Source organism: Pseudomonas sp. efr-133-TYG-103a (assembly GCF_030209235.1).
GTDB lineage: Bacteria > Pseudomonadota > Gammaproteobacteria > Pseudomonadales > Pseudomonadaceae > Aquipseudomonas.
In genome coordinates this window covers 171,417-286,759 of record NZ_JARVSK010000011.1, presented here as the reverse complement: position 1 = coordinate 286,759, position 115,343 = coordinate 171,417, and the positions used below count along the sequence as shown (strand labels likewise).

Annotated in this window: 78 protein-coding genes (2 of these 78 cut by a window edge); 34 read left to right on the top strand and 44 right to left on the bottom strand. The window is 63.1% G+C overall.

Features of this window, described 5'->3' with window-relative positions; genetic code table 11:
- The 5 genes from QRN36_RS09840 to QRN36_RS09820 all read right to left on the bottom strand — a co-directional run.
- Positions 1-1,138, bottom strand: the 5' portion of a protein-coding gene (locus QRN36_RS09840; protein ID WP_285423904.1) for a carboxyl transferase domain-containing protein. 470 nt of this gene lie to the left of the window's left edge; the window shows 1,138 of its 1,608 coding nt (coding positions 1-1,138); its start codon is at positions 1,136-1,138; its stop codon lies beyond the left edge, outside the window.
- 87 nt (positions 1,139-1,225) lie between these two features.
- The gene (locus tag QRN36_RS09835; protein ID WP_285423903.1) at positions 1,226-2,389 is read right to left on the bottom strand and encodes an isovaleryl-CoA dehydrogenase; all 1,164 of its coding nucleotides are present in this window, start codon (positions 2,387-2,389) and stop codon (positions 1,226-1,228) included.
- Positions 2,390-3,155: 766 nt separating this feature from the next.
- The gene (locus QRN36_RS09830) at positions 3,156-4,055 is read right to left on the bottom strand and encodes a hydroxymethylglutaryl-CoA lyase (RefSeq protein WP_285423902.1); all 900 of its coding nucleotides are present in this window, start codon (positions 4,053-4,055) and stop codon (positions 3,156-3,158) included.
- A 62-nt stretch (positions 4,056-4,117) separates the two neighbouring features.
- Positions 4,118-4,498, bottom strand: coding sequence for a MerR family DNA-binding transcriptional regulator (locus QRN36_RS09825; protein WP_285423901.1), 381 nt, complete (start codon positions 4,496-4,498; stop codon positions 4,118-4,120).
- Between the two features lie 67 nt (positions 4,499-4,565).
- Positions 4,566-5,513 carry a LysR family transcriptional regulator gene (locus QRN36_RS09820; RefSeq protein ID WP_093458477.1) on the bottom strand — a complete coding sequence of 316 codons (948 nt, stop codon included), beginning with the start codon at positions 5,511-5,513 and terminating at the stop codon, positions 4,566-4,568.
- Positions 5,514-5,671: 158 nt separating this feature from the next.
- On the opposite strand from QRN36_RS09820, the gene QRN36_RS09815 reads away from it, so the two are divergent.
- Positions 5,672-6,904, top strand: a complete 1,233-nt coding sequence (locus QRN36_RS09815; protein WP_285423900.1) for an acyl-CoA dehydrogenase — start codon at positions 5,672-5,674, stop codon at positions 6,902-6,904.
- A 143-nt stretch (positions 6,905-7,047) separates the two neighbouring features.
- Here QRN36_RS09815 and QRN36_RS09810 read toward each other — a convergent pair whose 3' ends face one another.
- Together QRN36_RS09810 and xthA are read right to left on the bottom strand one after the other, a co-directional pair.
- Positions 7,048-8,376, bottom strand: coding sequence for a phosphate ABC transporter substrate-binding/OmpA family protein (locus QRN36_RS09810; RefSeq protein WP_285424073.1), 1,329 nt, complete (start codon positions 8,374-8,376; stop codon positions 7,048-7,050).
- Between the two features lie 190 nt (positions 8,377-8,566).
- Positions 8,567-9,379 (bottom strand): exodeoxyribonuclease III, encoded by an 813-nt coding sequence (xthA, locus tag QRN36_RS09805; RefSeq protein WP_285423899.1) that lies wholly within the window; start codon positions 9,377-9,379, stop codon positions 8,567-8,569.
- A gap of 223 nt (positions 9,380-9,602) precedes the next feature.
- Here xthA and QRN36_RS09800 point away from each other — a divergent pair, with 223 nt between their 5' ends.
- From QRN36_RS09800 to QRN36_RS09790, 3 genes are all read left to right on the top strand, one after another.
- A complete protein-coding gene (locus QRN36_RS09800; protein WP_285424072.1) occupies positions 9,603-10,253 on the top strand; it encodes an N-acetyltransferase in 651 nt (216 codons plus the stop codon).
- Positions 10,254-10,320: 67 nt separating this feature from the next.
- Positions 10,321-12,051 carry an autotransporter assembly complex family protein gene (locus QRN36_RS09795; protein ID WP_285423898.1) on the top strand — a complete coding sequence of 577 codons (1,731 nt, stop codon included), beginning with the start codon at positions 10,321-10,323 and terminating at the stop codon, positions 12,049-12,051.
- A 35-nt stretch (positions 12,052-12,086) separates the two neighbouring features.
- Positions 12,087-15,740: a translocation/assembly module TamB domain-containing protein gene (locus QRN36_RS09790; protein WP_373568731.1), complete on the top strand. Its 3,654-nt coding sequence runs from the start codon at positions 12,087-12,089 to the stop codon at positions 15,738-15,740.
- A gap of 125 nt (positions 15,741-15,865) precedes the next feature.
- Here the strand turns inward: QRN36_RS09790 and QRN36_RS09785 are convergent, their stop codons facing one another.
- Complete coding sequence (locus QRN36_RS09785; RefSeq protein WP_285423896.1) at positions 15,866-16,861, bottom strand: aldo/keto reductase; 996 nt, start codon at positions 16,859-16,861, stop codon at positions 15,866-15,868.
- A gap of 127 nt (positions 16,862-16,988) precedes the next feature.
- Between QRN36_RS09785 and QRN36_RS09780 the strand changes: the two genes are divergently transcribed.
- From QRN36_RS09780 to QRN36_RS09745, 8 genes are all read left to right on the top strand, one after another.
- On the top strand, positions 16,989-17,912 hold the full coding sequence (locus tag QRN36_RS09780; RefSeq protein ID WP_285423895.1) for a LysR family transcriptional regulator: 924 nt from the start codon (positions 16,989-16,991) through the stop codon (positions 17,910-17,912).
- Positions 17,913-18,006: 94 nt separating this feature from the next.
- A complete protein-coding gene (gene tpx / locus QRN36_RS09775) occupies positions 18,007-18,507 on the top strand; it encodes a thiol peroxidase (RefSeq protein ID WP_285423894.1) in 501 nt (166 codons plus the stop codon).
- Between the two features lie 211 nt (positions 18,508-18,718).
- Positions 18,719-20,050, top strand: coding sequence for an MdtA/MuxA family multidrug efflux RND transporter periplasmic adaptor subunit (locus QRN36_RS09770; RefSeq protein WP_285423892.1), 1,332 nt, complete (start codon positions 18,719-18,721; stop codon positions 20,048-20,050).
- Entirely contained in the window at positions 20,047-23,142 is a 3,096-nt protein-coding gene (locus QRN36_RS09765; RefSeq protein WP_285423890.1) for an MdtB/MuxB family multidrug efflux RND transporter permease subunit, read from the top strand. Before QRN36_RS09770 ends, QRN36_RS09765 begins: the two co-directional genes overlap by 4 nt.
- Before the next feature lie 94 nt (positions 23,143-23,236).
- Positions 23,237-26,344 (top strand): efflux RND transporter permease subunit, encoded by a 3,108-nt coding sequence (locus QRN36_RS09760; RefSeq protein ID WP_285423889.1) that lies wholly within the window; start codon positions 23,237-23,239, stop codon positions 26,342-26,344.
- Positions 26,341-27,831, top strand: coding sequence for an efflux transporter outer membrane subunit (locus tag QRN36_RS09755; protein WP_285423888.1), 1,491 nt, complete (start codon positions 26,341-26,343; stop codon positions 27,829-27,831). The genes QRN36_RS09760 and QRN36_RS09755 overlap by 4 nt, the downstream gene beginning before the upstream one ends.
- 123 nt (positions 27,832-27,954) lie before the next feature.
- The gene (locus QRN36_RS09750) at positions 27,955-30,045 is read left to right on the top strand and encodes a bifunctional diguanylate cyclase/phosphodiesterase (RefSeq protein ID WP_285423887.1); all 2,091 of its coding nucleotides are present in this window, start codon (positions 27,955-27,957) and stop codon (positions 30,043-30,045) included.
- Positions 30,046-30,120: 75 nt separating this feature from the next.
- Positions 30,121-30,867, top strand: coding sequence for an SDR family oxidoreductase (locus QRN36_RS09745; RefSeq protein WP_285423886.1), 747 nt, complete (start codon positions 30,121-30,123; stop codon positions 30,865-30,867).
- 104 nt (positions 30,868-30,971) lie between these two features.
- Here the strand turns inward: QRN36_RS09745 and mapR are convergent, their stop codons facing one another.
- Together mapR and QRN36_RS09735 are read right to left on the bottom strand one after the other, a co-directional pair.
- Positions 30,972-32,423: a GntR family transcriptional regulator MpaR gene (gene mapR, locus QRN36_RS09740; protein WP_285423885.1), complete on the bottom strand. Its 1,452-nt coding sequence runs from the start codon at positions 32,421-32,423 to the stop codon at positions 30,972-30,974.
- Between the two features lie 261 nt (positions 32,424-32,684).
- Positions 32,685-32,933, bottom strand: coding sequence for a DUF3203 family protein (locus QRN36_RS09735; protein ID WP_285423884.1), 249 nt, complete (start codon positions 32,931-32,933; stop codon positions 32,685-32,687).
- Between the two features lie 155 nt (positions 32,934-33,088).
- Between QRN36_RS09735 and QRN36_RS09730 the strand changes: the two genes are divergently transcribed.
- A complete protein-coding gene (locus QRN36_RS09730; RefSeq protein WP_285423883.1) occupies positions 33,089-33,634 on the top strand; it encodes an MgtC/SapB family protein in 546 nt (181 codons plus the stop codon).
- Between the two features lie 51 nt (positions 33,635-33,685).
- Here the strand turns inward: QRN36_RS09730 and QRN36_RS09725 are convergent, their stop codons facing one another.
- Positions 33,686-33,862, bottom strand: a complete 177-nt coding sequence (locus tag QRN36_RS09725) for a hypothetical protein (RefSeq protein WP_285423882.1) — start codon at positions 33,860-33,862, stop codon at positions 33,686-33,688.
- A gap of 320 nt (positions 33,863-34,182) precedes the next feature.
- Between QRN36_RS09725 and QRN36_RS09720 the strand changes: the two genes are divergently transcribed.
- From QRN36_RS09720 to glgB, 3 genes are read left to right on the top strand one after another with little or no spacing between them, the layout of a single operon-like run.
- A complete protein-coding gene (locus QRN36_RS09720; protein WP_285423881.1) occupies positions 34,183-36,219 on the top strand; it encodes an alpha-1,4-glucan--maltose-1-phosphate maltosyltransferase in 2,037 nt (678 codons plus the stop codon).
- A gap of 16 nt (positions 36,220-36,235) precedes the next feature.
- The gene (gene treS / locus QRN36_RS09715) at positions 36,236-39,556 is read left to right on the top strand and encodes a maltose alpha-D-glucosyltransferase (RefSeq protein WP_285423880.1); all 3,321 of its coding nucleotides are present in this window, start codon (positions 36,236-36,238) and stop codon (positions 39,554-39,556) included.
- Between the two features lie 2 nt (positions 39,557-39,558).
- Complete coding sequence (gene glgB / locus QRN36_RS09710) at positions 39,559-41,793, top strand: 1,4-alpha-glucan branching protein GlgB (protein WP_285423879.1); 2,235 nt, start codon at positions 39,559-39,561, stop codon at positions 41,791-41,793.
- Positions 41,794-41,966: 173 nt separating this feature from the next.
- Here the strand turns inward: glgB and QRN36_RS09705 are convergent, their stop codons facing one another.
- The 7 genes from QRN36_RS09705 to QRN36_RS09675 form a co-directional block, all read right to left on the bottom strand.
- The gene (locus QRN36_RS09705) at positions 41,967-43,193 is read right to left on the bottom strand and encodes an acyl-CoA dehydrogenase family protein (protein WP_285423878.1); all 1,227 of its coding nucleotides are present in this window, start codon (positions 43,191-43,193) and stop codon (positions 41,967-41,969) included.
- 73 nt (positions 43,194-43,266) lie between these two features.
- Positions 43,267-44,640 carry an LLM class flavin-dependent oxidoreductase gene (locus QRN36_RS09700; RefSeq protein WP_285423877.1) on the bottom strand — a complete coding sequence of 458 codons (1,374 nt, stop codon included), beginning with the start codon at positions 44,638-44,640 and terminating at the stop codon, positions 43,267-43,269.
- A 27-nt stretch (positions 44,641-44,667) separates the two neighbouring features.
- Positions 44,668-46,371 (bottom strand): ABC transporter ATP-binding protein, encoded by a 1,704-nt coding sequence (locus QRN36_RS09695; protein WP_285423876.1) that lies wholly within the window; start codon positions 46,369-46,371, stop codon positions 44,668-44,670.
- On the bottom strand, positions 46,368-47,246 hold the full coding sequence (locus QRN36_RS09690) for an ABC transporter permease (protein ID WP_285423875.1): 879 nt from the start codon (positions 47,244-47,246) through the stop codon (positions 46,368-46,370). The genes QRN36_RS09695 and QRN36_RS09690 overlap by 4 nt, the downstream gene beginning before the upstream one ends.
- 27 nt (positions 47,247-47,273) lie before the next feature.
- Positions 47,274-48,260, bottom strand: coding sequence for an ABC transporter permease (locus QRN36_RS09685; RefSeq protein WP_285423874.1), 987 nt, complete (start codon positions 48,258-48,260; stop codon positions 47,274-47,276).
- Positions 48,253-49,881 carry an ABC transporter substrate-binding protein gene (locus tag QRN36_RS09680; protein WP_285423873.1) on the bottom strand — a complete coding sequence of 543 codons (1,629 nt, stop codon included), beginning with the start codon at positions 49,879-49,881 and terminating at the stop codon, positions 48,253-48,255. The genes QRN36_RS09685 and QRN36_RS09680 overlap by 8 nt, the downstream gene beginning before the upstream one ends.
- 22 nt (positions 49,882-49,903) lie before the next feature.
- Positions 49,904-51,052, bottom strand: coding sequence for an LLM class flavin-dependent oxidoreductase (locus QRN36_RS09675; protein WP_373568724.1), 1,149 nt, complete (start codon positions 51,050-51,052; stop codon positions 49,904-49,906).
- 389 nt (positions 51,053-51,441) lie between these two features.
- Between QRN36_RS09675 and QRN36_RS09670 the strand changes: the two genes are divergently transcribed.
- From QRN36_RS09670 to QRN36_RS09625, 10 genes are all read left to right on the top strand, one after another.
- Positions 51,442-52,464: an aldo/keto reductase gene (locus QRN36_RS09670; RefSeq protein WP_285423871.1), complete on the top strand. Its 1,023-nt coding sequence runs from the start codon at positions 51,442-51,444 to the stop codon at positions 52,462-52,464.
- A gap of 57 nt (positions 52,465-52,521) precedes the next feature.
- Positions 52,522-53,556 carry an ABC transporter substrate-binding protein gene (locus QRN36_RS09665; RefSeq protein ID WP_285423870.1) on the top strand — a complete coding sequence of 345 codons (1,035 nt, stop codon included), beginning with the start codon at positions 52,522-52,524 and terminating at the stop codon, positions 53,554-53,556.
- Between the two features lie 114 nt (positions 53,557-53,670).
- Positions 53,671-54,510 (top strand): ABC transporter ATP-binding protein, encoded by an 840-nt coding sequence (locus QRN36_RS09660; protein WP_285423868.1) that lies wholly within the window; start codon positions 53,671-53,673, stop codon positions 54,508-54,510.
- Between the two features lie 2 nt (positions 54,511-54,512).
- Positions 54,513-55,292, top strand: a complete 780-nt coding sequence (locus tag QRN36_RS09655) for an ABC transporter permease (RefSeq protein WP_285423867.1) — start codon at positions 54,513-54,515, stop codon at positions 55,290-55,292.
- Positions 55,282-56,151 (top strand): ABC transporter substrate-binding protein, encoded by an 870-nt coding sequence (locus QRN36_RS09650; RefSeq protein ID WP_285423866.1) that lies wholly within the window; start codon positions 55,282-55,284, stop codon positions 56,149-56,151. Before QRN36_RS09655 ends, QRN36_RS09650 begins: the two co-directional genes overlap by 11 nt.
- A 252-nt stretch (positions 56,152-56,403) precedes the next feature.
- Positions 56,404-57,069 (top strand): amino acid ABC transporter permease, encoded by a 666-nt coding sequence (locus QRN36_RS09645; RefSeq protein WP_285423865.1) that lies wholly within the window; start codon positions 56,404-56,406, stop codon positions 57,067-57,069.
- Positions 57,050-57,709, top strand: coding sequence for an amino acid ABC transporter permease (locus tag QRN36_RS09640; protein ID WP_093458508.1), 660 nt, complete (start codon positions 57,050-57,052; stop codon positions 57,707-57,709). The genes QRN36_RS09645 and QRN36_RS09640 overlap by 20 nt, the downstream gene beginning before the upstream one ends.
- Positions 57,706-58,467 carry an amino acid ABC transporter ATP-binding protein gene (locus QRN36_RS09635; protein ID WP_285423864.1) on the top strand — a complete coding sequence of 254 codons (762 nt, stop codon included), beginning with the start codon at positions 57,706-57,708 and terminating at the stop codon, positions 58,465-58,467. Before QRN36_RS09640 ends, QRN36_RS09635 begins: the two co-directional genes overlap by 4 nt.
- Complete coding sequence (locus tag QRN36_RS09630) at positions 58,464-59,300, top strand: transporter substrate-binding domain-containing protein (protein ID WP_373568723.1); 837 nt, start codon at positions 58,464-58,466, stop codon at positions 59,298-59,300. The genes QRN36_RS09635 and QRN36_RS09630 overlap by 4 nt, the downstream gene beginning before the upstream one ends.
- Positions 59,301-59,521: 221 nt before the next feature.
- Positions 59,522-60,295 (top strand): SDR family oxidoreductase, encoded by a 774-nt coding sequence (locus QRN36_RS09625; RefSeq protein WP_285423863.1) that lies wholly within the window; start codon positions 59,522-59,524, stop codon positions 60,293-60,295.
- Between the two features lie 6 nt (positions 60,296-60,301).
- On the opposite strand, the gene QRN36_RS09620 is transcribed toward QRN36_RS09625, so the two are convergent.
- From QRN36_RS09620 to QRN36_RS09610, 3 genes are all read right to left on the bottom strand, one after another.
- Positions 60,302-60,586, bottom strand: coding sequence for a winged helix-turn-helix domain-containing protein (locus QRN36_RS09620; protein WP_285423862.1), 285 nt, complete (start codon positions 60,584-60,586; stop codon positions 60,302-60,304).
- A gap of 229 nt (positions 60,587-60,815) precedes the next feature.
- The gene (locus QRN36_RS09615; RefSeq protein WP_285423861.1) at positions 60,816-62,210 is read right to left on the bottom strand and encodes a UDP-glucose/GDP-mannose dehydrogenase family protein; all 1,395 of its coding nucleotides are present in this window, start codon (positions 62,208-62,210) and stop codon (positions 60,816-60,818) included.
- A 134-nt stretch (positions 62,211-62,344) separates the two neighbouring features.
- Complete coding sequence (locus QRN36_RS09610; RefSeq protein WP_285423860.1) at positions 62,345-62,656, bottom strand: cupin domain-containing protein; 312 nt, start codon at positions 62,654-62,656, stop codon at positions 62,345-62,347.
- Positions 62,657-63,175: 519 nt separating this feature from the next.
- Between QRN36_RS09610 and QRN36_RS09605 the strand changes: the two genes are divergently transcribed.
- The 4 genes from QRN36_RS09605 to QRN36_RS09590 all read left to right on the top strand — a co-directional run bounded on the left by QRN36_RS09605 (position 63,176) and on the right by QRN36_RS09590 (position 68,005).
- Positions 63,176-64,630 (top strand): aldehyde dehydrogenase family protein, encoded by a 1,455-nt coding sequence (locus QRN36_RS09605; RefSeq protein WP_285423859.1) that lies wholly within the window; start codon positions 63,176-63,178, stop codon positions 64,628-64,630.
- 75 nt (positions 64,631-64,705) lie between these two features.
- The gene (locus QRN36_RS09600) at positions 64,706-65,830 is read left to right on the top strand and encodes an alkene reductase (protein WP_285423858.1); all 1,125 of its coding nucleotides are present in this window, start codon (positions 64,706-64,708) and stop codon (positions 65,828-65,830) included.
- Positions 65,831-65,887: 57 nt separating this feature from the next.
- Complete coding sequence (locus QRN36_RS09595) at positions 65,888-67,207, top strand: CynX/NimT family MFS transporter (protein WP_285423857.1); 1,320 nt, start codon at positions 65,888-65,890, stop codon at positions 67,205-67,207.
- Between the two features lie 201 nt (positions 67,208-67,408).
- Entirely contained in the window at positions 67,409-68,005 is a 597-nt protein-coding gene (locus QRN36_RS09590; RefSeq protein ID WP_285423856.1) for a trypsin-like peptidase domain-containing protein, read from the top strand.
- Here the strand turns inward: QRN36_RS09590 and QRN36_RS09585 are convergent, their stop codons facing one another.
- The 4 genes from QRN36_RS09585 to QRN36_RS09570 form a co-directional block, all read right to left on the bottom strand.
- Positions 68,006-69,214: an HlyD family efflux transporter periplasmic adaptor subunit gene (locus QRN36_RS09585; RefSeq protein WP_285423855.1), complete on the bottom strand. Its 1,209-nt coding sequence runs from the start codon at positions 69,212-69,214 to the stop codon at positions 68,006-68,008.
- Positions 69,211-71,370, bottom strand: coding sequence for a type I secretion system permease/ATPase (locus tag QRN36_RS09580; RefSeq protein WP_285423854.1), 2,160 nt, complete (start codon positions 71,368-71,370; stop codon positions 69,211-69,213). Before QRN36_RS09580 ends, QRN36_RS09585 begins: the two co-directional genes overlap by 4 nt.
- Positions 71,367-72,782, bottom strand: a complete 1,416-nt coding sequence (locus QRN36_RS09575; RefSeq protein ID WP_373568730.1) for a TolC family outer membrane protein — start codon at positions 72,780-72,782, stop codon at positions 71,367-71,369. Before QRN36_RS09575 ends, QRN36_RS09580 begins: the two co-directional genes overlap by 4 nt.
- Positions 72,783-72,856: 74 nt before the next feature.
- The gene (locus QRN36_RS09570) at positions 72,857-85,147 is read right to left on the bottom strand and encodes a BapA/Bap/LapF family large adhesin (RefSeq protein WP_285423851.1); all 12,291 of its coding nucleotides are present in this window, start codon (positions 85,145-85,147) and stop codon (positions 72,857-72,859) included.
- A 567-nt stretch (positions 85,148-85,714) separates the two neighbouring features.
- Here QRN36_RS09570 and QRN36_RS09565 point away from each other — a divergent pair.
- A complete protein-coding gene (locus QRN36_RS09565; protein ID WP_285423850.1) occupies positions 85,715-87,055 on the top strand; it encodes an MFS transporter in 1,341 nt (446 codons plus the stop codon).
- Between the two features lie 128 nt (positions 87,056-87,183).
- On the opposite strand, the gene QRN36_RS09560 is transcribed toward QRN36_RS09565, so the two are convergent.
- The 11 genes from QRN36_RS09560 to QRN36_RS09510 form a co-directional block, all read right to left on the bottom strand.
- Positions 87,184-87,324: a hypothetical protein gene (locus QRN36_RS09560; RefSeq protein ID WP_285423849.1), complete on the bottom strand. Its 141-nt coding sequence runs from the start codon at positions 87,322-87,324 to the stop codon at positions 87,184-87,186.
- 200 nt (positions 87,325-87,524) lie between these two features.
- The gene (locus tag QRN36_RS09555) at positions 87,525-88,673 is read right to left on the bottom strand and encodes a cell division protein FtsQ (protein ID WP_285423848.1); all 1,149 of its coding nucleotides are present in this window, start codon (positions 88,671-88,673) and stop codon (positions 87,525-87,527) included.
- A complete protein-coding gene (locus QRN36_RS09550; protein WP_285423847.1) occupies positions 88,673-90,088 on the bottom strand; it encodes an MBOAT family protein in 1,416 nt (471 codons plus the stop codon). The genes QRN36_RS09555 and QRN36_RS09550 overlap by 1 nt, the downstream gene beginning before the upstream one ends.
- A gap of 18 nt (positions 90,089-90,106) precedes the next feature.
- Entirely contained in the window at positions 90,107-90,781 is a 675-nt protein-coding gene (locus tag QRN36_RS09545; protein WP_285424070.1) for a cell division protein FtsQ, read from the bottom strand.
- The gene (locus QRN36_RS09540; protein WP_093458528.1) at positions 90,781-91,467 is read right to left on the bottom strand and encodes an SGNH/GDSL hydrolase family protein; all 687 of its coding nucleotides are present in this window, start codon (positions 91,465-91,467) and stop codon (positions 90,781-90,783) included. The genes QRN36_RS09545 and QRN36_RS09540 overlap by 1 nt, the downstream gene beginning before the upstream one ends.
- A gap of 18 nt (positions 91,468-91,485) precedes the next feature.
- Entirely contained in the window at positions 91,486-95,391 is a 3,906-nt protein-coding gene (locus tag QRN36_RS09535) for a cellulose biosynthesis protein BcsC (RefSeq protein WP_285423846.1), read from the bottom strand.
- Positions 95,373-96,518 (bottom strand): cellulose synthase complex periplasmic endoglucanase BcsZ, encoded by a 1,146-nt coding sequence (gene bcsZ, locus QRN36_RS09530; protein WP_306470317.1) that lies wholly within the window; start codon positions 96,516-96,518, stop codon positions 95,373-95,375. Before bcsZ ends, QRN36_RS09535 begins: the two co-directional genes overlap by 19 nt.
- A gap of 101 nt (positions 96,519-96,619) precedes the next feature.
- Positions 96,620-98,899: a cellulose biosynthesis cyclic di-GMP-binding regulatory protein BcsB gene (bcsB, locus tag QRN36_RS09525; RefSeq protein WP_285423844.1), complete on the bottom strand. Its 2,280-nt coding sequence runs from the start codon at positions 98,897-98,899 to the stop codon at positions 96,620-96,622.
- Complete coding sequence (bcsA, locus tag QRN36_RS09520) at positions 98,896-101,121, bottom strand: UDP-forming cellulose synthase catalytic subunit (protein ID WP_285423843.1); 2,226 nt, start codon at positions 101,119-101,121, stop codon at positions 98,896-98,898. The genes bcsB and bcsA overlap by 4 nt, the downstream gene beginning before the upstream one ends.
- On the bottom strand, positions 101,118-102,068 hold the full coding sequence (bcsQ, locus tag QRN36_RS09515) for a cellulose biosynthesis protein BcsQ (RefSeq protein ID WP_285423842.1): 951 nt from the start codon (positions 102,066-102,068) through the stop codon (positions 101,118-101,120). Before bcsQ ends, bcsA begins: the two co-directional genes overlap by 4 nt.
- A 773-nt stretch (positions 102,069-102,841) precedes the next feature.
- Positions 102,842-103,762 (bottom strand): AraC family transcriptional regulator, encoded by a 921-nt coding sequence (locus tag QRN36_RS09510; protein ID WP_285423841.1) that lies wholly within the window; start codon positions 103,760-103,762, stop codon positions 102,842-102,844.
- Positions 103,763-103,845: 83 nt separating this feature from the next.
- Here QRN36_RS09510 and QRN36_RS09505 point away from each other — a divergent pair, with 83 nt between their 5' ends.
- On the top strand, positions 103,846-104,835 hold the full coding sequence (locus QRN36_RS09505) for an oxidoreductase (protein ID WP_285423840.1): 990 nt from the start codon (positions 103,846-103,848) through the stop codon (positions 104,833-104,835).
- A gap of 205 nt (positions 104,836-105,040) precedes the next feature.
- On the opposite strand, the gene QRN36_RS09500 is transcribed toward QRN36_RS09505, so the two are convergent.
- Entirely contained in the window at positions 105,041-106,129 is a 1,089-nt protein-coding gene (locus QRN36_RS09500; protein ID WP_285423839.1) for an alkene reductase, read from the bottom strand.
- A 35-nt stretch (positions 106,130-106,164) separates the two neighbouring features.
- The gene (locus tag QRN36_RS09495) at positions 106,165-106,914 is read right to left on the bottom strand and encodes an SDR family oxidoreductase (protein ID WP_285423838.1); all 750 of its coding nucleotides are present in this window, start codon (positions 106,912-106,914) and stop codon (positions 106,165-106,167) included.
- A gap of 111 nt (positions 106,915-107,025) precedes the next feature.
- Here QRN36_RS09495 and QRN36_RS09490 point away from each other — a divergent pair, with 111 nt between their 5' ends.
- Both QRN36_RS09490 and QRN36_RS09485 read left to right on the top strand, forming a co-directional pair.
- Entirely contained in the window at positions 107,026-107,970 is a 945-nt protein-coding gene (locus QRN36_RS09490) for a LysR family transcriptional regulator (RefSeq protein ID WP_285423837.1), read from the top strand.
- 177 nt (positions 107,971-108,147) lie between these two features.
- Positions 108,148-109,914, top strand: coding sequence for a S8/S53 family peptidase (locus QRN36_RS09485; RefSeq protein ID WP_285423836.1), 1,767 nt, complete (start codon positions 108,148-108,150; stop codon positions 109,912-109,914).
- A gap of 65 nt (positions 109,915-109,979) precedes the next feature.
- On the opposite strand, the gene gspD is transcribed toward QRN36_RS09485, so the two are convergent.
- The 6 genes in view from gspD to QRN36_RS09455 are tightly spaced (each overlapping or abutting the next) and all read right to left on the bottom strand, a layout consistent with a single transcriptional unit that may run on beyond the window.
- Positions 109,980-112,289, bottom strand: coding sequence for a type II secretion system secretin GspD (gene gspD, locus QRN36_RS09480; protein WP_285423835.1), 2,310 nt, complete (start codon positions 112,287-112,289; stop codon positions 109,980-109,982).
- Positions 112,286-112,801, bottom strand: a complete 516-nt coding sequence (locus QRN36_RS09475; protein ID WP_285423834.1) for a general secretion pathway protein GspN — start codon at positions 112,799-112,801, stop codon at positions 112,286-112,288. The genes gspD and QRN36_RS09475 overlap by 4 nt, the downstream gene beginning before the upstream one ends.
- Entirely contained in the window at positions 112,798-113,463 is a 666-nt protein-coding gene (gene gspM / locus QRN36_RS09470) for a type II secretion system protein GspM (protein WP_285423833.1), read from the bottom strand. Before gspM ends, QRN36_RS09475 begins: the two co-directional genes overlap by 4 nt.
- A complete protein-coding gene (locus tag QRN36_RS09465; RefSeq protein WP_285423832.1) occupies positions 113,453-114,484 on the bottom strand; it encodes a type II secretion system protein GspL in 1,032 nt (343 codons plus the stop codon). Before QRN36_RS09465 ends, gspM begins: the two co-directional genes overlap by 11 nt.
- Complete coding sequence (locus tag QRN36_RS09460) at positions 114,481-115,203, bottom strand: general secretion pathway protein GspK (protein WP_285423831.1); 723 nt, start codon at positions 115,201-115,203, stop codon at positions 114,481-114,483. The genes QRN36_RS09465 and QRN36_RS09460 overlap by 4 nt, the downstream gene beginning before the upstream one ends.
- A protein-coding gene (locus tag QRN36_RS09455; protein ID WP_285423830.1) for a prepilin-type N-terminal cleavage/methylation domain-containing protein crosses the window boundary here: on the bottom strand, positions 115,200-115,343 show its end. 468 nt of this gene lie beyond the right edge of the window; only the last 144 of its 612 coding nucleotides appear in the window; the start codon falls outside the window, past its right edge; it ends in the stop codon at positions 115,200-115,202. Before QRN36_RS09455 ends, QRN36_RS09460 begins: the two co-directional genes overlap by 4 nt.

Here is a 115,343-nt window from a genome sequence, read left to right as displayed (position 1 = left end):
TGAAGCCGGTGATGTTCTGCAGAAACAGCAACGGGATGCCGCGCTGGCACGCCAGCTCGATGAAGTGCGCGCCTTTCTGCGCGGCTTCGGCGAACAAGATGCCGTTGTTGGCCAGGATCGCGACCGGGTAGCCGTGCAGGTGCGCGAAGCCGCACACCATCGTGGTGCCGAACAGCGCCTTGAACTCGTCGAACACCGAGCCGTCGACCAGCCGCGCGATCACTTCGCGCACGTCGAAAGGCTGCTTCGCGTCAGCCGGAATCACACCGTACAGCTCATCGCTTGAATACAGCGGCGCAACGGGCTGCCGGACCTGCACCTGACCGTGCTTGCGCCAATTCAGATGAGCGATGCTGCGGCGCGCCAGTTCCAGCGCGTGAGCGTCGCTGTCGGCGTAATGATCGGCTACGCCTGAGACCTTGCAATGCACATCGGCACCGCCCAGGTCCTCGGCGCTGACCACTTCACCGGTCGCCGCCTTGACCAGCGGTGGCCCGGCAAGAAAAATCGTGGCCTGTTCCCGAACCATGATGGTCTCGTCCGCCATCGCCGGGACGTAGGCGCCCCCCGCGGTGCACGAACCCATGACCACCGCGATTTGAGGAACGCCTTCTGCGCTCAGGTTGGCCTGATTGAAGAAAATGCGACCGAAGTGCTCGCGGTCCGGAAACACCTCGTCCTGGCGGGGCAGGTTGGCACCGCCCGAATCCACCAGATAAATACACGGAAGGCGGTTTTGTTGCGCAATGGTCTGCGCGCGCAGGTGTTTTTTCACCGTCAGCGGATAATACGTGCCGCCTTTCACCGTCGCATCGTTGGCGATGATCATGCATTCCACGCCCTCGACGCGGCCGATGCCTGCGACGATGCCCGCCGCTGGCACGTCTTCGCCATACACCTGATAGGCCGCCAACGGGCTGATTTCCAGAAACGCCGAGCCAGTGTCGAGTAAGCGATTGATACGTTCGCGCGGCAGCAGTTTGCCCCTCGACGTGTGGCGCTCCTGCGCCTTGATACCGCCGCCCTGCTGAACCTGGGCGAGGAGGGTGTCGAGCGCATCCAGCTGACCGCGCATGGCCTGGCTGTTGATCGCGAAGTCCGGCGAGCGCGGGTTGATATGGGTCGTCAAAATGGCCATTCGAGCCTTACTCCTGAGGGCGTCCATTCTTCGAAACAGCGACGTCGGGATGTCGCCGATGCCTGGTGCTCATCGCGCACAAAGGCTTCATCTGGTTTCGTTGAACAGTTCGCGGCCGATCAGCATCCGGCGGATTTCGCTGGTGCCAGCGCCGATCTCGTAGAGCTTGGCGTCACGCAACAGCCGGCCTGCGGGAAATTCGTTGATGTAGCCGTTGCCGCCGAGAATCTGGATGGTATCGAGGGCCATTTGCGTGGCCCGTTCGGCGCTGTAAAGGATGACGCCGGCCGCGTCCTTACGCGTTGTTTCACCGCGTTCGCACGCTTGAGCCACGGCATACAGATAGGCGCGGCTGGCGTTGAGCTGGGTGTACATGTCGGCGACCTTGCCCTGAATCAACTGGAACTCGCCAATGCTCTGGCCGAATTGTTTGCGGTCGTGGATGTAAGGCAGTACAAGGTCCATGCAGGCCTGCATGATGCCGGTCGGGCCTCCCGACAGCACGACGCGCTCGTAATCCAGCCCACTCATCAACACCTTGACGCCGCCATTGAGCGTGCCCAGCAGGTTTTCCTCGGGGACTTCGACGTCATCGAAAAACAACTCGCAGGTGTTCGAGCCGCGCATGCCCAGCTTGTCGAACTTGTTGCCGCGCGAAAAACCCTTCCAGTCGCGCTCGACGATGAAAGCGCTGATGCCGTGGGGGCCTTTTTCCAGATCGGTCTTGGCGTAGATCACGTAGGTATGGGCGTCGGGCCCGTTGGTGATCCAGGTCTTGTTGCCATTGAGGACAAAGCGATCGCCGCGTCGGTCGGCCCGCAGTTTCATCGACACCACATCGGAGCCAGCGTTGGGCTCGCTCATGGCCAGGGCGCCGATGTGTTCGCCGCTGATCAGGCTGGGCAGGTAGCGGGCTTTCTGCTCGGGATTGCCGTTGCGATTGATCTGGTTGACGCAGAGATTGGAGTGAGCGCCGTAGGACAATGCCACTGACGCCGAACCGCGGCTGATTTCTTCCATGGCCACGACATGCGCCAGATAGCCCAGCCCGGCGCCACCGTATTGCTCATCGACCGTGATGCCGAGCAGGCCCATCTCGCCGAACTTGCGCCACATGTCGGCCGGGAACAGGTTGTCTTTGTCGATCTGCGCGGCGCGGGGCGCCAGTTCTGCCGAGACGAAGGCCCGAACCTGATCGCGCAGCATGTCGATGGTTTCGCCGAGGCCGAAATTGAGCGTGGGGTAATTCATGAGACTGCGTTCCCTTATTGTTTTTGGAGGAGCTGTCAGGGGTCATAAAATGTATCACCTTTACGTTAACGTAAACCTGCGACCGCAGGCCTGTCAACGGAGGATTCATCGACGCAGGCGAGGGGTTGCAGGTCGACCTCAGTGGCCAGGCGATACCGCAGGCCGCGCCAGCCCGATCGATGCGGAGCACAGTGTTGAAGGTGGGAGAGGCGGGTGGTTGAACGACAGATAGCACGAAGGGGAGCCTGGGCTCCCCTTCAAGTTCAGTTGCATGCTCTTTTTTGTTTTCAGGTGGCCTGTTGTTGTTTTTGGCAGCCATACCTTTCTGGTTTTCTGAGCGACCCCCATCCGGGGTCCAAGAGCAAACGTATTTTTTTGAGCGCTGATACAGCTTCGATCTGTCGATCCAACCGGTCGGGTCGCTACCTTAAGGCAGTTTTATTGTTCTCTGTCCGGTCGTGGGGCCTGGGCCTCACAAAGCAATCCACTCCAAAAAAATCAGTTAGCTGCGCCTCTGTCCGTGTTGTTCTTGTTATGTCAGAGCCGATACGTCTTGTTTTTATTGGGTTGCTGCATTTTGTTATTTTTGTTGTACGTAAGACATAGCAGAAGCCATGCCAATTTTTAAGAAGTGCCGGAATCCGGGGCTTTGAGGGATATTCACCTGCTGACGAATCCTGAGATTCTTTGCCAAGTGTTTCCGTGTTACCCGTTTCCAGCACCACAATGCCGAGCAGGGTAACACTGTGTGACAACATGTCGCACATCAGGCCGACAAACGTGCCCTTGCCACCCGCGAACCATTGCTGCGGCCGACGGCTTCGCTGATCCGTTGGCCCGCGGCAATCAGCTTGTCCAGGTCGATCGACGTGGCGATGCCCAGCCCATTGAGCATGTACAGCACGTCTTCGCTGGCGACGTTGCCGGTCGCGCCCTTGGCGTACGGGCAGCCGCCCAGGCCTGCGACGGAGCTGTCGAACACCTGGATGCCTTCCAGAAGGCCTGCGTAGATGTTCGCCAGCGCCTGACCATAGGTGTCGTGAAAGTGACCGGCGAGCTTGCCCCGCGGGATCTGTCCGGCGACCACGTCGAACAGCCGGCGGGTCGCGCCGGGCGTGCCGGTACCGATGGTGTCGCCGAGGGACACCTCATAACAGCCCATCGCATAAAGCTCATTGGCCACGGCGGCGACCTGTTGCGGCGAGACGTCGCCTTCATAAGGGCAGCCCAACACGCAAGACACGTAACCGCGCACCTGCACGCCATGCAGACGTGCGGCTTCCATGATCGGCAGGAACCGGTCCAGGCTCTCACTGATCGAGCAGTTGATATTGCGTTGGGAAAACGACTCGGAGGCGGCCGCGAACACGGCGACCTCTTTCACGCCTGCGGCCAATGCATCCTCGAATCCGCGCAGATTGGGGGCGAGGGCGGCATAGGTGACCCCGTCCTTGCGCTGAATGCTGGCGAACAGCTCGGCAGAACCGGCCATCTGCGGGACCCACTTGGGAGACACGAAACTGCCGACTTCGATGTAGCCGACGCCTGCATCGGTAAGATCGTTCACCAGCCGCACCTTGTCTTCCAGACTCACAGGGCGGGCCTCGTTTTGCAGGCCGTCACGCGGGCCGACTTCTACCAGACGTACACGTTGAGGGAGCAGCATGGCAGGGATATCCTAAATTGAACCTATAAAAAACATGAGAAAAAGACGCTAAACAGCTGACTTCATGGAGTTTTATCCAGCGCCGCTCGACAGCGTTCCTCGGCAGTGTCCAGCTCGAGCTGCATCTGCTGAATGTCCAGCAACTGCTGATCGAGTTGCGCGCGGCGTTCGACGATTTTCTCCAGCATCGTATTCAGTTGCTTCTGATTACCGCCGGATGGGTCGTACAGGCCGATCAGATCACGGCACTCGGCCAGCGAGAAGCCGATGCGTTTGCCCCGCAGAATCAGCTTGAGCGTGACTTTGTCGCGGGCCGAATAGATGCGCTCAAGGCCGCGTCGCTCGGGGCTCAGCATGCCTTGTTCTTCATAAAAGCGGATGGTGCGGGTGGTGATGTCCAGCTCACGGGCCAGATCGGAAATGCTGTAGGTCGGGTTGCTCATGGGGAAGCTCGAACGAGGAAGGCGTCGAGCTAACCTACGGCGACCTTGACGTAAACGTCAAGCAGGCTCATCGAATGGCCTCTTCCAGTTCTTTCTCCAGCTTGCGCTCATGGGCGGTGACCAGCTGGCACAGCTCGATGATCTGCTCGCGCATCCAGCGGTTGGCCGGGTCCTGGTCGGTGCTTTCGTGCCAGTACAAATGGGTCTCCACAGTGGGCACGTCGTGCACCGGCAGGTAGACGAAATGCAGATCGTTGCGGCGGGCGAAGCGCTCTGGAACGGTCATGACCATGTCGGTCTGCTGCAGCACCTGTGAGGCCATCAGGTAATGCTGCGAACGCAGCGCGATCTTGCGCTGAATGCCCATTTTGCCCAGCGCCAGGTCCACATAGCCCAATCCGCTGCGTCGGCTCGAGATATGGATGTGGGCGACGCCCAGGTAATCGTCCAGAGTGATGGACGACTTGTGCGCAAGCGGGTGCCCCTTGCGCATGGCGCACACGTAGTTGTCTTCCATCAGCTTGACGTGACGCACCTGCGGGTCGGTATTGAGCGGTGCGTCGACGGCGAAATCCAGACGCCCGGCCGCCAGTTCCTTGGTGGTTTCGCGACGCTTGGACAGGAAACTCTCGATGGTGACCGCCGGCGCCAGGCGACGCAGGCGCTGAAACAGCGCCGGCAGAATCACGGCTTCAGTGAGGTCGGTCATGCTGATGCGGTAATTCTTGCTCGCCTGCAGCGGGTTGAAGATACGGCTTTCCTGCACCGACACGCGAAGCAATGAGAGCGCGTTGCGCACCGGGCCGATGATGTTCTGAGCCATGGGCGTCGGCACCATGCCCTGCGCGGTACGCACGAACAGCGGATCGTTGAAGGTCTCGCGCAGACGGGCCAGTGCGTTGGACACAGCGGGCTGGGTGATCCCGACGATCTGGCCGGCGCGGGTCAGGTTGGCCTCGGTATAGATGGCGTCAAACACAATAAAGAGATTGAGATCGACCTTGCTCAGGTTCATTGCTGTGCGCCTCGTGCTGTTTTTTTGTTGTTCGGGGTGCCCCGATCATATATCGGTTATGAATGTTTATACACGCCGAGAATAGGTTAGATAAATGAAAGGCGCTGTTCTAGCATCGGCTGACGCCTTAACAACACCTCATAGAAGGTAGTCGCCCGATGGATTTCGCTTATTCTCCGAAGGTTCAGGAACTGCGCGAGCGCGTTACCGCGTTCATGGATGCCCATGTGTATCCGGCTGAACCGGTGTTCGAGCGCCAGGTTGCCGAAGGCGACCGCTGGCAGCCGACCGCGATCATGGAAACGCTCAAGGCCCGCGCCAAGGCCGAGGGGCTGTGGAACCTGTTTCTTCCCGAGTCTGAACTGGGCGCAGGCCTGACCAACCTCGAGTACGCGCCGCTGGCGGAAATCATGGGCCGGTCGCTGCTGGGGCCTGAGCCCTTCAACTGTTCCGCGCCGGACACCGGCAACATGGAAGTCCTGGTGCGATACGCCAGCGAGGCGCAGAAGCAGCAGTGGCTTGAGCCGTTATTGCGCGGCGAGATCCGCTCCGCGTTCGCCATGACCGAACCGGACGTGGCGTCGTCGGACGCCACCAACATGGCCGCCACCGCCATCCGCGAGGGTGACGAGTGGGTGATCAACGGGCGTAAATGGTGGACATCGGGCGCGTGCGACCCGCGCTGCAAGATCATGATTTTCATGGGGTTGAGCAATCCGGACGGGCCGCGCCACCAGCAGCACTCGATGATCCTTGTCCCCACCGATACACCGGGCGTCAGGATCGTGCGCCCGTTGCCGGTCTTCGGCTACGACGATGCGCCCCATGGACACGCCGAAGTGCAATTCGACAACGTGCGCGTGCCATACGAAAACGTCCTGTTGGGTGAAGGACGCGGCTTCGAAATCGCGCAAGGCCGCCTGGGCCCGGGGCGGATTCATCACTGCATGCGTTCGATCGGCATGGCCGAGCGAGCACTGGAACTGATGTGCAAACGCTCGGTGCAGCGCACCGCGTTCGGCCGCCCGCTGGCGCGGCTGGGCGGCAACATCGACAAGATCGCCGACTCGCGCATGGAGATCGACATGGCGCGGCTGTTGACCCTCAAGGCTGCGTACATGATGGACACCGTCGGCAATAAAGTGGCGAAAAGCGAAATTGCGCAGATCAAGGTCGTCGCGCCCAATGTCGCGCTGCGCGTGATTGACCGGGCGATCCAGATTCACGGCGGAGCAGGGGTGTCGGGCGACTTCCCGCTGGCCTACATGTACGCCATGCAGCGGACCTTGCGTCTGGCTGACGGACCGGACGAGGTGCATCGGGCGGCCATCGGCAAATACGAGGTGGGCAAATACGTGCCTAAAGAGCTGCTGCGCAGCGAGCACCGCTGATTCGCCAACAGCGACCGGCATCGTTCATGGGCGTGACGTTCATCTGCGGTCGGTGCATCCAGAGCCTGTTCACCGGATGCACCAAGGCCTTGGCGGACACGCGCTCGCGCTGCGTTCAGCGATCGCGCCGGTTTGCGTAGACCCTATTCCACCCACACCTCGACACGCCGGTTCTTGATTCGGCCTTCGTCGCCACCGTTGGTCGCGACCGGCATTTCGTCGCCGAAACCGAGCACATCGCGCAGGATCACCTGACGTTTCATCAATTCCCGGCGAACAGCCATCGCTCGCAGCCTGGACAGCAACTGCGCGCGTGCCGGATCGCTTTTGGCGTCGCCGAATCCCACCAGCGTCACTTTCTGATCCAGCTTGTCGTGGGTTCTCAGGTAATCCGCCACCCGCTTGAGGTCAAGCCTGGCTTTGTTGTCCAGCGTCGCGCTGCCCTGGGCGAAACGAAAGTTCACCGACAGTCGTTCGGCCTGCCGCGCCAGATTCTGGTACTCCGCTGGCATCTGCGGGGTCGCTCGCACTTTGACCGCTTGAACGGTCTGCGCCACAAAGCCGTTCTGCGCAACGATGGACTGGCCTTGCGGGCTTTGGGCGAATCGCACCAGCGCCTTGGCCCAGCGCTGTTCGGTGCCCGGCGGCAGGTAAAAATACAGGCGGCGTGACAGCGGGTAGTCCTCGGTGGCGATGAGGCTGGTGCTCGGCAGCATGGGTTTGGACTCGCCGTCGATGATCGCGACGGCTTTCGCGTTGTGCACGTAGGGCAAGCCGATGAAGCCGATCCCCTGACGATCCTGGCTCACTCCGTCGGAGAGCGCTTCGCTGGCCTCGAAGCGCTTCGCCGCCGAGGCCAGTGCTTTTCCGGCTTTGGTCAGGACCAGCTCGTTGAACGTGTCGAACGTGCCTGATTGCTGGTCTCGCGCATATAAATGAATGGCGCCTGCCGGGCCGCCCAGTTGTTCCCAGTCGCGGATGTCGCCGGAAAACACCTTCGCCAACTGGTCAGTGCTCAGTTCGCGCAATGGATTGCCCGGATGAACGATCACCGCGACGCCATCGATGGCAATCACCTGCTCGGCCTCGGCGCTGTGCAAGTCGCCCAGCGCCGTCAGCTCGCCGGCTTCGCCGGGTTTGATGGGCCGGGATGACGCGGCGAGATCGGCATGTCCGGCTTTCAGCGCAGAGAAACCGGTGCTGGAGCCATGTGCGGCGATATCGACGCTGACGGTTTGTCCGGAAGGCAACTGGCCGACGATGCGGGTTTCGTTGGGCCGCGCGCCGGGTCGCTGGGTGATGGCTTGAGCGCCTTGCTGCTCGAGCAGGCCTTTTACCAGCGCCGGGCCCAACTGCGCGCCGATGGTGTTGGAGCCTTGAATGCGCAACACAGGGCTGCCGTCGGGTGAGGCGGGCAGTGCGCTCGCAGCGGAACACAGCGAGCTGAACAGCGCCGCGAAGGCGACAAACATGAGCTGAAAAAGGCGGGTGCGCTGCATGGCGACATCTTCTTATGGCCGGAAGTCGCCGGAGAATAAGACAGATGAATGACAGTCATGTGACGGACGCGGGTTCGCTGCGACAGGTGTAACGCGTCGGCTCGTCGGCGGCAGCATTGCGGGCCTGCCACAGCCGACGAGCCGTGTGATTCAGGCAGCCTGCTTACTCGAGTTCCAGCCAGATGGGCGCGTGATCCGATGGTTTTTCCATCGCACGCAGGTCGTAATCGACACCGGCCGCCTTGATGCGCGGTTGCAGTCCGTGGGAAGCCAGAATCAGGTCGATGCGCAGCCCGCGCTTGGGCTCGTCCTCGAAACCACGGCTGCGGTAGTCGAACCAGCTGAACTGATCGATCACTTCCGGGTACAAGTGGCGGAAGCTATCAACCAGCCCCCAGCTTTTGAGCTTGGCCATCCACTCGCGCTCTTCCGGCAGGAAGCTGCACTTGCCGGTTTTCAGCCAGCGCTTGGCGTTGTCCGGACCGATGCCGATGTCGCTGTCTTCGGGAGAAATGTTCACGTCACCCATGACCACCAGTGGCTGGTCATTGCTGAAACGAGTTTCCAGCAACTGCTGCAGGTCGGCATAAAAGCGCAGCTTGGCGGGAAACTTGGTGGGGTGGTCGCGGCTTTCGCCCTGTGGGAAATATCCGTTCATCACGGTGACCGGTAGGCCGTTACGGTCGGCGAACGTGCCCCAGATAAAACGCCGCTGCGCTTCTTCATCGTCAGTGTCGAAACCCTTGTGCAGCGCGATCGGCGGCTGGCGCGACAGCAGGGCGACGCCGTAGTGGCCTTTCTGACCGTGGAAGTGCACGTGGTAACCCAGCGCTTCGATTTCCGCCTGCGGAAACTGATCATCCGAGACCTTGGTTTCCTGCAGGCCGATGACGTCGGGCTGGTGTTTTTCGATCAGCGCCGCCAGCTGATGCGGACGGGCACGCAGGCCGTTGATGTTAAAAGACACAATTTTCATAGGCGGCAGTCCTGGCAAAAACAAAAAGCGATGCTAGCCGACCTGCCTGCCAACGGCCAGCGCCAACGTGCACGGATGCCGCTGCCGCCGGCTGCTACGCTCTGGAAACGGGGTGAAAACTCATGGGAACTGCGCCGGCGGGCCGCCACTCGAACGCTGTACAGCATGATCCCGAGCGGCCGCACCGGGGCGTATCTGAAGGGACCATTCCATGCCTGAATCCATGCCTCATTCTTCCAGCGTCACGGCTGAAATCCGCCAGCTCGACAGTGGCTATTCCCGCGAAGCACGCTCGTTGCTTTACCACGCCTACCGACAGGAGCCTAGCTTTGGCTATCTGTTCGAGTCTGGACGCTCGGGCTACGAGCACCGGGTACGCGCGACGATTCGCGAACTGGTCAAACAGCATTTTCTGCAGGACATGCCGGCCTTGGGCCTGTTCGTCGAGGACCGCCTGATCGGCGTTGCCCTCATCGCGCCACCCCAGCGGCGGCTGGGCATCACCGAGAGTTGGGCCTGGCGTTTGCGCATGGTCATGAGCACCGGTCTGCGCTGCACTCAGCGCTATCTGGACTACTACCATTCGGTGCTCGCCTGCCTGCCGTCCGAAGCGGTGCATGTGTTGCCGCTGATGGGCGTGCACCCCGATTTTCAGGGTCAGCACTTCGGCGAGCAGTTGTTGCAGGCGTTACACGACTGGTGTGCCGTTGACGAGCACTCACAGGGCATCGTGCTAGACACGGGAAATGGCCATTATCTTGAGTTCTACAAACGACATGGTTACGAGGAAATCGGTGAAGTTGCTGTAGGACCTATCCGAGAGCACGTTTTTTTCCACCCCAATCCTCAGGTTTCACTGGGTTCGATGGCTTGACCTGCGCACACTTCCCTCTATCCGCGGGCTGCAGTCGTTCCCGCAGCTCGTGTTAGCATCCGCGCCTATGACGTTTTTCCATCGATTCACCAGTGGTTTTCTCCTGATGTTCTCCAGCTGCGCAGCGTTCGCCGATGCCCAGCTGGATGTGCGGATCAAGCCTGCCAATGCGGCGCTCAAATCCAATATCGAAGGGTATGTGGGCACGTTGGGCGAGCGCGACGAGCAGGCGCTCGAGCGTTTCAGTGTCGGCGCCATCGAGCAGGCGCTAAAGGCCGCCCAGGCACTGGGTTATTACCAGGCCCAGATCGACAGCGAAGTCACCCACGCCGACAAAAACCTGCACCTGGTTCTCAACGTTCAGACAGGCGAGCCCGTGCACTTGCGTAACGTCGTCGTGCGCATCGAGGGGCCTGCCAGTCAGCTCAAGGCTTTCCGCGTGCCCAAGAGCGACGTGCTCAAATCCGGCGCGGTGCTCAATCATGGCCACTACGAAGACGCCAAGCACCTGATCCAGAATCAGGCCGCGCGATACGGCTTTTTCAAGGGACGTTTCGTCACTCAGCGGCTGTCGGTCGACCCCCGCGCAGGCGTTGCCGATATCGAACTGGTCTACGACAGCGGTCCGCGTTTTTCGCTGGGCAAAGTGTCGTTCAGTGGCGACGCTCCGTTCGACGAAGACCTGCTGCAGCGCATGGTGCCGTTCAAACAGGACACGCCCTACGATTCCGAGCTGATTGCCGAGCTCAACCAGGCGATGCAGTCCAGCGGTTATTTCGAAGGCGTGCGGGTGAATGCATCACCCACTGACGCGCAGGGCCAGGTCATTCCGGTGGACGTTCAGTTGCAGACACGCAAACCCCGCACCATGGGGCTCGGTGTCGGCTATTCCACTGACGTGGGGCCCAGGGTCAAGGCCAACTGGACGCGGCACTGGGTCAATCCGCAGGGTCACAGTTACGGCGCCGAGGCCGAGGTTTCAGCGCCACGGCAGAACGTCGGGCTGTTCTATGACATCCCGCTCGACCCGCCGCTGACTGACAAACTGCGCTTCGCCGGCGGCTATCAATATGAAGAAATTGCCGACACTGACAGCCTGAGCAAATTGCTGACGGTTGGCCCTGAATGGCACAGCAAGCTGCCCAGCGGCTGGGAACGGGTCATCTCGCTGAAGTGGCAACGAGAGGAATACCGCCTTGGCGATGACTCGGGTCTGAGCACCTTGCTCATGCCCGGCATCAGTTACGCGTACCTGCGCAGCGACAACCGTATCGATCCGCACAACGGCTATCGCCTGCAGTTCGACACGCAAGTGGCCAAGGAGGGGCTTGGCTCCGACGCCAACGTCGTGCACAGCACGGCGCTGGTCAAAGGCCTGACCACGCTGGCGCAGAACCACCGGTTTCTGGGTCGTCTTCAGGTGGGCGGCACGGCCACCAACGGTTACAAATCCATTCCGCCGTCGCTGCGATTTTTTGCCGGTGGCGACCAGAGCGTGCGCGGCTATGACTATCAGTCGTTGTCCCCGGAGAACTCCGACGGTGACAAGATCGGCGGCCGTTACATGATCGCCGGAAGTGCCGAATACCAGTATTCGATCGCCGAAAAATGGCGGGTCGCGGCCTTCGTCGATCAGGGCAATTCCTTCAACTCGCTGGATTTTCCGAGCCTCAAGACCGGCGTCGGCATTGGTGTTCGCTGGGTCTCTCCGGTCGGGCCGCTGCGCCTGGACCTGGCCCATGCGCTGGATGATGAGGGCGGCATTCGTCTGCATTTCTCGATGGGACCTGAATTGTGACGAACAAGGCTTTGGCAAAACGTATCGCCGTCATCGTGGCAGCGACTTTACTGACCCTCGTGCTGCTGATCACGCTGGCGCTGGGCGTACTGCTGGGCACCCAGTCAGGCAGTCGCTGGGCATTGGGCCTGGTGCCGGGCCTTGAACTCGACAACTTCTCCGGGCATCTCGGCGGCCAGTGGCAAGCCGACCGGCTGATCTGGCAGCAGGGGGAGAGTCGGGTCGAAGTCGATGCGCCGGTGTTCGACTGGTCGCCGTCCTGCCTGACCCGCATGACGCTGTGCATCGACACGTTGCAGGCTGGCGATGTGCGTCTGCACTTCGCGCCCTCCAGCGGCGAGCAGAGCAGTGGGCCCATCACATTGCCGGATCTGAAACTGCCGCTGGCCATCGAGCTGGGACGTGTGCAGGTCGGCAGCCTGTACCTTGACGGTTCCGAGCAGGTCCGTGATCTGCAGTTGGCCGCGCACTGGACGGTCGACGGGCTGAAGATCGATACGCTGCACGCGCAACGTGACGACATCGTGCTGGACCTGGCAGGACTGCTCAAACCTGGCGGCGACTGGCCGCTGACGGCGCAGGGGCAAGTGAAGCTGCCCGATGTCAGTGGTCAGCCGCTGTCCCTGGCACTGAACATCGAGGGCGATCTGCTTAAGACCTTGCAACTGAATGCCCGCAGCAGCGGCTATCTCGACGCCACGCTGGTGGGGCAATTGCAGCCGCTGGTGACCGACCTGCCGGCCGAAGTGACGATCTCCAGCGACGGGTTCAAGCCGGCACCCGACCTGCCCGACACGCTGCAACTCAACCACTTGACGCTCAACGCCAAGGGCGATCTGGCCACAGGTTACTCAATTCTTGGCAACGCCAGCCTGCCCGCCGAACAAGGGCCTGTTGCCTTGGCATTACAGGGCCGGGTCGACGCCAAGGGCGCGCAGATCAAAGCGCTGGACCTGACCGCCAGCGCCGACCAGCGCCTTGGGCTCAGTGCGGATGTTGACTGGCAGACGGGCCTGACCGCCAACGCCCGCGTCGACTGGCTGGATTTCCCCTGGCACCGTCTGTACCCGGTGATCGATGAGCCTCAGGTCAGCATCCACACCTTCAAAGGTGAAGTGTCCTACACCGACGGCAAATACCTGGGCCATTTTGCCGGTGACTTCAAAGGACCTGCCGGCCCTTTTACCCTGCAAAGCCCGTTCAGCGGCGACTTGCAAAACGTGTTTCTGCCACAGCTGGAACTGGCGGCCGGGCAGGGCAAAGCCAGTGGTTTCCTGAAACTGCAATTCGCCGACGGGGTCGCCTGGGACACCTCGCTCGACCTCAGCGCCATCGATCCGGCGTTCTGGGTGGCCGAGTTGCCGGGGTCGCTGGCCGGGCCGCTGCGCAGCCAGGGTGCATTCAGAAATGAGCAGTTGAGCCTGAAAGCCGATCTGAACCTCAAGGGCCGCTTGCGAGGCCAACCCGCCGTGCTGCAGGCCAAAGCGGACGGGGCGGCAGACAAATGGAATGTCACTGCGCTGGACATTCGTCTGGGCGACAACCGCATCAACGGTTCGGGCAGCCTGCAACAGAAGTTGCTTGGGCAACTGGACCTGAATCTGCCGCGTCTCGGACAGCTCTGGCCGGGCCTGCAAGGGCAGGTCAAAGGTCGCCTGGATCTGGCCGGCACGCTGCAGGCGCCGCAAGGGCAACTGAATCTGCAGGGCGCTCGACTGGCTTATGAGACCCATCAGTTACAGAGCCTGAACCTTGCCGCCAGGCTGGACAGCGCCCAGCGTGGCAACCTGGATCTGAACGTCCGGGGCATCCAGACGGGCGACACCGCGCTGGGCAACCTGAACGTCGATGGCTCCGGGGATATCAAGCGTCAGCAAGTCAAACTGGATCTTCAAGGCCCGCTGCTGAAACTGGCGCTGGCCCTTGACGGTAATCTGGACAAAGGCAACTGGCGGGGTCGGCTTGCCAGCGGCGACATTCAAAGCGGTGGTCAGGACTGGAAGCTCCAGCAGCCGGCGAAACTGGAGCGGCTGGCCGATGGCAAGGTCAATTTCGGTGCGCACTGCTGGACCTCCGGCCCCGCCAGCCTGTGCGGCGAAGATCAACGGCTGATGCCGGATCCGCGCCTGCGTTATCACCTCAAGCAATTTCCGCTGGACAGCCTCGCGCAGTGGCTGCCCAAGGATTTCGCCTGGAAAGGCGCGCTCAATGCCGATGTTCAACTCGACTTGCCTGCCTCGGGGCCCAACGGGCAGATCGTCATCGATGCCAGCGGCGGCACGCTGCGGGTGAAGGACAAGACCCAGTGGGTCGACTTCCCCTACGACACGCTCAAGCTGAGCAGCACCCTGACGCCGAAAAAGGTCGACAGCAGCCTCGATTTTCGTGGCGGCAAGCTGGGACAGTTGCTGGCGCGTCTGAGCATTGATCCCGTCGCCAAGGCTAAACCGGTCAGCGGCACGTTCAATCTGAGTGGCCTGGATGTGTCGGTGGCGCGTCCGTTCGTGCCCATGGTGGAAAAACTCAACGGCAAGCTCAACGGCGACGGGCGCATCTCCGGCACGCTGCTGGCACCCCAGATCAACGGCAACGTGGTCCTGAGCGAAGGCGAAGTGTCGGGTCCGGAGTTGCCGGTCAGTCTGGAGAAGCTCAATCTGCAGGCGCTGATCGCTGGCGAAAGCGTGCAGCTCAAGGGCAACTGGAGCAGCGGGCCGACCGGGCAGGGCAGTCTGGCAGGTCAGGTGGCATGGGGGCAGGCGCTGGATGTGGACGTCCGTCTGCAGGGTTCAAGGCTGCCGATTACGGTGGAGCCTTACGCCAAGCTTGAAGCAGCGCCGGACCTGAAAATCACCCTGCAGGGCGATCGTCTGGCAGTGTCGGGCAAAGTGCTGATTCCCAGAGGCGATATCACCGTGCGGCAGTTGCCGCCCTCCACGGTCAAGGTGTCGGATGACACGGTCATCGTCGGCGAGCAGACGAAACAGGGCAAGCCGCCCATGGCGATCGCGATGGACGTCAACGTGGAAGTGGGCCAGGACAAGCTCGGTTTCAGCGGCTTCGGCCTGACCGCCAATCTGGCAGGGCACGTGCACATCGGCGATAACCTCGACACCCGCGGCGAACTCAACCTCAACGACGGGCGCTACCGGGCCTATGGTCAGCGCCTGACGATCCGCAAGGCGCGGCTGCTGTTCGCCGGGCCCATCGATCAGCCGTATCTGGACATCGAGGCGATTCGCCAGACCGACGACATCATCGCCGGCATCCGCCTGAGCGGCAGCGCCGAGCAGCCGACCACCACGGTGTTTTCGGAACCGGCCATGAGTCAGGAGCAGGCGCTGTCTTACCTGGTGCTGGGGCGACCGTTGAGCACCACCGGCGAGGACAACAACATGATGGCGCAGGCAGCATTGGCGCTGGGACTGGCCGGCGGGTCGTCGACCGCCGGCAAACTCGCGTCGGGCTTGGGCATCAAGGACTTCGAGCTGGACACGTCGGGCAGCGGCGACAAGACCGCGGTCGTCGCCAGCGGCAAGATCACCGACAAGCTCAGCTTGCGATATGGCGTAGGCGTATTCGAGCCCGCCAATACCATCGCGCTGCGTTACCTGTTGAGCAAAAAGGTGTACCTGGAAGCGGCGAGTGGCGTCGCCAGTTCGCTGGATATTTTTTACAAGCGGGATTTCTAGCAGCGGTCCACGGCTGGGGTTTTTCACAGGCCTGAGCGTGTCTGCGCAACTGCCGGTCGGTCATGTCACTGATCGAACCGGCAACTGCGCAGACGCGTTAGTGCCAGCAGGTTGATGCGCGGGGGTTATCCGTTGACCAGTTTCAGGCCCGATTCCGGGTATCGACCACCGGCAACGGCGGCCACCGGGAACAGATCTTTCAACGCCTGCAGTTCCGCCGGGCTGAGTGTGACTTGCAGTGCCGCGACATTCTCCTGCAGGTATTTACGCTGCTTGGTGCCCGGGATCGGGATGACGTCGCTGCCTTGCGCCAACACCCACGCCAGCGCCAGTTGGCCAGCGGTGATGCCTTTGTCGGCTGCTAGCTGCTGAACCTTCTCCACCAGCAACAGGTTTTTGCCGAAGTTTTCTCCCTGAAAGCGCGGGCTGCTACGGCGGTAGTCATCGGCGGCGAAGTCATCGGGGCTCTTCAGTGTGCCGGTCAGGAAGCCACGGCCCAAGGGGCTGTAAGGCACGAAGGCGATGCCCAGACGACGGCAGGTTTCCAGCGCGCCGTTTTCCTCCGGCTCACGGCTCCAGAGGGAATACTCGGTCTGTAACGCGGCGATCGGGTGGACCTTGTGTGCGCGTTCGAGCGTTGCGGCCGAAGCCTCGCTCAGGCCCAGATAACGCACCTTGCCCGCTTTGACCAGTTCGGCCATGGCACCGACCGACTCTTCAATGGCGATGTTGGGGTCGATGCGGTGCTGGTAATACAGGTCGAGGGTGTCGATTTTCAGACGCTGCAAGGTGCCATCGATGGCCGCCCTGATGTACTCGGGGCTGCCGTTGACGCCACGCGCACCCGCGTCGCCGGGCGTGCGGACGATGCCGAACTTGCTGGCGATGAAGGCCAGATCGCGCTTGCCGGCCAGGGCTTCGCCGAGCAGTTGTTCGTTGGTATGGGGCCCGTACATGTCGGCGGTGTCGAACAGCGTGACGCCCAGTTCCAGCGCCTGATGAACCGTCGCGATGGCCTCTCTGGTATCGCCGCCGGTGGTGTAAAAATCGGTCATGCCCATGCAGCCAAGGCCGAGTGCCGAGACCTGCGGTCCATTCTTGCCCAATTGACGCGTCTGCATAATGGATTCCTTGTGGTGTTGAGGAGATCACTATTCTTGCCGCTCGACAGCGCCACGATAAACCGGCTAAAAGTGCTTTCACTATTGGCAATATCTAAACAATCAAACAGGACCGACGGGCACGGTTATGGATAAATTCAACGCCATGCGCGCCTTCACGCGCATCGTCGAGCTGGGCGGTTTCGCCCGAGCGGCGGACAGCCTGCACATGCCACGAGCCTCGGTGACCATCCTCATCAAACAACTGGAAGCCCATTTGGGCGTTCAATTGCTGATGCGCACCACCCGACAAGTCACGCCGACGCTCGATGGTCAGGCGTATTACCAACGCTGCGTCAGCCTGCTCAACGATCTGGACGACGCCGAGTCGGTCTTTTCCACGGTCGCCAAGGCTCCCGAAGGTGTGCTGCGTGTCGATATGCCCGCCGGGTTCGGTCGGCTGATCATCATGCCGATGTTGCCTGAGTTCACCGAGCGCTACCCCAGGCTGGAACTCGAAGTGGGGATGTCGGACCGCCCGGTGGACTTGATTCGCGAGGGCTTCGATTGCGTGGTGCGCGGCGGACAGCCACTGGATCACTCGCTGGTGGCTCGGCCGCTTGCGCAGATGCGTCAGGTGGTGTGCGCCAGCCCTGCGTATCTGCAGCGCCGTGGCACGCCCCGAACGCTGGACGACCTCGGTCAGCACACCGTCATCGAGTATTTTTCAGCCACCTCGAACAAGCGCTATGGCCTGGAGTTTGTCGTCAACGGCAAGAACCAGGAACTGGAGCTGCCGAAAAGTCTGGCGACCAACAGTGCCGATGGTTATCTGGCGGCCTGCAGTGCCGGTTATGGCCTGGTGCAGACGCCGTACTACCATGCCGCCGGCGCACTGCGCCGCCAGGAACTGATCGAAGTGCTGGGCGACTACCCGCAACCGCTGCTGCCGTTGACCGCGCTGTATCCGGCCCATCGCCAGATGTCGCGCAGGGTGCGGGTGTTCGTCGACTGGCTGGTGGAACTGTGCGCGCGGCCCGGTTTGCTCGACAAACGCGGGGGCGAGCGCTGAACCTGACAACAAATTCATGTATACCGGTAGGTCGCTAACCGCTTTCGTGGTTAACTTCCGGCTTTCCCGCAACCTCAGAATAAGGACTCAGCTCATGGCTCAAGTGACTCGTAGAGGCTCCCCGGTACAAATCAGTGGCGAGCTGCCAACCGTCGGCAGCAAAGCCCCGGCTTTCAAGCTGGTCGGCGGCGATCTGGCGGACGTGACCCTGGAAACCTTTGCCGGCAAGCGCAAAGTGCTGAACATCTTCCCAAGCGTCGACACCCCGACGTGCGCCACTTCCGTGCGCAAATTCAATGCCCAGGCCAATGACCTAAACAACGCGGTCGTGCTGTGCATCTCCGCCGACCTGCCGTTCGCCCAGGCGCGTTTCTGCGGTGCCGAAGGCCTGGAAAACGTGAAAAACCTGTCGACCATGCGTGGCGCCGAGTTCATGGAAAACTACGGCGTGGCCATTGCGGACGGCCCGATGGTCGGCCTGACAACCCGCGCGGTGGTCGTGCTGGATGAAAACGACAACGTGCTGCACGCCGAACTCGTGCCGGAGATTGGTCAGGAGCCAAACTACAACGCAGCGCTGGCGGTATTGAAGTAAGTTGTCGCCTGCGTATCGCCGTTAAAATCCCGGCAATACCCGGCAACATTTAAGCGGCCTGACTCGTTCAGGCCGTTTTCATTTGCACGTCAGCACCTTATCCAAAGTAAGCACTGGGTAAATTGCCGGTAAAGGCTCTTTGCTTGGCACGTAACTATGCTTATTGTTCAGCCTCCCGAAGACGCTCACGCGCACACTGGTTGACTTATTCATGCAATCGTCTGGTTCTCGTAATTCCCGTCGCTGGCTGATTAGCCTGCTGGTCCTGTTGATTGTCGCTGGCCTCTGCTGGCGTTTCTGGCCCGGTTCCACTGCGCCTTCGGACGCTTTAGCGCAAAAAAGCGAACAGGCCCACAAAGGTGCCAGCCGCAGCGGCGGTGCCGGGAAAGTCGTGTCTCAGCGTCCCGGCTTCGGCGGCTCGACCGGTCCTGTGCCGGTACGCGTGGCGGCCGCCACCACCGGCGATTTCCCGATCTACTACAAAGCCCTCGGCACCGTCACGGCGTTGAACACCATCAACGTGCGCAGCCGGGTGGCGGGCGAACTGGTCAAGATCAACTTCCAGGAAGGGCAGCAGGTCAAGGCTGGCGACCTGCTTGCAGTCATCGACCCGCGCAGCTACCAGATCGCCCTGCAACAGGCCGAAGGCACGCTGATGCAGAACCAGGCGCTGCTCAAGAATGCGCAGATCGACGTACAGCGTTATCGGGACCTGTACAAGGAAGACAGCATCGCCAAACAGACCCTGGACACCGCCGAATCGCTGGTGGGCCAGTATCAGGGCACCATCAAGACCAATCAGGCAGCGGTCGGCGATGCCCGACTGAACCTGGATTTCACCCAGATCCGCGCGCCCATCTCCGGGCGCATCGGCCTGCGCCAGCTGGACGTCGGCAACCTCGTGGCCGCCAACGACACGACCGCGCTCGCCGTGATCACCCAGACCAAGCCGATCACGGTCAACTTCACGCTGCCGGAAAAGGACCTCGCCGACGTCATTGGCCGCTACCGCAGTGGCGCCAGGCTGCCGGTCGAAGCCTGGGACCGTGGCGATGTGAAGTTGCAGGCCAACGGGGTACTGGCGAGCATCGACAACCAGATCGACATCACCACCGGCACACTGAAGTTCAAGGCACGGTTCGATAACGACAACGAAACCCTGTTTCCGAACCAGTTCGTCAACGCGCGTCTGCTGGCCAATACGCTCAAGGGCGTGGTGCTGGTGCCGACGGCTGCCGTGCAGTTCGGGGTCGATGGCACCTTCGTCTACGTGATGGACGGCGACAAGACAGTGCGCATCCGCTCGCTCAAGACCGGCCCGGGTGACGAAAACTCGACGGTGATCACCCAAGGCCTTGCCGCGGGCGACCGCGTCGTGCTGGAGGGCACGGACCGTCTCAAGGACGGCAGCGCCGTTGAAGTGGTCAACGACAGCAAGGATGTGCCGACCACCCCGGGCGGCAAACTGCAGGGCCAGCCGGCCAAAGACAAGGAGTCCGGTGAGTCGGCGGACGCCGCCACCGCGCAGAAAGGCAACGTATGAACCTGTCACGGCTGTTCATCCTTCGGCCTGTCGCCACCACGCTCAGCATGCTCGCCATCGTCCTGGCGGGCCTGATCGCCTACAGCCTGCTGCCGGTGTCGGCCTTGCCTCAGGTGGATTACCCGACCATCCGGGTGATGACGCTGTACCCCGGCGCCAGCCCGCAAGTGATGACCAGTGCCGTGACCGCGCCGCTGGAGCGGCAGTTCGGGCAGATGCCGGGCCTGACGCAGATGGCGTCCACCAGTTCTGGCGGTGCCTCGGTCATCACCCTGCGTTTCAGCCTGGACATCAACATGGATGTCGCCGAGCAGGAAGTGCAGGCCGCGATCAATGGCGCGACCAATTTGCTGCCCACCGATCTGCCCGCGCCGCCGACGTACAACAAGGTCAACCCGGCCGATACGCCGGTGCTGACGCTGGCGATCACCTCGAAAACCATGTTGTTGCCCAAACTCAATGACCTGGTCGACACGCGCATGGCACAGAAGATCGCGCAGATCAGCGGCGTCGGCATGGTCACCATCGCGGGCGGGCAGCGTCAGGCGGTGCGGATCAAAGTCAATCCCGATGCGCTGGCGGCCAACGGCTTGAACCTGTCGGATGTGCGCACGCTGGTCAGCAATTCCAACGTCAACACGCCCAAGGGTAACTTCGACGGCCCGACCCGGGTGTCGATGCTCGATGCCAACGATCAACTCAAATCCCCCGAGGAGTACGCCAATCTGATTCTGGCGTACAACAATGGCGGCCCGCTGCGGCTCAAGGATGTCGCGCAGATCGTCGATGGCGCCGAAAACGAACGCCTTGCTGCCTGGGCCAATGAGAACCAGGCCGTGCTGCTCAATATTCAGCGTCAGCCGGGTGCCAACGTCATCGAGGTGGTCGACCGTATCAAGGCGTTGCTGCCGAGCATCACCGACAACCTGCCGGCAGGGCTGGATGTGGTGGTGCTGACCGACCGCACGCAGACGATCCGCGCATCGGTGAGCGATGTGCAGCATGAATTGCTGATTTCCATCGTGCTGGTGGTGCTGGTGACGTTCCTGTTCCTGCGCCGTTTCAGCGCCACGATCATTCCGTCGGTCGCGGTGCCGCTGTCGCTGATCGGCACCTTCGGGGTCATGTACCTGGCCGGGTTCTCGGTCAATAACCTCACATTGATGGCGATGACCATTGCCACCGGGTTCGTGGTCGACGATGCCATCGTGATGCTGGAGAACATTTCCCGGCATCTGGAGGAGGGCGAAACGCCCTTGCAGGCGGCGCTCAAGGGCGCCAGACAAATCGGGTTCACCCTGATTTCGCTGACCATCTCACTGATCGCGGTGCTGATTCCCTTGCTGTTCATGGCTGACGTGGTGGGCCGCCTGTTCCGCGAATTCGCCATCACGTTGGCTGTCGCGATCCTGATTTCGCTGGTCGTGTCGCTGACCCTGACGCCGATGATGTGCGCGCGCTTGCTCAAGCGCGAACCCGAGGAGCACCAGCAAGGCCGCTTCTACCACGCCAGCGGCGTCTGGATCGACTGGCTGATTGCAGCATACGGGCGCAAGTTGCAGTGGGTGCTCAAGCACCAGCCGCTGACCCTGCTGATCGCCATCGCCACGCTGGGCGTCACGGTGTTGTTGTACCTGGCGGTGCCCAAAGGCTTCTTCCCGGTGCAGGACACCGGCGTCATCCAGGGCATTTCCGAGGCCCCGCAATCGGTTTCGTTCAGCTCGATGAGCGAGCGGCAGCAGGCACTGGCGAAGATCATTCTCGAGGATCCGGCGGTGGCCAGCCTGTCGTCCTACATCGGTGTGGACGGCGACAATGCGACGCTCAACAGTGGTCGCATGCTGATCAACCTCAAGCCTCACAATCAGCGCGATGTCACTGCCACCGAGGTGATCCAGCGCTTGCAACCGGAAGTCGATCAGCTGTCGGACATCCGCCTGTTCATGCAACCGGTGCAGGACCTGACCATCGAGGACCGTGTCAGCCGCACGCAGTACCAGTTCAGCATGTCATCGCCGGATGCCGAGCTGCTCAGCCTGTGGAGCGGCAAACTGGTCGATGCACTGGCTCAGCGTCCGGAACTCACGGACGTCGCCAGCGACCTTCAGGACAAGGGCCTGCAAGTGTTCCTGAACATCGACCGCGACGCGGCCAGCCGTCTTGGCGTCACCGTGGCCACGATCACCGATGCGCTGTACGACGCATTCGGCCAGCGGCAGATTTCTACCATCTACACCCAGGCCAGCCAGTACCGCGTGGTGCTTCAGGCCGCGTCGGCCAACGATCTCGGGCCTCAGGCGCTGGAACAGATCCACGTCAAGACCACTGACGGCGGGCAGGTCAAATTGTCGAGCCTGGCGAAGGTCGAACAGCGTCAGGCGCAGCTGGCGATCGCGCACATCGGCCAGTTTCCGGCGGTGATGATGTCCTTCAATCTGGCACCGGGCGTGGCGCTGGGCAAGGCAGTCGAGGTCATCGAGCAGGTGCAGAAGGACATCGGCATGCCGATTGGCGTGCAGACCCAGTTCCAGGGCGCGGCCGAAGCGTTCCAGGCGTCGTTGTCCAGTACGCTGCTGCTGGTGCTGGCAGCGGTGGTCACCATGTACATCGTGCTCGGCGTGCTCTACGAGAGCTACATTCACCCGATCACCATCCTCTCGACGCTGCCGTCGGCGGCCATCGGCGCATTGCTGGCGCTGATCCTGAGCGGCAACGATCTGGGCATGATCGCGATCATCGGCATCATTCTGCTGATCGGTATCGTCAAGAAGAACGCGATCATGATGATCGACTTCGCCCTGGACGCCGAGCGCAATCGCGGCATCGATCCGCAAACCGCCATCTACGAAGCCGCGCTGTTGCGTTTCCGCCCCATCCTGATGACCACACTGGCGGCGCTGTTCGGCGCGATCCCGCTGATGTTCGCCAGCGGCTCCGGGGCCGAACTGCGTCAACCGCTCGGGCTGGTGATGGTCGGCGGCCTGTTGGTCAGCCAGGTGCTGACGCTGTTCACCACGCCAGTCATCTATCTGTATTTCGATCGCATGGGACGCAGGTTCCGCCGTTCGGGCAAAGCCGAGGTAGCGGTGTGATGAACAGCCTCACGCTTCCAGCCTCTGGTTTGGTGCGCTCTGGTGACAGAACGTCGTCAAGCGACGTGTCGGCTGCCGCCTGGAGCTGTCGCCCATGAACCTGTCCGCTCCGTTCATCAAACGGCCGGTGGCGACCATGCTCCTGAGCCTGGCGATCATGTTGCTGGGTGGCATGAGCTTCGGGCTGTTGCCCGTCTCGCCGTTGCCAAACATGGACTTCCCGGTGATCGTGGTCAGCGCGTCCTTGCCCGGCGCCAGCCCGGAAATCATGGCATCCAGCGTGGCGACGCCGCTCGAGCGGTCGCTGGGCACCATTGCCGGCGTCAATACCATGAGCAGCCGGTCAAGCCAGGGTTCGACGCGGATCATTCTGCAGTTCGACCTGGATCGCGACATCAATGGTGCAGCCCGTGAAGTCCAGGCCGCCATCAACGCCTCGCGCAGCCTGCTGCCCAGCGGGATGCGCAGCATGCCGACCTACAAGAAGGTCAACCCGTCGCAGGCGCCGATCATGGTGCTGTCGCTGACCTCCGACGTGCTGGAAAAGGGTCAGCTGTACGACATGGCCTCGACGATTCTGTCGCAGAGCCTGTCCCAGGTGAACGGCGTGGGTGAGGTGCAGATCGGCGGCAGTTCGCTGCCGGCGGTGCGAGTCGAACTGGAGCCCAAGCTGCTCGACCAATACGGCGTCTCTTTGGACGACGTGCGCACGACGATTTCCGGCTCCAACGTGCGCCGGCCCAAGGGCTCCGTGGAAAACAGCGAGCACAACTGGCAGGTTCAGGCCAACGACCAGCTGGAGAAGGCCAAAGATTACGAGCCCCTGATCATTCGCTACCAGAACGGCGCCGCGCTGCGCCTCAAGGATGTCGCCACGGTCAAGGACTCGGTGGAGGACCGCTACAACAGTGGATTCTTCAATGACAAGGCGGCGGTGTTGCTGGTGATCAACCGGCAGGCCGGCGCCAACATCATCGAAACCGTGGCGGCGATCAAGGCACAACTGCCGGCCCTGCAGGCGGTGCTTCCAGCCAGCGTCAAACTGGATTTGGCGATGGATCGCTCACCGGTGATCAAGGCGACCTTGCATGAGGCGGAAATGACCCTATTGATCGCAGTGGTGCTGGTGATCATGGTGGTGTTTCTGTTTCTCGGGAATTTCCGTGCGTCGCTGATTCCCACCCTCGCTGTGCCGGTATCGCTGGTGGGGACGTTCGCCATCATGTACCTGTACGGTTTTTCCCTGAACAACCTGTCGCTGATGGCGCTGATCCTCGCGACCGGGCTGGTGGTGGACGACGCCATCGTCGTGCTCGAGAACATTTCGCGGCACATCGACGAAGGCGTCCCGCCGATGCAGGCCGCCTACCTGGGCGCCAAGGAAGTCGGCTTTACCCTGTTGTCGATGAACGTGTCGCTGGTGGCGGTGTTCATTTCGATTCTGTTCATGGGCGGGCTGGTGGAAAGCCTGTTCCGCGAGTTCTCGATCACCTTGTCGGTGTCGATCATCGTGTCGCTGGTGGTCTCGCTGACATTGACGCCGATGCTCTGCGCGCGCTGGCTGAAGCCTCATGTTCCGGGCAACGAAAACCGCCTGCAGCGCTGGAGCGCACGGGTCAACGACCGCATGGTCGCCGGCTATGATCGCAGTCTGGTCTGGGTGCTGCGTCACCGTCGCCTGACCCTGCTCACGCTGCTCATCACCATCGGCGTGAATATCGCGCTGTATGTCGTGGTGCCCAAGACCTTCCTGCCGCAGCAGGACACCGGGCAGTTGATGGGCTTCGTGCGCGGCGATGACGGCCTGTCGTTTTCAGTGATGCAGCCGAAGATGGACATCTACCGCACCGCGCTGCTCAAGGACCCGGCGGTGGACAGCGTTGCCGGTTTCATCGGCGGCAACGGCGGCACCGGCAACGCCTTCATCATCGTGCGGCTCAAACCCATCCAGGAGCGCAAGATCGGCGCGGCGCAAGTGGTCGAGCGGCTGCGCAAGGAAATGCCTCAGGTGCCGGGTGGACGTCTGTTCCTGCAACCCGATCAGGACCTGCAACTGGGCGGCGGTCGTGAGCAGACCACGTCGCAGTATCAGTACATTCTGCAGAGCGGCGATCTGGAAAGCCTGCGCCTGTGGTACCCCAAGGTGGTGGCCGCACTCAAGTCGCTCAAGGAGCTGACCGCCATCGATGCCAACGATGGCGGCGGCACGCAACAGGTGACGCTGGTGGTGGACCGCGACGCGGCCAAGCGTCTGGGCATCGACATGAACATGGTCACTACGGTCCTGAACAATGCGTACAGCCAGCGGCAGGTGTCGACCATTTATGACCCGCTGAACCAGTATCAGGTGGTGATGGAGGTCAATCCCAAGTACGCCCTGGACCCGGTCACGCTGGAGCAGGTGCAGGTGATCACTGCCGATGGCGCGCGGGTGCCGCTGTCGACCATCGCTCACTATGAGCGCACGCTGGAAGACGACCGGGTGACCCACGATGGCCAATTCGCCTCCGACAACATCTCGTTCGACCTGGCCGACGGCGTGACCCTCGACCAAGCCACGGTGGCCATCGAACGGGCGGTGGCGGCGGTCGGCCTGCCCGAGGACGTGATCGCCAAGATGGCCGGCACCGCCGACGCCTTCGCGGCCACGCAGAAGAGCCAGCCGTGGATGATTCTCGGCGCCCTCGTTGCGGTCTATCTGGTGCTGGGCATTCTCTATGAAAGCTACATTCATCCGCTGACGATTCTGTCCACGCTGCCGTCGGCGGGCGTCGGCGCGCTGCTGAGCATCTACCTCACCGGTGGGCAGTTCAGCCTGATCTCGCTGCTGGGGTTGTTTCTGCTCATCGGCGTGGTTAAGAAGAACGCGATCCTGATGATCGACCTGGCGCTGCAATTGGAGCGGGTCGGCGGCATGACCCCGGTCGAGTCGATCCGCAACGCCTGCCTGCAACGCCTGCGTCCGATCCTGATGACCACGCTGGCGGCGATTCTCGGCGCCGTGCCGTTGCTGCTGAGCAGTGCCGAGGGCGCCGAAATGCGCCGCCCGCTGGGCCTGACGATCATCGGCGGCCTGGTGCTGAGCCAGATCCTCACGCTGTACACGACCCCTGTGGTTTACCTTTATCTTGACCGTCTGCGCCATCGCTTCAATACCTGGCGCGGTGTGCAGACGGATGCCGCCCTGGAAACTCCGCTATGACCGACCCCATCAACGCTCCCGTACCACAGCGCACGCTGCCTTTTCGCCGTACGTTCGGCATCGGCCTCTGCGCGCTGCTGCTGAGCGCCTGCGCGGTCGGCCCCGATTACCAGCGGCCGGACATGCCCACGCCGGCGCACTTCAAGCAGGCCGAAGGCTGGACGCAGGCGAACCCCAGCGATGCGATCGCCCGCGGCGCCTGGTGGGAGATCTACGGCGACCCGCAGCTCAACGCGCTGGTGGAAAAGCTCAATACCTCCAACCAGACTGTCGCTCAGTATGAAGCCCAGTACCGGCAGGCTGCCGCACTGGTGCGCAGCGCCCGGGGCGCTTTCTTCCCGACGCTGGACCTGACCACCAGCAAGAACCGTTCGAGCCAGGGCACAGGTAGCAGCAGTTCGAGCCTGAGCAGTTCCAGCAGCGGGATCCGCGACACCTACAATGCGCAATTGGGCGTGAGCTGGGAAGCCGATATCTGGGGCAAGCTGCGCCGGGGCCTTGAGGCCGATAAAGCCAGCGCCCAGGCCAGCCTTGCCGACCTTGCGTCAATGCAGCTGAGCCTGCAGTCGCAGCTCGTCCAGAACTACCTGCAACTGCGCGTCATCGATGAGCAGAAGCGCTTGCTGGAAAAGACCGTCGACACTTACCAGCGCTCGCTGACCATGACGCAAAACCAGTATCGCGCCGGTATTTCCGGGCGTGACGCCGTCGCTCAGGCGCAAACCCAGCTCAAGAGCACGCAGGCGGACTTGATCGATCTGGCCTGGCAGCGTGCCCAGTACGAGAGCGCGATTGCCGTGCTGATGGGCCAGGCGCCGGCTGATTTCAGCCTGGCCACAAGCGAAACAGTGCCCGCGCTGCCGCAGATCCCGGTGCAACTGCCTTCGCAACTGCTCGAGCGTCGTCCGGACATCGCCGCTGCCGAGCGCTCGGTCATGGCCGCCAACGCCAACATTGGCGTGGCCAAGGCTGCGTATTACCCGGACCTGACCTTGAGCATGAGCGGCGGTTACAGCAGCAGCACCTTCAGCAACTGGATCTCGTTGCCCAACCGTTTCTGGTCGGTCGGCCCGCAACTGGCGATGACCCTCTTCGACGGTGGCCAGCGCGCCGCGGAAGTGGACCGCACCGAAGCCGTCTACGATCAGACCGTGGCGCAATATCGCCAGACCGTGCTCGACGGCTTCAAGGAAGTCGAGGATTACCTGGCGCAACTGCGCGTCTATGAACAGGAGGCCGGCGTGCGCGCCGAGGCGCTGGCCTCGGCCCGCGACTCGTTGCGTCTGACCAGTAACCAGTACAAAGCCGGTTTGATTGGCTATCTTGATGTGGTCAACGTTCAAACCACGGCGTTGAGCAACGAACGCAGCGTGCTGACCTTGCTGGAAAGCCGTCTGGTCGCCAGCGTTCAGTTGATTGCTGCACTGGGTGGTGGCTGGGATGCCGAGACCGGCTTGACGCGTGATCCGCAGTTGTCGGGACGTTAGCCAAAGGAAAGTGGCGCATTGCCATAATTCTGACGAGACGGCCGCGACATTCTTGCGGATTTCGGTACAATCGCCACCGAATTTTTCAGGCTGAAAAGCCCATCTGTCGAGTCAATAGCCAGCATGCTGATCGGCCAATACACGTTTTCCCTGGTCCTGATTTCCGTCCTCGTGGCGATTCTGGCGTCCTACACTGCGCTCGATCTGGTCGGCCGCATCGGCTCCGCCACCGGCAAGGCCGTGATGATGTGGATCGGCGGTGGCGCGCTGTCCATGGGCATCGGCATCTGGTCGATGCACTTCATCGGCATGCTCGCGTTCCAGCTGCCGATCGATCTGGGCTTCGATCTCGGCCTGACACTCCTGTCGCTGCTGATCGGCATCCTGTCTTCGGGGTTTGCCTTGTGGCTGGTCAGTCACGAGCGCGTTCCGGTCCTGCATATTCTCTTCGGCGCACTGCTGATGGGCCTGGGCATCAGCGCCATGCATTACACCGGCATGGCGGCATTGCGCATGCAGCCGGGGATCGATTACGACCCCACGCTGTTCGGCGTGTCGCTGCTGATCGCCGTCGGTGCTTCTGCCGCGGCGTTGTGCATTGCCTTGCGCCTGCGCCGGCAGACGCCGTACGTGCGTCTGGCCCGGGGCGGGGCGGCCATCATCATGGGCTTCGCCATCGTCGGCATGCATTACACCGGCATGGCCGCCGCCGGGTTCCCCGACGGCAGCGTCTGCGGGGCGGCGCTGACCGGCCTGCGCACTGACGGTCTGGACAAGCTGGTGCTGGTGACCAGCCTTGCGGTGTTGAGCATCACGTTACTCACCTCGGTGCTGGATGCGCGTATGGAAGCCCGTACCGCCGCGCTGTCGCAGTCGCTGAGCGAGGCCAACCGCGAGCTCACGCAACTGGCCCTGCACGACACGCTGACCGGTCTGCCGAACCGTATCCTGCTGGCCGACCGCATCGAACAGGCGATGCGCAAGGTCGACGCCCACGGCGGCATGTTCGCGGTCATGTTCATGGATCTGGACGGCTTCAAACCGGTCAACGACGCGTTTGGTCATCACGTGGGCGACCAATTGTTGCGCGAGGTGGCGCTGCGCATGCGCGAGAATTTCCACCGCCACGACACGCTGGCGCGCATCGGCGGCGACGAGTTTGTCCTGCTGGTGGAACTGGAAGAACTCGATGACGTAGCGACGGTGGCGGCGCGGCAGGTTTCGCTGGTCGCAAGGCCCTTCAGCGTGCAGGACCATGACCTGCAAGTGACCGTCAGCATCGGCATCAGCCTGTACCCCGGCAATGGCCAGAGCCAGCAGGAATTGCTGATGAACGCCGATGCCGCGATGTATCACGCCAAGAGCGCGGGCAAGAATGGCTACAGCTTTTTCGACGCTTCGATGAACACTAACGCGCGCAATCAGTTGCAACTGCTGCAGGATTTACGCGCCGGGCTGCGTGAAGGGCAGTTCTGTCTGCATTATCAGCCCAAGTTTTCCGCTGGCACCCGTGAGCCCGTCGGCGCCGAAGCGCTGGTGCGCTGGAATCATCCGCAGCACGGCTTGCTGATGCCGGACAAATTCATCGGGCTGGCAGAGAAAACCGGCCTGATCATCAACATCGGTGAATGGGTGCTCAACGAGGCCTGCCGGCAAATGCGCGTCTGGTATGACGGCGGATTCAGCCATTGGCGGATCGCCGTGAACCTGTCGGCCTTGCAGTTCTGTCATGCGGGACTGGTGGACACCGTGGCCCGGGCGCTGGCGACCCACGGCCTGCCAGCCAACTGCCTGACCCTGGAAATCACTGAAACCACGGCCATGAATGACGCCGACGCCAGCATGACGGTGCTGCAGAAGTTGTCGGACATGGGCGTGGACCTTTCCATCGATGACTTCGGCACCGGTTATTCGAGCCTGATGTACCTGAAACGCCTGCCGGCCAACGAACTGAAAATCGACCGGGGCTTCGTGCGCGACCTGGAGCACGACAGCGACGATGCGGCGATCGTTTCCGCCATCGTGGCGCTGGGTCAGGCGCTGAACCTGCGCATTGTCGCGGAAGGCGTCGAGACCGCCAGCCAGCAAAGCTTCCTGACCCGTCTGGGTTGTGATTCGCTGCAGGGATATCTGCTGGGCCATCCATTGCCAGCGGACCGGTTCATGGCTGATATTAGCGCGGCGCAGCAACACGAATCCGAAAACACCCACTGACGCTTCACGCTGTGCCAACACATAACAATAGAAAACACACAACACGTCACGAGCATCGTTCGATTCGGAAACTCCATGGATAAAAACCTCCTCATCACTGGCGGCTCCCGAGGTATCGGCGCCGCCACGGCAGTTCTGGCGGCTTCACAGGGATATCGCGTTTGCATCAATTATCTGTCCGACCACACCGCTGCCGAGCGTGTGTGCGGGCAGATCCGCGAGGCGGGGGGACACGCCATCGCGGTTCAGGCCGATGTCAGCAACGAAGACGAAATCATTCGTCTGTTCTCGCGTGTGGATGCCGAACTCGGGCGGATCACGGCGCTGGTCAACAACGCCGGCACCGTGGCCGAGACCTCGCGCGTCGACGCGATGTCGGAGTTTCGCCTGCTCAAGATCATGATGAGCAACGTGGTCGGGCCGATGCTGTGCAGCAAACACGCACTGTTGCGCATGCTGCCGCGCCATGGCGGACACGGCGGCAGCATCGTCAACGTGTCATCGGTGGCGGCGCGTCTGGGCTCGCCCGGCGAGTACGTGGACTACGCCGCCTCCAAAGGCGCGCTGGACACCTTCACGGTCGGGCTGGCCAAAGAAGTGGCGGGCGAGGGGGTTCGGGTCAATGCGGTGCGGCCCGGGTACATCTTCACTGAATTTCACGCGCTGAGCGGGGATCCGCAGCGGGTAAGCAAGCTGGAGCCGACCATTCCCATGGGCCGGGGCGGGCTGCCCGATGAGGTGGCCGAAGCGATCCTGTGGCTGCTCTCGGACAAGGCGTCGTACTCCACCGGAACGTTCATCGATCTCGGCGGCGGTCGTTAGGTCCGCATCGACGAAACACACCTGCGGGAGCGCACAGATCCGCTTCCGCAGTTTTGATGTCTTGAGTTCGATGTCATGGCATTGAAGTCAGGCAGACCTCGCGTTTAACCCACCATCATTGACCGGATGATCTTGCCCAAGGTCTCCATTGCACGTTCGCTGGTGTCGCTCCAGGGCGTACCGTAGTTCAGGCGGATGCAGTTCTTGAACCGGCGCGTAGGCGAGAAGATCGGCCCCGGCGCGACGCTGATGCCCTGCGCCAGCGCAATCTGAAAGACCTTCAGGGAATCCACCTGCTCAGGCAGTTCCAGCCAGAGGAAATAGCCTCCCGACGGTTGGCTCACGCGTGTCTGCGCGGGGAAATATCGCGCGACCGCACCCAGCATGGCGCGCAACTGATCTTCCAGACTGTTACGCAGCTTGCGCAAATGACGGTCGTATCCGCCATGTTGCAAGTAATCGGCAATGGCCGCCTGAGCGGGCATCGAGGCACACAGCGAGGTCATCAGTTTCAGCCGCTCGACTTTCTGCGCGTAACGTCCTGCCGCGACCCAGCCGACGCGATAGCCTGGGGCCAGGCTCTTGGCGAACGAGCCGCAATGCAGCACAAGGCCCTCGGTGTCGAACGCTTTCGCCGGTTTGGGCGCGTGCTGGCCGTAATAGAGTTCGGCGTATACGTCGTCTTCGATCAGCGGCACGTCATGCTTGCGCAGCAGCTCCACCAGTTCGCGTTTGCGGGATTCGGAAACCGTCGCGCCCGTGGGGTTCTGGAAGCTGGTCATGCTCCAGCAGGCCTTGACCGGATAGCGCTCCAGCGTCTGCGCCAGAATGCCCAGATCGATGCCGGTCTGTGGATGCACCGGGATTTCCACGGCCTTGAGCTTCAGCCGTTCCAGCACTTGCAGGCAGGCATAGAACGCAGGCGCCTCGATGGCCACCAGATCGCCCGGTTCGGTGACCGCTTGCAGGCACAGGTTCAACGCTTCGAGCGCACCATTGGTGATCAGCAATTCTTCCATCGGCAGCATCTGCCCGGCCACCATGTAGCGCAGGGCAATCTGCCGCCGCAACACAGGATTGCCCGGCGACAGGTCACTGACCACCATGCGCGGGTCCATGTCTCGGGTCGCGCTGGCCAGCGAGCGGGCCAGCCGTTGCAGCGGGAACAGCCCGGCGCTGGGGAATGCCGAACCGAAGGGCACGGTGTTGGGATCCTTGATCGATTCCAGCACCGAAAACACCAGTTCACTGACATCGACCTCGGTGGATTCGCTGACATGAGCCTCCTGTGAGGCATGCGCCGGGCTCTCCGGGTCGAAACCCTGGGTGGCAAGGCCCTCGCGGCTGAAGCTGTCGTTGACGAAGTAACCCGACCGCGGCCGTGCGCGAATCAGGCCGCGTCGTTCCAGCAGGTAATAGGCCTGAAAGACCGTCGACGGGCTGATGCCGTGGGTCTGGCTGGCGTAGCGCACCGAGGGCACGCGTTGACCGGCGGCCAGCACACCGGAGCGGATCAGCTCGGCGATGTCGTCGGCAAACTTTTCATAACGCTTCATGGAGGGCTCGCGAATGTCCGGTGCAGGGCAGAGAGGCGTTGGGGAACGACCGGCACTATGCGCGGGAAAGAGGTTTCAGTACAGGTGCAGTTTTTTCGATAAATAGCAGATCAGATGAACTGGCTTCGACGCTCCGAGCGAATCCATGGGCGACTCCATGAGCGGCTCTGCCCACAGAAATGTGCCGTGATCCCACGACATGTCGCTCGCAGGGCGGTTTCTCAACAGGCGCCTGACGCGCTCGATTTCATCAATCCCCGATCAGATCACCGGCGAATCTTCACCCGGCTCGACGCCGACGGTGTGATGGCGCAGGTCGCGGGCCTTGTAGACCGTCAGCGCGTCGGCTTCAGCCTCGGTGATCGGGACTTTCCTGCCGCCGATCTCGGCTTCTGACATGTGCGTCGCGTCGTTGGTGGTGATGACCACATCGACCACCGCGCTGCGGTATTCGACGCCGTCGATGAGGGCTGAGCAATGCTCGTGGGTGCCATCGAATTCCAGTGGCATGATCGTTCTCCTGCACAGGTTGATGAAGGTACGACTGCACCTCCAGAGCATCGTTTCCGCCATCCGACCGTGGGCATCATGCCTTGGCGCGGAATTTCGTCCGAGGCGCCGCGGTCCATAGCTCTGATCGCCCGCAACGGGAAAAAGGAATGCCTATGAATGCCTGGTGGCAAGAAGTCGTGGACACGCTGCAAGCCGAATTTTCCGACATCACGGACGCCGCTCAACTGACCCGGGTGACCGTACGCTTGGTCATTGCCGCGCTGCTGGGGGCGGTGCTGGGATTTGAGCGCGAGCATAAGGGCAAGGCAGCGGGGGTTCGCACGCACATGCTGGTGAGCATGGGTGCCGCGCTGTTTGTCCTGGTGCCGCGACTGGCGGGGGCTGACGACGCCGCATTAAGTCGCGTGGTGCAGGGCATCGTCGCCGGGATCGGTTTTCTTGGCGCCGGCACCATTCTCAAGGGCGAGAACCTCAATACGCATCAGGTCAAAGGGCTGACCACCGCGGCCGGTCTGTGGATGACCGCCGCCATTGGCATCGCCGCAGGAATGGGCAGGGAAATGACCGCTGTGCTGAGCACGATTCTGGCGTTGGGGATTCTCAGTCTGATGCCGTACATCGTTGATCGCTTCGATCCGCCAGAGAACCGGGAAAAGCGCCCGGACCGCAAGACCGGCGGCGATTCCCAGCAACCCTGAACGTGTCCGACCTTGCGGCCCTGAGCACGCGTCAGCATGCCCAGGCGAGGATCATTCCGGAAAGTTGTCGTCCAGAACCGCAGGTGGCTCCTGGGAAGGAGGATCGCCTTTGGGCTGCTCGATCACCGGCGGCATGTTCGGCGGTGGCGGCTCCTCGGGTTTGGGCACCGGCAATTCCGGGTCGTCGATGTTAGGATCGGGTGTTTCTGCGGGAATGGGAATGTTCATGGCTTCACCTTCCTTGAGCGCAGTGTCGAGAGGCGTCATTGCCGGTTTTTCAAAGCGCTCGCAGGCTTCGACCCGTCGCCGCTTTGAATGATTCAGCACAATTCTCAAGCGCGGATCAAACGGCTGGCTAAGCTGGCATTGCGTCGATTTTTTTGCAGCACAAGCTCTTTGAACTTTTCCCCAAGGCTGGCGTTCGGAACCTATGCGGCCACGTCGGGATGCAGTGAATCCGGTGGCTCCCCCTATTGTTTCTATGGATAAGACGTTGCTGGAACGGACTCTTACAAGGAGCGTCCCTGGGGCGTGAGGAGTGATGCTCGATGAATGTGACTGCAGATCAGCCATACGGTCCGGATTCCCTGGCCACCGATGTACCGCACCCAACCCAGCCTTTACCCCTGACTCAGGCCTTGCAGCTGCCGCGTATCGTGATTGAAGACACGCAGCCGGTGATCGATGCCGGGCAGCTTGCGGCCAAGGCCATTGTCGGCCAGCCGGTGGTGGTCACCAGTAAGGTATTCGCCGACGGCCACGACAAGATGGCCGTGCGCATTCGGTACCGCGCAGCCGACGAGCAAGAGTGGCACCAGGCGCCCATGCGCGATCTGGGTAATGACAGCTGGATCGGCGAATTCACCCCGACGTCCGTGAGCCGGTATGTGTTCCGCCTCGAGGCCTGGATCGACCAGTTCGCCAGTTATCGCTACGAACTCGAGAAGAAGTATTCAGCCGGCGTGCCCATCGGCCTTGAACTGGAAGAGGGGCGTCTGCACCTGGTCCACGCGGCCGAACGCAGCCAGCACGAATTGCGCGGCCAGCTCGACAGCCTGCTGCAGCGTCTGGGTGAGAACACCGAGCACGAGGCGCAGGTGGCGCTGCTGCTCAACAGCGAAACCGCGGCGATCATGGCCAAAGCCGACAATCACGCGTTTCTGAGCCGCAGCATTGAATTCCCGCTGGAAGTCGAGCGCGAGCTTGCCCAGTTCGCCAGCTGGTACGAACTGTTCCCGCGTTCGATTACTGACGACAAGCATCGCCACGGCACCTTCAATGACGTGCACAGCCGGCTGCCGATGATTCGCGACATGGGTTTCGACGTGCTGTATTTCCCGCCGATTCACCCGATCGGTCGTGCCCATCGCAAAGGTCCGAACAACTCGCTGCAGGCAGGCCCGGACGATCCCGGCAGCCCGTACGCCATCGGCAGCGCTGACGGCGGCCACGAAGCGATTCACCCGCAACTGGGCACGCGGGAGGACTTCCGCAACCTGGTCGCGGCCGCTGCCGAGCACGGTCTTGAAATCGCGCTCGATTTCGCCATCCAGTGTTCCCAGGATCACTTGTGGCTCAAGGAGCACCCGGGCTGGTTCTCGTGGCGCCCGGACGGCACGATTCGTTACGCTGAAAACCCGCCAAAGAAATATCAGGACATCGTCAACGTCGATTTCTACGCCCCGGACGCGATCCCGAGTCTATGGCTGGAGTTGCGCGACGTGGTGCTGGGCTGGGTCGAGGAGGGCGTGAAGATTTTCCGCGTCGACAACCCGCACACCAAACCGCTGCCGTTCTGGCAATGGATGATCGCCGATATCCGTGCTCAGCACCCGGACGTGATGTTCCTCGCCGAGGCGTTCACCAAGCCTGCGATGATGGCGCGGCTGGGCAAGGTCGGTTATTCGCAGAGCTACACCTACTTCACGTGGCGCAACACCAAGGCCGAGTTGGCCGAGTATTTCACCCAGCTCAACGAGTCGCCGTGGCGCGAGTGCTACCGGCCCAATTTCTTCGTCAATACGCCTGACATCAACCCGCACTTCCTGCACGATTCAGGGCGTCCGGGGTTTCTCATCCGCGCGGCGCTGGCGACCATGGGCTCGGGCCTGTGGGGCATGTATTCAGGTTTTGAGTTGTGCGAGTCGGCGCCAGTGCCGGGCAAAGAGGAATACCTGGATTCGGAGAAGTACGAGATTCGTCCGCGGGACTTCACCCAGCCCGGCAACATCATTGCCGAGATCGCCCAGCTCAATCGCATCCGTCGCCAGAATCCGGCGCTGCAGACGCACCTTGGCCTGCGCATTTACAACGCCTGGAACGACAACATTCTGTACTTCGGCAAACGCAGCCATGACGGCAGCAACTTCATTCTGATCGCGGTCAGTCTGGATCCGGTCAACCCTCAGGAAGCTCACTTCGAGCTGCCGCTCTGGGAGCTGGGGCTGCCGGACGATGCCGCGACCCTGGGCGAGGACCTCATGACAGGGCACACCTGGACCTGGTACGGCAAGACGCAGTGGATGCGCATCGATCCGTCTTATCAGCCGTTCGGAATCTGGCGCATCAAAACCACAAACCAATAATTCAAAGGATGTGGTCATGGCGAAGAAGCCTCGCAACGCTGCCTTTATCGAAGACCCGCTCTGGTACAAGGATGCGGTGATTTACCAGGTTCACGTGAAGTCGTATTTCGATTCCAACAATGACGGAATCGGCGATTTCCCTGGCCTGATCGCCAAGCTCGATTACATTGCCGAGCTTGGCGTGAACACCATCTGGCTGTTGCCGTTCTATCCTTCGCCTCGCCGCGACGATGGTTACGACATCTCCGATTATCGGGGCGTGCACAGCGATTACGGCACCATGTCCGATGCCAAGAAATTCATCGCCGAGGCGCACAAGCGCGGACTGCGGGTGATCACCGAACTGGTCATCAACCACACCTCCGACCAGCATCCCTGGTTTCAGCGGGCGCGCCATGCGAAAAAAGGCTCCAAGGCCCGGGACTTCTATGTCTGGTCCGACGATGACCAGAAATACGACGGCACGCGGATCATTTTTCTCGACACCGAGAAATCCAACTGGACCTGGGACCCCGTGGCGGGCCAGTACTTCTGGCACCGGTTTTACTCGCACCAGCCGGACCTGAATTTCGATAATCCGCAAGTCATGAAAGCGGTGCTGGAAGTCATGCGCTATTGGCTGGACATGGGCATCGACGGCCTGCGTCTGGACGCGATTCCTTACCTGATCGAGCGCGACGGCACCAATAACGAGAACCTGCAGGAGACGCACAACGTCCTCAAGCAGATTCGGGCCGAAATCGACGCCAATTACCCGGACCGCATGCTGCTGGCCGAAGCCAACCAGTGGCCTGAAGACACGCAGCTGTACTTCGGCGATCGCAAGGGCAAGGACGGCGACGAGTGCCACATGGCCTTTCACTTCCCGCTGATGCCGCGCATGTACATGGCGGTGGCGCAGGAAGACCGCTTTCCGATCACCGACATTCTGCGTCAGACCCCGGAAATTCCGGAAAACTGCCAGTGGGCAATTTTCCTGCGCAACCACGATGAGCTGACCTTGGAAATGGTCACCGATCGTGAGCGGGACTATCTGTGGAATTACTACGCCTCTGACCGCCGCGCGCGGATCAACCTGGGCATCCGTCGTCGCCTGGCGCCGTTGCTCGAGCGTGACCGACGCCGAGTCGAACTGCTCAACAGCATGTTGTTGTCCATGCCAGGCACGCCGACCCTGTATTACGGCGACGAAATCGGCATGGGTGACAACATTTATCTCGGCGACCGCGACGGCGTGCGCACCCCGATGCAATGGTCCATCGACCGCAACGGCGGGTTTTCCCGGGCCAACCCGGCCAGTCTGGTCCTGCCGCCGATCATGGACCCGCTCTACGGCTACCAGTCGGTCAACGTCGAGGCGCAGGACCACGACCCGCATTCGCTGCTCAACTGGACCCGACGCATGCTCGCCGTGCGCAAGCAGCAGAAGGCGTTTGGCCGTGGCACGCTGAAAATGCTCTCGCCGAGCAACCGCCGCATCCTTGCCTACACTCGCGAATACACCGGGCCTGACGGCAAGAGTGAAATGATCCTGTGTGTCGCCAACGTCTCCTCGGCGTCCCAGGCGGCCGAACTCGAACTGTCGCAGTACGCCGGCACCGTGCCGGTGGAGATGCTTGGCGGCAGCGCCTTTCCACCCATTGGCCAGCTCAATTACCTGCTGACGTTGCCGCCGTATGGCTTCTACTGGTTCTTGCTGGCCGCGGAGAATCAAATGCCCAGCTGGCACGTCGAACCCGCTCAAAGCATGCCGGACTTCCCGACGCTGGTGCTTAAACAGCGCCTGGAGGAGCTCCTCGATCAACCGCTGCGCCAGACCATGGAGCAGACGTCGTTGTCGGTCTACCTGCCCAAGCGACGCTGGTTCGCGGGCAAAGGCACGGCCATCGACAAGGTCAACATCGCCTACGCGGTGCGCTTCGGCACCACGGTGCGCCCGGTTTTGCTGAGCGAGATCGAAGTTACGTCGGGGGACGAAGTGGTTCGCTATCAGCTGCCGTTCGGCCTGTTGCCCGAAGACGACATCAGCAGCGCGCTGCCGCAGCAACTGGCTCTGGCCCGTGTGCGACGTGGGCGCCAGGTCGGCTTGATCACCGATGCCTTCACGCTGGAGCCGTTCATTCGCGCCGTCATCAAAGGCATGCATGAAGAGACCGTGCTCCCCACCAATGATGGCGAACTCAGGTTCCAGCAAAGTTCGAAACTCGCGCCACTGGGCCTGAACGAAGAGTCTGAAGTCCGCTATCTGTCTGCCGAGCAATCCAACAGCTCGGTGGTCGTGGGCAAGGCGCTGGTCCTGAAAATGATCCGCCGTGTTGCCGCTGGCACTCACCCCGAACTCGAAATGGGCGCCTATCTGACCGAGGCCGGTTATTCGCACATTTCGCCATTGCTTGGTGCGGTGGTGCGGGTGGATCAGCAGGGCGAAAGCAATCTGTTGATGATCGCTCAGGGCTACCTGAGCAATCAGGGCGATGCCTGGGAGTGGACGCAGAACAATCTCGAGCGCGCAGTGCGTGATGAGATGGCTCACGGTCATTCCAATCTCGACCAACACGCCAACGCGCTGCTGGAGCTCAAGGATTTCGCGGGTCTGCTGGGCCAGCGGCTGGGCGAAATGCACGTGGTATTGAGCTCGCCCACCGAAAATCCGGACTTCAAGACCGAGGTCACCAGCGTCAAGGACAGTCAGGCGTCCGCCAGGAGTGTCTCGGCGCAGATCGAGCGCGCGCTGGGTTTGCTCGAACAACATCGAGATTCTCTGGAACCGCAGGATCAGCAACTGGTCAGTGAACTGCTGAGTAAACGCAAAGCGCTGCTGGCCCAGGTGCAAACCCTGGCCAGGCAGTCGGTAGGCGGGTTGCGGATGCGGGTGCACGGTGATTTGCATCTGGGGCAGATGCTGGTGGTCAAGGGCGATGCCTATCTGATCGATTTCGAGGGTGAACCGGCTCGGCCGCTGCAGGAAAGACGGGCCAAGTACAGCCCGTTCAAAGATGTCAGCGGCGTGTTGCGATCCTTCGACTACGCTGCCGCGATGGCTGTACGCAATGCGCAGAGCGCCGACACGTCGCCTCAGGCGCAAGCGGCGCGCAAACATGTTGCCGAAACGTATTTGAGTCAGGCACGGGAAGCATTCCTCGAGGGCTACGCCAAAGCCACGGGCGAGGTCGCCCATGCCTGGAAAGATGCCAAGGGAGAAGCCGCCGCACTGGCGTTGTTCACCCTGGAAAAAGCCGCTTATGAAGTGGCCTACGAGGCCGAGAATCGGCCGACCTGGTTGTCGGTTCCGCTTCAAGGTTTGCGCGGGCTGCTGGACCTGTCTGATGGAGAATGAAAATGAGTGCGTCTGACCAATTCGGCAAAGGCAACCATGAGTTGTTGCCCAACGCCGCCGATATGGACGCGTTGATCCGCGCCGAACACCGTGACCCGTTCTCCATGCTCGGCCCTCACAGCGACGGCAAGGAGGGCCAGGTCATCCGTGCCTACCTGCCTAACGCGCTGGGTGTGCGGGTGCTGTCTCGCGATGGCGAGCGTGATCTGGGCGAGCTGAGCATGAGCGACAAGCCGGGCTTCTTTGCCGGGCATTTTGACGTTCGCGAGCCGTATTTGCTGAAGATCACTTGGGCCACCGGCGAGCAGATCACCGAAGATCCTTACAGCTTCGGCCAATTGCTGGGCGAAATGGATTTGTACCTGTTCGCCGAGGGCAATCACCGCGACCTCAGCAGCGCGCTGGGCGCGCAGGTGAAGAACGTCGACGGCGTCGACGGCGTGCGGTTCTCCGTCTGGGCGCCGAACGCGCGACGAGTGTCGGTGGTGGGCGATTTCAACAGTTGGGACGGCCGCCGCCATCCGATGCGTTTGCGACATCCCACCGGCGTCTGGGAGATCTTCATCCCGCGCATTAAGCCGGGCGAGTCGTACAAATATGAAATCCTCGGTCAGCACGGCGTTCTGCCGCTCAAGGCTGACCCGATGGCCCTGGCCACCACGCTGCCGCCGGACACTGCCTCGAAAGTGGCGGCGCCGCTGAGTTTTGACTGGCAGGACAACGACTGGATGCAGTCGCGCGGTGACAAGCAGGACATTCACAAGCCGCTGTCGATCTACGAGCTGCACGCGGGTTCGTGGAAGTGGCACCACGGTGGCGAAGACGAGCCGGATCGGCCGTTCAACTGGCACGAGCTGGCCGAGCACCTGATTCCGTACATCAAGGATCTGGGGTTCACCCACATCGAGCTGATGCCGATCATGGAGCACCCGTTCGGCGGTTCGTGGGGTTATCAGTTGCTCTCGCAGTTCGCACCGAGTGCGCGCTACGGCACGCCTGAAGATTTCGCGGCGTTCGTCAACGCCTGTCACCAGAACGACATTGGCGTGATTCTCGACTGGGTGCCCGCGCATTTCCCAACCGATACCCACGGCCTGGCGCAGTTCGACGGCACGGCGTTGTACGAATACGGCAACCCCCAGGAAGGCTTTCATCAGGATTGGGACACGCTGATTTACAACCTCGGCCGTACCGAAGTGCACGGCTTCATGATTGCCTCAGGGTTGCACTGGCTGAAGAATTTTCACGTGGACGGTCTGCGCGTCGACGCGGTGGCCTCCATGTTGTATCGCGACTACTCGCGCAAAGCCGGTGAGTGGGTGCCCAACCGTTATGGCGGCCGGGAGAATCTGGAGGCCATCGATTTCCTGCGTCACTTGAACGATGTCGTTGCGCTGGAAGCGCCAGGGGCGCTGGTTATCGCTGAAGAGTCGACCGCCTGGCCGGGTGTCAGCCAGCCGACCCAGCAGGGCGGCCTGGGCTTTGCCTACAAGTGGAACATGGGCTGGATGCATGACACGCTCAAGTACATCGAACAAGACCCGATTCATCGCCAGCATCACCACGATCGGCTGAGTTTCGGGTTGGTGTATGCATGGTCGGAGCGCTTCATTCTGCCGATCTCCCACGACGAGGTGGTGCATGGCAAGCACTCGCTGATCGACAAGATGCCGGGCGACCGCTGGCAGAAATTCGCCAACCTGCGCGCCTATCTGTCGTTCATGTGGACCCATCCGGGCAAGAAGTTGCTGTTCATGGGCTGTGAGTTCGGGCAGTGGCGTGAATGGAATCACGACACCGAGCTCGACTGGCACTTCCTCCAGTATGCCGACCACAAGGGCGTGCATACGCTGGTGGGGGATCTGAACCGCCTATACAAATCGGAAAAGGCGCTGCACGAGCAGGACTGCCAGCCCCAAGGATTCCAATGGGTCATTGGCGACGATGCCGGCAACAGCGTTTACGCGTATCTGCGCTGGAGCAGGGAGGGCGAGCCGCTGCTGGTGGTGGCCAACCTGACGCCCGTGCCGCGCGAAGATTATCGCGTGGGTGTGCCGTTCAGCGGCAAGTGGGCTGAAGTGCTCAACTCCGATGCCGACGTTTACGCGGGGTCGAATTTCGGCAACGGCGGCGCAGTGACCGCGCAGGACATCAAAAGCCATGGCCAGCCCTGCTCGCTGCCGCTCAGGCTCCCGCCGCTGGGGGTCGTGGTGTTCAAGCCCATAGCCGACCAGTGATCCGGCAGCCGCCACAGCCAGCCTGTGGCGGCTTTCTTTCTAAAGCGCGTTTGCTTGTGCAAGGGTGGGCAGCCGCTGCAGTGGTGGTGATTGGAAGTCACTCTTCGCGGGCAAGCGCGCTCCTACAGAGTCCAGGTCGGCCGCAACCAGACCAGGCCGCGCCGCACGACTGTTTACGCAATGCCAATTTTCCACTGTGCCGGTGGCGGGGTGCCGTTGACGGCGAAGTCGCCGACGATGCGGTCCTTGTAGATGCGCGGGTTGTGCGATGCCAGGGTGCGGGCGTTGCGCCAGAAGCGGTCCAGACCGTTCGGTCGCAAGGTCGCGGAGGCGCTTACGGCGTCGAACATCCGCGAGCTGGCGTCGATGATCAGGTCGCTGACGATGGTTTGCGACTGGGCGATTTCCAGTTCGGCGATGTCCACGGCCTGTTTCAGCTTTTCGGCGTCGCCATGGGCGCCCGCTTCATAGGCGCGCTGGATCGCCTCGGCGTTCTTCAACACGATGGCGCCTGCGCTGTAGGCCGCCGCTCTGAGGCTGCCCACCACCTGCAGGACCTGTGGATCCTGCGCGACCCTGGACGCGTTACCGTTGCTGAAACTGCGGGTGCGCTTTGCCACCGCATTGGCCACTTCGCCGCTGAGGGCCCGGCCGATGCCGGCCAGGTTGGCCAGATGAATGATCTGGAAAAACGCTGGCGAATATTGGAAACGCTCCTCGTTGCTCACGATGTTGCGAGGATCGACAGCCACCTGACGGAAATACGCCGTGCCGCTGGCGGTCAGGGTCTGGCCGAAGCCGTTCCAGTCGTCGACGACTTCGACGCCGTGTGCATCGCGGCGTACGGTCACGAACACCCGCTTGCCGTCATGGTCGCTGACCGCCACGTCGATCCAGTCGCTGTAGAGGCTGCCGGTGGTGTAGAACTTCTCGCCGTCGATGCGCCACTGCTCGCCGTCCAGGTACAGCCGGGAACTGAGCTGCGATTGCGGCGTCTGGCCGACTTCGCCAGTCGCCGGGCCCACGGTATCGCCGCGTCCGATACGTTCCAGCCAGAGGTTACGCCGGGCCTCGTTCGGGCTGTTGAGCACGCTTTCGGTAAAGCCCAGGTGGCCACGTAACGCCTGCACCAGGTTGGAGTCCGCCTCGCCCAGTTCAATCAGCAGGTTGGTCAGCTCCGGAATGCTGACGCCCGAACCGCCAAAGGCCTTGGGCACCCGCAAAGCCGTGAAACCGGATGCCTTGAGCAACTGGATTTCTTCAAACGGCAGACGCCGCTCCAGCTCGCGGGCGACGGCGCCTTCGCGCAGCGTGGCGAACAGAGGGCGGAAGCGCTCGGCCAGTTGTTCATAGTGGGCGGAAGGGCCGGCGCCCCATGCGGCGTTGATTTGGTGGGTCATGCAGGATTCTCTTTGCAGTCGAAAAAGGTCAGGCGAACGCCGAGTTCAAGGCCGGTCGCCTTCATCGGAGCGATCAGATCGCCAGGGAAACTTCTCGCTTGAGTGTCGCCGGATGCGCGGGGCGCGGCAGGCCAAGGCGCTCACGCAGGGTGTTGCCGACAGGCCCATCGGCTGGCACCAGGCCCCGACGTTTGAGCTCTGGCAGGATCAGCGAAATAAAGTCGTCGAGGCCCTCGGGATACGTCGGCGGCAGGATATTGAAGCCGTCTGCGCCGTAGCCTTCGAACCACGCCTGCAGCTGATCCACCACTTCTTCCGGCGAGCCGACCAGCGTCCAGTGCCCGCGTGCACCGGCCAGACGCAGGTACAGCTGGCGAATGCTCAGGCCTTCGGCGGCCAGTTGCAGAATCAGTTGCTGACGGCTTTTCGAGGCGTTGGTAGCGGGCAGGTCCTGTGGCAACGGCCCGTCGAGGGGCAAGTGCGACAGGTCGACACCGCCGAGAAGACCGGACAGCAGGCTCAAGCCGACCTGCGGATGCACCAGGTCCTGCAGGCGCTGGTGTTTGGCGTGGGCCTGAGCGGAAGTCGGTGCGGTGAAGATCGTCACGCCGGGCAGAATCTTGATGTGCTCGGGCTTGCGCCCGAGCACGGCCGCGCGGGTCTTGATGTCGCTGTAGAAGGCCTGCGCATCGGCCAGGCTCTGGTGGGCGGCGAAGATCGCCTCGGCCGTGGCAGCGGCCAGCGCGCGGCCATCGTCGGAGGCGCCGGCCTGTACCAGCACCGGCTTGCCCTGGGGCGAGCGCAGCACATTGAGCGGTCCGCGAACGTGAAAATGTTCGCCCTGATGATCGGCCAGGTGCAGCTTGCTGCGATCCAGAAACACGCCACTTTCCTTATCCAGCAGCAGCGCGTCGTCTTCCCAGCTGTCCCAGAGCTTGTCGACCACCTGATGAAATTCCCGGGCCCGGCTGTAGCGGTCGGCGTGGGCCGCCTGGGCGCCCTGCGCCGAGGTGCCGAAATTCTTCGCCGCGTCCGGGTCGCTGCTGGTCACCAGGTTCCAGCCGACGCGGCCCCCACTGATCTGGTCGAGGGAGGCGAATTGCCGGGCCAGGTTGAACGGTTCGCTGTAGCTGGTGCTGGCGGTCGCGATCAGGCCGATGCGCGAGGTGACGGTCGCCAGTGCCGAGAGCAGTGTCAGCGGTTCGAAACTCAGACTGGGCGCAATCACGCGATCGAACGTCGGCGCATCGATCCCCCGCACCGACACGCTGTCGGCCAGAAACAGCGTGTCGAAGCCCGCCGCCTCGGCCTTGCGCGCCTGATCGATGAAGTGGTCAAGACGAATCCCTGCGTCGGCCTGAGAGCCACTGTCGCGCCAGGCGGCGATGTGGTGACCGGTGGCCCGCAGGAAGAGGCCGAGCTTGAGCGTGTCTTTGCGTTGAGTCATGGAGGGCTCCTTGATGGCGTAGTGGCGCTAGCAGGCGACAGCGAACGAAAGGCTGCTGCTCAGCGGGATCGAGGGTTGCCGGTGGCCGGGAATGGCCGCCAGCAGGCGTTGGGTGTAGCGGTGTTGCGGGTCTTGCCAGAGCCGGTGCGGGGTCGCCTGTTCGACGATGTGCGCGTCGTGCATGACCAGCACGCGGTCGGAGAAATAGCGCACCACCGACAGGTCATGGGAGATGAACAGGTACGAGAGATCGAACGCCTCGCGCAGCTCCACCAGCAGATTGAGGATCTGCGCCTGAGTGGAGACATCCAGCGCCGACACCGGCTCGTCGCAGATCACCAGTTTGGGCCTGACGATGAGCGCGCGGGCGATGCCGATGCGTTGACGCTGGCCGCCGGAAAACTGGTGGGGCAGGCGGTCCAGGCTGTTGCGCGCCAGACCCACGGCGTCGAGCATGTCTTCGCGGGCCTTGCGCCTCAGGCGAGCGTCCGACTGGCCGTGCAGGCGTTGCACGCGGTCCAGCAGGGTGTCGATGGAGTGCCGTGGGTTGAGGGCCGCGTAGGGATCCTGAAAGATCATCTGCAGCTGACCGCGCCACGTCAGTTGCTCGGTGGCGGTGAACGTGGCGATGTCGCGACCGCCAAAGGCGATGTGGCCCTGACGGGGCTTGAGCAAGCCCAGCAGCGCTTTGCTGAGGGTTGATTTGCCACAGCCGGACTCACCGACCAGTCCTACGGTTTCCCGCTTGCCGATGTCGAAAGACAGCCCGCTGAGAACGTCACGCGCGCCGTAGCCCAGGCTCAGGTTGTCCACTTGCAACAGCGGCGGCGTGTCGTGACTGGCCGGCCGCGGTGCATGACCTGGCAGGTACCGCGTGCTGCTGACGCTGTACGCGTTGGGCTGACCCGGCGTGCGCGTCACCTGTATTTCCGGCAGGCGACTGGCAAGGTAATGCTGCCCGTGATCGCGGCCCAGCGAGGCATTGAGCAGGCCTTGGGTATAGGGATGACGGGCAGCGCTGAACAGATCGGCGTTGCTGCGCCGTTCCAGCGCCTGACCGTCGTGCATGATGATGACGTGATCGGCCTGTTGCGCCACCACGCCCAGATCATGCGTGATCAACAGCAAGCCCATGCGCAGTTCGCGGCGTAAACGGTCGAGCAACGCGAGGATCTGCGCCTGAACACAGACATCCAGCGCGGTGGTCGGCTCATCGGCAATCAGCAAGCGCGGCTGACAGGCGATGGCCATGGCGATCATGACCCGCTGGCGCTGCCCCCCTGACAGATGCTGCGGGTATTCGCCGAGGTGCGCGCGTGGGCGCGGCAGCTGCACCAGACCGAAGAGCTCCTCAGCCCGTTTCGCCGCCTGGCGCCGCGTCAGGTCAGTGTGGGTGAGCAGCGTTTCAGTCAACTGTTCACCCAGCGTCAGCACCGGGTTCAGGCTCGATAGCGGCTCCTGAAACACCATCCCCAGCGCGTTGCCCTGCAACTGGCGCATGTGCCGGGGCGACAGTTGCAGCAGATCGCGCCCTTCGAACAGCGCCTGGCCACCCAGGCGGGCGTTGCCCGGCAACAGCCGCAGCAACGCCAGTGCCGTGGTGGATTTACCGCAGCCGGACTCACCGACCAAGGCCAGTGTTTCTCCGGCATCCAGAGTGAAGTCCAGTCCGCGGACGGCGTCGACACCTTCGTAACTCACGCGCAGCCCGCGTACGTCGAGCAGGCTCATGGGATGTACCGGCGCAGGCGTGGATTGAGCGCATCGTTCAAGCCGTCGCCGAGCATATTGAAAGCCAGCACCACGCTGATGATCGCAAGGCCGGGCAGCGCGGTCAGGAACCAGGCGCTGGCGATCTGTTCACGGCCGCTGCCGATCATGCCACCCCAACTCGGCGTGTTCGGATCACTCATGCCGAGAAACGCCAGCCCTGCTTCGATCAGAATGGCCGACGCCACCAGAATCGACGCCGTGACCACCAGCGGCGCCAAGGCATTGGGGAGGATTTCGTGGACGATGATCGCGCGGTGACTGAAACCCTGACTGCGCGCCGCGGTGACGAAGTCGGCTTCACGCAGGGTGCGGAATTCGGCGCGAATCAAGCGGGCAATCGTCGGCCAGGACGAGACACCGATCGCCAGGGCAATGACGTGCACCGTCGGGTTGCCAATGGCGACGATCACGATCACCAGCAGGAACGACGGCACGGTCTGGAACACTTCGGTAATGCGCATCAGCACGTCGCCCAGGCGGGCGCCGTGATAGCCGGCCAGTGCGCCGACCAGCACTCCGATGACCACGCTGATCAGCGTGCCGTACAGCGCGATCAGCAGTGAGGCCCGTGCGCCGTAGGCTATGCCGGCCGCGACGTTGCGGCCCAGTGAGTCGGTGCCCAGCGGATACGCCGGATCGCTGCCGGGCCAGAGCATGGGCTCGGCGACCATTTCCGAGGGGTCGCCGGGGAAGAAGTAGCCGGCGCTCGCGGCCATGGCCAGCGTCAACACGAGGATGGCGCTGCCGGTCAACGCTGCCGGGCTGCGACGCAGCGCTGCCCAGAGGCCTTCGCTGTGGCCTGACCTGATCGATTCAATAGCCGTTGTGGACATCGAACACTCACTCATCGAAATAAAGGGTTAATCCGCCTGGATACGCGGGTCGAGCCAGGCTTGCAGCAGGTCCATGCACACGTTGATGACCACCACCAGCATCGAGGACAGCAGCAGAATGCCGAGCAGCAGGTTGTAGTCGCGCGACAACACGGCATCGAGGGTCAGGCGGCCCAGGCCGGGCCAGCCGAACAGTGTTTCCGTCACCGCCGCGCCGCCCAGCAGCGCCGCGAAATGCAGGCCGGCCAGGGTCGTGACCGGCAACAAGGCGTTGCGCAGCACATGACGGATCGCCACCCGCGCAGGGCTCAGGCCTTTGGCGCGGGCAGTGCGGACGAAGTCCTGACGCTGCACTTCCAGCATCGAGGCGCGGGTCAGGCGTGCATACAGCGCGATGTAGAAGGTGGCGAGCGTCAGCACCGGAAGCACGGCGTGACGGACGCGGTCGAGCAGCCAGTCCACGCCGTGCAGGTCCATGCCCAGCGTCTCGCTGCCATCGCTGGGCAGCCAGCCAAGGGTGACCGAGAACAGCACGACGGCCATCAGGCCGATCCAGAACCCCGGCGTGGAATACAACAGCAACACGGCCAGCGACAGCACCCGGTCCGGCCAGCGCCCGGCCTTGCTGGCCATGACCGCACCGGCGGCGATGCCGACCACCAGCGCCAGAGCCAGCGCGCTGACCATCAACACCAGCGTGTTGGGTAGCCGCTCGAGCACCAGCTGGATCACCGGCACGTTGAAGCGCGGCGACAGGCCCAGATCCAGGTGCGCCAGATGATTGAGGTAGGCGAGCAGTTGCTGCCACAGGTTCAGGTCCAGGCCAAAGTGCGACCGCCACTGCGCCAGCGTCGCCTCGGTCGCGCCGCCCGATTCGCTCGCCAGCACATCCACCGCATCGCCGGGAATCAGCCGCAGCAGGAGGAAGTTCAGCAGCAGAATGCCGAACACCGTCGGCACCGCTTGCCACAGCGTTCGCCGGGCCATTCGCAGGATGCGCAGACGATCAGCCATGGGCCAGCGCTTCCCCGCCGAGGCGCACGTCGGCCAGGCTGCCGTCCAGGCCGTTGCCGTCAGCCTCGAACCCGGACACCCGGGCGTTGAACACCGTCACCTGTTGTTGCATGACCAGCGTGATGTTCGGCAGCTCCTCGATGACGATCTTCTGAAAGGCCTTGAACAACTCGCCGCGCTTGTGCTCGTCGGTTTCCACCGCAGCGGCTTCCAGCAGACGATCGACCTCGGGATTGTTGTAGTGCGAGCCGTTGGAGAAGGGCAGGCCTTTGCGAAAGTTCTTTGACCAGAACAGCCGCTGCACGCCGACAGTGGGGTCGAACATGGTCCCCATGCCCACCACCGCGAAGTCGAAATCCCGGTCGGTGTAGATGCGTCTGGTGTAGGTCGGGAAGTCTTGCGAGCGTAACTGCACGTCGATGCCGATCCGCGCCAGCGCCGTGCGGATGTACGCTGCCGTACGCGCGTAACTGTCGCCATAGGGCAGCGGATCGAGGGTCAGGCTGAACCGCGACGTGCCTTTTCTCGGCAGTCCGGCAGCATCGAGCAGCGCGTTGGCCCTGGCAATGTCGAACGGGTAGGGGTCGGGGCCTTCATACACATACTGGGCGAAGTTCTTCGGAATCGGCGAGACGCTGACATCGGCGTAACCGTAGTAGACGACTTTTCGGATGACTTCTCGATCGATCGCATGGGCGATGGCCTGGCGCACCTCGTGGCGCGCCAGCAGCGGGTTGTCCAGATTGAACTCGAGCATCGTCGGGGTGATGCTGTAGGCATACCCCCGGGTGGTGAACTGCAGTTTCCCGGACTGAGTGATGCGCTTGAGATCGCTCAACGGCACCGGACTCTGACCACCGGCATCCAGGCTGCCGTTTTCGAACGCGGCCAGCCGCGCGGCCGAGTCGGGCACCACTTTGAGGAACAGCGCGTCGACCCCCGGCAAGCTGCTGTCCCAGTAATCCGGATTACGCTCATATTCGATGAAACTGCCACGCTGCCACTGCTTGAAGCGGTAAGGCCCCGTGCCCACCGGCGCGTTGTTGTGCGGGTTGCTCAGCGGGTCACCCGAGGCGTACAGGTGCTTCGGCACGATGGGCGTCTCGCTGCCGGCAAACGCGCGAATCAGGTACGGCGCAGGTTTGCCCAGGCGCACGATGGCGGTGTGGTCATCGGGCGTCTCGACGCTCAGCAGGTTGGCGAACGTGCTGCCGCCTCGCGGGTGGTAGCGTTTGTTCAGGTCCAGCGAAAACGCCACGTCCTGAGCGGTGAACGGCTGGCCGTCGTGCCATTTCACCCCTTGGCGCAGAGTGAAGCGGTAACTCAGGCCGTCGGCGGCCGCTTCCCAGGCCACCGCCAGCCCGGGCTGCGGCGTCAGGTTCTCGTCGTAACGAAGCAAGCCTTCGAGCACCTTGCTGCTGGCGGTGATGGTGGTGCCAGCGGTGGTGTTGAACGAGCTGAGCGACGGCGGTTCCGGGTTCACCAGCAGGTTGAAGATGCGCCGGCCGCTGACGGCTTCGGCCGTGGCCGCTGCCAGGGCGCTGGGCAGAAAAGGCACGCTGGCACCCAACAGCGGCAGTGCCGACAGGCCGGCGATGAATTGACGACGAGAGAAGGGCATTGACGGTTTTCCTTGCAGAATGTCAGTGGCGCAAACCGGCTTGATAGAGCAGGGGCAGCACGCGTTCGGCGAACTGCTCCAGGTCCGGCGCAAAGTCGAAAAAGCTCAGTTGAATGCCGTCGATGCCGGCCTGCTTCAGCCGGACGATGTCGCGCACCACGGTTTCCGGGCTGCCGACCAGCTGGATATTGCCGCCCACATAACGGTGGTCAGCCTTATGCCCGCGCCAGGCGTGGGCGTCGCTGGCTTCGCGGGCGTGACCTTCCAGCGTGCCGGGATCCCCTGCGGCGGTGATCGCGGCGTGAACTTCCCAGGCTTCGGCGTCGCTGTCGCGGCAGATCACCAGCGGGTTGATCAGCGTGCGCACCTGACGGCCGTGGCTGAGCGCCGCCTGTTTGATGCGCAGCAGGTGCTCGGGCAGCTTGCTCAGGGCGTCCTCGATTTCCGCGCTGCCGGGGCTGGTGGTGAAGACAATGTCGGAGTGACGGGCCGCGAAGTCGATTCCGGCGGTGGAACCGGTGGCATTGACCAGCACCGGCCGACCGTAGCGCGGCTTGACGCTGCTGTAGGCTTCCTGCAGCCGGTAATAGTCGCCGTTGAAGTCGACGTTCTCATCGCTGGCCCAGAGCTGCTGCACCACACGAATGAACTCGTCGGCCTGTTGGTAGCGCTGGTCGTGCTCGATCGGCGCGTGACCGAACCGCCGGTGTTCGCGATGGCGGTGGCCGGTGACCAGATTCAGGCCCCAGCGACCGTTGCTGATGTGGTCGAGCGTGGCACCGAACTTCGCCAGATGCAGCGGATGCCAGGGCCCATAGAGCACGTGCAAGGTCGAGATCAGCAGGATGCGCTCGGTCACCGACGCGAGGGCGGCCTGGGTGATGAACGCGTCGAGGGATTCGTCGTGGTAGCGAATGTCCCCTCCATAGCCGCCTTTGCCCAGCCATTCGGCGAGGGCGAACACCAGGTCGAAACCCAGTGCCTCGGCGCGCAGCGTCAGTTGTTTGTTGTAATCGAATGTCCAGTCAGTGCCACGTGGCAGTGCCGAAGCGCTCCAGCCGCCCGATTGAATGGGAAGAAACAGACCCAGTATCAAGGGCTGATTGAATGCCCGCGATAACGGGCTGTCTGGGAAGTCGAGCGGCGACGTAAATAAAGACAAGAGAAACACTCCGGCAATGAATGTTGTCGCTGAACAATTGCAAGGCGTATGCCGCCGCTGACAACTTGTCAGTGAACGTCCGTAACTAAAGGGGTATGGAGGCGAAATCGTTGAAGCGCGCGTGACCCCGCTGCTGCGCTGGTTTGGCAGCATCTGCGGGACTGCTGTTGCTGGAGAAACAGTTGCAAGAGGGTGCGTGCCGTCGAGTCATAACATTAGTTTAAAACGTTATAGGCAATCCATTAGTTGTGATTGACGATGAATAACGACGCTCTTTATTGTCGCCTCGATTCTTTATCTGCGCACGTCGTCCAACGGGGCAACTGTTATTCGCTTGTTCTGTGAAGTGTTGTATTCGCGTGCCTGTTTTTTAATGTTGTTGGAAGAATGGAGTGGTCATGAGCGCTATCGAATATCGTCCCTTGGGTCGTCATGGAATCAAAGTCTCCCCACTGACGCTGGGCACCATGATGTTCGGCGGGCAGACGGATGAGGCGGTCTCCCGGCGAATCACCGACAAGGCGTTCGAGCAGGGCGTCAACTTCATCGACACCGCCAATGGGTACAACGCCGGCGCATCGGAGCAGGTCGTCGGTCGATTGATCGCCGCACGTCGCCAGCAGTGGGTGCTGGCGACCAAGTTCGTCAATCCGGACCCCGACGGCGCAGGCCCGAACAATCGTGGCGCGTCGCGCAACAACGTCATTCAGTCGGTGGACGCCAGTCTCAAACGACTCAACACCGATTACATCGACCTGTTCTACCTGCACCGTGAAGACCCGGAAACGCCGGTCGAGGAAACGCTGCGAGCGCTGTCCGACCTCATCCGGGCCGGCAAGATTCGCGGCTATGGTCTGTCGAACCATCGCGGCTGGAAGCTCGCGGAGTTCAGCCGCACCGCAGACCTGCTCGGCATCGAGCGACCGACCGCGAGTCAGCCGCTGTACAACCTGGCCAACCGGCAGATTGAGGTCGAGCATCTGCCGGCTGCCGACTATTACGGCATTGGCGTGGTGTCCTACAGCCCGCTGGCCCGTGGTGTGTTGACCGGCAAGTACGTGCCGGACCAGCCAGCGCCGGAGAACACCCGCGCCGGGCGCAACGATCCGCGTCTGAAACAGACCGAGTGGCGTCCCGAGTCACTGAACCTGGCCCAGCGCATCAAGGATCACGCTCAGGCCCGGGGCATCAGCAGTGGTCAGTTCGCGCTGGCCTGGGTGCTCAACAATCGCCTCGTCACCTCGGCCATCGCAGGGCCGCGCACCGAGGCGCAGTGGGACGATTATCTGCCTGCGCTGGAGTATCGCTTCACGGCCGAAGACGAGGCATTCGTCAACGATCTGGTGGTCACCGGCCACGCGTCGACGCCCGGCTACAACGACCCCAGCCATCCATTCTTCGGACGTCAGTCGCGGGTCTGAGCCTCGATTGCCGCCACCCGATTGCAGCCACACGCCTGCGGGCAAAGGAACAGCGACATGCAAGCACACAACAGCCGCAGGGCATTCATCAAACAGGTCGCACTGCTGAGTGCCGCCGGCGCCGCAGGGCTGATCCTGCCAGGCTGCGACAAGCCGCCCAAGGTCGTCGACGGCGCGCCCGCGGTGATCAAACAGCGCGCCGATCAGGTGGTGAAGTTCAAATACCCTGACAACCCGTCGTTCGATCTCGTGTACCTGGCGGATTCGCTGGGTTACTTCGACGGCTCGCGCACCCGGCCCGACTACATCGGCAAGATTGCCGCGCCTCAGATCATCCCGCTGGTGGGCACCGGGGAAATCGACTTCGGCACGCGGATGGTGCCATTGGTGATTTCCGCCATCGCCAGCGGGCTGGACCTCAAGGTGGTGGCGGCCGGGGGCAAGACCCTGCAGGAAGCGCCGCACATGAAGTACTTCGTGCGTGCCGATTCCGGGATCTTCACGCCCAAGGACATGGAAGGCAAAACCGTCGGCTTCAACAGCTTCGGTGCCTGTGCCGAGTTCGTGACCAAGAAATACCTGCGTGAGCATCAGGTCGATGTCGACAAGATCAACTGGGTGGTGATCCCCGACAATCAGGGCGAACAGACGCTGGTCAGCCGTAACGTCGACATCGCGATCATTCATCCGCCGGCCTCCGGCGGGGCAGAGCACAACCCGGAACTGCGCAAGCTATGGAGCGATTACGATCTGGACAAGGGCCTGGGTGGCATGGCGCCTTACAGCGGCTACGGCAAGTTCATCCGCGCCAATCCCGAAGCCACGCAGGACTTCGTCGCGGCCATCGCCAAGGCGGCCAACTGGGTCAACGCCAATCCGGACGAGGCGCGCAAGATCGTCTCGCAACGCATCGGCACCCGGCTTGAACGGGTCGAGCGCTATGCCTACATCGACGACCTGATCATCACCGAGCCGCCGATTCAGTACTACATCGACATCTTGCAGAGCGAACAGAAGATCCGTCCGGGTGCGGTGTCGGTGAAGGACGTGTACACCAACGATTTCAACCCCTTCGCCAAAGCCAAAGCGTGATCGCAGGGTGTTCTGGCGGATGCAACGACGGGTGCGCGGTGGCGCGCCTGTCGCGGGTTTTGGTTTTGCAGGGGATCAGGCGTGGCAGTGAAGATTTCGGCATCAGGCGTGAGAATGGACTACCAGGCTCAGGATGAGGCGGGGCGCAGCGAGCGGGTAGAGGTGTTGAAGGATTTCGATCTGGACGTGCGCGAAGGCGAGTTCCTGTCGATTCTTGGCCCGTCCGGCTGCGGCAAATCGACGTTTTTGAACATCCTTGCGGGGCTTGCGAACAAGACCGGTGGCTCGCTTTCCATCGACGGCAAAGCGTTGCAGGGCATCAATAAAAATCAGGGTGTGGTGTTCCAGGGCTATGCCTTGCTGCCGTGGCGAACGGTGCTCGACAACATCGCCGTAGGGCTTGAAATTCGCGGCGTCGGCAAGGCCGAGCGGCTCCAGCGGGCGCGCGAGTACCTTGATCTGGTGGGCCTGAACGGCTTTGCATCGCGCTATCCCCACGAGCTTTCCGGCGGCATGCGGCAGCGGGTCGCCATCGCGCGCTCGCTGGTCTATGAGCCGGACGTGCTGTTGATGGACGAGCCTTTCGCCGCGCTGGATGCGCAAACCCGCGAAAGCCTGCAGGACGAATTGCTGCGCATCTGGGACCTGCACAAGAAAACCATCGTGTTCATCACCCACAGCCTGGATGAGGCGATTTTCCTGTCGGACCGCGTGGCGGTCATGACGCCGAGGCCGGGACGGATCAAGGAGATCATCGACATCGATCTGGCACGTCCGCGGCTGCCGCAGTTGCGCAACAGCCACGCGTTCGTGCAACTGCGCCAGCGCGCCTGGACCTCTTTGCGCGAAGCGATGGGAGCCGCAGTGGACGAACTCGCGCTGGAGCAGGCGCTGGGCCGTCATGAAAGCTGGCAGCACGTTGCGCAACGCAGCGGTTATCGGATCGGAGTGTAGTCATGACCTTGAACAGAACCTGGCGTCGGGTGCTCGACAGCTCCATCGGTATCCTCGCGTTTCTGGCGCTATGGGAAGCGCTGCCGCGACTGGGGGTGGTCAACCCGGGCTATCTGAGCCCGCCCTCGGACGTCGTCGGGGCGATCATCGACATGGCCGGCAACGGCCAGTTGGTCAGGCACCTGCAGGCCAGCCTCATCCGTTCGCTGGCCGGGCTGGTGCTGGCGATTTTCGCCGGCGTCACGCTGGGCCTGTTAATGGGCTGGTTCGCCCGGCTGGAACGGATGCTCGACCCACTCCTGCAGCTCTTTCGGCAGACCTCGGCGCTGGCGCTGTTTCCGGTGTTCATCCTGTTTCTGGGGATCGGCGAGCTGTCCAAAGTGGCGATCATCTTCTGGGCGTCGTTCTGGCCGATCCTGTTGAGCACCATCAGTGGCGTCAAACAGGTGGACACCTTGCTGATCAACTCGGCGCTGTCGATGGGTGCGAACCGGCGCTTTCTGTTTCTGAAGATCGTCCTGCCTTCGGCATCGCCCTCGATCCTCACGGGCGTGCGGCTGGCGGGCGCTTACTGCATCACGGCGCTGGTGGCCGCGGAGATGATCGGCGCGCATTCGGGGCTCGGGTTCCTGACCCTCAATTCGCAGGAAGTGTTCCAGATCCCCAGCATGTACGCCGGCATCCTGCTGCTCGCCGTGGTGGGGCTGCTGCTAAACTTCCTGCTTGCGCTGCTGGAGCGCCGCTTCACCCGCTGGCGTCGCGGCCTCAAACATGCCGGCTGAGCAACGGGACGGCCGTGCGCGACAGGGCCTGCGTTATGGCCTTGCGCTGTTGACCGGGCTGGCGGTCGTCTGCGGCATCTGGCTTTTGCCGCTGCTGGACACGGCGGATCTGCAGGGCGGTCCGGTGCTGCAGAATGCGCGCAGCCACAACGTGTTGCGCATCGGCGTGCGCAGCTATCCGCGCCCCGGAAACAACACTGAGGCGCTGGTGTCCGAGCCCGACGACATGGACGCCGAGCTGGCCCGGGCGCTGGGTCGCTATCTGGGCATCGACGTGCGCCTGAGCGCCATTCCTAATGTGGCACTGGCGGATTACCTGGGCAAAGGCGAAGTCGATGCCGTACTGGTCGGCAGCCTTGACGTTCCCGCCCTCGAACGTCAGCGCGCCGCGTTGAGCGAGCTGCCACGGGCTTACCGCGAGGGTGGCTTGCTGAGCTTGCGCAACGCGCCGGCGCATTCGGGTATCAGCGGCCAGACCGTCTGCATTGCGTTCGGCAGCCCATGGGCGGCAACGCTGCAACGCCAGGGCGCGCAGTTGCAGACCTTTGCCTCGAACATCCGGGCAGCCACCGCGTTCATGGCCGGTGAATGTCGGCTGCTGGCGGACGAGCGCAACGTGCTGGCGAGCCTGTTACAAACCCCGGACTGGCGCTTTTACCGCCTGCTGCCCCAGGTACTCGACGCCAGCAGTGACGCGCGCGTGTACCTCGCTCGACCGGATCAGAAAACCCTGCGCGTCCTGCAGGCCGGATTGCGCGACTGGCAATCGCGCGGCGGCCAGACCAAGGCGTGGGACCTGCACAGCAATGCCTTTCTGGTGGACAGCTTAAAGGTCGGCGACGGTCTGGTCTGTCACTGACCTGACCTGACCTGACCGCAGCGAGGCGGGGAATGCCGCTGTTGCTGGAGCAACAGCGAGCCAGCAGTTGCCAGTAAAAACAGACAGTTACGACACGTCCGCACGGTCAGCCAGACCCATCGTATGGCCGGTTTGTCGACGTTTTCGGGAGTGGCACAAAGCCTGCAATCAGCGACAGATCACCTTTCGATTCAGGAGCTTTTGTGTCCCGCGTGCTGCCCCCGCAACCCCTCGTTCAAGGTCGACCCTGACATGGAATTCGACGTCGCGTTTGCCTTGTCAACGCTTCCAGCATTCATCACCGCCGTGGGCGTGACCTTGCAGGTCGGCCTGATCGCCATCGCGATGTCGCTGTGCGTCGCGCTGATCAACGCTGCAATCGCGGCCTTTCAGATCCGCCCGCTTCAGCCCGTCGTGCGTGCGTACGTCGAGCTGGCGCGCAATACGCCGCTGCTGATTCAACTGTTCTTCATCTACTTCGCGCTGCCTGCGCTGGGCGTCAAAGTGTCCGGATTCGCCTCGGCGATCATTGCCATGACCTTCATGGGCGGCGCGTACCTGACCGAGATCCTGCGTGCCGGCATCGAGGCAGTGCCCAGGTCGCAGATCGAATCAGGCCTGTCGATCGGCTTGTCACGCTGGCAACTGCTGCGCCATGTGGTGCTGCCGCAAGCCGGCATCCTCAGCCTGCCGGCGCTGTTCGCCAACTTCGTGTTCCTGCTCAAGGAAACCACCGTGGTGTCGGCGGTGGCGGTGCCGGAAATCCTCTACACCACCAAGAGTTACATCGCGTTGTACTACAAGACCTATGAAATGCTCGCCGTCATGACTGGCCTCTGCGTGCTGCTGTTCGTGCCGCTTTCACTGTTGCTGCGGGTTGTGGAAAGGAGGCTCCAGCATGGCCAGTTCGGGTCTTGAGCTGTTATGGATCAGCGCCCCGCAGCTTGCACAGGGCATTGGCCGCACGCTGGGGATCTCGGCGCTGGCCATCGTCTTCAGTGCAGTGGGTGGCCTGATCTATGGTGTGCTGCGCAATTTGGGCATTCGCTGGATCGATTGGCTGCTGCTGGTTTACCTGGAGCTGTTCCGGGCGATTCCGGTGCTGGTCTGGCTGTATCTGTTTTTCTTCGGACTGCCGATCTTTCTCGGCTGGAGCATTCCGGGATTCTGGTGCGCGGTGCTGGTCCTGTCGCTGTGGGGCGCGAGCGAAACCGGTGAGGTGGTGCGCGGTGCGTTGCGCTCTATTCCTCGCGGTCAGCGCGAAGCCGGCCTGTCGATTGGTCTGGGCCAGGTTCAGCTGTACGGCCGGGTGCTGTTGCCGCAGGCGCTGCGGCGCATGACGCCGCCGATGATCAACGTCTTCACCCGCCTGATCAAGACCAGCTCGCTGGCGGTGCTGATTGGCGTGGTGGACGTGATCAAGATCGGCCAGCAGATCATCGAGCGCACCTACGAGTCGGTGCTCATCTACGGCTTTCTGTTTGTTTTTTTCTTTCTGGCCTGCTACCCGCTGTCGGCGGTGTCGCGGGTGCTCGAACGGCGTTGGAATCATTCATGAGTGCGTTGATAGAACTGTCCGGTTTCAGCAAGCGTTTCGGCGCGGTGCCGGTGTTGCAAGACATCGACCTGAGCGTGCGCGAAGGCGAAGTGGTGGTGATCCTCGGCCCCAGCGGCTGCGGCAAGAGCACCTTGTTGCGCTGCCTCAACGGCCTTGAGCTGGGCCATGCCGGGCAGTACCGCTTCGGCGGACTTGAGTTGTCGGCCAATGCCGACTGGCGCCAGGTGCGCCAGCAGATCGGCATGGTGTTTCAGAGCTACCACCTGTTCCCGCACATGACCGTGCTGGACAACATTCTGCTGGGACCGGTGAGCGTGCAGAAACGCGCGCGCAACGAGGCGCGTCAGCAGGCCGAAACCCTGCTCGCGAGGGTCGGCCTGCTGGACAAGCGCGACGCCTTCCCCCGCGAGCTGTCCGGTGGGCAGCAGCAGCGGATCGCCATCGTCCGCTCGCTGTGCATGAACCCCCAGGTCATGTTGTTCGATGAAGTCACCGCCGCCCTTGACCCGGAAATGGTCAAGGAAGTGCTGGAGGTGATTCTGGACCTTGCCCGCAGCGGCATGACGCTGTTGATCGTCACCCACGAAATGGCCTTTGCCCGCGCGGTGGCCGATCGAATCCTGTTCATGGACGGCGGACGCATCGCCGAACAGAGCGACCCCGAAACGTTTTTCAGTAACCCGCAGACCGCACGCGCGCAGCAGTTCCTGGAGAAGTTCTCCTACGTAGAAAACATGCCAAAAAGGAAAGCATCGTGACGTTTAAATCTGCCCTCGTTCTCCCGCTGATCGCCCTCGGCTTGCTGGCCGGCACTGCCGCGGCCCACGCCGAAGGCTACCTGGACAAAATCAAGGCGCGCGACAAACTCGTCGTTGGCGTCTTCAGCGACAAGCCGCCATTCGGTTTCGTCAACGAGAAGGGCGACTATGTCGGTTTCGATACCGATCTGGGACGCCGCTTCGCCAAGGACCTGCTCGGCGACGAGAAAAAAATCGAGTTCGTGGTGGTCGAGCCGGCCAGTCGCATTCCGTTTCTGCAGAGCGACAAGGTCGATCTGATCCTGGCCAACATGACCGTCACCCCCGAGCGGGCTCAGGTGGTGGACTTCACCCATCCGAACCTGCGCGTGGCGGTTCAGGCGCTGGTGCCGGACAACAGTGCGGTGAAGAACCTTGACGATCTGGCCAGCAAGACGGTGATCGTCACCACCGGTACCACGGCGGACATCTGGCTGACCAAGCATCATCCTGACTGGAAGCTGCTCAAGTTCGAGAAAAACTCCGAATCGCTTCAGGCGTTGGCGAACGGGCGCGGTGATGCCTACGCACAGGACAATCTGGTGCTGTTCAGCTGGGCGAAACAGAACCCCGGCTATCGGCTGCTCCCGCAGAAGCTTGGTGAAGAAGCGCCTATCGCTCCTGCGGTGAAGAAGGGCAATACCGAGCTGCGCGATTGGGTCAACACTGAGCTGGCGACACTGGGTCAGGAAAAATACCTGCTCACGCTGTACAACCAGTATGTGCGCGACCAATTGGCCGAGGGCACCGACCCGGCGGCGGTCATCGTTGAAGGTGGCGCCTGGAAGCCCTGACCGGCTGCTGCGTCGAGCCATGAGTTGAATGCGGCCTGTCGACAGTTGTGCGTTACGCGCCTGACTGCCCACAGGCCGTTTTGCATTCGGCGACCAGGGCGCAGGCGCGACAGCGCAGGCCATGCTGCCGAACGGTTTCACTGTCATCGGCACGGTGGCTGTGGCGTACTGGGCCCCCGAGACTTCTTGCTACACACCCTTTTTGATGAGGAAGCAGACAGATGAATGCGTTCGCGACGAAGGTAGTGCTCATTACCGGTGGTTCCAAAGGTATCGGTCTGGCCTGTGCCCGACAGTTTGTCGAGCAGGGCGCACGCGTGGTGATCAGCTCGCGTTCGCAGGCCAATATCGATCAGGCCCTCAGTGAACTGCCCGGGGCGCAGGGCTTTGCCGCCGACCTGAGCGACGATACGGCTGCGGCCAATCTGGTCAGGCAGGTGGAAGAGCAGGTCGGTCCCATCGACGTGCTGATCAGCTCGGCGGGCGCGGCGAAGCGTTCGCCGCCCGAGGACCTGACCCCGGCGTTCTGGCGCGCAGCCATGGACGCGAAATTCTTCTCGACGATCAACGTGGTCGATCCGGTGATCAAGCTCATGGCCCGGCGCGGGCGTGGAGTGATCGTCAATGTCATCGGCGCGGGAGGCAAGGTCGCCAGCCCGATTCACCTGGCCGGCGGTTCGGCCAACGCAGCACTGATGCTCGCCACCGCCGGGCTGGGCAATGCCTATGCGGCGTCGGGCGTGCGGATCATCGGTGTCAATCCGGGGCTGACCGAAACCGGCCGGGTCGGCGAAGGCATGGCCGCCGATGCCCGTCATGCGGGGATCAGTCCTGAGGCGGCGAAAGAGCGCGCCGTGAGCAAGATACCGCTCGGGCGCATGGCGCAGCCGGAAGAGGTCGCGCATCTGGTGCTGTTCCTGGCGTCCGGCAAGGCCAGTTACATCACCGGCACGACCGTGACGATGGATGGCGCGCAGCACCCGGTGGTGGTGTAGCCGACATTACGCCTCGGCCAGCCGGCACAGCTGATAACCGATGCCGTAGATCGTGTGGACGAGGGGAAAAGCAGCGCCGTCATCCACGATTTTTCTGATCTCGTGTAGCCGGGTGCCAACGCCGCTGGTGTTCTTGACGACGTTTTCGCCCCACAGAATCGTGGAAATCTCCTCGCGCCTGACCACGCCCGGGCTGCGGCGCATCAGCAGGGTGAGTATCTCGATGTTGGTCGGGTTGAGCCTCAGCGGCCTGTCATTGCGAAACGCCCTGAGTTTTTCCGTGTCGAGCATCAAGTCTTCCACGATCAACATTTCTACATCCGTCACCGAGACAATCCGGGCATGGTAGGCAGGCAGATGTAAAAAATTGGTTTGGTCGTCGTGAACGGCGTGTCATTTTGCCCAGTGCGGCTGGCTGGCGGATTCAGCGGCGGTTGACCAGTCGGTGCATCGGGCGCCCTGCGTCGCGGCTATGTGCAGGATCAATGCGCCGGATTGCCCGGCGCGCGGCGGCAGAAGGTCAGAGCAGCCGACCACTCGCCAGGGCCGGAAAGACACTCCAGCGCTTTTGCGGAATCGGCAGATTGCAGGATTCGCCACGGCCCATCGGGAAGTACTGAAAGCCTCGTCGGGCGAGCCGTTCCGGGTCATACAGGTTACGGCCGTCGAAGATCACCGGCGCGTTCAGGCGCTGCTGGATCAGCTCGAAATCGGGCGCCTTGAAGGCTTGCCATTCGGTGCAGACGATCAGCGCGTCGGCACCTTCCAGCGCCGCTTCCGGCGTGCCCAGCAGCATGAGGTCGTGGCGGCGACCGTAGATCCGCTGGGTTTCGCCCATTGCCTCCGGATCGAACGCCCGCACGTTCGCCCCGGCATCCCACAGTGCCTGTATCAGCACGCGGCTGGGCGCATCACGCATGTCGTCGGTGTTGGGTTTGAACGCCAAGCCCCACAGAGCAAACGTCTTGCCGCGCAGGTGACCCTGGTAGAACGCGTTGATGCGTTCGAACAATTTGTGCTTCTGCCGTTCATTGATGGCTTCGACCACCGAGAGCAGATCGTTCGAGCAGTCGGCTTGCCGTGCGCTGTGAATCAGCGCGCGGATGTCCTTGCCGAAGCAGGAGCCGCCGTAACCGCAGCCCGGGTAGATGAAGTCATAGCCGATCCGCGAGTCGGCGCCGATGCCGCGGCGCACGGACTCGACATCCGCGCCCAGGTGCTCCGCCAGTTCTGCGATCTGGTTGATGAAGCTGATTTTGGTGGCGAGCATGCAATTGGCGGCGTACTTGGTCAGCTCGGCGCTGCGCAGGTCCATGAACAGGATCCGCTCATGATTGCGATTGAACGGTGCGTACAGTTCACGCATGACCTGGCGGGCGGCTTCGTTGTCGCTGCCAATGATGATGCGGTCGGGCCGCCGGCAGTCATTGACCGCGGAGCCTTCTTTGAGAAATTCGGGGTTGGAGACGATCTCGAATTGCAGCAAGCGCCCGGCCTGACGCAATGCTCTGTCGATGTGGCTGCGCAGGGCGTCGCCGCTGCCGACCGGAACGGTGGACTTCTCGACGATGATCAGTGGCTGACTGCGATGCCTGGCGATGGCCTCACCGACGGCGAAGAAGCCGCTCAGATCGGCCGAACCATCTTCGCGGGACGGCGTGCCGACGGCAATGAACAGTACGTCGGCGTGTTCGACCGCCCATTGCGCGTCGGTGGTGAATTGCAGACGCCTGTTGTCGAGGTTGTCGCGCACCAGAGCGGCAAGCCCAGGCTCGTAAATGTGCACCTGGCCCTGACGCAGCTGATGGACCTTGGCCTCATCGATGTCCATGCAGACGACGTCGTGTCCCACCTCGGCAAGCACGGTGGCTTGCACCAGACCGACATAACCACTTCCGAATACGCTGATTTTCATGTGACGAGTCCCTGCAAGACGCGCGGAAAGTCGGGGCGCAAGACGCCCACCGGTTTCAGCGTGCCACTGGCACTTGTCGTTCCTGTGACGCTTTCATGCACTTCCGATGTTGCAAGGGTTGCGTCGCACGTGTGTCAGACGCTGCCTTCGCTTTCCACGACCAGGATCCGCGCCTCGCCAATCGGATGGGCGACGTGTGCGGTTCCAACGGAGGCATAAAAGATATCGCCGGTTTCCAGCCGTACGGTGTTCTCCATGTTTTCTTCTTTGTAATGCATGTCGACCCGCCCATCCAATACCACGAACACTTCCTGGCCATCATTGACGTGCCACTTATAAGGTTGGTCAGTCCAGTGCAGGCGCGTGGTTATTCCATTCATGTTGGCAATGTCCAACGCTGCCCATGGACGTTCGCCGGTAAATGTCTTACTGCGGATGATTTTCAAACGAATACCTTCCTGAATGAGTCGTTCTGAACGTGCGGCCGGGTGATGTGGATATACCCGGCGCCAGCGTCGTGATGATACGTGGGTTGACGATGGCTGCAACGGGATCGCCAATGCGCCGGGCAATAACCGCAAGATTGCGCAAGTGGCGACGGCGTTTTCCCTCCGTCTCGCGGCCTTTTACTCGCCCGGGGGCTCGGCTGGGCAACTGGTAAGCCGCGAATGTAGCGGAGGACAGCCGCCTTCGGCAGTCGATGTCCGGAATCCTTGCGGATTCGTCATTGTTGACCCATTTGATCGCCCCTAACATTCATTTCAACGGATTAGACGACTGGTCTACTCCGAAGTAATCACAGCGACAGTGAATCAACGTAGTTCTAAAGACGGATAAGCAAAGTTGTGTTGCAGGTCATCGGGTGCCATGCGCATAGAGGGCCTGATACATACAACCTCCGAACTTTCGAGCTGACTGTCGTTGCACTTCTTATATAACGACTCATGCTTCTGGAGATTAATGATATGGCCACTGCATCCCGTTCACCTGTATCTGCCAGCCTGTTCGATGGTCCTTATTACCTGAGCATTGCCGGCAAACTGGTCGAAACCCGTGACGCATTCGATGTAATGAACCCGGCGACCGGCCAGGTTCTGGCTCAGGCACCGGCCGGCACCGCCGAGCAACTGGAAGACGCCATTGCCGCTGCCAAATCGGCGTTCAAAGGCTGGTCTGCGCTGAGCTACGATGAGCGCGAGCAGTACCTGATTGCCTACGCCGACGCCTTGCAGGCACATCGCGATGAATTGTCCGTGCTGCTGACCCTGGAGCAGGGCAAGCCGCTCAAAACCATGGCGGAGCCTGAAGTGGATCAGGCGATCTCCTGGATTCGCCAGATCGCCGCGCGGCGTATTCCGGTCGAGATCGTGGAAGAGAACGACAGTCACATCGTCGAGCTGCACCATACGCCGCTGGGCGTCGTCGGCGCGATCACGCCGTGGAACTTCCCGGTGCTGCTGGCGTTGTGGAAGGTCGCGCCAGCGCTGCTGACCGGCAACACCATGGTGATCAAGCCGTCACCGTTCACCCCGCTGACCACCCTGCGTTTCGGGCAGATCGCCCAATCGGTACTGCCGGCCGGCGTTTTGTCGGTGGTCTCCGGCGGCAACGAACTCGGCCCGCAGATGACCGCTCACCCGGACATCGCCAAAATCAGCTTCACCGGCTCGACCGAGACCGGCAAGCACGTGATCCGCTCGGCTGCCGGCACGGTCAAGCGTCTGACCCTGGAAATGGGCGGCAACGATGCGGCCATCGTCATGCCCGACGCTGACTGGAAGTCAATCATCCCGCAGTTGTTCTGGGGCGCCATCGGCAACTCCGGGCAGTGGTGCGTCGGCATCAAGCGCCTCTACATCCATCGCTCGTTTCATGCGCCGTTCGTGGCGGCGTTCGTCGACTACGCCCGTCAGCAGAAGCTCGGCAACGGCCTGGACGCCGAGGTCACGGTCGGCCCGGTGCAGAACAAGATGCAGTTCGACAAAGTCCGCACGTTCCTGGACGACATCAAGGCCAACGGCCAGAACATCGTTCTGGGTGGCGAGGTCGATGACAGCCGTCCGGGCTACTTCATCCCGGTGACGGTGGTGGACAACCCGCCCGAGCAATCGAAGATCGTCCAGGAAGAGCAGTTCGGCCCCATCGTCCCGATCATCGTTTACGACGATGTGGATGACGTGATCGAGCGTGCCAACGACAGCCCGTTCGGCCTCGGCGGCTCGGTCTGGGGGCGTGACACCCGCGCGGCGGTGGCGGTGGCCAATCGCCTGGAGACCGGCATGGTCTGGGTCAATGAAATGCACACCCAGGGCGTGGACATCCCGTTCGGCGGCCACAAGCAATCCGGGGTCGGGACCGAGCAGGGGCATGAAGGCCGGCTGCTGTTCACCAACCCCAAGACCGTCCTGATCAAGAAGTAAGCCGGCTGCTGGCCTCTCGCACAGAGAGGCCACTCGGCACTCGATTATTCCCTCTTTCGCAATCGGAATACCGCCATGTCTCATCACGCTCTGTTTACTCCCGTGGAACTGGGTCGTCTGACCCTCAAGAACCGTATCGCTTTCCCGCCCCTGACCCGGCAACGGAGCGCCCAGCCGGGCGATGTCGCCTCCGAGCTGATGTCGGTGTATTACCGCCAGCGCGCTTCGGCGGGGTTCATGGTCACCGAAGGCACGCAAATCGAGCCGCGCGGACAGGGCTATGCCTGGACGCCGGGCATCTATACCCAGGCGCAGATCGACGGCTGGAAGAAAGTCACTGACGCGGTGCACGCAGAAGACGGCGTGATTTTCGCTCAGCTCTGGCACGTCGGGCGGGTCTCTCATCATGCACTGCAGCCCGATGGCGCCGCGCCAGTGGCTCCTTCGGCCATCCGTGCCGAAAACGCCAAAGCCTTCATTCAGACCGGTCCGGGCACCGGCGAACTGGTTGCGCCGTCGCTGCCGCGTGCACTGAGCATTGCCGAGATCGAAACCCTGGTCGGGCTGTACGCCACCGCCGCGCGAAATGCGATTGCTGCCGGTTTCGACGGCGTCGAGATTCATGCCGCCAACGGCTATCTGGTCAATCAGTTCATCTCCGAGCATTCCAACCAGCGCGATGACCAATACGGCGGCTCGCTGGAAAACCGTCTGCGTTTTCTCCGCGAGGTGGTTCAGGCCGTCGCCGACGCCGTCGGTCCTGAACGTCTGGGCGTGCGCTTCACGCCGCTGTTCACCAGTACCGATCAGGACCGCGTTTACATCGGCATGGTGGAGAAGGACCCGCACCATACCTACATCGAGGCGATCAAGGTGTTGCAGGAGGCAGGCGTTGCCTATGTGTCGATTGCCGAGGCGGACTGGGACAACGCACCCGATCTGCCCGAGCAGTTCCGTCGCGACGTGCGCAGCACCTTCAGCGGCCGGATCATCTACGCCGGTCGCTACACCGCCGAGCGCGGCGCCCGGCTGGTAGAGGCGGGGCTGGCGGACCTCATCGCGTTCGGCCGTCCGTTCATTGCCAATCCGGATTTGCCGGCGCGTATCTCCAATGGCTGGCCGCTCAACCCGTTGATCCCGTCGACCCTCTACGGCGGCACCGAAGCGGGCTTCACCGATTACCCGGCCTACGCCGGCTGACCGCAACCCTTCGCCGGGCCGACACGCGTCGGCCCGGCCCGTTCTGGAGATCGCATCATGTTGGTGACCAGCAGAGTTCCGCTTGCCGAACCCGAGAATGTCATGACCGCGCAGCCGCCGCGCCTGCACCTGTGCGCGCCGGCAACCGTGCCCGGCAATACGCCGTCGCTGATGGTCGCCATCGTCTGTATCGTGCTGGTGGCCTTGACGCTGCGTCCGGCGATCGTGTCGGTCGGGCCGTTGCTGCCGGGGATGATTCGCGATTTCGGCCTTTCCCACACTCAAGCGTCGCTGCTGACGGCCATTCCGACCCTGCTGATGGGGTTGATGGCGCTGCCGACGCCGTGGCTGGCTCGGCGCTTCGGTCGTGACCGGGTCATTCTCGTGGCGTTGGTTGTGCTGCTCGCGGCGACCGCTCTGCGCGCGGTTGCAGGTTCGGTCGGCACGCTGTTTCTGACCACTGTGGGCATTGGCGCGGGGATCGCCGTGGCCGGCGCGCTGCTGGCCGGGTTCGTCAAAGCCAGCTACCCGCAGCAGACCGCATTGCTGATGAGCATTTACGCCACCTCGCTGGCGCTGGGCAGTACCGCAGCGGCGGCGATCACCGGGCCGGTGGCAAGTGCGTCGGCAAGCTGGCGCCTGGGCGCCACGGTGTGGACCGTGCCCGCCGTCGTCGCCATCGCCGCGTGGCTGTTCATCGAGCGCAAACGGCTGACGCCGGGCGTGAACAGGGGCTCGGGCCGGCGTTACGCAATGCCGATCCGTAACCGGACGGCCTGGCTGATCGCGCTGTTCTTTGCCAGCAACAACATCGTGTTCTACGCGTTCATCTCGTGGATCGCGCCGATGTACGTGGAATACGGCAGAACGCCGACCATGGCCGGGCTGATCTTGGCGAGCTTCACCCTGGCGTTCATGCTGTCCAACCCGGTGTTCGGCATTCTCAGCCGCAACGAGGACCGGCGTCTGGCGCTGGCAGCAAGCTCGGCGATTGCGCTGGCAGGCACGCTGGCCATCGCGGTTGCGCCGAATGCCATGCCATTCGTGGCGGTGCCGATCCTGGCGTTTGGCACGGGCGGGGCGTTCACCCTGGCCATGACGCTGCCGCTGGATAACGCGTCCAACGCCGAAGAAGCCAACGCCTGGAACGCCTTTGTCCTGCTGTTCAGTTACATCGTCGCGGCGGCGGGTCCGTTGTTGATGGGCTATCTGCGTGATGTGACCGGTGGCTTTCATGTGTCGCAATGGTTGATGGTCGCCGTGAGCGTCGTGATGCTGGCCGCCACACCGTTTCTGCAGCCGCATCACCTCAAGGCCCGCGCCAGAGCAGGGCGCGCGAGTGGCGAAATGGCAAGCGTCGGACTGCAGCGGTCGTGAAGCGCTGCAGCCCAGCAAATGCGCGACTTTCGGATCCAATGAGCCACTAAAGTGCCACTAGACGGAAGGTCGTTTCAACCTATTGAGTTAGTAGTGGCGCAATGACATATTCGCGCCGTCTCCACTACTTCGTCGTGTACAAAAATGCGCCCCCTCAAGTCGCTTGTAGCAGCCTCAGTGCTGATCAGCGGGTGCAACGGAATGCCAGTCGCTTTTACCCAGGATCCAGTCTATGACCAAGCGTTCGTCGTTCATTCCGGAGCGCCGCTGCCCTACATGCTGATGGGCACGGCGATCCAGTGGAATGAAGACTACGCCGTGACGGTCAAGCACATTCCTTACCTGTCAGGCTCGGTGTATCAGGGGCAGGGCGACGTGCAGTTCTTCCGCCACAAGGCCAATGGCGTCCCGCTCTGGCGTGCGTATCAGCCGGGTGAAGCGGTCACGGCGGTGGGTTTCAACTCGGTGTACATGTCGGTCAAGGGCAGCGGTCATGCGCTGCCGGCGATGGTCCGGCTGGACAGCAAAGAAGGCAACGTCATGTATGGCACCCACGATGGCCCGACCGCCAAGGGGATGTCCGGCGGGCCGGTGTTCGCCGCCGATGGCAAAGTGGTCGGCATCACCGTGGCGTTTCTGACGTCCGGTGACCTGACGGCCCTGAAGCGTCCGGATCTGGCCAATCAGCCGCGGGTCAGCATCTTCATGCCGTATGCCGAGATCAACCGCGAATGGAACCGTTACCTGGCGCAGGCCACACCCGTGGCTGCGCCAGCCACCCACCTGGCCAGCCGCTGATCAACGCTCACGCAAGGCTTCGCGGGCGCGGTTGAGCGGCTTGATCAGGTAATCGAGCACGGTCTTTTCGCCGGTGCGGATGTCCACCGTGGCAATCATGCCGGGCACGATGGCGAAGCTTTTACCGGCCTTGTTGCGCAGTACATCCGACTGGGTGCGGATGTACACGCGGTAATAGAAGATCTCGGGTTTGACTTCGTCCTGGATCGTGTCCGGCGAGATGGTCACGACCTTGCCGTCCAGGCTTCCGTAGATGGAATAGTCGTAAGCGGTGATCTTGACCTTGGCTTCCTGATCCGGATGGATGAAGGCAATGTCGCGCGGCGAGATGCGGGTCTCGATCAGCAACTGCTCATCCAGCGGCACGATCTGCATCAACTGCCCATTGGGCGGCACCACGCCGCCAATGGTCGTGACCTCAATGTCCTTCACGATGCCGCGCACCGGTGAGCGGATCGTCAGGCGTGACAGCGAATCGGTGCGGCCGCGAATGACCGCGATCAGCGTCTGCGCTTCGGCGTTGGCCTTGGCCAGATCCTCACGCGCGCGCACCATGTAATCCGATTTCGCTTCGGTGACTTTCAACTCAAGCTCCGATCGCTGACGGTTCAGCCGCAGCACTTCGACGCGACTGGAGGCGCCGATCTTTGCCAGGTTCTCAGTGATGGCCAGCTCGTCGCGCACCAGCTTGAGCGAGCTCTGAATGCCTGCCAGGGTTTCTTCCAGGCCCTTGCGCCGAGTGGTGTACAGCTCGGTTTCGGCGCGGATCAGCTCGGGGTATCGGCTCAATGAATCGTCGAACTTCAGCGGTTTCTCGCTCACTTCGGCCTGCAGTCGATTGACGCTCGCCAGCGCGGCCCGGTACTTGGCTTCGCTTTCGCCGACATTGGACTCAGTCTTCACGGCGTCCAGTTGCGCGAGCACCTGACCGCGCTCGACTAGGGCGCCCTCGGTGACATTCATCTCCTTGATGATCCCGCCTTCCATCGACTGGATGAGCTGCTCGCGGGAGCTGGGCACGACTTTGCCGGTGCCGGTGGACACCTCCACGACTTCGAACCACGCCGCCCAGGCGAAAAAACACGCCAGCATCAACGCGCATCCCCAGATCACCCGCACGCCGCCGGCGATGCTGCGCTCGTCGCTGCCGTCCAGATACGTCACCTGGTCGGGCAGGCGTGGCGTCTGGTCAGTGGTGAGTGCTTTCATGCCTGAGCTCCTTGCGGCTGACGCAGTCGGGTCAGGGCGGCATCGCGATGGTCATCGATGACGATTCTGCCGTTGTCGACCACGATGATCCGTTCCACCAGTTGCAGCACGCTGACCCTGTGCGTCGCCACGATCAACGTGCGCCCCTGACACCAGGTCGTGAGCTTTTCCAGCAGCAGGCGTTCGGTGATGTCATCCAGCGACGCCGTCGGCTCGTCCAGCAACAGCACCTGCGGCTGGCGGATCAGCAGGCGTGACAGCAGCAGGCTCTGGCGCTGCCCGCCGGACAAGCCCAGCCCGCCTTCCAGAATCAGGTGGTCCATGCCTTTGGGCAACTGGCGGACGAAGTCCAGCGCGCCGGTGACCGCCAGCGCGGCGATGATTTCCTGATCGCTGGCCTGACCGGCGCCCAGGGTGATGTTGTCTCGCAACGTGCCATGGAACAGCCGCGCCTGCTGGGACATCAGGCCGACATCGCGACGCAGGTCGGCCGGGTCGATGTGAGCCAGGGCGATGCCGTCGAGGGTGGTTTCGCCACTGCTCAGGTCCATGGCCCCCGCGAGCGCTTGCAAAAGGGTCGATTTACCCGCGCCGTTGCGGCCCAGAACGGCGATGCGTTCGCCTGGACGGATTTTCAGATCGATGCCGCTCAGCGCTGGCGAGGCTTCTTCGCTGTAGCGAAAGCCGGCCTGACGCAGCTGATAGTCGCCGCGGATCGCCGGCAGGTGCACGCGCTGGCTGCCCTCGGGATGGTCCACCGGCATCTGCATGATCCGGTTCAAGCCTTGCAACGCGACTTTGGCCTGTTGCCAGCGGGTCAGCACGTGAGTCAGTTGGGCCATCGGGCCCATCATGCGCGAAGACAGGATCGACGCGGCCACCAGACTGCCCGTGGTCAGGTCGCCGGAAATGACCATGGGCGCACCGAAGACGATGACGATGGCGAACACGCCGCCTTGCACGTTCTGGGTCCAGGCCACCAGGCTGTTGGTCAGCGAGCGCAAGCGCAGGCTGCTGTCGGCCGATGCCGCGTTGTAGTGGTTCCACTGTTGCTGAAAACGCTGCTCGGCCTGCAGCGCCTTGATGTCGTCCATGCCCTGAACGCTTTCCACCAGCATCGCGTTACGCAGCGCGGCCTCGCGCATCGACGCGTTGGCCAACTTCGCCAGCTTGCGCTGGGCGAGCATACCCGGCAGCACCATCGCCACCAGCGCCAGCAACGGGATCAGCACCAGATTCCCGCCGATCAGATAGAACACCAGCAGAAACAGGAAAAAGAACGGCATGTCCGCCAACGCCGTCGCGGTGCTGGAGGTGATCAGGTCGCGGATCTGCTCCAGCTCGCGCAACTGTGAAATGAACGAGCCGGTGGATTTCGGGCGCACCGAATTGCGCAGGCGCAGGGCGTGGCCGAACACCAGGTCGGACACCCGCAGGTCGGCCCGCTTGCCGAGTACATCGGTGATGCGCAGGCGCATGATGCGCATGACGAAATCGAAGACCAGCGCCAGCATCACGCCGCCAAACAGCACGTACAGCGTCGGCAGCGATTCGGCGGGGATGACGCGGTCATAGACCTGCATGGAAAACAGCACGCCTGCCATGCCGAGCAGGTTGGCGACCAGCGAGGCGAGCATCACCTGGCTATAAGGTCGCAGGTCGCTGAGCACGATGCGCCTGAACCAGTGCTCGTCGTAAGGCTTGATGTAGTCGTTGGTGCGCACATCGCTCAGCGGCTGGGTGGGTCGCAGAATCACCGTGCGCAGCGCCTGGCTGGCCAGCGCCGCCGGATCGATGCGACTCTGCAGGCCCTGATCGCCGCTGTAGGCGATGCCCAGTTCGCCGTGCTCGCTCACGCTTTCGATGACGCCAATCTGGCCGTCCTGCAACTGCACGATCAGCGGCGTTCGCCAGCGGCTCAGGCTTTTGTGGTCATAGCGGGCGAACTTGACGCTCAGGCCGGCCTGGCGGGCCATGTGCCGGACGACTTCCTCGACCCGGCCTTCGCTGTGGATCGAGGCGAGGCGAATGCTTTCCGGCGAAACATCCAGCCGGTAGTGCCGCGCGACCTTGAGCACCGCTTCCAGCCACGGCGAATAATCCTGGCGCGGCGGCCCGGCTGCCGGGTCCTGAGGGATGACGACCGAATCGTTCATGGCAGGATCTCCACATGCTGGATGGTGCTGTGATCGATACCGAAGGCACGTCGCAGCGCGCCGCTGTTGTACAGGCAGTCGATCTGCAGACGACGCAGGTCGGCCTGGGTGTTGGCCAGGTCGAAACGCGACTGATGGATTTCCTGCTCGGCGTTGAGCAGGTCGAGCAGCGGTCGCGTGCCCAGCTCCAGGTATTGCCTGCCATACAATTCGCGGGCTTCGGTGATGCTGGTCTGGCGGTATTCCAGCGAATTGAGCCGGCGCGTCAGTCCGGAGGTTTGCGCCTGTGCTTCGCTCAGCCCCTGGCGTGCCTGCAGGCGGGCGGCGTCTTCGGCCGAGTCGGCGGCGGTCAAGGCGTACCCGGCCGCGCGGCTGCGGGCGCTGATAGCGCCGCCCTGATAGATCGGCACCTCCAGATTGAGGAAGATGCCGACCTGGGTGCGGTCGATGGCCGGGTTCTGATTGTCATAATTGTTGTCCAGGTACTGGTTGAACGACGGCTGCAGCGACAGCGTCGGATAGGCCTCGGACCTGGCCTGCGCCAGTTCCGCCTGCGCCTGAGTGCGTTGCGCGGCGGCCTGCAGCACGGCGGGCAGCGCATCGGTGATGACCGGCGCGTTGCAGGCCTGTCCCAGCGACGGCGTAAACTCATCATTGACCTGCGGCGGCGTCTGGCGGCCGAGTAGGTTGGTCAGGGTGGCGAGCCAGCGGGCGTACTGCGCCTTGAACTCCTGCAACGTGGCCATGCCGCCCTCGGCGCGCGACTGGGCCTGAACGACGTCGGAACGGGTGCTGGCGCCCATGTCGCTGCGCTGCCTGGCAAGCTCGACGATGTCGCCGATGCCGCTGATCTGCTGACGAGCGATCTCCAGCAAGTGCTGATAGCGCTGCACTTCGATGTAGGCGAATGCCGTGTCGCGTCCGACCTGATCGATTGCCAGCAGAATCCCGGCCTGGCTGCGGGCGGCCCGGGCTCTGGCGGCATCGACGGCGTTGGAGACCTTGCCGAAGTCGTAAAGCATCTGCTTGAGCGAGATGCTGACCGACTGGCTGCTCGCATCGCTGCCGGTTCCGCTGCTGTAGCCGCCTTTCACGCCGCCGGAAATCTGCGGGTAATAGCCGGCTTCGGCGACGTTGATGCCTTCGGCCTGTTGATACAGGGTGCCGATGGCCTCGCTGATGCTGGGGTGCCAGTCCACCGCAAGCCGCACCGCCTGCTCCAGGCCCAGTGTCTGGTTGTCCTCGCGCGCCGGCACGGGTGAGGCGGGCAGCACCAGGCTTTTGCGTTTATCGGCCGCCGGCTGGGTCTGCAGGCGGGAAGGGCTGATGCTGCGCAGGCCGGGATCGATGTGATCCTGCGCCGTTGCAGCGGTAACGATCGGGTGGTACAGGCCGAGGGTCAACATCACCATCGGCCATTTCTGACGACGAACGCCTCTCACATTATTCCCTTACTGTTCAAAAACCGGCTTTCCTGGCAACTGCGTCAGACGACATGAATGCCGTTCTGTACCCATAAATGGTGAGTCGGGTCCTCCTGAGGTGTGTATTGGGTGTAGTCGATGCCGTTGGCCTGATGCACGCCGTCCGCGGCCCAGGTGTTGGTGAGGTGCACGCTGTCCTCGCTGCCGCCCTTGATCAGCAGGGTGCTGGTGTCTGCCGAGGTGATCGCCAGCAGATCGGCGAGACTCACCGTCAGCGAAACCGCGCTGGTGTGATTCAGATCCAGCACCTCGATGTTGTGAATACGGCTCTGCAGATCGCCTAGATTGATCGTCGCATCGCCGCCGGCCCACAACAGCGTGTCAGTGCCGGTGCCGCCATCCACCGACGCGAACTTCTGGTCGGCGATGATCAGCGTGTCGTTACCGGCGCCGCCCTGCAGGGTAATGGCGCCGCCATGCGAACCGTCCAGCGTGTCGTTGCCATCGGTGCCTTGAATCAGCTCGGTGCCCGCCGCCAATGCGACAGTGGCTGCGCTGTGATCCTCGACGCTGGCCAGTGTGCTCAACGAAGCAACCGAGGTGCTGGCCAGGGCGCCGGCCTGGCCCAGATCGATGGTCAGGGTCGCCGTGTCGGTGGTGCCGTTGGGGTGAGTCAGTTGGTAAGTGAAGACGTCTTCATGACCGATCACGGCGTTGGTCTGACCGGGGGTGAGCGTGTAGGTGTAGCTGCCGTCGGCGTGTACCAGCAGCGAGCCGTACGTCCCGGCGATCGTGGTGCCGTTGTAACCCGGCGTCACATAAGTGCTGCCGACGAGGACGCTGAGCACGGTGTACGCCGAGCCCAATACATCAGCCCCGGCGCCCGCCGCATCGGTCAGCAGGTTGCCGGCCACCGGCGTGTAGCTGCCGACCACGAACTGGTTGGTGTACGTCGCAGCATTGATGACGCTGGTGTTGACCGTGCTGAGCACGCCCAGCCCACCCACCGACACCTTCACCTGGTACGTGCCGGAGGTCTGGTCGTCGAAGCGGATGCCGTAATTGCCGCCGCCCAGGTTCAACAGCGCCGAGCCGCCATAGCTCTTGACCAGCACGTACTGGTTGGTGGCGGTGTTGAGCTTGTAGAGACCGACTGTCATCGACCCGAGCAGGCTCAGCAGATTACTGGCATTGACCACCACGGTGAGGTCGCTGACGGTATTGGCCGCCACGCTGGTGGTGTAGGTGCCGCTGCCACCGCCGAGCAAGACGCCGAAGCTGCCCAGATTCGACGTGGTGGTCACCTCCTTGTTGACCAGCGTGATGTCTGTGTTGGCGAAGTCGTTGGTGGCGTCCACCAGCGTGGCGGGCGCGCCGAGGTTGCTGTCGCTCCAGATCTCGGTGGCCTGCGGGCTGTCGATGCGCACATACAGATGTGCCGTGTCGCTCAGGCCGTTCGGGTGCACCAGTTGATAGTCGAACACATCGACCTTGCCGACGCTGCTGACCGCGCCGTTCGGCGTGTAGGTGTAATGCCCGCTGGCGTCGATGGTCAGCGTGCCGTAAAGCCCTTGCACGGTGACGCCAGTGCCGGCGCTGACGTAGCTGCCGCCTTTCAGGATCTGCAGCTGCGCGCCGTGATCAGGACCGGTCTGATCGGCCTGACCGTCGGTGCCGACGTCGCTGATGACGTTGCCAGTGACCGGGGCGCCGGCGGTGCCGTTGAATTGCGTCAGGCTGGTGATGTCCAGCTGCAGCTGGGTGTTGACCGTGGTCAGCACGCCGATGCCGGTGCTCGCCACCGTCAGCCGATAATCGCCACTGAGCAGGTCGCCGATGTTGACCCGCAGCCCTTGTCCGGCCAGGGCGACGAGGTCGAGCAGCCCCCCGTTGCCGTTGACGTCCAGGGTGATCCACGCGCCGCTGGCGCTCTTGACTTGCAGCGTGTAGACCACGCCATCCAGCAGCGACACCAGACTGCCGGTGGTGAGGGTCAGGGTCGGATCGACGCTGGTGCCGCTGCCGACGGTGAACGCGAAGGTCTTGGAGAACCCGGCCAGCAACGTGGTGAACGAGTCCGCGAAGTTCTGCGTGACCTTCACCGGCGCAATAACGACCGTGGCGGTGGCCAGATTGTCGCTGGCCACCACGGGCGCGTTGGCGTCGACGTCGGGCGCCGTGACCGTGCCGGACACCGAGACGTTTCCGCGACTGTCGGTGAGGCTGACAGTCAGCCGCTCGCCGTTGATCTGCGCCGCGCTGAGTGTGACGCCGAAGCTGCCGGTCGGGCCGACGGTGGCGGTTCCGAGCACGGTGCCGCTGGCCGACTTGATGGTCACCGTCGAGCCGATTTCGCCCGTGCCACTGACCGTCGCTCCGTCGGCGCTGACCAGCAGAGCGGCGGGCGCGGCGGGCGGCGTAAGGTCTGGCGCGGTGGCGGTGGCCGACACCGACACGTTGCCGGCCGGGTCGGCCTGGGTCACGGTCAACACTTGATTGTCGATCTGCGCCGTGGCCAGCGCCACGGAGAAGCTGCCGTTGGCGGCGACGGTCGTGGTGCCCAGCACCGTGCCTGCGGCGTTGCGCACGGTCACGGTCGACCCGGCCACGCCGCTGCCCGTCACCACCGAGCCGCTGCCGTTGATGGTCACTGCGGTGGGCGCTGCGGGTGCCGTGATATCAGGTGCGGTCAGTGTGGAGGCGGCGGAGACGTTGGTGGCGCCGTCGACTTGCCGCACGGTCAGCACCTGGCCGTCCAGTTGCGCGCTGTTGAGGGTGAGGTTGAAGGTGCCGCCACTGCCTACTGTGCCGGTGCCCAGCAAGGTGCCAGCAGCGTTGTAGACGTTGACCGTGGCGCCCGCTTCGCCAGTGCCGGTCAGCGTCAGACCGTTTGCAGCCAGGGCCAGCGCTGTCGGTGCGGCAGGGGCCTGAACGTCGGCGGCGGTCAGATCGGCGACCGGCGACGCATTACCGGCTGCGTCGGTCTGCTGAACATGCAGCAATTGCCCATTGAGTTGCGCGGCGGACAGCGACACCGTGAAGGTGCCTGCGGCGTTGACCGTGGCCGTCCCCAGCACGGTCCCGGCGGCATTGGTGACACGAACGGTCGCACCGGCTTCGCCGCTGCCGCTCACCTGCAGCCCCGCGCTGTTGAGCGCCAGGTTGCTCAGCCCGGCAGGCGGCGTGGTGTCGGCGGCATTGAGGCTGGCGTTCGTCGAGACGTTGCCGGCGGCATCGCTCTGACTCACGGTCAGCGCCTGTCCGTTCAACTGCGGACCGGACAACGAAACGCTAAAACTGCCGTCGGCGGCAACCAGTGCGGTGCCCAGTACCACGCCGGTGGCGCTGCGCACCGTGACGGTCGCGCCGGCTTCCCCGGTCCCGGTCAGCGCAGTGCCTGCGCCGTTCAGGGTCAGCGATGCAGGCGCGCCAGGGGCCGTGATGTCGGGCGCTGTCAGCGGTTGGTTCGCCGAGCTCAAGCCAGCGGCATCGGTCTGGTGGACGTTAATGCCCTGACCGTTTGCCTGTGCCGGCGTCAGCGTGGCGCTGAAGGTGCCGTTAGCGCCGACGGTTGCGGTGCCCAGCGTCGCGCCGTTGCTGGCGGTAACGGTGACGGTCGCGCCGATCTCGCCGCGCCCGGTCACTACGGTGCCCGTGGCGTTCACCGCAAGGTCGGTCAGTGGCGTGGGCGCTGTGGTGTCGCCTGCCACCAGCGGTGTCGGCAGGGAGGCGCCGCCAGCCACGGTGCTGGCAGTAACGCCGAGGTTTTCACCGTTGGTCTGCGGCGTTTGCAGCGTGATGGTGAAAACACCGTTGCTGGCGGTGAGTCCCGTGCCGAGCACAGCACCGCTTGGGCCGTACACGGTGATGGTCGTTCCCGCCGCCGCGGCGCCGGTCAGGGTCAAGCCGTTGGAGGCCAGCGACAGATTGGTCGGTGCGTCGGGCGCAGGCGTCACAGGAACGGTGAGCGTTGCCTCTTCGGATGGGTTCAGCGCCGCGTCCAGCTGGACGACCGTGAGCTCCTGGTTGGCCGTGATGCCAGGCGCCAGATCGATCAGGAAGCTGCCGTTGGCACCCACCACGCCGTTGCCGACCGTGACGCCCGCGGCGTTGGTCACCACAATGCTGGCGCCGACTTCGCCGCGCCCGGCCAGGACGCTGTGGTCGGCGCTGATGGTCAGGTTGGTGACCGCTGCCGGCGGGAGGGTGTCGAGGGTGGTGTATACCAGCGGCGCGGACTGATTGTTCGAGCCGTCGCTGGCGACCACGGTGAGGACCTGGCCGTTGTTCTGGGCAGCGTCGAGGGTCACCGAGTAATTGCCGTCGTCGTCGGTCACCGCCGTGCCCAGCACCGTCCCGTTCGCCGAGGTCACGGTAATCGTGCTACCGGCTTCGGCGGTGCCTGCCAGGGTGACGCCATTGGTCAACGAGGTCACCGCAGGCAGCGCGGGCGGCGTGGTATCCGGCGCCGACACCGTGGCAGGCGCAGCGTCGTTGCCGGCGACATCGGCCTGGACGACGGTCAGTGTCTGGCCATTCACCTGAGCACTGGACAGCGTCACGCTGAAGGTTCCGTCGGCACTCACGGTGGCGCTGCCGAGCGTGATGCCGGCCAGCGATACACTGACTGTTGCCCCAGGCTCGCCGGTGCCGGTCACCACCAGACCGTTCTGGCTCACTGCCAGATCGTCGACCGGCACCGGATCCGTGACATCGCGCACCTGATAAGTGGCCTCGGTCGAGACGTTGCTGCCGGTATCGGTCTGCGTCAGGTGCAGCGTCTCGCCGTTCAGTTGCGGCGTGTTCAGCGTCACGCTGAAGGTGCCATCCGCATTCACCGTTGCCGAGCCCAGGCTGACCCCGTCGACAGTGGTCACGCGAACCGTCGCACCGGCTTCACCAGTGCCGCTGAGGATGATGCCGTTAGGGGTGAGCGCGGTGGCGACGGGCGGCGCGGGTGGCGTGACATCGGGGGCGGAAATCGTCTCGCCGACCGACGGGTTGCCCGCCGAATCGCGCTGCACCACCGAAAGCTGCTCGCCATTGAGCTGGGCCACCGGCAAGGTCACGCTAAACGTGCCGTTCGCACTGACGGTACCGGTGCCGACGATGTTGCCGGCCGGATCGGTGACGTAGACGCTGGCACCGGCTTCGCCCGTGCCGCTGATGACATTCCCCGCGTCGTTGATCTGCAGGCCGGCGACCGTGGCAGGCGGCGTGGTGTCCGGCGCCAGGAGGCTGCCCGCCGCCGAGGCATTGCCCGCGGTGTCGGTGAGCACGACGAACACTTGTTCGCCGGCGTTCTGTGCCTGGGTCAGGTTGATCAGGAACGTGCCGTCGACCCCGACTGTGCCGGCGCCGACTGGCGTGCCGTCGGCCAACGTCAGGCTCACCGTTGCACCGGCTTCGCCCGTGCCGGTCAGGACGTCGCCGGTGGCATTGAACTGCAACTGGGCGGCAAGCGCAGGCGGCGTCAGATCCGGCGCGGTGACGGTCGCAGGTTCGCTGACGTTGCCGGGCGGATCCGCCTGCTGAACGCTCAGCACCTCTTTGTTGATCTGTGGCGTGCTCAACGTCACGCTGAACGAACCGTCGCCCAGCACCGTGCCGGTGCCTAGAAGCGTGCCACTGGCGTCCTTGACCGTGACGGTTGCGCCGGGCTCGCCCGTGCCGGTGACCACGGCCCCGGAGGCATTTATCGCGACATTGTCCAGTGGATCGGGCGGGGTGAAGTCTGGCGTGGTCAGGCTTGCCGCCGGTGAGGCATTTCCCGCGCGGTCGGTCTGTACCAGGGTCAGCACTTCAGCGTTGGTCAGCGGGTCGGCCAGCACCAGCGTGAAAGTGCCGGTGCTGCCTACCGTCGCGGTGCCCAGCACATTGCCGGCGCTGTCGGTGACGGTAACGGTCGCGCCCGCTTCGCCATGGCCGCTGAGTGTGGCGCCGTCGCTGGAAATGACCAGTTGGCTCAACGCTGCAGGCGCTGTGGTGTCGCCCGCATTGAGACTGGTCGCGGTCGACGTGTTGCCGGCTGCGTCGGTCAGCGTGACCGACAGCAGCTGCCCGTTTGCCTGCGCAGAACTGAGGGTGACCTGAAACGAGCCATCGATGCGTACACTGCCCGTGCCGAGCAGGGTGCCGTTGGCGCTGTATACGTTGACCGTCGAGCCCGGCTCGCCGGTGCCGGTCAGCAGCGTCCCTTCGACGCTCACCGCGAGCGCCGCAGGCGCGGTCGGCGCCACCAGGTCCCGGGCGACGACGTTGAGGCTGGCGGACTCGTTACCCGACGTGTCGGTCTGGCTGACGCTCAGGGTCTGGCCCTGAATCTGCGGCGTGGTGAAGGTGATGCTGAAGGCGCCGTTGGCCGCCACCTGGCCGGTGCCGACGATCACACCGCCTGCGCCCAGTACCGTGACCGTCGACCCGGCCTCGCCGTGCCCGGTCAGCGTGGCGCCGTTGGGAGCAAGCACCAGGTTGCTCAAGGGATCCGGCGCGGTAACGTCGGCGGCGACATAGCCTGTTGGCAGGGAACTGACGCCGCCGGGAGACGTGGCCGTTGCGGAGAGCGGCTCACCATTCAATTGCGCTGCATTCAGCGCGGCCGTGAACGTGCCGTCGCTGGCCACCAGCGCGGTGCCCAGCAGTACGCCGGAGGCGCTGCGCACACTGACAGTGCTGCCTGCGGTCGCGGTGCCCGTCAGCGTAAGGCCGTTGCCGCTGAGGGCCAGGTTCAGCGGAGCAGGCTCGGCCAGATTGCCGGGGGCGGTGACGGGGCTCGAAGGCGATGCGTTGCCTGCGGCGTCCGTCTGCACGACCGTAACGGTCGAACCGGCAGGCGCCGCCGAGGTCAGCGTCACGCTGAAACTGCCGTTGCTGTTCACCGTTGCCGTGCCGAGCGTATTGCCATTGGCGTCACGCACGACAACGTTCGCGCCCGGCTCGCCATTGCCGGCGAGGGTCAGGCCGTCGCCGCTGAGCGCCAGGTTACTGGTCGCCACCGGCGCTGTGGAATCCGCCGCGGTATAGGGCGCAGACGCCGAGACGTTGCCCGCCGCATCGCTGGCCGTGACAGTCAGGGCCTGACCATTGAGCTGCGTGCTGGACAACGTCACCTGGAACGTGCCGTTGGCCGAGGCGGTGCCGGTGCCCAGTACGTTGCCGCCGGCGTCACGCACGATCACCGTGCTGCCCGCTTCGGCATTACCGGTCAGTTGCGACCCGGTGTTGTTGAGGGCCAGCGCGGTTGGTGCGTCGGGCGCGGTGAGATCGACCGACACGACGTTCACCGCTGTAGACACATTGCCCGGCGGATCTTCCTGAGTGACGGTCAGAACCTGGGCATTGATCTGCGCCGTGCTGAGGGTGAGGGTGAACGCGCCGTCCGTGCCGACGCGTCCGGTGCCCAGCACCGTGCCGTCAACGCTGCGCACCGAAACCAGTGCCCCCGGCTCGCCATGACCGGTGACGGTCAGGCCATCGGCATTCACGGCCACCTGAGTCAGGGCGGCAGGCGGGGTGATGTCGGGCGCGGAGACCGTGGCCGATGGCGAGACGTTGCCCGCTACGTCAGTCTGACTGACATCCAGGGTCTGTCCGTTGCTGGGGGCGGATGGCAGGGCGACACTGAACGTGCCGTCGGCCGCAACCACGGCGCTGCCGAGCACGGCACCGCTGCTGTCGGTGACCTTGACCGTCGCGCCCGCTTCGCCCGTCCCGGTGAGCACCGTGCCGCTGGCGTTGACCTGCAGATTCTGCACGGCCGACGGCGGCGTCGTGTCGACGGTCGCGACGGCGGTGGGCGGCGAGACATGGCCGGCCGCGTCGGTCAGCGTGACTTGCAGAGCAGCGCCAGTGGTTTGCGCGGTCGGCAGCGTGACCTGAAAGTGGCCGCTCTGATCGACGATGCCGGTGTTGAGGATGTTTCCTGCCGCATCGCGCACGGTCACGGTTGCCCCGGCTTCGCCCAGGCCACTGACCACAGTGCCGACATTGTTGATGGTCAGGCCCGTCGCGGCAGCGGGGGCCTGCAAGTCCGGGGCGATGACGCTGTCGGGTTGCGACACGTTGCCCGCAGCGTCGGTTTGCGTGACGGTCAACGGTTGCGCGTTGATCTGTGCCGGACTCAGCGTCACGTTGAACGTGCCATTGCTGGCAACGATCGCGCTGCCCAGCACTGTCCCCGATGGATTGGTGATCGTCACCGTCGCCCCGGCTTCGCCGCGCCCCGACACCACGCTGCCGCCAGCGTTGATGCTCAGAGCGGTCGGTGCGTCGGGCGCTGTGCTGTCGGCGGCGATGACCGTGCCAGGCACAGACGTGTGGCCGTCCGCATCGGTTGCAGTGACATGCAGCGATTGCGCGTTGAGCTGCGCAAAGCGCATCAGGATGCTGAACCGACCCAGGCTGTCGACCCGGCCGCTGCCGACGTTCTGGCCGGTGCCGTCGAAGACATTGATGGTGGTGCCGGGTGTACCTGAACCGGTCAGCGTGAAGCCGTCACCGCTGATGGCCAGGTCCGAGGGCGAGGCCACCTGCGTGCCGTCCGGTCCCGGCAGGGTGACCGGGGTCGAACCGTTGCCGCCGGCATCGGTACTGACCACGTCCAGGTTGCTGCCGGCGGCCGCGGGCGGATTGAGGCCGATGACGAACGTGCCGTCGCTGCCGACCGTTCCGGAACCCAGCACGGTGCCGTCGGGCGCGCTGATCGTTACCGTTGTACCTGCTTCGCCGGTGCCTGAGACACTGCTGCCGTCCGGGCTGATCGCAAGGTTGTCCACTGGCGCGGGGGGTACCTTGTCCGGGGCGTTCGTGTCGATGGGAGTCGAATCGTTGCGGCCATCGGTGGCGATGACCTGCACCGGTTGTCCGTTGTTCAGACCGGCAGGCAGAGGGAAGCTGAACGTTCCGTCAGGCCCGGCCGTCACGGTGCCGATCGTATTGCCGTTGGCATCGACGATTTTCACTTGACCGTCTGCTTGCGTGGTACCGGTCAACACGCCGTTTGCGTCGACGGCGACATCGGTGGGCGCGGGCGGCGCGGTCACATCCGGTGCGGTCACGGCGGCAGGTGAGGAGGGCAGCTTGCTGGCGTCGATCTGGGTGATGTTCAGTTGCTGACCATCCAGCTGCGCGGGGTTCAGCGTGACGGTGAAGGTGCCGTTGCTTTCAACGGTCGCGGTGCCCAGCAAGGTTCCGCCTGCGTTGCGCACCTCGATGGTATCGCCCGCCACGCCGTTGCCGGAGACGCTCTGACCGTCTGCGCTGATGGCGACGGCGGTGGGCGCCGTTGCCGGTGTGGTGTCCGGAACTGGCAGCGGCGTAGGCGATCCGGCATTGCCTCGCACATCCGATTGGGACACCTGCAACGTCTGCCCGTTGTTCTGGGCGGTGGGCAGCGTGACCTCGAATTGTCCGGTGACCGGGTCGGCGGTTGCGGTCGCCAGGACGTTGCCCGCCGCGTCGCGCACGGTCACGGTTGCGCCCGGTTCGCCCTGACCGGTCACCAGCGTGCCGGTCGGATCCAGCGTCACACCGGTGGGCGCGTCGGGTGCCTGAATGTCCGGCGCCTGCACGGCCACAGCGCCCGACGGCGTCGGCGACGCGTCGGCCTGACTGACGTTGAGCGTCTGGCCGTTGGTCTGCGCGGCAGAAAGATTGACCTCGAAACGGCCGTTGCTGCCCACCACGGCGGAGCCCAGCGCCACGCCATTGGCGTCCGTCACCGTTACCGTGGCACCCGCCTGGCCATTGCCGCTGAGGACAAGACCGTTCGCGGAAATGACAGCATTGGTCACCGGGTCCGGCGTGCTCTGGTCCGGAGCGTTCACCCTCACCGACGTGGACTGGTTGCCTGCGTTGTCGGCCTGGGTCACTTGCAGTTGCTGGCCATCGGTCTGAACGGCGTTCAGTGTCAGCGTGAATTGACCGTTGCTGCCCACGTTCCCTGTGCCGATCACCGTGCCGCTTGCGTCGCGTACGGTGACGGTCGCACCAGCCTCCCCGAGACCGGTCAAGACCCGACCCTGACCGTCTAGCGCCAGTTGCGTCAGCGGCGCCGGTGCCTGGGTGTCGGGCGTGTGGTAGGACAGCGGCGGCGCGGTATTTCCGGCGCTATCGCTGGCATTGATCGTCAGGGTCTGGCCGTTGTTCTGCGCACTGCTCAGCGTCACGCTGAAGGTGCCGTCGGCCGACACCACGGCTGAGCCAAGGACACGACCGCCCGCGTCGGTCACGGTGATGCGTGAACCGGCTTCACCGGTGCCGCTCAACACCGTGCCGTTGGCACTGGTAATGACATTGGCGGGTTGCAGCGGGCCGTCGAGGTCCGGCGCGGCAACGGGCGTGGCAACCGACGGGTTGCCCGCAGGGTCGGTCAGCACCACTTGCAACGACTGACCATTGGTCTGCGCGGCGTTGAGCGTCACGGAGAAACTGCCCGTCGGCGAAACCGTGGCGGTGCCCAGCACGTGGCCTTGAGCATCCGACACTGTCACCATTGCGCCTGCCTCGCCGCGGCCACTCACGGACAAGCCGTTGTTGGCGACGGTGAGGCCGCTGGCAGCGGTCGGGCCGGTGATATCGGGCGCGCTGACGGGCACGGTCACCGAGCTTTCGCCTGATGTGTCGGTGGCCTGGACATCGAGCACTTCGCCATTGGCCTGGGCGGGCACGAGGGTAATCGTGAATCTGCCATCGCTGCCGGCCGTTGCGCTGCCCAGAACGTTGCCATCCGCGTCGCGCACTTCGACCCGCGAGCCCGGCGAAGCGGTGCCGGTCAGTTGCTCGCCGTTTGCGCTGACGAGCAGGCCGGACGGCGTCGCCGGGCCGTCGGCATCCGGTGCGATGACACTGAGCCCCGGCGAATGATTGCCGGCGGCGTCGGTTTGCGAGACCTGCAGCACGGCACCGGTCGCGACTGGCGTCGTCAGGTTGATCTGGAAGGTGCCATTGGTACCCACCACGCCGGTGCCGATGGGATTGCCGTTGGCGTCATTGACCGTGACGGTCGCGCCGGGCTCGCCGCGGCCCGACAGTTGAGTGCCGTCCGCACTGATGACGACGCTCTGGACCTGGGCGGGCAAGGTCGTGTCGTTGGCGGTGAGCGCCACCGTCGAGGTATTGCCGGCCGCATCGACAACGCTGACATCGAGTTTTTCGCCGTTGACCTGCGCGGCACTGAGCGCCACCGTGAAATTGCCATCGAGCCCGGCCTGCGCGGTGCCCAGCACCACGCCCCGTGCGCTGCGGATGACGATGCGCGCGCCCGCTTCGGCATGCCCGCTCAGCGACAGGCCGTCGGCCGACAGGGTGAGGGTGGTCGGTTGCGCCGGTGGAGTCGTGTCGGGGGATGTGATCGCCACGTTACTGGAGACGTTACCGGCCGCGTCAGTGAGGGTGACTTGCAGCACCTGGCCGGCCGTCTGTGGCGGATTGAGGGTGATGTTGAACAACCCGTCCGTGCCGACGACCGCAGTGCCCAGCACCGTCCCGTTGGCATCGATCACGCTTGCGGTGCTGCCGGTCTCGCCGCGGCCGCTGACCAGCTGCCCGCTGTGGCTGATGGTCACGCCGGTCGGCGCTGTCGGCGGGGTGACATCGCCACCCGGTGGGTTGACGTCGATATCCGGAGCCTGTGTCTGGGCGGGCACCGAGGTGTTGCCGGCGGCATCGGTGGCGCTGACCGACACGACCTGTCCGTTGGTCTGCGGCGGATTCAACGTCAGGCTGAAGGAACCATCGGGGCCGACGATGCCGGTGCCCAGCAGCGTGCCATCCGCACCGCGCACTTGAATGGTCGCGCCTGCTTCGCCGTTGCCGGTGAGGAGGGTGCCTGTACTGTTGATCAACAGGTTGCTGGGCGCCAGTGGCGCCGTGGTATCCGGCGGCGTCGTGCCGTTGCCGCCACCACTTGACCCACCGCCACCACCGCCTCCGCCGCCCGACGCGGCGGCCGCACCGCCTGCGCCCAGCAAGCCCAGCCCGGCAATGGCCCAGGCCGGCGTGGCGCTGCCAACCACCCCAGCCCCCGCGATCAATTCATCCAGGGAGTCGACCTCAGCGAAGGTGAACCCGTTGAAGGATTCGGCGCTGTATTGAGCCTGCCAGAGCGTCCCGTCTTCACCCTGAAAGACCATGTCGCTGGCGACACCTTCCTGGGCATTGAAGAAGTTGGCGACTTTGACGTGTTCGCCGTTCTTTAGAGTGACCACAAGGTCCTGGCCGTTGCGGGTAACCGAAGCCACTTGACTCGGCGCAACGGGCATCTGGATGACGGCAGGTTTGTCGAGGGCCAGGTCGCCCCAGGATTTGGCAGTGAGTTGAGAGGTTGATTTGTCGGCAACAACAATGTTGTCCATTTCAGGCAGTCCCTTTCATCGCAATTACGTTTCACGACAACGCAATGTTGACGCTCATGCCGCCGTGCAGCGTCGTGACGCAGCAAATACCGGCGGGGCTCTTTCTTGAGTGGAATCCGTTTGAAGGAAAATCTAGATTGGATCCACCCGACTTCAATGGTCAGGGGTTTGACGCAATTGAATTTTTTGCAAAAAAGGCGTCGTAACTGACTGGTGAGAAAGGAAGAGCCGTTAGTTCATTCGAGGGATACCGGTCGTCGGAGGAGGCGTAATAAACCTTCAAACGAGGGTTTTCTGATGTTTGGTCGGATTGCACTTTTTGCGGCGCGCTATGACAGCCAAAGTGCGCGATTAGTTGCACTGAGCTCGATTAATTTGGAAGTTACGAATGATTAGCGCACAGGCACCAAGGTCTTTCGGCTTCAAATCTGTTGCACTTACGCGTTTGTGCCGTGGAATAGATCAGTCCCACAGTGTGGGATTAACCGTCACATATTGAGGAGCGTGTTCTTCTGGTCTAAGGTGGCCCTGTCGTCATCAGTCTCATAACAACAACAGAGAGGTGATATGCAACAGCCATCGATGCAATCGGGCTTGCACGCCAGCACCATGAAGCGACTGAATCTCAAGCTGATTCCGTTTCTGATGCTGCTGTACATGGTTGCCTACATAGACAAATCAAACATCTCGGTCGCAGCGTTGCAGATGAATGCAGAGCTGGGGCTGACGGCGCGGATGTATGGCATCGGGGTCGGTCTGTTCTTCCTCACTTACATCCTGTTTGAAGTTCCGAGCAGCGTCATTCTCACCCGGGTCGGTGCGCGGCGCTGGATCGCGCGGATCATGATCACCTGGGGCATCGTTGCAGCGGGCATGTCGCTGGTGCAGAGCGCCAATCAGCTGTACGGCATGCGCTTGCTGTTGGGTGCTGCCGAAGCGGGCTTCACGCCAGGCATCATTTACTACCTCTCGCAATGGTATCCGCGCAGCGACCGGGCCAAGGCCATGTCGTTCTTCTACATCGGTGCTGCGCTGGCCTCGGTCATCGGGCTGCCTCTGTCCGGCGCGTTTCTTCATCTGGACGGCTACTTCGGCGTCAGTGGCTGGCGCTGGTTGTTCCTTCTGGAAGGCATTCCTGCTGTCGTGCTGGGCGTTGTGGTGTTGCGTTACCTGCCGGATTCGCCGCAAACCACTCACTGGTTGCAGCCAGATCAAAAGCAGTGGCTCAGTCAGACCATTGCAGCGGAACAGGCCAGGACGCCGATTTCCCATCATGCTGGCTGGCAGACGGCGTTCCGTAGTCGTCAGGTGTGGCTGCTGAGCCTGTTCTGGCTGCTTCAGGCCTTCGGTACCATCGGCATCACCCTGTTCCTGCCCCTGATCGTGAAGTCGGTTTCCGGCCAGGAATCGTTCACCGTCAGCGCGTTGTCGGCATTGCCGTTCCTGTTCGCCTGCGTGTTCATGTACTTTAACGGGACCCATTCGGACCGCACGCGGGAGCGGGGCTGGCACCTGGGTTTGCCGTTGATGCTCGCAGGCGTATTGCTGGCGGGCGCTGTGGCCACGGCCAATGCCTGGCTGGCGTACGTGTTGCTGGTGGTCGCGGTGGGGTTGAACTGGGCGGCGACGCCGGTGTTCTGGGCGACCACCACCGAATACCTGTCCGGTGCGGCGGCTGCAGCATCCATCGCCTTGATCAACTCCATTGCCAACATTGCCGGTCTCGGCTTGCCGCCGGTGATGGGCTGGATCAAGGACGCGACACAAAGCTACGACTACGCCTTGCTGATGGTCGCTGCGGCGCTGCTGGCGGGTGGTGTTCTGGGTTTGTATCTGGTGAGGGCGCCTCGTCCGGTGCCGGCAGCGGAACAGGTCGAGGATCCCTTGGCCGAGGCCCATACGCGATGACGAGCGCCAAGAGACGCTGACGGCCTGATTGGGATGATCTGGATGATCAGGTGGTCAGCGGCGCAGATCGGCGGTGACGGATCTGCGCCACGCGGCGCCCGCGATGGGCGCTCTGGTTGGCGGATCGCTTACTTTTTCTCGTCGTTCTGCTGCATCTGCACCGATGCCTTGGACGTGTCCTTATCCTTGCCCTGATCGTTGTCAAAGCACCCGTTGAGCGACGCCAGTACGCAGCAGATGCCTGCCAACGCGCACACTTTCCTGATCATCTCGATTCACTCCTGCTTGAAGAGGGACATGCGCCGTGCGCATGCAAACGTGTTTTCGCCACGCTCAAAGACAGGGATGCCGCGATGCCCGAAAAATTCAGCGGATCCGCCCACCTGCGCCATGGCAGACCGCTTATCCCTCGGCAGCCGCAGACTGGAGGCAGGTCGTCGCGCCAAAACCCGGCGCGACGACGGCACACTCAGGGCAGGCGGACGTCGTCGGCGTACGGCGTTTGCAGGTCTCGCTCGGGAATTTCCCAGACCACCAACTTCGGCGGTGTCTGCGTGAAGGCCGGGCTCTCCAGATAGCCCTTCGCTGCGCCAGAGAACTCACCGCCATCCTTGGCAAAATTACCCACCGGAGCCCCCAGAGCCACCTCCAGAAAACCTACGAAATTGGAGTTGCGCGAGAACGACGTGCCGATCAGCGCGGTGTTCGGCAGATTGTTGTCGCCGAACAGATCGTCCAGATCATCGGCACCGCCGGTGGGCTCCATCCGTTCTTTGATCTGGGTTGCCGCGATGTATTCAGGCTTGGGTTGCCAGGACACCGGCAGCCAGTCGATACCGGCCAGGCGAACCAGGTCGCCCGGGCGGACGGCACTGGCTTGCGCCGTCAGGTCGAAGGCCTTGTGCGGCGTGGCGCTGAACTGGAGTGCGCTGATCGCCTGAGCGACACGGCCGGCCGCCGCCTTGGCGCCGGTCTCGCTCCAGTGCGTGTCGGTGCGCAGGTAGGCCGATTCGCCAAGAGGTTGCAGCGTCGGCGTAAGGTCCACGGCAGGCACGCCCGCGCCTTGCAGCATCGTCAGCCAGTCGCCGATGCGCGGCGCCAGTGATGCCGGGCGCGTCAGTGAGCACAGTTGCGCAGCGGCGATACGGCTCTTGTCGGGGACCACCGCGACAACCAGTTGAATGCCTCGGCTCGCCAGGCTGTGCTGCAGATCAATCACCGCCTGAGCCTTGGCCCGGGCGTTGAGCGGCGCATTGCGATTGAGGCGCAGCTCATCGGTAAGGAACAGCCAGTCCGCGCAGCCTTCACGGACCCGAGGACCCAGGTCGCCGAACGCCAGCCAGCTGGCGCCGCGCTCAAGGTCCGCTGCGCGTTTGGGAATCACGGCATCGGACAGGGTCTTGGCGAAGCGGTGAGTGAGGTCGCCGTGCAGCAACATGTCCTGAGTGACGACCTTGGGCACGAACTCGATCGGGCCTTTGATCATCAACCAGGCGCAGGAGGCAAACGCGGCGGCGATAAACAGGGAGAAGGTCACGCCGGCCAGCGGGCTGACGCGAAGCGCCAGCTCGGATGGCGGGGTGGGTGCAGTGCTCGGGGATTGCGTTGGCTTGGTCATCAGAACTGAAAGTACAGAAAGGGCACGGCTTCACGGCTGGCGATCAGAGCGAACGACAGGGCAAATCCGAGCACGGGCCAAAGGGCTGCAGCCAACGCAAAAACCGTATTGTCTGCGAATCGTCTTTCACAACGGGTCTGAAGCAACGGCGCAAGGATGCACAGCACGCCGAGCAACGCGGCCAGACCGTGTACCGGCCGCAGCGTCACTGCCAGCGCATCGCCCAGGGCAAAACCGTGTTGCCCGAACTGACCGCCATACATGCTCAGGGCCGTGGCGAAGTCCGGGGCGCGGAACAACGTCCAGGCCAGGCACACGAACAACAGCGTGCCGGTGTGCGATGCCCAGAGCGGCACCCGTGGCAGTGTCGAGCGTGACCAGGCGCGGTCCACGCACAGGGCGATGCCGTGGGCCGAACCCCACAACAGGTAGTTCCAGCTGTCGCCGCCGTGCCAGAGGCCTGCGATGGCCATGGTCAGGAACAGGTTGCGGTAGGTCTTCCATGCCCCTTTGCGGTTACCGCCCAGTGCGATGTAGAGGTAGTCGCGCAGCCAGCTGGACAGCGAAAGGTGCCAGCGCCGCCAGAAATCCTGAATGCTGTAAGCAAGGTACGGACGATTGAAGTTTTCCGGAAAGTGGAATCCCAGCATCAGCCCCAGACCGATGGCCATGGCGCTGTAGCCGGCGAAGTCGAAGAACAGCTGCAGCGAGTACGCCAGGCACCCGATCCAGGCATCGACGAACGACGGTTCCGGCAGATGGAAGGCCACGTCGACCAAGGGCGACAGGGTGTCGGCCACCAGCACTTTCATGCACATGCCGATCATGAATCGACGCGCGCCGAGCGAGAAATTCTGCCAGTTGAAATAGCGCTGGTTCAGTTCCCGGCGCACCCAGTCGTAGCGAATGATCGGGCCGGCAATCGAGTGACCGAACATCGAAATGTAGGTCGCGTAATTGATGAAGCTGCGTTCAACCGGCACCACGTGCCGATGCACGTCCACCAGATAGGAGATCGCCTGCAACACGATGAATGACAATCCGGCAGGCAGCGCGACTCGCTGCCAGCTCATCGGCATGGCGCCGTAGTAGGTGATCAGGTCATTCCAGGTGCCCGCCAGGATGTTCGCGTATTTGTACCAGCAGAGCACGGCGGTGTTGATCACGATCAGGCTGACCAACAGACGGATGCGTCCTCTGGAGTCTTCGCGCGAGCGATCCACCAGCAGACCGCCGACCCAGGCAAGAACGGTCAGCACCATGTGCAGGAACAGAAACAACGGGCTCAGCCAGCCGTAAAACAGCCAGCTGCCAATCAGCAGAATGACGTTGCGCCATGCCGGTTTCGCCAACGCGTAAACGAGCAGAAAAGCAGGCAGGAACAACGTCAGGAACTCGAGCGAGGCGAAAACCATGGCGGCGCGGTATTCCGATCAGTTGGACACAGCGTCCGTGGCGGTCAGGAGGCGAGGGCCGGTGGCCGATGGCAGCAGCAACAGGCTGTAACGCTTGTTCGCCTCCAAAGGACCGAGCTCGACGGCGGCGCCGACTTTGCTGCCCGCGCAGACCAGCTGCACGGCCAGCGAAGGACGTGGATTGAGCTCCTGACGACGAGGGTTGCCCTCGGGGGCTTTCTGGAACAGGTCGACATCGCGGTCTGCCAGGTTGACCTTGGCGTCCACGCAGCCCGGATCGGCGTTGAACAACGCCAGCGAGGCCTTGAGCTGGTTGGGGATGTCGAACGCTTCGTTCACCACGACCTGCCTGATGCCTTTATGACCGTCGTCCAGCGCGAACACGGTGGCGAAGTCGCCAGCGGCCACGCTGACGTCCAGCGGCACGCGGTTGCCGTCGCGGCTCAGCGTGCCTTTGATGGTCTGGCCACCCGGCACCGGAATGAAATCGGTGACCGCCTTGGCGCCTTCAAGCTTCAGCGTGGCGCTCGAACCGTCAGGCGCCAGTTCCAGCGCGCTCTCGGAGGCGTTGACGAAGCGAAGGTATGCCGAATCCTGAGAAGGTCCGGTCGGGTAGAGGGCAATCTGTGCGCTGAACGCGTTTGCGCTCAGTGCCAGAGCTGCAAGCCCCAGCGTGACGTGCAGAGCCCGCATCACGGATTGGCTCCTTTCACGGCGTCGGCAGGCAGTTCGCCCAGCGATTTGCCGATGGCGGCCGCCCACGACTTGTAGCCGGCAATGGTGAAGTGCTGGCCGTCGGAGGTGATCCACTCACCCGGTTTGGAGAACTTGGTGGAGTCGATGTAGGTGCACGGCGCGACCATGTTGGCCAGCGTGCTGGCAACCAGTTGGGTACGAACCTGGTTCTTGCCGTACTGGTTTTCGTTGGTGTTGCTGCCGTTGGCCTTGCCCCAGGCCGGACCGACCCAGACGCATTTCTTGCCGCTGTCGGCGATCTGCTTGGTCAGCGCGGTCACGCTCTGATAAGCCCAGACCTTGGGGAACGGCGTGGTTTTGTACGACGCCATGGTGTCACCCATGATCAGCACGACCAGGTCGGGCTTGTCCTTGGCGATCACGTCTTTGATTGGCTGGGTGTCCAGCGTGCCGCGACTCATGACCTTGATCTTCTCGCCCGGATCGCGAGTGGCGCCGCAGTCGAGTTTCAGCTTGGGCGTCACCCAGTCCGCCGGGTTGGCGCCACAGGCACCAATGGCGTGAACCTGGGCGCCTTGCTGGGTCAGGTTGTCATACAGCGGATTCATCAGTGAGTCGGGAAAACTCATGTGGCTTTCGCCAATCACAAGCAACGTCAAACCAGCGAGCACAGAAGAAGCCATGAACCATTCCTCGTTAAATCAATTCGTGTAAGGAGAACCAAAAGGGCTGACCGGCAGATTCATTGGGCCCGTCATGTCCTCGAAGGTGTAACGCAGGTACATCGCACCCACGTACTGTTTGTAATCACTGGCGTTATCCACGCCGACGCTGCCGCCCAGGAAGAAGTTGGAGCCGAACTTGTACTCTCCTGCGGCGTTGAAGCTGTAGCCGATACCGGTTTTGCTGTCGCTGTCGTAACCGTTCAGACCGGCTGCGTTGGCACGGGCATTCAGCTCGCTGTGGCCGGGGAAAATGTCGGCGCTGTCCTGACCGATGTACTGCACGCCCAACGAGCCCTTGACCCTGTACGTGAAGCGATCGGTGCGTTGCGACCAACTGACCGGCACGCCGAGTGCGAAGAACTTCTGCGGACTGAAATAGCCGCCGTGCCCGTAGGTGTAGAAGTCCTGGTTGTCGGTGTACGTCAGTGCCGAACCGCTGACGCCCAGGGTGAGGGTGCTGTCCGGCGCGTTGCGCAAGTACCAGTAGACTCCGCTGCCCAGTTCGAAACGGTTGTTGGAGTCGACGTTGTTACCCAGCAGCTTGTGCGCCGAAGAGTAGCCGTACGCCCCGAACGACTGATCGTCGTAGCTCAGCTCGCCGCGCACGCCGTTGGCCGTCACGCCGCCCCATTTGTCGCCAGTGCGCGGATCCCTGGAACCGGCGAACGAGGTCTGGCTGTCGGTGACCGCGCGACGCGAAACGCTCACGCCATAGCTGTAATCCGGGCTGCCCTCGAACGGTCGGCTCACGCTGACACCGCCCACCGGCGTCGAGTAGATGAAACCGATCGGGCTCATCCCTGCATCGGCCTTGATGCCTTGATCTTTATCCCGGTACGCCACGGCAATGCCCACGCCGCTGTCTTTCTGCGATCCGACCGAATCCAGGCCGCTGGCCCCGAAGCGCGCCTGAGCGAAGTTGCTCGGGCTGCCCGAATACAGCGACACCGGGGTGATCTGCAGCGCCATCATTGCGCTGTTGTAGCCCACCGGCATGCCGATCTCGAACGGGGTTTCGATGTCAGTGAGTTTGCCCAGACCTTTCTCACTGTTGTTGTTACGCACGCTCAAACCCTGGACCGCATAACCGCTGCGGTCCTGAAGGATGTCGTTCAACGCTTGCTGGGCGGGGCTTACGTCCGCGCGAGGGGTGGTTTCGCGAGCGTACGGATCGCCCGACGGCATGACGTTGCCGTCGAACGAGGAGGCCGCGTAGCTTTTGCGGCCCACGGGCATCGGCAACGCCTGCGGATCGCTGTTGCCGGCGCCGGTCACAGCACCGGTGGCGGGTGCATCGACGGGCGGCGGGATCAGCGAAGCCGACGCCAGCATCGTGCTTTTACGACGCTGGCCGGGCAAGCCCACGAACGGGTTGGCCGGGGCGGTCGGGTCGACCGGTGCGGCGACCACGGCGGTTTCGATACGCTGGCTGTTCTCGATCTCGATGGCCTTGCGCAGCAGCTTGCCCGCTTCGCCTGTCTTGCCCATGCCGCGGTAGATCCGCGCCGAGGCCGTCAGGGTCTGTGGCACGGCGGGTTCCAGCTCCAGCGCCTTCTTCACCGAGCTTTCAGCCAGGGAAAAATCGCGGCCCTGAAGGGCGATGTCGGCCAGGCCCAACTGCAACCTGGCGTTGGACGGGTCGGCCTTGATCAGCGGCGCGTAAAGCTCCTGAGCCTTCTCGGTATTGCCACTGGCCGCGTACATGCGCGCCAGCGAGGCAACCGCCAGGCTGTCGTTGGGACGTTGCTTGAGCGCAGGCGACAACATGTCGAAGGCGGCGACCAGATCGTCCTTTTCGCGCAGTTCATCGGCCTGCTTGACCCGATACAGGAACACCAGATCGTCGTAGCGCTTGCTGGCGGTCTCACTCATCGGCTTGCCCTGCAACTGACGCAGGATCTCGCTGACCTCGGTGTCTTCACCGGCCTTGAGCAGCACGCCTGCGTACAGCAACTGCAGATCCGGAGTCGAAGGCGATTTCTCCAGCAATGCGCGCATCATGCTCACGGCCTGATCCGGGTTGCCGGCATCGGCAAAGGCCGACGCCAGTACGGCAACGCGCTCAGGTTTGCCCAGCGTCATCGGCTCGCAACGCGACAACAGCGCCCAGGCTTCCTGACGCTGACCACGGCGTGCCACGTCGACCGCGATCTCGGTCTGAATGTGCAGCTTGATGTCGCGGTCCATCTCGTTCATGTCGCTGCTGCGCTTGGCCGCAGGAATTCTCGACAGCGTGCTTTGCGCCTTGGTCCACTCGCCCAGTTCGGCGGAGAGCAGGGTGCTGGTGTACAGCGCATCGGGTTGATCGGGTTGCTGCTTGAGCAGTTCGTCGATCAGGTCGCGCGCCACCTGGGCCTGACCGCTGCGCAGATACACGCGGGCCAGGGCGAAGCGGGTCCACGGGTTTTTCGGGTCGTCAGCCAGGGCTTCTTTATAGGCTTTCTGCGCACCCGCCAGATCGCCACGGCGCTCGGCGCCTTTGGCCACTTGAATCGCCCGCAGCGAGCGAATGCGGATCGACGGCGCCAGCCGCGTCTGTTCGGCCGGGGACAGTGCGTCGATCAGTTGCAGTGCTTCATCGGATTTGCCTTCGCGCGACAGCACGCCGATCAGGCCGCTCAGGGCGTCCGGATAATTCGGGTTTTTGGCCAGTACCTGACGATACCCGGCTTCGGCGGCATCGTACTGTCCGGCCTGGGATTGCAGGCCGGCCAAGGCGGTCAGGCCGGCAGGTTCCTGCGGGTTTTTGGCGATGGCTTGACCGATCAGATCACGCGCCTGCACTTGTCGGCCACTGCGTTGGGCTTCGTTGGCCTTGTCGAGCAACACCCAGTAGCGGACGTCTTCCAGCGCCTTGCTCCACTGAGCGCCGCCGGGCGTCTGGGTCGCCTGCACCAGGTACCGTTCGGCCTCGTCCAGGCGCTTTTGCTGTTGACGCAAGATGCCCATGCCGCCCAGTGCGTCGAAGTCGCTGGGCTTGTCTTTCAGGCGAGCCTGAAATTCCTGTTCGGCGGTCTTCAGGTCACCTTCGTCGAGCGCTTTCAGCCCGCGCGCAACATGAGGGTCGCGCTGCCAGCCGTTGCCGGTACGGCCCTGCGCGATGCCTTTGTCCATCAGCGCACGGATTTCAGTGTCGTCGGGGTGCGCTTGAAGGTATTGCTGGAACAGCGAGACCTGATCACGCGAAGGAGGGCCCAGCCAGACCAGCGCGAAACGCCAGGTTTCATCGGCGTTGCCGCCGATGTCCGGGTTATGCGACAGACGCGCCAGAGCACGAATGCCCTCAGGGCGACTGTCCGGATTGCGCGCCAGGTGCAGCGCCAGGAACAGGTCCAGAATCGAGTCGTCCGGGCGCTCGGTGCGCAGGCGTTCGAGGCCGACACGGGCTTCGGGCCAGCCACCGGTCGCAAAGCCCAGGGTGTTGTAATACTCGCGGGCGATCAGCCCTTGGGGCTGGCGACCATCGAGCAGTTCACGATAAGCCGCCACGGCCTTGTCACGCTCGCCGGCGTCGCTCAGCTCACGGGCTTTTTCGAGCAGTTGCTGTTTGTCATCCGGCGCCAGGGCGATGTCTTGCTCCAGCTGCAGGGCCTGGCGTGGCAACGGCTTGATCGCCTGCAGACGTGCCAGGTAGTTCTGCGCGCCCGGCAGGCGCTTTTGTTGCAGGTCGATCAGGCCCAGTCCGTACAGCGCGTCGGGCTGTTCAGGCACCAGGTTCAAGAGTTTGGTCCAGGCCTCGGCAGCGCGTTCCGGGTGCTCCTTGCCCTGCCAGTAATAACCTTGCTCGATCAATAACGATTGCGGAGTGCTGGTGCCTGCGGCAAAACCTGCAGAGCAGGTCATTGCGGCGCAGACCGCCAAGGCTAGGGTTTGCTTGCGCATGCGGCCTCCCAGGAGACTTTCACGGTGCCGTCAGTGTTGAACTGGTAGCGTTTTTCGCTCCAGCCGAGGGAGAACAGGCTCAGCATCACGTGGTAATACTGATGCTGCTGGTAGGCCGGGTCGGCAGGGTCGGTAAAGTGGGCGATCGCCTGATCGACGACGCGTTGCTGCTGATCGGCCAGCAGCGGCAGCCCCTTGGCGCGCAGGTAAGGCACCAGTGAGGCAGAGAAACCGTAAGGCCCCTGGCCTTCGGTGGCGCCGGTCAACACGTGCACCTTTTCCGGCGGCACGCCTGTGGACGCGACCGACTGCGCCATGCCGTCGAGGTTGTCCAGCATCGGCTTGGCCAGCGGGTCCTGGGGCGACGCCATGCCTGCCCACAAATACGTGCGGATGGCGTCATAGCTGCCCAGCGCGTTGGTGAACTTGTCGACCACGAACATGCCTTTGTTGACGTCGGTGGCGCGGTAGCCGATCCAGTCCGGAACGAAGCCCAGCGGGTTCATCTTCTTGTCGGCGAACATTTTCGCGGTGCTTTCAGCGACTTCTTTCCACGGACTGGACGGCGTCTCTCGGGTGAACCGACGCATCAGCGGCAGCGGCATGTAGCTGGCGTTGAAGCGCCAGAGTTGGTCCGGGTGCTCGTAACCGACCGGGCCAGGCAACACCATCTTGCCCAGGCCCGGAATGTTGCGGATCAGGGTTTTTTCGACGTTGTTGAGGATCAGCTGCGCGTCGGTGCCGTAGGCCGGTTTGTGCCACAGGCGGTCAGCCTCGAGCAGCGCGTAGGCGAACCACAGGTCCGCGTCGCTGGCGGAGTTCTTGTCGATCACGCCCCATTTGCCGTCCGGCGTCTTGCCCCACAGCCAGCCAGGCAGGTTCTGCGCGATGTTGGCGCCGGCCATGTTGTCCTTGGTCCAGCGCCAGAGCTGGTCGAACGTCGCCTGATCGTTGGCGACCAGCGCGAAGAACATCCCGTAGGACTGTCCTTCGGAACTGCTCTGATCGGGGTCCATGCTCGAACCGAGCATGCGCCCGTCCTTTTGCACGAAACGCTCGGTGTAGTTTTTCCACAGCGGCCAGGTCTGCGTCGCGCAGCTCGACTGGGCGCTGGCGAAGGTCGGCATCAACGCCGCCAGCGGCAGCAGGGCGGCCAGCAGCCGTCCGGCCTTGCGCGTCGGACGTCGAGTCGAAGGCGTCTGAAGCCCTTTGAAGGTTGCATTCACAGTCATGACAGGCGCTTCTTGGCACGCGAGCGCAGGAACAGATAAAGCAGGCCGCTGACCATGAACAGGCCGCAGACCGTGACCAGCAACATCCAGATCAGGTTTTGCGACAGGGTCCATTGCACGCGCTTGAACAGGTTCAGATCGCCGACGTAATACTGATCGTCAGCCACCAGCGAGGTGATCTGCTTGCCGTTCACCACCGCCAGGCTGCCCTGGATGGTTTCCTTGTACTGATCGCCACCGATCAGCGCGTCCGTGGCATCGACCAGGCCTTCCGGCTTGCCGCTGACGATCACCACCACGCTGCGCTCGGGTTTGAGCGGTGACTGGAAGCCGGCCAGGTACGTGCTGCTGGCGGGGCCGGTGTAGGTCACGTTCAGGCGGGGTTTGCGCAGGTTGGCCTGCGGGTCCGGGCTGATCCAGTCGCGTACGCGCAGGGTCAGGTCGGACAGGGAGAAACGGTGGGTTTCGCCGGTGAAGCTCGCCGGCAGGTGCGCTGCCCACTGCGTCAGCAACGGCTGGTTGTCGCCCGACGCGAGGACCAGCAGGTCCTTGTCGCTCACCGACTGCACGTCATTGGCCTGCACCACTTTCACTGCGGTGGCCGGATAACCGGTGGACTCACCGAAGCGCCCGAGCACGGTCAGGTAAGCACCCCATTCGGCAGGGCCGCTTCTGTCCGGCATCACCACGGCGCTCTGCGAAAGGTCGGCCATGCGCGTGAACGGGAAGCCGCTGTCGTTGAACACGCCCAGGTTCGGCAGGGCGATGTAGTGGTTGTAGCCGCTCAGGTCGAGGCTGGAATCCGGGTCGATCAGACCGCGCATGTTGTCGACGATGATGTCGCGGCATTCGCCCTGCTTGATGTAGTCGAACATGAAGCGGAACTGCAACTGCGACTGCGCAGGCGCAAGGCCCAACGGCAACAGCACGCTGGCTTCGCGCGGCAGGCTGGTGTCCTTTTTCAGCAGCTCCAGCAGGTTGTCGCCACCTTTGAGATTGGTCACCGACGGCAACGGCATGGACTTCATGAAGTTGTTGTTCAGGCTGACCAGCAACGAAGAGTTGGTCGACTCCTGTTGCGGCGTGTAGCGGTATTTCAGGCTCAGCGGAACGCCCGCTTCGCGCCAGTTGAACAGGTCTGGCGGCAGACGTACCGGAATGGTGATGTTGCCTGGGTTGTAGCCGGAAACACTGAGCAGTTTGGTGTCGAGCAATTCGCCAAGCTTGACGGGGCGGTCCGACGGCAGCCAGTTCGGTGCGTCGTAAGGTTTGCGCGGCGCGAGCGGGTCGAGGCGGTCGATCGTGACGCTGTTGCCGACCAGCGATTTGCTGCCCACGGCGACGGCCGAGGCCGCAAGTTTCAGCTCGGTGGCATCGCGACCGGCGACGATCAGCAGCTTGCCGTGTGCGTCGTTGGGATTGCTCATCAACGTGACCGTGGCGCCTTTCACCGCAGGCAGCTGCAAGCCGCCGAGCTGGATGGCGTCTTTGCTCTCGATCAGGACGATGGCGTTGCCCTTGTCCGGAATCTGCCCGACATTGCTGGTGAAACTGGCACCACGGTAAGCGGCGAGGGCGCCGATCCACGACGACAGGGCGCCAGCGGCTTCGAGGGTGGCGTTGTCCGGCGTCGAAGCGAAGACGATCGGCAGGTTGACCTGACGGGCATCGCGGCGATCGAAGAACGGCAGCGGCAGAATCGCCAGATCATCCTTGAGCTGGATCGGCGAAACGTTGAGTTTTAGCTCCGAGCTGTTGTTGATCTTGGCCCACAGGCTGCTGTGCTGCGGGTCTTCGCACTGCATCGAGTAGTGACCGATGAACTGCAGGCGCAGACGGTTGAATTCAGTGATCAGGCGCGGCGGGATATCGACCACCTGCTCCTGCGGTGTGCCGGCACGCTCTTTGGGCAACGACAGGCTGGCGGCCACCTCGTCGTTGACCAGCACGTTGATCTGCGAGAGGTCTGCCAGCAGCGCCGGCGAATAGCTGTAGCGCAACACCAGTTGGGCGCCGTTCACCACTTCGTCGGCGCGGATGTCGAAGTTGACACCGTCGGCCGCTTCCACGCCCTGCAGGTTCATGGTGTCCAGTCGGCCCAGCTGCTTGAGCGTCATGTTCTGGCTGTAGCTGCTGGCTGGTGCGGGTGCGTTGGTTGCGGTCTCGGCGTGCGCAGTCTGGCTCAGGCCCGACAGGCACAGGACAGACGACGCCAGCAGCGTGAGCGGGTGATGAGGGCGGCGGGTTTCACTGCGCACGGAAAATTTGCTGATCATGACTTGTCCATAGAAGATTCGAGCGATTTCGTTTGAGCCGGTGTCCCGGTGAGGCTGTGACGCGCCTGCAGGGCGGTCGCCTTGACCAGCGCGCCCATGCCGATCAGGCCGATGGTGCTGACCTCGCGCAGGGCCGAGAGCGGGGTGTCGAGCTTGCCGCTGCCCCAACTGGTCGCCCAGGTGTCGGCGCGCGAGAAGGTCATGCGTACCAGTTCACTCTGCTGACGCAGGGTCAGCGGGTCGAACAAGGCGCCCAGGTCCTGGCCTTTGCTGAACACCACGGTGGTGTCGAACTGGCTGGTCCTGGCGTTGCGGAACAGCGAAACGCGCATCCGTTCGCCCGGCTTGACCGTCGTGCCTGGCGGCAAGCGCAGGCCCAGGCCACGCTGCGAAAAGTCCTGAGTGGTGCCGTAGACTTCGGTGCCGTCTTCCAGCTCGACCTTGACCGGCAACTCGGCGCGCACACGCGGTTCGGCACGCACCTGGCGCGTCTCACTCGCGACCGCCACCGCAGCGCTGGTGATGATCAGGTTGTAGAGCGTCCAGGCGGTGTTGATGAGCACGGTGACGGCAGTGTCCGGCGCGCCCCAGATCAGTTGATGGATGCCGAAGCCCAGGCCGGTCAGGTTCATCAGCAGCAGCACGATATAAGGACGTGCGAGCTTCCAGTCGAAGAAGTCCTTGTCGATAATGCCGCCCTTGTCGGTGACGTTGAAGCCGCCGAACTTGGGGTTGACCAGCGCCATCAGCACCGGTGGCATGATGTACCAGGCCAGCACCGTCTCGTAGACCTCGTTCCAGAACGAATGCCGGAAACGCCCCTGAATGCAGGAGTTGGTCAGGTTGGAGTGAAACAGGTGCGGCAGCACGTACGCGGTGATCATCAGCGCCGAGGCGTGGAAAATCTCGGCGCCGAAGATCAGGTAGGCCAGTGGCGCGGTAAGGAAGGTCAGGCGCGGCAAGCCATAGAAGAAGTGCAACATGGCATTGGCGTAGCAGACGCGTTGACCCAGGTTCAGGCCTTTGCCGAACAGCGGGTTGTCGAGGCGGAAAATCTGCGCCATTCCGCGAGCCCAGCGAATCCGCTGGCTGATGTGGCGTGACAGGCTTTCAGTCGCAAGACCGGCTGCCTGGGGAATTGCGAGATAGGCGGTGTTGTAGCCGGCGCGGTTGAGCTTGAGCGCCGTATGGGCGTCCTCGGTCACGGTTTCTACGGCGACACCGCCGACTTCTTCCAGCGGCTTGCGGCGCAGAATCGCGCACGAGCCACAGAAGAACGTCGCGTTCCACAGGTCGTTGCCGTCCTGAACCAGCCCGTAGAACAACTCACCTTCGTTCGGTACGGCACGGAACGTGTTGAGGTTCTTCTCGAACGGGTCAGGGGAAAAGAAGAAGTGCGGCGTCTGCAGCATCGCCAGCTTCGGATCCTTGAGGAACCAGCCCATGCCGATCTGCAGGAAAGAGCGGGTCGGCACATGGTCGGCGTCGAACATGGCGATGTATTCGCCATCGGTGACTTTCAGCGCCGCGTTGAGGTTGCCCGCTTTGGCGTGATGATTGTTGTCACGCACGATGTAGTTGACACCGATGGCCTGACAGAAACGGCGAAACTCGTCGCGACGGCCATCATCGAGAACGTGGATGCGCAGCTTTTCTTTGGGCCAGTCCATCGCCTGAGCCGCGAAAATGCTCAGTTTCACGATGCTCAGCGCTTCGTTATAGGTCGGAATGAACACATCCACCGTCGGCCAGTCGCTGGGGTCGCCGGTCAGCAGCACCGGTTGACGCCGCAGCGGCCAGGCGGTCTGGACATAGCCGAAGATCAACACCACCAGGGCGTAGATTTCGGCGAGCACCAGGCCATAGCCGAACATGATGTCCAGCCAGCCTTCGAAACCCAGCGTGTCGGTCAGGCGCCAGTACATGTAGCGCAACGAGGCGACCAGCGACATCACGATCAACGCCAGGATCGGCAGGCGACCGGGAAGGCGTTTGATGAACAGCGCGGAACAGAAACACAGCGCCGCGAACAGGCACTGGGTATAGAGGTCAAGCGGCGCGCTGATGATGCTGATCAGCAGCAGCGCCGCGATGATCGAACCGACCAGAATCAGCGTACGGCGTACCGCGCGAGGCCACTGGCTGACGCGGTTGAACAAACCATTGGCGCGCAGTTCCGGGCGCCCCGGGGAGTGGGGCGTGGGATTTGTAACTTGGGTCATGACAAATAGGGCTCTTGCGTGCCTTCCATGAGAAGTTCGCAAAGCGAACCTGCGATGTCGAGGGTGTCCTGGCAGCCTCGGGTGCTTGGGGTGTGCGCCAGCGGATTGCGGTCGTACGCCAATGATTCACTGATGAAGTGATCCTGACGGATCACGCCCAGCAGCTGATTGCCTATTCTTTTCTTCAGCAGATCGCACATGTCGAGGCTGAACTGGCGGGACGTGTCCAACTGGTTGATGACGACTTTGCACTGCGCGGCATTTTCCCGTTGCAGGTAAGGCGCGAGCAGCCTGTCCATCTGGTTGTAACTGGTGTAGGACGCCGCGTCGGCGAGGGTCACGACCACCACCAGGCTGGCAACCTCCAGCACCTGATTCAGGTACACCGTGGCGCCGGGCGGCGTGTCGATCACAACGGTGTCCTGCTCACCCAGATTCATGGCTTCCAGGCAGCGGGCCAGCCACAGGTGATCGTTTGCGAGCAGTTGTTCGAAATCCACGCGTTCCTGGTCGGTGGTCACACCGTAGGCCAGGCACTGGCTGCCGGCATAACCCTTGCGAGCAATGTCGCGCCAGTCGGCGTTGCGCTGGCTGGCCTGAGCGATGCCTGGCCATTGTTCATTGCCGCCAAGGTGCAGGCACAACGAATTCTGCGGGTCGAAGTCGATGGCGAAGGTGCGACCGCCGGGGCGTTTGATCGCACTGGCCAGCGCGCCGGCCAGCGTACTTCGGCCCGCGCCGCCTTTGTTCGACACCACCGCGATGACGCTGGCTTCAAGGTGTGGTCTGGACGATTGCGCCGAGCGTTCAGCGACGGGCGAGCCGTCGCGGTGCTGCTCGATTTCGTTCAACAGGCGGCTGAGCGCTGTGGAACCGGCCGCCGCAGGCAACGCAGCCAGCAATGGCTCGTCCACGCGCACTTCGTCCGCCCCGACAGTCGCAGGCATTTCATCGATGCGGGGTATATCCCCAGCATTTTCAGAGGTAGGTTCCTCGCCAGGAACGCTTTTCAACGCCGCAGAAAAGGGCGTGGCCATTTCTTCGGTGTACTCGTAGCGGGGTTCGATCTCGCGATAAAACTCAGCGCTACTCCCGAATCTGCTGAACAAATTCGCAATATCGTCAGAACGGTGCATATAGGTATCCCTTCCCGGAAATGGGTTCGTACAACAATGAAGGGAATTGCTAGCCCAACTGCGCACTCCATGAAACATTACGCAACTTCGTGCGTGATATCAATATGATGTTGCCCCGTATTGCTGTCTAATTGATTTTTTCAAAATCTCGAAACTTTAAGCCAAGAATTTGGCGCTAAAACGGCGTGCGATAGAAACGCGTCGCGCCTGCGCCATTCGAGCAGTTGATTTGCCTGCATTTTGGCGCGTAAGGCGTGCAAGTCTGTGGGGTGCGCAGGGTGGGAGTCGGTCAAGGAGGGCGAATTGGCGACGTGTCGCCGCTTGTAAAGTCGCTGAAACAGATCCACTCAATTGAGTGTTCACGGGTCAAACGTTCATCGATCCCGACGAAATCGCTCACGACGAAGCACGTTCAGTCACAACTAATAAATGCCGTCACAGGGGCGTATTCAACTTGCCGTTTTATAAGACGTGACGGGGCGCTGTCGAATAGAGCTGTGCCACGACATCAAGTAACTTCAATAAGTTTCGTTGTGCGTTCAAGTTTTTTATAAATGCGCGTAATGCGTTGTCTCAGCTGGGGTTCAAGCGCAATGGCGTCGGCGGTATTGTCCGGGCGATTGCCCATGAACGCGCTTGAAGGCAACGCCGAACGCGGCATCGGACAGGTAGCCCAGCGAGTCGGCCACTGTTGAGACGGTGTCCACGCCGTTGCACAGCCGCGAAGCCGCCACCTGCATGCGCCATCGGGTGGCATATTCCACCGGTGTCTGGCCGACGCGGGTTTTGAACAACGCCGCAAAGCCCGAACGCGACATGCAGGCGATCGCCGCCATTTCCGCCAGTTTCCAAGAATGCGCCGGTGCGCCGTGCACCGCCCGCATCACGTTGGCAATGGCCGGTTCCCGCAGGCCACCCAGCCAGGTCAGCTCGGCCAGGTCAGCCGTGACAATGTGGTGGCGCAGCGCATGGACGAAAATCAGCCTGAGCAAGTCGTTGCACATGGCATAGGCGCCGGCTTGCGCGGATTGCCATTCCCGGTCCAGTTCGTCCAGCAACCAGGCAAAGGAGGTGGCACCGCTCGCGCGGGCCTCGATGATGATCACCGGCGGCAGCCACTCCAGCAGATCAGCCGCACCAGGGCTGACCAGCGACACGCTGCCGCCCAAGAGTTCGACGTCATTGCCCACGCCGTAGACGGCAGACGAACCGGACTCCGCGAACACCTCGGAGGCGTTGATGGGCTGCATGTCAGCCGCGCTCGACAAGACAAACGGCGTGCGCGACACCACAAAACAGTCCCCGGCGCGCAGGCGACGCGCAGGCTGGTCAGGAACGCGCAGCCAACATTCACCGCGGCGCACGACATTGAATTTCAATTCGATGGGCTGAAAGCGTAACGCCCAGTCGCCGCCCGCTTGCAGCCGGACCGAACAGGCAGCGCGCAGACCTGAGAGGGCGAGCACGTCAGAGAGCGGGTCGGACAGTGGATTCTGGATGATCACGATAGAAAACCGGACTATTTGAGCTGTTTCGTCCAGCGATAGTAGCCAAGAATCGACGCTTCAGAAAGACGCGGAGAGACTTCATGATCACCCTTCAATCCCCCCTTGAATCCTCCTTCGACGCCGCCAGCACCGCTGCCGAAGTCATGGCCGGTGTCGACTTGCGCGGGAAACTGGCAATCGTCACCGGCGGCTATTCCGGCCTGGGCCTGATCACCGCTCGACACTTGGCCGCGGCTGGCGCCCGGGTCATCGTGCCGGCCAGAGACCCAAAGCGGGCGGGCGCCGCACTGGCTGGCATCGACGGCGTATTGGTCGAGCCGATGGACCTGATCAGTGCGGACTCGGTGAGTGCGTTTTGCGCCCGGGTTGTCGGCCGAGGTCAGCCTGTTTCATTGCTGATCAACTGCGCCGGTGTCATGGCGTCGCCGCTTGCCCGTGACGCCGAGGGGCATGAGAGCCAGTTTTCAATCAATCATCTGGGGCATTACCGCCTGACGTGCGGGCTATGGCCGGCATTGGTCGCAGCGGGGTCCGCGAGGGTGGTGGCCGTGTCGTCCCGCGGGCATCAGATCGCAGGTATGGACTTCGACGACACTGACTTCCAGCGCCGGCCGTACGACAAATGGGTCGCTTATGGTCAGTCCAAGACCGCCAACGCGCTGTTCGCCATGGCACTGGACACGCGCGGTCGTGAGCAGGGCGTCCGTGCGTTCTCGTTGCACCCGGGGCAAATCCTGACTGACCTGGCGCGGCACTTGAGCAGCAGCGAGATCGAAGCGTTCGACGTGTTCGACGAGAACGGCCAGCACAAGGTCGATCCGCAGGCTGGCCTGAAAACCCTGGAACAAGGCGCAGCGACCGGGCTTTGGTGTGCCACCAGCCCCGCGCTGGAGGGCAAGGGCGGCGTGTACTGCGAGGATTGCAACATCGCGCCGGTCAATCAGTCGGATATCGGCCGCAAAGGCGTGGCGCAATGGGCGTCCGACCCCGACGCGGCCGAACGCCTGTGGCAGCTGTCGCAGCAATGGACGGGGCTGAGTCTGGCCAAGTCCCGTGAGATGGAAAGGTGAACGGCCGTTGATGGCCGTCCGCGCTGAGGCACAGGGGCGACAAAATGCGCTATGCCTCGCTGTCTACCGGCTCAGTGCACCCGATCGACAGCCGCCGAAGGCGCCTGCCTCCACGTTGTAGGGGAGGCAGGCGCCTTGTCGACGGGCTATCAGGGGGTGACGCTGGCATTAAGGGGCATCGATGCCATTGTCGCCACATCCAAGATCAGGCCTCGGTAGAGCCGTAATCCGGATAGCTGGAATAGCCCTCGGCGCCTTGGGTGAACCAGGTGCTCGGGTCGTCTTGCGAGAGTGGTAACTGGTCTCTCAAGCGCGCTGGCAAGTCCGGGTTGGCGATGAACGGACGACCGAAGGCGATAGCGTCCGCCAGCCCGGATTCAACCGCCGCCTGCGCCCGGGCAACGTCGTAATCGGAGTTGAGGATCAACACGCCCTTGAAAGCCCGGCGAATGGCCGGCGCCATTGGTGGCCGTTCCGACGCGCCGAATGTGCCATCCATGGGCGGTTCGCGCAGCTCCAGATGAGCGATCCCGATATCGGACAGCACCTGGGCGGCGCGAACGAACAACGGTTCCGGGTCACTGTCGCGCACGCCCTGATCATGACTGCCCGGCGACAGGCGAACGGAAGTCCGGTCCGCGCCGATGACCTCGGCCACCGCCTCGGTGACTTCCTTCAAGAGCCGAATCCGGTTGTCGATCGATCCCCCATAGCCATCGGTGCGGAAATTCCCGCTGTCACGCAGAAACTGGTCGATCAGATAGCCGTTGGCGGCATGAACCTGCACCCCGTCGAAGCCGGCTTCGATGGCATTGCGGGTTGCCTGGCGAAACTGCTCGAGCAAGGCAGGGATTTCATCGGTGCCCAGCGCCCTTGCCGCGCTGTAGGGTTGCTTGCCGGCATAAGTGTGTGCGAGGCCAGGCGCGGTGGTGACGGATGCCGATACCGGCTGCCCGCCTTGCAGGAAACTGGGGTGCACGACCCGGCCCATGTGCCAGAGTTGCGCGACGATTCGTCCGCCTCTGGCATGCACCGCATCGGTGACGCGTTTCCAGCCGGCAATCTGCTCGCCGGACCAGATGCCGGTGGCGTACGCCCAACCCAGCCCTTGCTGACTGATGCCGATCGCCTCGGAGATGATCAGTCCGGCGCTGGCGCGTTGTGCGTAGTAGTCGATCATCATCTCGGTGGGCACGTGCTCACGGGTGCCACGGCCTCGGGTCATCGGGGCCATGAGAATGCGATTGGGCAACGAGAGGGCGCCCATCTGCAGGGATTGGAACAGCGAAGTCATTGGCAGAATCTCCTGAGTCATTTGCATGGGGCGTTTCAAACCAGGCGGGCGCCGCCGTCGATGTTGAGCACCGCGCCGTTCATGAAGGTGTTGGCCATCAGAAACACCACGGCGTTGCCGGCTTCCTCAGCCGAACCTAAGCGGTGCAGAGGCAGTGTCTGTTCCAGCGACGCCACGAACGCATCACGCCCTTCGCCCAGCGCCTTGCCCAGAATCGGTGTGTTGATCGGACCGGGAGAGAGCGTGTTGACGCGCACTGGCGCAAGCTCCAGCGCCATGCCGCGGGCCATGGCCTCCATGGCGGCCGAGGCTGCGGCCAGCACCGCGGTGCCATAGGCGTTCGGACGGTCGGCGAGGTTGCCGGAAATGAAGGTGATCGAGCCGCTTTTCGACAGCTTGTCGCCCAACGCCCGGATCGCGTGGATGGACGCCCAGATGCGCTCTTCGAATGCGCGGCGCAGGTGATCGATGTCGGCATCCAGCACGCGGCCTGCGACGAAGCTGCCCGCCAGCAGCACCAGATGATCGACGTGGGCGATGTCCGAGACCGCCGCGTAAATGGCTTCACTGCGAGTGACGTCAGCTGCGCGCCAGCCTGCCAGGCCATGTGCTTCAGCGGCTTGTCTGGCACGTTCGGCGTTCGAGCCGATGACGATCACCGCCGCGCCAGCGGCTTTTGCCTGAATGGCAGCGGCGAGGCCGATGCCGGATGTCCCGCCAAAAATCACGACGGTCTGGTCTTGCAGATTCGAGGGAAGCAGCGGGGCAGCGGAAGTGTGGGTCATGTCGATCTCCTTGGAACGCCGAAGTGGCGTGCGATGGAGGTGAGATTAAAGCGTGACGTACAGATTGATAATTGGGCCGCAAGTCGCTTTACTAGTGCCATGAAGGAACAAATGGGTTTAGAGCGTTTAACCGGCCTGATCGCGTTCGCGCGCGCAGCGTCCCTGGGCAGCTACACCGCAGCTGCGCGGGCGTTGTCCGTGTCTCCGTCGGCCATCAGCAAAAGTGTTCAGCGGCTGGAGGAGCACTTTGGTCTCAAGCTCTTCACCCGCACGACGCGGTCATTGACGCTGACGCCGGAGGGGCGTGATCTGTTCGAGCGGGCGATGCGCATCCTGCATGAGGTCGAGGGGATCGATCAGGCCGCCGTGGCCTCGCGGGCAGAGCCCTCCGGCACGCTGAAAATCACCGCTCCTTTGCCCATCGGCCTGAACATCCTTGCGCCAGCGCTGCCGCGATTCCGCGAGCGTTACCCCAACGTCACCCTCGACCTGCGCCTTGGCGATCAGTATTCGGACATCATCGAACAGGGCATCGACGTCCTCATCAGGGTCGGGCAATTGTCGGACTCACGGCTGATCAGCCGTCATCTGGGTCCGCACCGCACCGGCGCATTCGCCTCGCCGCGTTACCTCGAACGCAAAGGCACGCCGCGTCACCCGTCGGAACTCAGCGAACACGACTGCGTGAATTTCCGTTATCAGAGTTCCGGGCAGGCGCTGCGCTGGACGTACAACGAAGGAGAGCGTTCGCAGGAGGTCATCCCCGAGGCGGGCATTACCATTGACTTGAGCGATGCGGTCGCAGCGACGATGGCGGCGGACGGCGGCATCGGCATCACCCCGAATTACGTGGCCGCGCCTTATGTCCTGCGCGGCGAACTGGTGCCGGTGCTGCCGCAATTGATCATGGAGCGGTTTCCGATCACTGCGCTGTGGCCGGAAAGCCGCAGGGGCAGCCCGAACGTGAAGGCGTTCCTGGCTTTTCTCGCCGAGGTCTTCCCGTCGCCGGCACCTTGGGATCAGGCGGTGGCCGCAAACATGCCAGGGGCTGACTGAGCTGAGCGATCGCTGGAGTCGCACGGCTTGAGCGCGACTTGAATAACGGATGGCTCCAACCTGGGCCAAGGATCCGCCCCCTGCGCGGCGTTCAGAACATGCCGCGAACGCCCCGTTTGAACGAAGCATGCAAGGTGCCAGTCGTAACAGCACAATCGTCATCGAGAGTTCTGGCCCATGGTTTTTCGTTCTGCCGTTTATGCCGGCCTGTGGGCCCTGGTCATCAGTTCTGCGGCCCAGGCGCAAGAGCCGCTGCGTATCGAGAGCCTGAAACGGTGCGGTGATCTGCTGGACAGTCAGCATCAACAGTGGTGCCTGAACGTTCAGGGAATGACCGCGCAAACCCCGACCCTTTACCTCGATAGTCAGCCGCTGTCGGCCACCGCTGTCGAGCGCGACGGCGACCGGTTGCGCGTGCAGGTCGACAGCCATGGACGCCAGAGCGGGCCGCTCTATCTCAAGGACGGGCCACGGTCGAGCAACGCGACCTGGCTGACGCTGCGCAACAGTCACGTGGTTGCCGCTGGCCCTGACGAAGTCGCGAAGAACATGGACGGCCTGACCACCTACGTCGATCTGGTCAGTGTGGTGATCGAGGAAGATCATGACGGACGTCCCGAGGCTGAAAGGCTGGCGAAGAAATACGGCGCAAAAGTGGTCGGCAGCATCGCGCCGTTGAACCTGTATCAGTTGCGTCTGCCCGCCAGGGATCTGGTGCAGCGCGACGCGCTGGTGCTGCGTCTGGGCAGCGAAACCAGTGTCGATGCGGTGGTCATCGAGGAGTCGGCTGCGGAGAAAACCGAAGAGGGCGTCAGTCCTGCTCCAGACCCGGCCAGGCCGTCGGTGGACTCCGATGAATGGGCGGCCAACCGCTTTCTCGACGCGGTGAATTATTACCGGCGACGTATTCCGGCCCGGCAGGCGCCGATTCAGCCGCAGCCGATCCGGGTGGGACTGATCGAGCGCGACGTTGATTTCGACACCGCCGACTTCGCCGAGTACATGGGTGACTGTGCGCCGCCGCGCACCTGCGTGTATGCCCGAGATTCGCAGAAGCCGGACGCTCATGGCACCACCGTCGCCGGTATTCTCGCGGCTCACTGGGACGATGGCGGCAACACCGGATTTCTGCGTGGGCTGGACAAGGCCGGCGGCGGTTTCGACGTCATCGTGGAGCGCAACTCCGATGCGGGCATAACGGCCAATATCGCCGCCTCGGTGAATCTGGTGGAGGACGGCGTGCGGGTGCTCAACTGGAGCTGGGGCATTCACCGGATCGGGGCGAAAAATGTCGACGGCGATGACGTGGATTCCTTGCTGCGCTCGGGCATCGCGATGGGCGGCTACGAAGAGCTGCTCGAAGAGTTTTTCCTGTGGCTGCGCAAAGCGCATCCGGATGTGATCGTGGTTAACTCCGCCGGCAACGGGTCGTCTTTTTCCGGCACGGATGAATACCGTCTGCCATCGTCTTTCGTGACCGATCAGCTGTTGGTGGTCGGTGGCCACCAGCGCAGCGGGCAAGCCGACGTGCCCGTGGACGCGCCCACATATGCGGTGAAGCGCAGTTCCTCCAACATCGATATGCGCGTCGATATCACCGCGGCCGCATGCGTTCATGCCTCCACCGTCAAGTCCGGCGAGACAGGCGCGGTGCACTGCGGAACGTCGTACGCCACGCCGATGGTCACCGGCCTGCTGGCGGCCATGCTGTCGATCAATCCGCAGCTCACGCCCGAGCAGCTACGCATGCTGCTGCGGCGCAGTGCGATGGCCATTGGCGACAATTATGACTTCGAGCCCATGGACGCCGAAGACCTGACGGCACCGATCCTGCCCTCCGAACGCGGCTTCCGGCTCGACGACAAAGACGTGGGCCGATCCGCGCGCCTGGACATGCAGAAAGCGCTGGACCTGGCAGTGGAAAGCCGCGGCCGCGTGCGCTGAACAATAGGCTCACCCAGGGATGCGCCTGCCGCCCCTTGCGAGCGGCAGCCAGCCTTTGTTTGAACCTAGAGCGTCGGTTTGATCAGTTGCAGCTGCTGACGATAGTCATCGGTCACCTGACGCGCCTGACTGTTGCTGGTCACGACGCGCGGGGTGATCAACACGATCAGCTCAGTGCGTTTCTTGCTTTTGCTGGTGCTGCCGAACAACCAGCGCAAACCCGGCACACGCCCCAGATACGGCACCGAAGAAGCGGTGTCGCTGTTGTCCTGCTTGATCAGGCCGCCGAGCAGTACGGTCTGACCGCTCTGCACGGCAACCTGCGTCGACACCGAACGGGTGGAAATGCGCGGGTTGCCATTGCTGTCCGAGGCGGCCGTGTTGTCGGCGTCGCTGACTTGCTGCTGAATGTCCATGTAGACGAGTCCGCCTGGATTGACGCGCGGCACGACATCCAGAATGACCCCGGTCTGCACGTATTCGACGCTGCTCAGCGTGGTGTTTGAGACGTTCGTGTTGACCGTGGTCTGACTGATGGGAATGTTGTCGCCCACCTGAATCTGCGCCTGCTGGTTGTTCATCACCACCAGCGACGGGGCCGACAGCACTTGCGTGCGGCCATTGGTTTCCAGCGCGTGCAGCGCCACCTGAAGATTGTTGCTGACGAACGAGTAAAACAACGCGTCGGTGGCGCCCAGGCCGGCGCCGCCGCCACCCAGCGCACCCTGACTGCCGGAGGCGTTGGCGACGGTGGTGCTGGACGAGTTACCGGCCAGTTTGCCCAGATACCATTGCACGCCCAGGTCCAGTTCGCCGCTGAGATTGACCTCCAGAATGCGCGTTTCGATCTGCACCTGCATGGGGGCATTGTCCAGCCGTTTGATGGCCGATTCGATCTCCGCCCACTGCGCCGGACGGGTGCGGATCAGCAACTGGTTGCTGCTTTTCTGCGCGGTAATGCGCGTGCTGTCGTCCAACCGCTTGCTGGCGCCGGACTGCGTGTCGGCGGTTTCGCTGTCAGTGCCTTCGACCCCGCCGGCATCATCATCGGCACCTCCATCCTCGCTTTCCATCGCCTCGTCGCTCTGCTGCAACGTACCTTGCTGATTGCCGTTGCTGCCGTTCAGTCCCATCCCGGACGAGACGCCTGAACCCATCCCTGAACCCATGCCCTGGCCCGTGCCGCTGAGCCCCATCGCGCCACTGCTGCCATTGAGCGAGGACAATGAGCGGGTGCGCAGGCCGGGTGCCACCCGGGCGGCACTGTCATCCTTGATCTGTCCGTTGCCGTAGATCTGGCGCAGGTATCGGGCCAGATCGGCAGCCTTCATGTTGCGCACGTCATAGACGTACATCTGCGGCTCGTTGCCGCCGCCTTCGTCAATGGTGTGAATCCAGTCGCCGACCTCGCTCAGATAGCGCGGCTGCGCGGAAATCGCCACCACCGAGTTGGTGCGGTCGATGGGCAGAAAACGCACCATGCCTGCCATCGGCATCCCGCTGTCCGGACCGAACATTTTCTTCAGTTCCGGCATCAGTTCGCCGACGGTGGCCCGCTGCAGGCCATACACGGCGATCGACATGCCCTTGAGCCAGTCGACGTCGAAGGTGTCGATGGTGTCCTGATAGTTCGCCAGCTCATCCGGCGTACCGGCCAGGCTCAGCACATTGCGGCCGGGGTCGACCAGCAGGAAGGCGTTATCCCGCGCGAAGGGCTTGAGCAGCTTCTGCATTTCGGTGGCCGAGATGTAATGCAGGGGGAACAGCCGCGCCGACAATCCGCTGGAAGGCCGCGCCACGGGCATCTCGGGCACCAGCTTGCCGGCCACCGCCTGATTGGCGGGCAGGATCACATAGCGCTCGCCCTGGCGAATCATCGCGTTGTCGGTCCAGGACAACAGGGTTTCCAGAATCGACAGCGCCTGCTGCTTGTTCACAGGTCGGGAGGTGGAGAAGCTGACGTCACCTTTAACGCCCTGGGCGATGCTGTAGTTTTCGTGCAGCAGGTCGCCCATCACGCTGTTGATGACCGCTTCGATGGGCTGATTGGTGAAGTTGAAGACGATATCGCCGTCTGCCTGCGAGGGGCCGCGGGAGCCCGCCGCAGGGGCCGGACTGTGCACGAAGGTCTGGCTGCCCCGGATGATCTGCTGGCGCGGCACCGTTCTGGCGGTCGCGTTGCTCTGGCTCGGCATCGGTTCAGGTTCGGCCAGCGGCGGACGCTGCGAGCCGGTGCCATCGAGTGCTTCCTGCATCAGCGCCGGGTCGTTGTCGAAGTGCTCCGGCGTGGTGGCGCAACCGGCCAGCGCGACAGCGGTGGCCAGGCACAACAGAGGGCTGCGCAAACGGGGAAACTCAAGGTAGCGATTGTTCATGGTCTGGGTACGTCTGGAAGGGTAATGAGAGGCGCTTTCGAAGGCGCTGGAAGACGAAGCAGGGGCAGGCGCAATTCGCGGGTCTGTCCCTGATGGGTAAACGTGGCGTTTTGCGCGGTGGCGCCGGTCAGGGTCCAGCCGTTATCCAGCGTGCTGCCGACGGCCAGTTTCAGGTTGCGTTTGTCCGACATGCGCAACAGGACCCATTGGGCCTGTCCGTCGATCACCACGCCGCTGAGGGCGACGCCGTCGAGTGAGGACGCCTGATTTTTGCCAGTCACCTGATCCGGCTTGCGGTCAGGACTGAACATCGACTGCTGCCACGTCAGCGCCAGGGTCTGAGTCGGCATGGGCGCGATCGTCGGCGCTCGGGCGGCGGATGCGACGGCACGGGCTTCGCCTGCGGGCAGCCAGTTCACGCTCTGGCCGGCGCCCATTGCCAGACTGATCGCCAGCGCACTCAGCAAAGCGGCACCTGCGCCCAGGACGAGTGAAAGTCGGTCGAACCTCATGCTTCAGGCTCTCCCTCAGGTGCAGGTGCAGGTGCAGGTGCAGGTGATGCAGATCTGGCCTGCGACGGTGCCGGCGCCTGTTGCAGATAGCCGCGCAGCAGCAGATGCACCTGCAAACGCCCGGCACCGCCGGTGGCGGGCGCATTCGTCGCCCGGCGCAGGCTGAGGTTGTCGATGAACAGAAACGGCTGCCCGTATTCGAAGTCGTGCAGCAGACTGGCCAGCGGTTCCATGGCGCAATCCAGCGTCAGGCTGACCTTGACCTGACGATAGGGCTCGGTGCTGTCTTGCTCGGGGGTGATCGGCATGCGTTGCGTCACCTGACAGCCCGGCCCCTGATCGGCGTGGCCTCTGACCAGATCGAGGCTGCGTTGCATCAGGTCGGCAGCCACCGCACTCGGGTCTTCACCGGGCAGCAGGCTGGTGCGGCTGGCCGGGTCGCGGCGGGCGGCGTTCAATTGCTGCTCCAGGCTGTCGCGCTGTTGCAGGACGCCGGCGTACCGCTGTTGCTGCGTGCGGAGGGCATCGGCCTGCTCGTCGAGGGCATTCAGCGGATCGAGGAACCAGCTTTGGACCAGCAGCCACCACGCCGCCCACAGCAGCAACGCCAGAACGATCAGTGCCGCGCCACGGCGTTCCCGCGGACTCAGTTCACGGCGCATCGGCGGCCTCCTTGCGCAGCTGCGCACGCAGGGAAAAGCGCTCTTTGCCGGTCTGGGCGTCGGGCTGGATGGTGCCCTGGAACTGCGCGTCACTTAAGGTCTTGCAGTCCTTCATGCGGGTGATCAGCGCGCTCGCTCTGGCGCTCTGCCCGGAAAGGGAAACGGCACCGCCCTCGGTAATTTCCATCTGTTCGACCCAGGTGTCGGCGCCCAGGCATCCGGTGAGGTCCACCAGCACACTGGACAGCGTTGGCTGTGCCGCTTTTTGCCGCGCCAGATAACGCGCGGCGCCCTGAGTGTTGATCAGTTCACGCCGAAGATGCTGCACCTGTTGCACCTGCTGGCGTTGCTCGTCGACAGTCCGCTGCATCGCTTCGACCACGGCCGTGCGGGCATCCAGCCAGAGCACCATGCAGCCGATCAGCAACGCGCCACAAAGCAAGGCCAGATAACCCGGCAATCGTGCGCGGCCCAGGCGCGGCGGTTTCTGCCCGGCCGGCAGCAAGTCGACGCCCAGACGCTCGCCGCAAGCGTCGCGGCCATCCACGCACTGCAGCGCCAGGCCCTGTGCCGTGCACGCATCGAGTGCCGGTTGCAGCCGTTCGCGCAGGATGGCCACCAGCAGCACGTGCATCAGCGCGCCTTGCTTGCCGGTCACCCGCGCGACGTAATGCAACTGATCACGGGGGTAGGGCGTGTACTTGTCCAGCTCGAAGCCGATGACATTGTGCAGGTCGCGCAGGGCGGCGGTCGGCAGCGACAGCGTCTGGACCAGCGTCATGCTGGCCGGCAACACCAGAATCAGGCGCTCATCGTCGCCTGCATGAACCTGACCCGCCAGCGGCCAGTCGATCAGCCGCTCACGTACCGGGGGCAACAGTCGCGCACGGGCAGCGGCGGGCAGCATCGCTTGCAATTCGCTCAGCCAGGCGTGCCACAACTGCTGTGCCCGGCTGCCGCGCCAGTGGCTGTCCAGCCGGGACTGGAATAGCGCGAGCCGTTTGAAAGATAGTGGTTTCATTCTTGCCAGCGCAGGACCCGATAAGGCCTCACACCCTCCTTCGATGGATTCAATAACAGCGTGACGCTCAGCGTCGTGCCAAAGCCGCCGGGCAAGGTCGCCCGGCTTTGTACGGTGATGACAGGGCCCGCGTCGTTGGCGATCGCGCCGCCTTGAGGCAGGTTCAGCGCGCGGCGCAACCAGGGCGAGGCCAGCCGCGCATCCGGCGCAGGCAGGCCGCTCCACAACGTCAGGTGGGCGCTGGTGCACAGGTAGACCTGTTGGTCCATGGCCGGCAGTTCGCGGACTTCCTCCAGTGTGCGCAACGGTGCACGATCACCACCACGGCGCTGATTCAATGCCTGCGAGAGCTGCGCGGACTGCTCGGCCGACCCACCGCACGCCTGCACCAACCGGGCGAACGCATCGACCGGCGCGGCATTGACGTCCAGCTTCCCGGCTTCGCTGGTCAGGCTCACCGCCAGCGAGGCCTCGTCGAATCGCAGTGCGTGCGGCTGACCGTCGGCGAGCCAGCGACGTTGCGGGTCGCGCTCCAGTTGCGCCGTGACCGCCATCGCCACGCCCGCTTCGGCAGCCAGCAGCGCCTGGGTGTGCTGGCGCTGCCAGAGCGCCTGCCGGTTCTGCAGATGCACCCAACCCAACAGGCCTGCGAGCAGGGTGCCGAGCAGTGCCAGCACCCAGAGCACGAGCAGCAGCGCTACGCCGCGTTGCGTCTTCATAACGCCCGCGCCTCTGACGACAGGTCCAGGCGCAGGTCGATGCTCTGCAGCGGCCAGGGCACCGGCCCGGCCAGTTGGGCACCGATGCGCACGCTTATCGGCAGCCGTCCGGGCCAGGGCCAGTGATCCAGCCAGTCGGT

Bases quoted from the DNA above. Each gene is read 5' to 3' on its own strand.
- QRN36_RS09835 (WP_285423903.1), bottom strand. From the start codon at position 2,389: ATGAATTACCCCACGCTCAATTTCGGCCTCGGCGAAACCATCGACATG.
- QRN36_RS09830 (WP_285423902.1), bottom strand. From the start codon at position 4,055: ATGCTGCTCCCTCAACGTGTACGTCTGGTAGAAGTCGGCCCGCGTGAC.
- QRN36_RS09825 (WP_285423901.1), bottom strand. From the start codon at position 4,498: ATGAGCAACCCGACCTACAGCATTTCCGATCTGGCCCGTGAGCTGGAC.
- QRN36_RS09820 (WP_093458477.1), bottom strand. From the start codon at position 5,513: ATGAACCTGAGCAAGGTCGATCTCAATCTCTTTATTGTGTTTGACGCC.
- QRN36_RS09815 (WP_285423900.1), top strand. From the start codon at position 5,672: ATGGATTTCGCTTATTCTCCGAAGGTTCAGGAACTGCGCGAGCGCGTT.
- QRN36_RS09810 (WP_285424073.1), bottom strand. From the start codon at position 8,376: ATGTTTGTCGCCTTCGCGGCGCTGTTCAGCTCGCTGTGTTCCGCTGCG.
- xthA (WP_285423899.1), bottom strand. From the start codon at position 9,379: ATGAAAATTGTGTCTTTTAACATCAACGGCCTGCGTGCCCGTCCGCAT.
- QRN36_RS09800 (WP_285424072.1), top strand. From the start codon at position 9,603: ATGCCTCATTCTTCCAGCGTCACGGCTGAAATCCGCCAGCTCGACAGT.
- QRN36_RS09795 (WP_285423898.1), top strand. From the start codon at position 10,321: ATGACGTTTTTCCATCGATTCACCAGTGGTTTTCTCCTGATGTTCTCC.
- QRN36_RS09785 (WP_285423896.1), bottom strand. From the start codon at position 16,861: ATGCAGACGCGTCAATTGGGCAAGAATGGACCGCAGGTCTCGGCACTC.
- QRN36_RS09780 (WP_285423895.1), top strand. From the start codon at position 16,989: ATGGATAAATTCAACGCCATGCGCGCCTTCACGCGCATCGTCGAGCTG.
- tpx (WP_285423894.1), top strand. From the start codon at position 18,007: ATGGCTCAAGTGACTCGTAGAGGCTCCCCGGTACAAATCAGTGGCGAG.
- QRN36_RS09770 (WP_285423892.1), top strand. From the start codon at position 18,719: ATGCAATCGTCTGGTTCTCGTAATTCCCGTCGCTGGCTGATTAGCCTG.
- QRN36_RS09765 (WP_285423890.1), top strand. From the start codon at position 20,047: ATGAACCTGTCACGGCTGTTCATCCTTCGGCCTGTCGCCACCACGCTC.
- QRN36_RS09760 (WP_285423889.1), top strand. From the start codon at position 23,237: ATGAACCTGTCCGCTCCGTTCATCAAACGGCCGGTGGCGACCATGCTC.
- QRN36_RS09755 (WP_285423888.1), top strand. From the start codon at position 26,341: ATGACCGACCCCATCAACGCTCCCGTACCACAGCGCACGCTGCCTTTT.
- QRN36_RS09750 (WP_285423887.1), top strand. From the start codon at position 27,955: ATGCTGATCGGCCAATACACGTTTTCCCTGGTCCTGATTTCCGTCCTC.
- QRN36_RS09745 (WP_285423886.1), top strand. From the start codon at position 30,121: ATGGATAAAAACCTCCTCATCACTGGCGGCTCCCGAGGTATCGGCGCC.
- mapR (WP_285423885.1), bottom strand. From the start codon at position 32,423: ATGAAGCGTTATGAAAAGTTTGCCGACGACATCGCCGAGCTGATCCGC.
- QRN36_RS09735 (WP_285423884.1), bottom strand. From the start codon at position 32,933: ATGCCACTGGAATTCGATGGCACCCACGAGCATTGCTCAGCCCTCATC.
- QRN36_RS09730 (WP_285423883.1), top strand. From the start codon at position 33,089: ATGAATGCCTGGTGGCAAGAAGTCGTGGACACGCTGCAAGCCGAATTT.
- QRN36_RS09725 (WP_285423882.1), bottom strand. From the start codon at position 33,862: ATGAACATTCCCATTCCCGCAGAAACACCCGATCCTAACATCGACGAC.
- QRN36_RS09720 (WP_285423881.1), top strand. From the start codon at position 34,183: ATGAATGTGACTGCAGATCAGCCATACGGTCCGGATTCCCTGGCCACC.
- treS (WP_285423880.1), top strand. From the start codon at position 36,236: ATGGCGAAGAAGCCTCGCAACGCTGCCTTTATCGAAGACCCGCTCTGG.
- glgB (WP_285423879.1), top strand. From the start codon at position 39,559: ATGAGTGCGTCTGACCAATTCGGCAAAGGCAACCATGAGTTGTTGCCC.
- QRN36_RS09705 (WP_285423878.1), bottom strand. From the start codon at position 43,193: ATGACCCACCAAATCAACGCCGCATGGGGCGCCGGCCCTTCCGCCCAC.
- QRN36_RS09700 (WP_285423877.1), bottom strand. From the start codon at position 44,640: ATGACTCAACGCAAAGACACGCTCAAGCTCGGCCTCTTCCTGCGGGCC.
- QRN36_RS09695 (WP_285423876.1), bottom strand. From the start codon at position 46,371: ATGAGCCTGCTCGACGTACGCGGGCTGCGCGTGAGTTACGAAGGTGTC.
- QRN36_RS09690 (WP_285423875.1), bottom strand. From the start codon at position 47,246: ATGTCCACAACGGCTATTGAATCGATCAGGTCAGGCCACAGCGAAGGC.
- QRN36_RS09685 (WP_285423874.1), bottom strand. From the start codon at position 48,260: ATGGCTGATCGTCTGCGCATCCTGCGAATGGCCCGGCGAACGCTGTGG.
- QRN36_RS09680 (WP_285423873.1), bottom strand. From the start codon at position 49,881: ATGCCCTTCTCTCGTCGTCAATTCATCGCCGGCCTGTCGGCACTGCCG.
- QRN36_RS09670 (WP_285423871.1), top strand. From the start codon at position 51,442: ATGAGCGCTATCGAATATCGTCCCTTGGGTCGTCATGGAATCAAAGTC.
- QRN36_RS09665 (WP_285423870.1), top strand. From the start codon at position 52,522: ATGCAAGCACACAACAGCCGCAGGGCATTCATCAAACAGGTCGCACTG.
- QRN36_RS09660 (WP_285423868.1), top strand. From the start codon at position 53,671: ATGGACTACCAGGCTCAGGATGAGGCGGGGCGCAGCGAGCGGGTAGAG.
- QRN36_RS09655 (WP_285423867.1), top strand. From the start codon at position 54,513: ATGACCTTGAACAGAACCTGGCGTCGGGTGCTCGACAGCTCCATCGGT.
- QRN36_RS09650 (WP_285423866.1), top strand. From the start codon at position 55,282: ATGCCGGCTGAGCAACGGGACGGCCGTGCGCGACAGGGCCTGCGTTAT.
- QRN36_RS09645 (WP_285423865.1), top strand. From the start codon at position 56,404: ATGGAATTCGACGTCGCGTTTGCCTTGTCAACGCTTCCAGCATTCATC.
- QRN36_RS09640 (WP_093458508.1), top strand. From the start codon at position 57,050: ATGGCCAGTTCGGGTCTTGAGCTGTTATGGATCAGCGCCCCGCAGCTT.
- QRN36_RS09635 (WP_285423864.1), top strand. From the start codon at position 57,706: ATGAGTGCGTTGATAGAACTGTCCGGTTTCAGCAAGCGTTTCGGCGCG.
- QRN36_RS09625 (WP_285423863.1), top strand. From the start codon at position 59,522: ATGAATGCGTTCGCGACGAAGGTAGTGCTCATTACCGGTGGTTCCAAA.
- QRN36_RS09620 (WP_285423862.1), bottom strand. From the start codon at position 60,586: ATGCTCGACACGGAAAAACTCAGGGCGTTTCGCAATGACAGGCCGCTG.
- QRN36_RS09615 (WP_285423861.1), bottom strand. From the start codon at position 62,210: ATGAAAATCAGCGTATTCGGAAGTGGTTATGTCGGTCTGGTGCAAGCC.
- QRN36_RS09605 (WP_285423859.1), top strand. From the start codon at position 63,176: ATGGCCACTGCATCCCGTTCACCTGTATCTGCCAGCCTGTTCGATGGT.
- QRN36_RS09600 (WP_285423858.1), top strand. From the start codon at position 64,706: ATGTCTCATCACGCTCTGTTTACTCCCGTGGAACTGGGTCGTCTGACC.
- QRN36_RS09595 (WP_285423857.1), top strand. From the start codon at position 65,888: ATGTTGGTGACCAGCAGAGTTCCGCTTGCCGAACCCGAGAATGTCATG.
- QRN36_RS09590 (WP_285423856.1), top strand. From the start codon at position 67,409: ATGCCAGTCGCTTTTACCCAGGATCCAGTCTATGACCAAGCGTTCGTC.
- QRN36_RS09585 (WP_285423855.1), bottom strand. From the start codon at position 69,214: ATGAAAGCACTCACCACTGACCAGACGCCACGCCTGCCCGACCAGGTG.
- QRN36_RS09580 (WP_285423854.1), bottom strand. From the start codon at position 71,370: ATGAACGATTCGGTCGTCATCCCTCAGGACCCGGCAGCCGGGCCGCCG.
- QRN36_RS09575 (WP_373568730.1), bottom strand. From the start codon at position 72,782: ATGGTGATGTTGACCCTCGGCCTGTACCACCCGATCGTTACCGCTGCA.
- QRN36_RS09570 (WP_285423851.1), bottom strand. From the start codon at position 85,147: ATGGACAACATTGTTGTTGCCGACAAATCAACCTCTCAACTCACTGCC.
- QRN36_RS09565 (WP_285423850.1), top strand. From the start codon at position 85,715: ATGCAACAGCCATCGATGCAATCGGGCTTGCACGCCAGCACCATGAAG.
- QRN36_RS09560 (WP_285423849.1), bottom strand. From the start codon at position 87,324: ATGATCAGGAAAGTGTGCGCGTTGGCAGGCATCTGCTGCGTACTGGCG.
- QRN36_RS09555 (WP_285423848.1), bottom strand. From the start codon at position 88,673: ATGACCAAGCCAACGCAATCCCCGAGCACTGCACCCACCCCGCCATCC.
- QRN36_RS09550 (WP_285423847.1), bottom strand. From the start codon at position 90,088: ATGGTTTTCGCCTCGCTCGAGTTCCTGACGTTGTTCCTGCCTGCTTTT.
- QRN36_RS09545 (WP_285424070.1), bottom strand. From the start codon at position 90,781: ATGCGGGCTCTGCACGTCACGCTGGGGCTTGCAGCTCTGGCACTGAGC.
- QRN36_RS09540 (WP_093458528.1), bottom strand. From the start codon at position 91,467: ATGGCTTCTTCTGTGCTCGCTGGTTTGACGTTGCTTGTGATTGGCGAA.
- QRN36_RS09535 (WP_285423846.1), bottom strand. From the start codon at position 95,391: ATGCGCAAGCAAACCCTAGCCTTGGCGGTCTGCGCCGCAATGACCTGC.
- bcsZ (WP_306470317.1), bottom strand. From the start codon at position 96,518: ATGCCGACCTTCGCCAGCGCCCAGTCGAGCTGCGCGACGCAGACCTGG.
- bcsB (WP_285423844.1), bottom strand. From the start codon at position 98,899: ATGATCAGCAAATTTTCCGTGCGCAGTGAAACCCGCCGCCCTCATCAC.
- bcsA (WP_285423843.1), bottom strand. From the start codon at position 101,121: ATGACCCAAGTTACAAATCCCACGCCCCACTCCCCGGGGCGCCCGGAA.
- bcsQ (WP_285423842.1), bottom strand. From the start codon at position 102,068: ATGCCTGCGACTGTCGGGGCGGACGAAGTGCGCGTGGACGAGCCATTG.
- QRN36_RS09505 (WP_285423840.1), top strand. From the start codon at position 103,846: ATGATCACCCTTCAATCCCCCCTTGAATCCTCCTTCGACGCCGCCAGC.
- QRN36_RS09500 (WP_285423839.1), bottom strand. From the start codon at position 106,129: ATGACTTCGCTGTTCCAATCCCTGCAGATGGGCGCCCTCTCGTTGCCC.
- QRN36_RS09495 (WP_285423838.1), bottom strand. From the start codon at position 106,914: ATGACCCACACTTCCGCTGCCCCGCTGCTTCCCTCGAATCTGCAAGAC.
- QRN36_RS09490 (WP_285423837.1), top strand. From the start codon at position 107,026: ATGGGTTTAGAGCGTTTAACCGGCCTGATCGCGTTCGCGCGCGCAGCG.
- QRN36_RS09485 (WP_285423836.1), top strand. From the start codon at position 108,148: ATGGTTTTTCGTTCTGCCGTTTATGCCGGCCTGTGGGCCCTGGTCATC.
- gspD (WP_285423835.1), bottom strand. From the start codon at position 112,289: ATGAACAATCGCTACCTTGAGTTTCCCCGTTTGCGCAGCCCTCTGTTG.
- QRN36_RS09475 (WP_285423834.1), bottom strand. From the start codon at position 112,801: ATGAGGTTCGACCGACTTTCACTCGTCCTGGGCGCAGGTGCCGCTTTG.
- gspM (WP_285423833.1), bottom strand. From the start codon at position 113,463: ATGCGCCGTGAACTGAGTCCGCGGGAACGCCGTGGCGCGGCACTGATC.
- QRN36_RS09465 (WP_285423832.1), bottom strand. From the start codon at position 114,484: ATGAAACCACTATCTTTCAAACGGCTCGCGCTATTCCAGTCCCGGCTG.
- QRN36_RS09460 (WP_285423831.1), bottom strand. From the start codon at position 115,203: ATGAAGACGCAACGCGGCGTAGCGCTGCTGCTCGTGCTCTGGGTGCTG.